The organism is Megasphaera sp. UBA4233 (assembly GCF_002395615.1).
In the GTDB taxonomy this organism is placed as follows: domain Bacteria; phylum Bacillota; class Negativicutes; order Veillonellales; family Megasphaeraceae; genus Megasphaera; species Megasphaera hexanoica.
On record NZ_DGXL01000014.1, the window covers coordinates 9,880 to 99,339 of the forward strand.

Genomic DNA, 89,460 nt, shown 5'->3' on the forward strand with positions numbered 1-89,460 from the left:
CAGCCAGTCCGGCAAGGGCGGTGTAGGCTTTATCATGGAACACAATTACGGCATCCGCATGCCGAAGAAGATGCGGGAAAATTTCAGCTATTTTGTCAAAAGCGTATCGGATCACCGCCATCAGGAATTGAAGCCCGACGAAATCTACCGTCTCTTTACAGACCATTATCTCGACGTCACGAAACCGCTCGAAATGGAAGATTTCATGATTAAAAAGCAGCATGGGCACTGGAAAGGCCAGATCCTCATGCGGGTGGGTGGCAAAGACATCATTTTCCAGGGAGAAGGAAATGGACAGCTGGCAGCCGTGGCCCATGCCATCTGTGATGCCTACGGCATTACGGTCAGCCATCTGGAATACAGTGAACACGATCTGGACCGTGATCCCAGTTCCCGGGGCATTGCCTATTTCGGTCTCACTGACGAAAAAGGCCAGACAACATGGGGAGCTGGCATCGACACCGATACGATGACCGCATCTGTCCGGGCCTTCGTTTCAGCTATCAACCGCATGCCGGGCATGGCAGAACGGATTACCTTCCGCAATCTGAGCAGCAGTTATGACCAGATTCACGATTTCCGCCGTTCAGCTAGTCATCATTAATAACTATAAGATATCTTGTAAAACTGGAGGATATATATTATGGGAATGACAATGTCACAGAAAATTTTGGCCGCCCACGCCGGCGTCGCATTCGTCAAGGCGGGGGACCTCATCAACTGCCGCCTCGATATGGTACTGGCCAATGATATTACAGCACCACCGGCCATCGCCGCTTTTGAAAAGATCGGCAAGCCTGTATTCGATAAAGACCGGATCTCTCTGATTCCGGACCATTTCACGCCGAATAAAGATATCAAATCGGCAGGCCTGGCAAAGATTGTCCGCGATTTTGCCAGAAAGCACCACATCACCCACTATTATGAAGTAGGCCGCGTCGGCATCGAACACGTTCTCCTGCCGGAGCAGGGAATCGTCGCGCCGGGCATGCTCACCATAGGTGCCGATTCCCACACCTGCACCTACGGGGCGCTGGGAGGATTCTCGACAGGAGTCGGCTCTACCGACCTGGGAGCGGCCATGGCGACGGGCGAAGCGTGGTTCAAAGTCCCCGATGCCATTAAGGTCGAGCTTACCGGGGAAAAGGCGGAAGACATTACGGGAAAGGATGTCATGCTGACCCTGATAGGCATGATCGGTGTCGATGGCGCCTTATACCAGTCACTGGAATTTACCGGTCCCGGCGTGGCGTCCCTGTCCATGACAGACCGCTTCACCATTGCCAATATGGCTATCGAAGCCGGTGCCAAGAACGGGATTTTCCCCGTCGATGAACAGACGGCAGCCTATGAAAAGGGCCGGATTTCCCATCCTTATACGGTGTACGAAGCCGATCCTGATGCCTCGTACAGCCGGGTCGTCTCCATCGATTTGTCCCAGATCCGGCCCGTCGTCGCTTTTCCGCATCTGCCGGGCAATACCAAAGCCGTCGGGACCTTCGGTGATATCGAAATCGACCAGGTCGTCATCGGTTCCTGCACCAATGGACGGTTGGAAGATCTGCGCATTGCCGCAGACATTTTGAAAGGCCATAAGGTCCATCCCCGTGTACGCTGCATCATCATTCCGGGAAGCCAGCAGGTCTATCAGGATGCCATGCATGCCGGTTATATTGATACGTTCATCGAAGCCGGTGCCGCTGTATCGACACCGACCTGCGGCCCCTGCCTGGGAGGCTATATGGGAATCCTGGCAGCCGGTGAACGGTGCGTTTCGACGACGAACCGCAATTTCCGCGGCCGCATGGGCCACGTAGACAGTGAAGTATATCTGGCAGGGCCCCAGGTGGCGGCAGCCAGTGCCATTCTCGGCAAAATCGCAGAACCTAAGGAGGTCCGGTAATCATGATATTAGAAGGAAACGTATGGCGCTACGGCGACAATATTGATACAGATGTCATCATCCCTGCACGGTATCTCAACAGTTTTGACCCAAAAGAACTGGCGTCTCATTGTATGGTCGATATCGACGAATCCTTTGCACCCAACGTACAGGATGGCGATATCATAGTCGGCGGCCGTAATTTCGGCTGCGGATCGTCCCGGGAACACGCGCCGGTTGCTATCAAGGCATCGGGCGTCCCCGTCGTCATCGCTGCCAGTTTTGCCCGTATCTTTTATCGCAATGCCATCAACGTGGGCCTGCCCGTACTGGAAATCGGCGACGCTGTCGAACGCATCCATGGGAAAGACCGCCTGCGCGTCGATATAGCCAGTGGCACCATTGTCAATGAAACGACTGGCGATACCTTCCAGGCTCCGCCTCTGCCAGGGTTTATCCAGGATATTGCCAAAGCAGGCGGATTAATCGAATACGTAAAGGGGAAATAACCATGTCAAACCATATTGTAGTCATTCCCGGAGACGGAATCGGCGAAGAAATTACGGCTGCCGCCGTACGGGTTCTCCAAAAAATAGATGAAAAATTCCACATCGGCATGACCTATGAAAAGCAGGAAGCCGGCGGAACTGCCTACGACCACACGGGCACGCCGCTGCCGGATAAGACCGTCGACGCTGCCCGCCATGCCGACGCCATCCTGTTTGGCGCTGTCGGCGGGGACAAATGGGATCATGTCGAACCGTCCCTGCGGCCGGAACGGGCACTCCTGGGACTGCGCAAGGCCCTGGGGCTGTATGCCAATCTGCGGCCGGTTACGGTGCCCGATGTCCTGGCAGAGTATTCTCCTCTTAAACCCGATATCGTAACCGGGACGGACATCCTCATCGTGCGGGAACTCATCGGCGGCATTTACTTTGGTGATAAATGTGAATCGGAAATCCACAACGGGGCAGAACGGGCCTGGGATCTGGAAAACTACAGCGTTCCCGAAGTCAGGCGCATAACCCGCTTTGCCATGGAAGCGGCGCAGAAACGGCGTCACAAGGTGACTTCTGTCGATAAGGCCAATGTCCTGGCGACATCCCGCCTCTGGCGGCGGACGGTCATTGATACGGCTTCCCGTTATCCCGATGTGACCCTCAATCACTATTATGTCGATAACTGTGCCATGCAGCTGGCTATCAATCCCCGGCAGTTCGACGTCATCGTCACGGGAAATCTCTTCGGCGATATCCTCAGCGATGAAGCGGCCGTTCTCGGCGGATCCATCGGCATGATGCCGTCAGCCAGCATCGGGGAAGAGACCAGCTTCTACGAACCCATCCATGGGTCGGCGCCGGATATTGCCGGAAAAGGGATTGCCAATCCGTCGGCAACGATCCTCTCGGCGGCCATGATGCTGCGCTATTCCTTTGGAGAAGAAGAAGCGGCCCGTGCCATAGAAGAGGCGGTTGACCAGACACTGGCCGATGGCTGGCGGACGCCCGATCTCTATAAAGACGGATTCAAAAAAGCCGATACGGAAACGATGACACAGGAAATCCTGTCCCACATTTGATGAAAACGCATCTTTCTGCGTTTTTCATATATCCCTTGGTATAACAGCAAAAAGAGGATGTCTCATGAAACCATTTTTTCATGGGGCATCCTCTTTTTCTGGCTGTACGTATGACAATCATCAATAGCGGCGGAACAGGTTGGTGACTTTTCCCAGGATTTTGCAATTGCGCGTGTAAATCGGTTCATAATCGGGATTTTCCGGCTGCAGACGTACCCGGTCCTTTTCCAGGAAATACCGCTTGACCGTCGCTTCATCGTCGATCATCGCGACGACGATATCCCCGTTTTCTGCCGTATCCTGACGGCGGACGATAAGATAATCCCCGTCGAAGATACCGGCCTGGATCATGCTGTCGCCACGGACGGTCAGCATAAAGCAGTCGTCATTTCCGATAATATCAGCCGGAAAGGGATAGACATCTTCGATGTATTCTTCGGCAAATACCGGCTGGCCGGCCCGGACCTGGCCGATCAGTGGCAGGGGAACGATTTTTTTGGACCGCCAGGATCCTTCATCCAGGAGTTCTATCGTCCGGTTCTTTGCCGGGTCGCGGCGGATAAATCCCAGTTCTTCCAGGCGGTGCAGATAGCCGTGGACCGTCGAAGTAGAGCTGAGGCCGACGGACTGGCAGATTTCCCGGACCGATGGGGGATACCCATATTTATGCACGCAGTCACGGATGTATTCAAGGATTTGTTTTTGCCGGGTTGTAAGCATTTTTTCACTGTTCATCATTCGGTATCACTCCCAAGTAAATATACACTTCTATTATACGGTACTATGGAAAAAAATTCAAACGTTTGTTCATCGAAAATTTGTTCTCTCACCCTATTGACAGAACGGACGTTCGCCGATATAATAAAACCATCAAACAAACATGTGTTCTCAAAACATTCGTTCTAAACGGCTATGGGGTGACAGAGTATGAAACGCACGATGGCTATGAAAAGAAAAAGAAACTATACCTGGATAATCCGGCTGATTGCAGCGCTGGTTGTCGTCATCGCCGCATGTACCCAGATGGGGATGGTATATCATACGGATGAAACGTATATCTCCGTCAAGATACACAGCGGGGATACGGTATGGCGCATCGCGTCCGCTGCTGCCGCTCCCGGGACGGATGTCCGCGACGTCGTCGATGAAATCATGGATATCAATCATATCCGCCATTCCGATGACATTTATCCGGGGCAGGTCCTTCAGGTGCCCGTTGAAATAGGGCGGGCCGATACGGTAAAAGAAGTCCTGCACGTACAGAAATAAAGGAACGGGTCATTTTTTCCGGGCGATCTTTAAGATAGGATTATCGATGAGGCGGTCTGCTTCGTCGATGTACTTGCGGACGACCGCTGTAGACCGGTGACGCGTCTGGCGCATGATTTCCCGTTCTTCCACGTGTTCCATTGCAGCCGAAGTGGCAAAGCCGTGGCGCAGGCTGTGGGCGCCGAATTCAGCCGGATCCATTCCCATGAGTCCGACATACCGTTTGACGATGAGGGCGATAGTCTTGTCGGAGATACGGGTCTTGCGGATATGGTGGCCTTTGGTGAAACTGCGAAAGACCGGTCCTGTAGTAATTCCGCTGAGATCCAGCCAGTGCTGGAGTGCACGGACGGCACAGAGGTCCTTATCTTCAATATAAGGGATGGCGACGGTCTGCCCCTGATCGAACTGGTCGGTCTTGGATTTGCGCAATGTGATGAGCAGCCCCAGGCGGTTGAAGTTCAGGTCTTCCACATCCAGCCCGGCAATTTCCGAACGGCGCATGGCACCGTAAAAGCCGACGAGAAGGACGGCTTTATCGCGGGCCTGGCGGAGTTCGTCCCCGTCGAGGTAGTGGAGCATTTCCCGGATGTCATCGAAGAGGATGGGGGCTTTACCGTGCTGCTGGGTCCCTTTCATGCGTTTGATGCCGCGGACGGCGTCTTTTACGATAGGGAAGCGGCAGGGGTTGTCTTTGATGCCGGCAGCGGCAAAGTTTTCCGTCAGGGCAGAGATGCGCCGGGCAATCGTATTGGCCTTGGCATTGTCTGCCAGGTCGTTGATATAGTTGACGATCGTTTCCGGCGATGCCGGAAAGGCTGTTTCGTCATGATAGGCACACCAGTCGCAGAAATCCTTCCAGTCGGACCGGTATGCGTCAATGGTGTTGTCGGCCCGTGATACATAGATACTCTGCCGGGCCTTGTCTGTTAATTTTTCATTATTTGCCAATACGTCGGCGTTGCCGAGATAAAAATGATCTGCCGGTTCAGAAGCCATGACAATCCTCCTGGAATAGGTGCTATTTTACCGCATGAGACGGTACGGTCATACTGCATGTATTTCCTTTATCATATCATATACGATACCCTGTATAATGTATTGTATCATATAAAAAGACAAATACCAAACATTTGTATCATTCTCTCCGGGATACACGTCTACCGGGGATACACGAAAGAAAAAAGTCTGGTTCCTCTGACAGGGTTCTTTTCTGTATACGCCTTGCGGTATTGCGGATCCAGATGCGGACTAGGCTTGGCCTTCGGAAAGAAGATGTCAACCGCTATAAGAGCCTGCTGTGTCGTGCCTATTGCGTCAGGACCGGTTCTTGCCGTATAATAGACGGATGAACAAGAAAAAAATAGAAGAGACAATTGAACATGTAGAACAGGAAGTCGTGCAGGATGCCCGGGAAATACGGCAGTCGGCGGCAAGGCACCGCAGGCGCTTCTGGGGCATAGCGGCCGCGGCGTGTCTTTTCATAGCCGGCGCAGCGGGCATTGCATCATATTACCTGCCAAATTATTTCCTTCCCGAAAGGGAAGCATACGTCCATGTGCGGGAACAGATGACTGCCACCGACATTGCCGATCAGCTCTACGACGACGGACTCATCGTCAATCCCGGCTGGTTCCGCCTGGTGGCACGCGTCACCGGCCAGGCCGATGATCTCAAACAGGGGGAATATACCATCCGGTCCGACATGAGTCTCCAGCAGATCCTGGCAAAACTAAAAAGCGGCAAATCAGAAGCTGCCCGGCTGGTCGTACCCGAAGGCTATACGGTGCGTCAGACGGCTCAGGCCCTGGATAAGCTGGGCATCGTCAAAGAAGAGGATTTTCTCCGTGCAGCCAACGATACGAGCCTGCTGTATCCCTATATGAAAGGGAACCGCAAGGTGACACTTGTGACGGAAGGCTTCCTCTTTCCCGATACGTACCTCATCGGGAAGGATGCGACGGCAGAGGATGTCGTCACCATGATGCTGAAAAATTTCGACCGTCACCTGACAGACGACATGCGCCAGCAGATTGCAGAGCGGAATATGTCTATCTACCAGTTCGTCACCCTGGCATCACTCATAGAAAAGGAAGCAAAATACGATAAAGACCGGCCGCTCATCGCGTCGGTATTCCTGAACCGCCTGTCCCGGCACATGAAACTCCAGTCTGATGCCAGCATTTCCTATGCCATGGGAACCCACAAGGCGGCGTACAGTATCAGTGAAACGGAATACGACTCGCCCTATAATACATATCGCTATGAAGGACTGCCGCCGGGACCGATTGCCAATCCGGGGATGGACTGCATGAAAGCCATCCTGGAAGCGCCCGATACGTCCTATCTCTATTTTGTTGCTGATAAAGACGGACATAACTATTTTGCCACAACCTACGAGGACCATATGAAGAATGTAAAGGAACATATGCCATGACGGACCTTCTGGAAGAAATACGCAGTCAGGCTGCGCGGGAACAGCTGCCTATCCTGCGGGATCCGGAACTGCCACTATTGACCCGGATCCTCCAGCAGGCGAAACCGGCCCGGCTGCTGGAAATCGGCACCTGTATCGGCTATTCTGCCCTGATCATGGCTCCCTTTCTGGCAGAGGGAGGGATGCTGACGACGATCGAGCTCGACGAAGAGCGGTACCGGACGGCCAAGGAGTATTTTTCACGCTCTCCCTACGCGAGGGTCATCACGGCTCTTCAGGGAGATGCGGCCCAGTGGCTGAGCCGCCTGGAAGGGCCGTGGGATTTTGTCTTCCTCGACGGCCCCAAGGGACAGTATGTGCGCTATCTGCAGCTGCTGATGCCACACCTCTCGCCCGGTGCGCTCATCGTAGCAGATAACCTGCGCTATCACGATATGATTTATATAAAGGGGACGCTGCCGCACAAGCACCGGACGGCCGTGACGCGGCTGCGCCAGTTCCTGTCGCTCATCGACGATAGGCGGTATTTTGATTCTGTGTTTTTTGAAAATGGGGATGGCCTGACCGTATCCCGTTGGAAAGGATAAGTATGCAAAAGATGGAATTGCTGGCTCCGGCCGGCAATATGGATAAAATGAAGATGGCATTTCTCTATGGTGCCGATGCAGTATATCTCGGCGGGAAATTATTCGGTCTCCGCGCCTTCAGTGACAATTTCTCCCGGGATGAGCTGAAAGAAGCCGTGGCCTATGCCCATGAACGGGGAAAACGGATCCATGTGACGGTCAATATTTTCCCTCACAATGAAGACCTCACGGCTCTGCCGGATTACCTGCGCTTTTTGCGGGATATAGGCGTAGACGCCCTGCTCATCGCCGATCCGGGGATTTTCAGTCTGGCCCGCAAGCTCGTGCCGGAACTGCCCATCCACATTTCGACCCAGGCCAATACGACCAACTGGGCCAGTGTCCAGTTCTGGCATGACCTCGGTGCCAGCCGCGTCGTCATGGCCCGGGAAGTGAGCCTGGCCGATGTCAGGGAAATCCACCGCCGCGTCCCTGTCGAACTGGAAGGATTCGTCCACGGTGCCATGTGTATTTCCTATTCCGGCCGCTGCCTGTTGAGCAATTACTTCACCCAGAACCGCGACTCCAACCGGGGCCAGTGCGTCCAGTGCTGCCGGTTTAAATATAACGTAGTCGAAGAAAAGCGGCCGGGCCAGTATTTCCCCGTCGTAGAGGACGAACGGGGGACATATATCTTCAACTCCAAAGACCTCTGCCTCCTGCCGTACCTGCCGGATCTGTACGATGCCGGCCTGTGCAGTCTGAAAATCGAAGGCCGCATGAAGAGCGTCCATTACGTGGCTACGGTCGTCAAGGTATACCGCCAGGCTATCGATGCTTACGAACGTGACCCGGAACATTTCCACGTGCGCCCCGAATGGCTTCAGGAGCTGGAAAAGATTTCCCACCGGCCCTATACGCGGGGCTTCTCCGTGTCCCGTCCGACCGAAGCCGATCAGGTATACAGCCATTCCAGCAATACCCAGACTCACGAATTCATCGGCCTCGTCCGTTCCTATGACCGGGAAAAGCACATCGTCTGGGTCGAACAGCGGAATCATTTCAAGACCGGTCAGACCGTAGAATTTCTCCAGCCGAAAGGACCGCTGGTCACCCTTACCCTGCCGGCCATGACCGATGGTGACGGCAACACCATCACGGCGGCCCCCCATGCCCAGCAGCTCGTAGGCATCCCCTGCGATACGCCGCTGGAAGAGTACAGTATGATGCGCCGCGAGGTGATCCGTCATGATGCTTGATGCCGACTGGGTGTATTTCAAGATCGATCCCGGCAATATGACCTTCGTCACCCGTATCATGGAAGGATTTGAATACGTCGGCGTCGTCACGGCCCTCGATGGGAAAAAGGGCATCGGCTTCGTGCGCACTACGGCGGACACGGCCGATGCGGCACGGCGCATCCTTCTGGCCCTGCCCTTTATGGTGACGCTCCTGACGAGGGAAGAAGCACTGAAAGAAACAGAAGAATAGAATAAACAGCCGGCGGCCTGTATGGTACGGACTGCCATTGCGGACACACCTTTCATCTTTGTCAACTACCAGATGAAGGTGTGTTTTTTTGTGGTATTCTATATTTAGTACGTTTTTCGTGAAATTTCCGTAAATAGGGATAACAAACCCTTAAAAAAATATTTTAAGTAGTGTATAATATTTGCATACAAGGATTTTGTTAATCTGCCAAAGCTTAGATAGGAAGACAAATAGAGGAACGGCTGTCCCGGTACGATGGGAGCAGACCGGTATCGATGCAGCTGTTTCCTGCGTGAGGAGGAAATCGTATGAGAAAATCGAATTGTCTGGCTATGATACTGGCAGGCGGCAAAGGCAGCCGCCTCGGTGTCCTGACGAAAGATCAAGCCAAGCCTGGGCTGCTCTTTGGCGGTAAATACCGTATCATTGATTTTACCCTGAGCAACTGCCGCCATTCCGGCATCGGGACGGTCGGCATCCTGACCCAGTACCAGCCGCTGGAACTGAACTGGTACGTCGGCAACGGCAGCTCCTGGGACCTCGACAATGACACGGGGGGAACCTTTGTGCTGCCGCCGTACACCAATGGCAATGGTACGAACTGGTACCGCGGGACGGCCGATGCCATTTATCAGAATCTGAACTTCGTCGAAATGATAGGGGATGACTACGTGCTCATCCTGTCAGGCGACCACATTTATTCCATGGATTATTCCAAAATGCTGGATTTCCATAAGAAACATCAGGCGAAAGTCACCATCGGCACCATCCGCGTGCCCTGGGATGAAGCGAGCCGCTTTGGCATCATGGTAGCCGATGACAACATGCGCATCACGAAATTCCAGGAAAAACCGAAGCAGCCCGAAAGCAACCTGGCCTCCATGGGCATCTATATTTTTGACCGGCCGGTGCTGGAACGGTATCTGCGGGCCGACGCCAAGGATGAAACGTCGGAACACGATTTTGGCAAGAACGTCATCCCGGCCATGTTACGTGATCAGCTGGCTCTCTATGCCTATCCCTTTGAAGGATACTGGAAAGATGTCGGTACCATTGACAGCCTCTGGCAGGCCAACATGGACCTTCTGGCCGATGAACCGCCTCTGGACCTGAGCGATCCCGACTGGCGCATCTATGCCGGCAACCAGTCCATGCCGCCTCATTTCATCGGGCCGAAAGGCAGCGCCAAGAGTGCCCTCATCGCAGAGGGAGCGGCCATCCTGGGGCAGGTATCGGATTCGGTCATATTCTATAATGTCACCGTCGAAGAAGGCGCCCGGGTCACCAATTCGGTCATCATGCCGGGAACCGTCGTCGAAGCCGGCGCTGTCGTAGACAAGGCCATCATCGGCGAAGACTGCATCATCCACAGCGGTGCGGTCGTACACAAAAAAGACGGGTCCGTCGCCGTACTGGGCCGTCATGGCGAAGTGACCGCCGCAGCAACCAGCAAAGGAGATGCATAAGTATGGGCAGCGAAATGATGGGTCTTATCAATTTACAGGACAGCAAGACACTCCCTGAACTCAATGAACACCGCCCGCTGGCGACCGTGCCTATGGGAGGCAAGTTCCGCCTCATTGATTTCACTCTTTCCAATATGGTAAACGCCGGAATCGGCAACGTAGGTATCCTCCTGTCGTCCCAGTCCCGCTCCGTACTGGACCACATCCGCTCGGGGAAGGAATGGGGACTGGCCCGCAAACGGGACGGCCTGTTCTATCTGCCGGCTGACGTGGAAGATATCATCCATCCCGTAGAAGGGGATATCCATTCTTTTTACAAGAATCTGCTTTTCGTCAAGCGTGGCCACAGCCCGTACATCCTGGCGACCAGCTGCGATCTGGTGCAGAATATCGATTACGAGGAAGTGCTCCATTTCCACCGCCGTCATAATGCCGACGTGACTATGATTTATACGCAGGTGCCGAAAGGCAAGGAAAAAGAAGGCTACGTCCTGGAAATCAACGACAAGGACCGGATCACGGGCATCAATTCCAAGGCGGAAATCCAGGCCGGGGACAACCTGTACCAGCGCCAGATCCTCATCGACACGGAAATTTACCAGCACTGCGTCCGCCGGGCCTACGCCAAAGGCTATAAAGATTTTATCACCGACGTTCTCAAGCGCAATGTAGACCGCCTGCGGATTTTTGGCTATAATTATAAAGGGTACGTAAAACGCGTCGATTCCATCCAGTCTTATTTTGAAACCAATATGGACTTCCTCGACGTCCATACCTGGCGGGACATATTCCTCCAGAACCAGCGCCACATCTATACGAAAATCAAGGACGAAGCGCCGGCAAAATACATGGAAGAATCGCACGTCACCAATTCCCTTGTGGCCAACGGCTGCATCATCGAAGGCAAAGTCGAAAATTCGATTCTCTTCCGCAAAGTGCGGGTAGGGAAGAATGCCGTTATCCGCAATAGTATTGTCATGCAGCACTCCGTCGTTGGTGCCGATGCCAATCTGGATTATGTCGTATGCGACAAAAACGCCGTCATCCAGCCGGAGGCTGAACTTTCGGGAACACGAGAAACACCGCTTTGCATCGGCAAATGTTCCGTCATCTAAAAAAGGAGTCCTGAAATAGTGAACACGTGGCAGGATAAAGAAGAATTCAAAAGTGAATTTACCAAAAAAGCACACATTTTGTGGGAAAAGGATCTGCCCGATCTGACACCGAACGAAGTATATCAGACCGTAGCCTTCATGGTCCGTGATTTGGTAAGTGAAGACTGGATCCGCACGAATGAAACCTATGCCGAAGAAAAGGCGAAACAGGTCTACTATTTTTCCATCGAGTTCCTCCTGGGGCGGCTGCTCGATTCCAACCTCATCGGCCTGGGCATGGAAGATGTCTGCCGGGCCGGGCTCAAGGACCTGGGCTGGGACCTGGACCGGATCATCCCGGAAGAACGGGATCCGGGACTGGGAAACGGGGGCCTGGGCAGACTGGCTGCCTGCTTCATCGATTCCCTGGCAGCGCTCCAGCTTCCTGGCCATGGCTGCAGTATCCGCTATCAGTACGGACTCTTCAATCAGCGCATCATCGACGATCAGCAGGTCGAACTGCCTGACAGCTGGCTGGCCGACGGATTCCCCTGGGAAGTCAAGAAGGTCGATAAGGCCGTCAACGTGCGCTTTGGCGGCAACGCCTACATGCGTCCTTCCGAAGACGGCGGCCTGGAATGTGTCTACGAAAAATATTCTTCTGTCCGTGCCGTGCCCTACGATGTCCCCATCGTAGGCTATCACAACCATACGGTGAACACCCTGCGCCTGTGGCGGGCCGAATATTCCCGGGAAGATATGTACCGCGAATTGTCCCTGGGCGACCGGCACCGGGCCTTCCACTACAAGAACAGCGTGCAGCTCATTTCCCGTTTCCTCTATCCCGAAGACAGCACGGAAGAAGGGCGCAAGCTGCGGCTCATGCAGGAATACTTCATGGTATCGGCGGGCCTGCAGTCCATCGTGCGCTATTACAAGAAAAAAATCAAAGAAAGCCTGTATAAATTCGATCAGTACATCGCTATCCATATCAACGATACCCATCCGGCCCTGGTCATCCCCGAACTCATGCGCATCCTCATGGATGAAGAAGGACTTTCGTGGGATGCGGCCTGGAATGTGACCGTCCGCACCGTGGCCTATACGAACCACACCATCCTGCCGGAAGCGATGGAACGCTGGTCCATTCCCATGTTCAAGTCCCTGCTGCCGCGGATCTATCTCATCGTGGAAGAACTGAACCGGCGCTGGCTGGCCGAAGTCCGCAAGCGCTTCCCCGGCGACGAAGACAAGGCCCGCGATGTGGCCGTCCTCTGGGATGGACAGGTCCACATGGCCCATCTGGCTGTCCTCGGCAGCCACAGTGTCAACGGGGTTGCGGAAATCCACTCCCAGATTCTGAAGGACTCGACGCTGCACCAGTTCTACACCTGTTTCCCGTCGCGTTTTTCCAATAAGACCAATGGCGTCTCCCACCGGCGCTGGCTCATCCAGTCCAATCCGCAGCTGGCAGGACTGCTCGATGACACCATCGGGCCGGACTGGCGGCTGGAAGCCAAACGCCTCATGGACGTGGAAAAATTTTCCAAAGACCCGGCCTTCCTCGAACGGCTGGCCCAGGTGAAACAGACCCGCAAATATATCCTGGCCGATTATATCCAACAGAAGTATGAAGTAAAGGTAGACCCGGCATCGATCTTTGATATCCAGATCAAGCGGATCCATCTCTACAAACGGCAGCTCCTCAATATTCTCCACGTCCTGCACCTGTATTACGTCCTCAAGGCCAATCCCAGGATGCAGATTACGCCGCGGACCTTCCTCTTTGGCGGCAAGGCGGCCGCCGGCTATGGGGAAGCCAAGCAGACCATCAAGCTCATCAACGTCGTGGCCCGGCTGGTCAACAACGACCGCCGTATCCGCAAGCAGATGCGCGTCCTCTTCCTGGAAAACTACAACGTCTCCCTGGGCCAGCTCCTGTTTCCGGCCGCCGATGTGAGCGAACAGATCTCTACGGCCGGAAAAGAAGCGTCTGGTACGGGGAATATGAAATTCATGATGAACGGGGCCATCACCCTGGGCACCATGGACGGGGCCAACGTGGAAATCCACCGCGAAGTGGGTGATGACAACTGCGTCATCTTCGGCCTCCGGGCCAACGAAGTCATGGATTATTATATCCACGGCGGCTATTCTTCGTGGAATATGTACAGCGAAGATGCGGATATCCGCCAGATCATGAACAGCCTCGTCGATGGATCCCTGGGAAATGGCGAATCCTTCGGCATGCTCTACGATTCACTCCTGGACCGCAACGATGAATTCTTCGTCTTAAAAGATTTCAAACCCTACTGTCAGGCACAGCAGGAAATCGAACGGCGCTACAACAAACGCCTCCCATGGCTCCATTCCAGCGCCGTCAATATCGCCCATTCGGGCTATTTTTCCAGTGACCGGACCATCCGCCAGTACGCATCGGGAATCTGGCACCTGAAACCGGTCAAGAGTTGATGTAATAAAGGAGGTGTGCACGGATGAAACTCAGTGCCATCGATGATTATAGTACCTATCTGTATCATCAGGGAACGAACGACAGCAGTTACCGCCTCTTTGGCGCGCATTTTACGGCGTACCGGCGCAAAGCCTGCGTGCGCTTTGCCGTGTGGGCACCTCATGCACAGGCCGTCAGCGTCGTCGGCGATTTCAATGAATGGGATGAAACGGCCGACCCCATGACGCGCAGCGACAAGGGAAACGGCATCTGGACCTGCTATATCTCCGGTCTTTCCGAAGGGGATAACTACAAATACGCCATCACGACGGCTTCGGGCGATGTCATCCTCAAAAGCGACCCCTATGCCTTCTGGTCGGAAGTCCGTCCCGATACGGCATCGAAGCTGACCAAGCTCCATTATACATGGAAAGACAAGAAATGGATGGCCAGCCGCAAAGACTACGATTCATACGCCCAGCCCATGCTGACCTATGAAGTCCACCTGGGTTCGTGGCGGCGCAGAGAAAACGGCGATATGCTGACCTACCGGGAACTGGCAGACCAGCTGGTAGACTACGTGAAAGATATGCATTATACCCATATCGAGCTCATGCCGCTGTGCGAATATCCTTTTGACGGCTCCTGGGGCTATCAGGGGACGGGCTATTTCTCCGTGACCAGCCGCTACGGCAGGCCGGAAGATTTCATGTATTTCGTCGATCACTGCCACCAAAACGGCATCGGCGTCATCGTAGACTGGGTACCGGGCCATTTCTGCCGCGATGCCCACGGCCTGCGATATTTTGATGGCGAACCGTGCTACGAATCGGGCAATCCCATCCTGGCAGAAAACAAGGAATGGGACACTATGAATTTCGATTACGGCCGCACGGAAGTGCAGTCCTTCCTCATTTCCAGCGCCCTCTTTTTCCTGAAGGAGTTCCACGTCGATGGCCTGCGCATCGATGCCGTGGCCAACATGCTGTACCTCGACTACGGCCACAGCGACGGCCAGTGGCAGCCCAATAAATACGGCGGCCGGGAAAACCTGGAAGCCATCGATTTCATCCGCCGCCTCAATAAAGCCGTCTTCGCCGAAGTCCCCCAGGCCCTGATGATCGCCGAAGAATCGTCGGCCTGGCCGCTGGTGACGAAACCCATCGAAGTGGGCGGACTGGGATTCAATTATAAATGGAATATGGGCTGGATGAACGACATGCTGCGCTATATGTCCATGGATCCTTTGTTCCGCAAAGACCATCAGAACCTCATTACCTTTTCCCTGTGCTATGCCTTTTCGGAAAATTTCGTCCTGCCCCTGTCCCACGATGAAGTCGTCCACGGCAAACGGTCGCTCCTGGATAAGATGCCCGGCGATTACTGGAAGAAATTTGCCGGCCTGCGGGCCTTTTACGGCTACTGGATGTCTCATCCGGGCAAGAAGCTCCTGTTCATGGGCGGCGATTTCGGCCAGTTCATCGAATGGAAATACGATGACAGCCTGGACTGGCATCTCCTGGATTACGACATGCACCGCAAACTGCACGACTACGTACGGGAACTGAACGGATTCTATGCATCCCATCGCGAATTCTGGCAGGAAGACTTCGACTGGTCCGGCTTTTCCTGGATCAGCTGTGATGACCGGGACAACAGCGTCATCGCCTTCTTCCGCAAGGGGATCCACAAGGAAGACCTGACCATCGTCGTCTGCAATTTCACGCCTGTCGTGCGCCACGATTACCGCTTCGGCGTGCCCCAGCCCGGCACCTATGTGGAAGTCTTAAACAGCGATGACAGCCGCTTTGGCGGATCCGGCGTGGTCAATGAAGGAAAATTTACGGCAGAAGACATCTCCATGCACGGCATGGACCAGTCCCTGTCCCTGACGCTGCCACCGCTGGCAGCCATATACATCGAACTCGATTCGGCGGCAGAAGCTCACCGCACCGTATCGGCTGCTATGAGCGGCACCGTACAGAAACGGCGCGCCCCGGCCCGGGGAAAATCCCGGACAGGCAAGGCTTCCTCCAAGAAGAGGACCGGGAAAAAACAAAGTTGAATGACATGATCATCATACGATGGGATCATAATTTTAAGAGTGTACTAAGAAGGTGATACAGATGGTAAAAGTATTGTTTGCGGCTTCCGAGGCCGTTCCTTTTATCAAGACCGGAGGCCTGGCAGATGTCATGGGAGCGCTGCCGAAGGCACTGGCATCCAAAGGGATGGATGTGCGTCTGGTCATTCCCAAATACAGCCAGATCGCCGAATCGTTCCGGGCACAGATGAAACCGGTCACCCACGGCATCGTCAACCTGGCCTGGCGCCAGCTCTACTATGGCGTGGAAGAAATCGACTGGAACGGCGTCACGGTCTACTTCATCGATAACGAATGGTATTTCAAGCGGGACCGCCTCTACGGGTTTGATGACGACGACGAACGGTTCGCCTATTTCTGCCGCGCCGTCCTGACCATGCTCCCCAAAGTGGGATTCCAGCCGGACATCATCCACTGCAACGACTGGCATACGGGCCTCATGGGCGTCTTCCTGAAAGAAGATTTCTATCATGACCCGTTCTACCAGCACATGAAGATTATCTATACCATCCACAATCTCAAATACCAGGGGATTTACCCGCCATCCATCATGCGCGACATCATCGGCCTGCCGCAGGAACTCTTTGACAACGGCAACCTGGAATGTGATGGCTGCGTCAACTACATGAAATCAGGCATGGTCTATGCCGACTACATTACGACCGTGAGCAAGACCTATGCCCAGGAAATCACTTATCCCTATTTCGGGGAACGTCTGGATGGCTATATCCGCTCGGCCCGGGACCGCATCACGGGCATCATCAACGGCCTCGATGAAGATGAATACAACCCGGCGGCGGATACGCATATCGCCGCGACTTATACGGCCGATACCTTCCCGGCCAGGAAGCATATCAACAAGGAAGCCCTGCAGCGGGAACTGGGCCTTCCTGTCAACCGCAATATCCCCGTCGTCGCCATGGTGACCCGCCTGGTAGCGGATAAGGGACTAGATCTGGTGACCTGCATCATGGATGAACTCATCGAAGAAGATATCCAGCTGGTCATCGTCGGCACCGGCGACTGGGCCTACGAAGATGCCTTCCGCAATCTGGCCCGGCGCTATCCGACCAAGGTGTCGGCCAACATCCTCTTCAACGAAGGCCTGGCCCATCAGGTGTATGCTGCCGCCGACATCTTCATGATGCCGTCCCGCTACGAACCATGCGGCCTGAGCCAGCTCATCGCCCTCAAATACGGGGCCGTGCCGGTCGTCCGGGAAACGGGGGGACTCAAGGATACGGTCATCCCCTTCGATAAGTATACGAATCAGGGCAACGGCCTGACATTCATGAACTTCAATGCCCATGAACTGCTGTTTACCGTCAAGAGAGCCCTCAGCTACTACGCCGATCCCGTCGTCTGGGAACACCTCGTCCGCAATGCCATGGAAAGCGATTACGGATGGGACCGCTCGGCCCAGGCCTATGCGGATCTGTATCACACCGTATTAGACAGATAATGACACCAAGGACCCCTGCCCGGCATGCTGCGGCAGGGGTTTTGCGATAAAGAAAGGAACGACTATGGAACTACGCCTATATCATGATTCCCACGACAGCCACTACCGGTCCCGCTTTGGCGCCGTACCGTCCGGGTCAGAGCTGACCCTGCGCCTGTCCGTCAGCGGCCGGCCGGCCTCTTCTTGTAAGGCCACCGTACGGCTCTGGCAGAGCAATGCCGGGGAATCGCTCGTCCCCATGACAGCCGCAGGGGATACCTTTGCCGCGACCTGGCAGGTACCGCAGAAGGGCTGCCTCTTGTGGTATTATTTCATCGTCGAATGGGACGGCAAACGCCTGTACTACGGCAATAACCAGGACCACCTCGGCGGCGTGGGAGCCCTCTATGACACGGTGCCGCCGGCGTTCCAGATTACCGTCTACGACAAGAACGCCCATACGCCGGACTGGTTCAAACACGCCATCGTCTACCAGATTTTCCCCGACCGCTTCTGCCGCGGCCGCATGGACTGGCAGCACCTGGCGGGCAAACCCGGTGCCGTCATCCACAGCTCCTGGGACGACCGGCCCTATTACTGCAAGAATACGGAAACAGGTGATGTGGTCCAGTACGATTTCTTTGGCGGCGACCTGGCCGGCATCGGGAAGAAACTCGACTACCTCGCAGATTTAGGCGTTACGGCCATCTATCTCAACCCGGTCTTTGAAAGCTGCAGCAACCACCGCTATGGCACGGGAGACTATCACCGCATCGACCCCTTCCTGGGGACTAATGACGAATTTTCTGCCCTGTGCGAAAAAGCGCGCAAGCGGGGCATCCGCATCATCCTCGACGGCGTATTCAGCCATACCGGCGCCGACAGCATCTATTTCAACCGCTTCGGCCATTATCCGTCCCTGGGCGCCTATCAGTCCAAAGAATCGCCGTACTATGAATGGTACCGCTTTACGGACTACCCCGACGACTATGAATCGTGGTGGGGTGTCAAGGACCTGCCGGACGTAGAAGAAACGACGCCGTCCTATATGGATTTCATCATCCGCAGTGAAAACAGTGTCCTCAAATACTGGCTGGGCCAGGGCATCAGCGGCTGGCGCCTCGACGTCATCGACGAACTGCCCGTGCCGTTTTTGCGCAGTTTCTATCATACGCTCAAAGAAGAAAATCCCGATGCCGTCCTCATCGGCGAAGTCTGGGAAGACGCTTCCAATAAAATTGCCTACAGCGAGCAGCGGGAATACCTCTGCGGTTACGATATAGACAGTGCCATGAATTACGTCCTCCGAGCCATGGCCGTGGCCTTCGTGCTGGGCCAGAAAGACGGCAGCCGCCTGGGGCGGGAACTCATGCAGCTGGTGGAGAACTATCCGCCGGAAAACTGGTATGCCATGCTCAACCTCATCAGCAGCCACGACATCGAACGGATCCTCACGGTCTGCCAGAGCAGTGATGCTGACGTGCGCGGCGAATCCGTCGCCATAGGCCGGGTGAAGCTGCTCATGGCCTGGCAGATGACCATGCCGGGCGCGCCTTGTATCTACTATGGCGACGAAGCCGGCCTCACTGGGGGAAAAGACCCGGATAACCGCCGTACCTATCCCTGGGGCCACGAAAACATGAGCCTCCTGCGCTGGGTGAAACGGCTGACAGCCCTGCGGCGCAAACACGATGCCCTGCAGACAGGGCGGTTCATCCCCCTGTACAGCAAGGGCGATGTCTACGTATATTGCCGGTCCATCGAAGGCGGCCGCGATGTCTTTGATAAGCCCGCCCGGGACGGACTGTTCGTCATCGCCATCAACCGCAGCACGACGGCCGTCCATTCCATCAGCCTCTATACGGACGGACTGCTGTACGGGAAATTGTACAACGCCCTCGTCCCCAATATGGAACCGCTGGAAACGACGGGCAGCCGCCTCAATCTGACCCTGCCGCCGCTCAGCATCGTCGTCCTGGCCGGACAAGAAGGGGGAAAACGGCGGGCCGGCATCCTCCTGCATCCTACGTCCCTGCCGTCGCCGTGGGGCTGTGGCGACCTGGGGGAACAAGCCTATCATTTCATCGATTTCCTCAAGACCGCCGGCCAGAGCCTGTGGCAGGTCCTGCCGCTGACACCGCCTCTCGACGGCGATTCGCCGTATTACTCGCGGTCGGCCTTTGCCATGAACGAACGGCTCATTTCCCTCGATTTCCTGTACCGGGCAGGCTGGCTCAAAAGAGAACGCTATGACCAGTACCGCCAGGAAGCGGCGGGAACCTCGTCCTGGGACGAAGCCTGGCAGTGCAAGGAACGCGCCCTCTGGGATATGTCCCACGACCCGGACCTGGTCATTCCCTGGCAGCCTTTTGACACATTCTGCAGAAAAAATAAGAGCTGGCTCGATGACTACGCCCTGTTTTGTGCCGTCCGTGACTTCTTCAAAGGAAAGGCCTGGACCGAATGGCCGGAAGACATTGCCCGCCATAAAGATGCGGCCTGTGCGCGCTACCGGAAGGAACTGGCCGGTGCGGTCGATCATTACCGCTTCCTTCAGTACATCGTACACCGTCAGTGGCAGGACGTGTGCACCTATGCCCATGACAACGGCGTCTCTATCCTGGGGGATATCCCCATGTTCGTCGCCCACGACAGCGCCGACTGCTGGTCCCATCAGGACCTGTTCGACCTCGATGAGGCAGGAAATCCCAGGAGTGTGGCCGGCGTGCCGCCTGACTATTTCAGTGCCGAAGGCCAGCTCTGGGGCAACCCCCTCTACGATTACCAGGCAATGGCAAAAGACGGATACGACTGGTGGGTCCAGCGCTTCTGCCACACCCTGTCCCTGGTCGATGAAGTGCGGATCGACCATTTCCGCGGATTTTCCGCATACTGGTCTATCCCTGCCGGAGCCAGGACGGCCCGGGAAGGGCAGTGGAAACCGGCACCGGGAGAAGACATCCTGTGCCGGGTCTATCAGGAACTGGGGCCGGTGCGGCTCATCGCCGAAGACCTGGGCATCATCACCGACGACGTATGCCGCCTGCGCAGCCATTTCTCCCTGCCGGGGATGCGGGTCCTGCCGTTCCATCTGAAAGAACGGTCTGACGGCCGGCTGTCCTTCGATACGGAACCGTGTTCCATCGCCTATACGGGGACTCACGACAATGACACTACCCGGGGCTGGTACGAATCCCTGCCGGAAGAACAGCAGCAGCGCCTGTGCCTCATGCTGCACCTGTCTAATGATGCCACGGCCAGCGAAGTGACGGCGGCCCTCATCGCATACGTCTACAGCCGCCGGGCGGAAACGGCCATCGTGCCCTTCCAGGACCTGCTGTTCCTGCCGTCATCGGGCCGGATGAACACGCCGGGGACCGTAGAAGGCAACTGGCACTGGCAGCTGAAAGACGGCCAGATGCGCCTGGACCTGGCCCGCTGGCTCTCCCGCCTCTGTCATACGTACCACCGCTGAGAAGGGAACGGGCCATGATCATCAGTGCCAGCCGCCCCGTACGAAGAAACTAGTTCAATTGACAAGTAAGCATTATCATACATACTCCCTTCAGGATAATCGTTCCTGAGGGGAGTTTTTCTATATAAACTGCCTGCAGATTAAAATTTTCTCACTATTTTCTAATCTACATTTTTTTGACATATGCTGGATTTTGTGCTAGGCTCAAATCAGTTCGTTTGCAGGAAGTGCAAATGCATCATGCAAAAAAATTTACATCTTGAAAGGAGAATCTGTGACATGGAAAGCAAGGAAGTCTTTTCCTGGGATGACGAGATCGAAATCGTCAAACAGGACTATATCGAACTGGAGCCGGGAGAATATCCCTTTACGGTACAGAATATCACCCGGTCCTATTTTGACGGCAGTGACAAGATCCCTGCCTGTCATGAAATGGATGTGGAACTCCTCGTAGAGACGCCGGACGGTGATGCCATCGTCCACGACCGGTTTTATTTCTGCCGGAAAATGCTGTTCAAGATATCGAGTTTCGCCATGACGTTGGGACTGGCCCGGGTGGGGGACCGCCTGAAAATCGACTGGCCGGCCTTGCGCGGCCGCAGCGGACGGGCGCGGATTTCGACACGGGAATACAAGAACCGCCTGTATAATCAGATAGACCGGTATATCATCCCCGAAGAGGACGAGTGCCGTGCCTTCTGACCGGCAGGACCTTCTGGAGGCCCTGTCGTGGATCGACCCGGCATCCTGTACGTATCAGGAATGGTGCGACGTCGGTATGGCCCTCAAATACGAGGGCTGTACGGCCGGCGACTGGGACAGCTGGAGCCGCCGCGACATGGCCCGCTATCACAGCGGGGAATGCGAACGGAAATGGCAGACCTTTTCCAATACGAGGACGCCCTGCGTGACCGGCGGCACCATCATGCAGATGGCCATGGACCGGGGATACGGCAGGGAAATGGGCGGTAATCTCCCTATTTCCCTTGACGAAGCCATCTACATCGACCCGGGGCCGCAGGCAATCCGCATCGCCCCGGCGGCCGCATGTCCTCGGGAAAGCCGGCGGCCTCTCACGGAGCCGCCGCCCCAATGGGACCCCTGTCAGGATATACGGGACTTTCTGGAACGGCTTTTTTCGCCTGATGATTACGTGGGATACGTCATGAAGTCCATGGAACAGAAAGACCGCTGCGTGCCGGCAGGACGGGGCGTATATGGCCGGAAACAGCGCCACATCATCAAAGCCCTCGAAGCCAGCCACGACGTGGGCTATGCCCTGGGGGACTACGACCACCGCGGCGGGGCCTGGGTGCGCATCAACCCGCTGGATGGAAAAGGAGTGCGCAACAGCAACGTGCGGGAATTCACCTATGTACTGGCCGAAGCAGATGACCAGACTTTACAGCAGCAGCTCGATCGGATATGCAGCCTGAAGTTGCCCGTGGCTGCGCTCGTTTACAGTGGAGGAAAAAGTCTGCACGCCGTCGTACATATCGATGCCGGTACGGATTATGACCTGTACCGCCAGCGCGTCGATTTCCTGTACAAGACCTGTCATGAACACGGCTATCACGTCGATGTGTCCAACCGCAACCCCGCGCGGCTCATGCGTCTGCCCGGTATCCGCCGCGGCGAAAGCTGGCAGTACCTCATACCCTATGACAGCCCCTTTCAGTCCTACACGGAATGGCTGGCTGCGCTGGACGATGAAAAAGAGGGGGAAACGCCCATTGAAAACCTGTCCCGCCTGCGCCGCAACCCGCCGCCTCTCGATCCGGTACTCATCGACGGCCTTTTGCGGCAGGGCCATAAAATGATGCTTGCCGGGCCCAGCAAGGCGGGAAAATCCTTTGCCCTCATCGAACTGTGCATCGCCATAGCCGAAGGGACCTCCTGGCTGGGACAATTCCCCTGCCACCGGGGCAATGTTTTATATATCAATCTGGAATTAAATAGAGCGTCCTGTATTGACCGGTTCTGCCGGATCTACAATGCCCTCGGCCTTGCCGGGGATCATGACGATGCCATCGACCTGTGGAACTGCCGCGGTCATGCCCGCCCCATGGAACAACTGGTCCGCGATATCGTCCGCCGGACAGCCGGGAAAGACTACATGGCCATCGTCCTCGACCCTATATACAAAATCACCAATGGCGACGAAAACAGTGCCTTTGACATGGGGCAGTTCTGCAACCAGCTGGACAAACTGGCGGCAGTGAAACAGTGCGCTGTCATCTATTGCCATCACTACAGCAAAGGCAGCCAGACCGTCAAAAAAGCACAGGACCGGGCATCGGGCTCAGGCGTATTCAGTCGTGACGCCGACGCCATCCTCGACATGCTCGACGTCAAAAGCCCTATCGGAGCCCCGCCGGCCTTCCGGATTGAGGCCATCCTGCGCGAATTCGCCCCGCCGCTGCCCTTTTACATCACCTTCGACTATCCCATCCACCATATAGACTACACAGGCCTCATCGCTTCGTATAACGAAGACCTGGACAACCTGGGCCGGGGACGGGAAGACATGCTGGCTGGAAAAAAACAAAAATGCCTCAGCAACCAGCAGCTCATGCGGGAAGTATTTGATGAAATTATGGAGGAAAAGGAAGAAGTCTATATAGGTGACCTGATGAAAAAAATGGGCATGAGCCGCAGTTCCATTAAACGGTACATAGACGAAAGCACTGATTTAGAAAGGAATAAAAAAGGAAACGTATATATAAGAAAAAGATAAATCGAAACGTAATAAACACCTGCCCAAAACACCTGCCCACATTGGCATATATATAGATATGGACAGTATCACCCTCAAAATTGGCAGCCAGTCCCGGACGGGAAGAGCGGGGAGCTGGAGACTTCCCCGCTCAAACCCGGTCACGGGAACTGGCCCGCGCGGGGAAGGGAAGGAAGGGCCGCCGTTAGCGGCTGGTGGTTAGTGGGAAGGGAGAGAAAAGGCAGTTTGAAGTTTGATGTTTGATGTTTGATGAAGCCGGTTCGACGGACCGACTATTTTTATACAAAAATCAGCAAGATAGTGCCGCGACGGCCGGCGTTTTACGTCAGGCATCGCCGACGGGGCCGTCAGATGCAAGGAGGATGGAAGGAGTCATAGCAGGGCTACGAAGGGCAGTAGGTCGTTGGCCGTAGTTCGTTTATCGAAGCCGGTTCGTCGAACCTCATGTTTTAATACAAAAATCAGCATTAGGCCGCACGACAGGAGACGCTTTCTATCCTGAATCGCACGAGATGGTACCAGATGCAAGGCGGAAGAAGGAGGCGTAGTGGAGCTACGAAGGGCCGCCGTTAGCGGCTGGTGGTTAGTGGGAAGAGATAGTTTGATGTTTAATGTTTGATGTTTGATGTTTGATGAAGCCGGTTCGACGGACCGACTATTTTTACACAAAAATCAGCATACAGGCCGCACGACAGGAGACGCTTTCTATCCTGAATCGCACGAGATGGTACCAGATGCAAGGCGGAAGAAGGAGGCGTAGTGGAGCTACGCCGACTGATGACAACGAAGCAGATGGTGCCAAATCGGGTGAGACAGGTGAAAGAAGTCTCCTGCCGTGCGGCCAACGAGGAGACGGTGTTATGGATCTGCAACAGCGGGCCCGGTCGGCATTTGCCATTGTACTGGAGGCCATGACCCGGCGCCAGTCCCGGCTGCGTGCCGACAGGGATATCCGCACATTGACAATAAAACTTATCGAAAAAGTCGAAGCCGTGGCAGAGCCGGAGGACTGGCCGGTCAGCGAATATACGGACGATTTCCGGCAATACCACCCCGAAGACTCGGCCATCTGGGAACGGTTCTTCTTCCACGCCATGTTCGTCAGTACGGACCTGGCGGACTGCCTGTGCTTTTTGCGGGCCGGCGGTGCCATTCTCATCCCCGATGCCGCCTACGGCTACATCATCCGCCCCGTCATCGGCGGGCACGGCTACCGCAGCCAGAGCGAATACGACCGGATGAAACAGCCTCTCCGGAAATGGCAGGCCGACATCATCCGCATCCTGCGCCTGCTCCACCACGAGCAACGCCGCTATGCACGGTACGAGGAAGGAAGGCTGGAGTTGTGATGGACCGCGGTCAGTGATTAGTGGTTAGTGGGAAGAAAAGGCAGTTTGAAGTTTGATGTTTGACGAAGCTGGTTCGACGGACAGGGTATCTTTGCCGTCCCTGAGAAGCGGTCCTTCGCAGGGGTAGCTTGCTACACTGCCGGTTCGTCGAACCAACTATCTTTACAAAAAATAGCATTACAGGCCACACGACGGGAAACGCTTTCTATCCTGAATCGCACGAGATGGCATCAGCTGCAAGGAGGATGGAGGGAGCCATAGCGGGGCTATGGTGACCGACGACGACGCGGCAGATGGTGCCAGATCGGGTGAGGCAGGGGAAAGAAGTTTCCTGCCGTGTGGCCGATTGGTTGCCAAGTGACGAAATCCGTCCCCCTTATAGAGTGAAAGGAGACATGCTTATGAATCCATTTATCCGACATTTTCCCAAAGAACGCATCGTCTATTTCGTGCGTCAGGCTATCGAGATGCTGGTATCGCTCAGGCCCTATGCGGCCTGTCGTACCAGTGCCACCTGTCCCTGTCCGGCGGCTTCATCCCGGCCGGTGACGGGCATTGCCATCGGCGATGAAGTGACACTCAATATGCGTTCCCGCAAGCCTGCTGAGCGCAGGCGCGTCGAATTTCCCCGAAGAAAGGAGAGCGAATATGTTTGTTTACCTCAATCCCGGCCATGATATGTTCCGTGACCCGGGAGCCGTCAATGACCATCTGGCTCTGACAGAAGCACAGCTGGCCCGGGACCTTGCCTGGCTCGTCTCGAAACGCCTCGACCAGCACCGGATCCGCAATATCGTCGAGCAGAACGACGACCTCTTTGGCGTCATCTGCAATGCCAACCGCTGGCAGGCCGACCTTTTCGTGTCCATCCATTTCAACGCCTTCAACAGGCACGCCACGGGCACGGAGACCTTCGTGAGCTATACCCCGCACAGCGTCATGGCAGGCCACGCCATCCAGCAGAATGTTTGTGCCGCTCTGGAACTGCCCGACCGGGGCATTAAGGAAAACATGAACCTCCTGGTCATCAACAGCACATCCATGCCGGCAGTACTCGTAGAAGTCTGCTTCATCGACAACGATGACGACATCAGGCGCTACGAAGAACGGAAAGGCCGGACCGCCGACGCCATCGCAACGGGCATCATCCAGTACATGGGACAGCTGGAAGGAAAAGCGGCGTAGGAAGGGCCGCCGTTAGCGGCTGGTGGTTAGTGGGAAGGGAGAGAAAAGGCAGTTTGAAGTTTGAAGTTTGATGTTTGACGAAGCCGGATCGTCGAACCGACTATTTATACAAAAAAACTAGCATATAGGCCACACGACGGGCGGCGCAGGTGAAAGAAGCCGCCAGCCGTGCGGCCAGCGGAAAGGAGGAAAAGGAATGGCAGAACGTAGTAACTTATCCAATAAGTTGAAACTCGTCGTATCCTACCGGGATGCCGACGACAACGAAAAGACCCGTCAGATCACCTTCAAGAATCTGAAGGGCAATGCCGATGCTACCGCCGTCTACGGCGCAGCAGAAGCACTGGCCGGACTGCAGGAAGATGCGCTCATCCGCATCTCCGAAGTCACCGAAAACGTCATTGAGGGATAAGGCCCGCAGGCCGTGTGAAGGGATAGTTTGATGTTTAAGGAAAGGACCGTAAATCGTAGGCCGTAGGTTGTTCGTCGAAGCCAGTACGTCGAACCGATTATTTTCACAAATAAAATCAGCATATAGGACCCACGACCGATGGCGGTTTCCTGTCTGAATCGTCAGAGGAGCCGTAGTTCGTAGTTCGTTCATCGAAGCCGGTTCGTCGAATCGACTATTTATACAAAAAAAAATCAGCATATAGGCCACACGACGGGCGGCGCTTTCTATCCTGAATCGCACGAGATGGTATCAGCTGCAAGGAGGATGGAGGGAGTCATAGCGGCGCTATGGCGACTGACGACGACGCGGCAGATGGTGCCAGATCGGGTGAGGCAGGTGAAAGAAGCCGCCAGCCGTGCGGCCGGCGGAAAGGAGAAAGAAATGGCTAAAAAAGAAATGCGGACGCTTAGTCTGGTACTGATCGACCCGAAAGGCAAGACTGTATCGTACAGCATCCGCAACCCGAAACCGGGCCTTGATAAAGAGGCCGTAGAAAACGCAGTCAAAGCCGTCATCGACGGAAAGATATTTGCTACTGCCAACGGGGACCTGATGGCGCTCAAGAGCTCCCAGGTAGTCACCCGCCAGGTAGAAACCCTGGAATAAGCGCAAGCATAAGGGACGGTAACACAATAGATGTGTCTGTATTGTGTTACCGCCCTGTTTTTTGCCGGTGAAAGGAGAGAGTTTTTTGTAGAATGACAAATGAAAATAAGGTACAATGGAAATGGACTTTAGACGTATTATCCCGCGCCAAGGACGGTGACACGGCGGCCTTTTTCCAGCTGGCAGAGCAGTACGGGCCGCTCATGGGCGCGGTCAGCTCCCGGTATGTATCGTATTATACGGACCTCACCGAAGCCCGGCAGGCCGCTCTGCGCGGACTTCATGAAGCTGTCTGCCGGTGGGATGGCACCCATTTTTCCAGCCTGCAGCAGCTTCACTATTTCCTAAAAAAGGAAATCCATCGGTACGTGCGCAACGAAACGGCACGCATGGCCTACGATCGCCGTCATTATGGCCAGAGCATCGACAGCGGCGGCCAATGGACCGACCTGCCAGATGCGATGGCTGATGATGCGCCCGGCCCGGCTGAAGCAGCTATCGAGACCGAACGGAATCAGATCCTGCAGAAAGCCTTGCAGAACCTGCCACCGAGAGAACGGCAGATTGTCACCGGCCGGATCTACGAAAACAAGACCGTCCGTGAACTGGGCGCCCATTTCGGCGTGACCCATCAATACATCTCCAAAATCTACGGCAAAGCCATCCAGAAATTACGCGACTGGCTGACGCCGTATGATATACAGCCTACGTAGAAAGGAGGAGAAACCGATGATACAATCTCTGATTGAACTCACCCATCCCCTGTGGAAGCATCTGGATAAAAAAGTGCAGTTGAAATTTTATGCCGAATGCATCTTAGATACGAACTATCCCGATGGGACCTTTTATTTCGTAAATACGAAACGGGGACTCCGGGCAAAAGGCGTCGAAGCATGCCACCGTCCCGACATCTATATCAAGCCGGACACACCACTGGAACCGTGCACCTGGCTGGAAGAAGGTGAAGAAGAAAAAGGAGCCTGACCGTCATCATGTCCGGCAAAAAAATCCAATTTCCCCGGACAATCAGCAAAAATCTTTTTTTAAGAAAAGAAAGGAAAAACCTAAAAATGTAACACCATAAAAGCACTGCCTTTACTGGGCAGTGCTTTTATGTATATTCGCTTATATATAGCATTCATTGATACAAACGTATCAAAAACTACAATGGAAAATGTCTAGATTAGACGAAAATTAAGATTTGAGCCATTTTCGTGAAAAAACTTGACAAGTGAGGAATAATATGATTGTTTTATGCGATAAAATACAATGAAAATTGGGATTACCGCTTGAAAATCACATCGTTGTGATATTGCAAAAATTTAGAATCAGGAAGTGTCCGATGGGGCAGGGTAATTTGCTTTTTATCAAAGGAACAAATCCAGTCGCGTGTCGTATCATCTAAATTGTTTTTTCGCTTTAATACATCTGAAACAATGATTTTGTAATCGGTACTGATAGTAATATACCCTTGGTCAAAAGCTCTATCATGCAGTGCATTGAGACAAAGACCATTATGAGGATTAGCTTTTTCCGTTTTATTTTCGCTATCTTTCCAGGGTTTTATGTGACTGGCAATTAAAAATGCAGGGATAGAAATTCCGGTGATACAGCAGCGATTTTCATAGGCACTCAGGACGGCATTACGGAAAAAGTTCTGTCCATAGCGGATTGAACTTTCCTGTATAATATTCTGTCCTTCGGGGAAACTATAATCATCGTTTTTATCATACAATAATTTCTTTTTCAGCCTTAATTTCTTTTTCAGCCTTTCATAAACTTCATTTAATTTTTCATAGTTTTGTGAATACGTCTCCCATACATATTGATCCATTTTGCTGCCGTGTGACAATCCTTCAACATTACGCTTTCGTAAATTTTTATCAAATCTGGCTAGATTGCACATTTTCATAGCCATTGCATTAGCACTGCGGTTTAGAATTGATGCTGATTTTTCGATGAGAGGATTTTTTGAAGATATTCTGCCAAATGGAATCTGATAATACAGAGAAAGAGCAATGAGAGTTTCTTCCTCATTCCAATTTTTTCTAATGCCACTCATACAATCACCTTCTTTATAGGCCTATTATACCAGGACAGTATATTAGTTGTTAATAATAATATTAAAAATATTAAAAAATTATATGATGCTCGATATATGCTTACTGACACTATTCTAAATATTTAAAAAATAATTTTAATATATTTAGAATAATATACACTAACATATGCTGAATATTGACAAATAATAGTAAAAATAATATCATAATATATATAATGTGTAACGGAAGGTGATAATATGGCTAATATAGTGAAAAATGATGATGTGATTTTGAAAAAAGAAACGAAAAGAGAAAAATTTATACGGCTTGCGGAAGCCCGTACAAACAAAATTCTTGATATGTTGCAGTTGTTAGGTAATTGTTCTAATACAAATATATATGATTATACTCAAAAAGATGTAGAAAAAATTTTTGCAGCTATTGAATCAGAAGTAAAAGAAACAAAGAAAAAATTTAATAAAATGGATAATAAAAAGAATGATCGTTTTACACTTGAATAAAATGGGAGGAATGTTTTATGAATAATATGAACCTAACTCCGATACCGCAGAATTACAAAAATAATGTTGAGTGGATTTTGGGAGCTTATACAGATGCTGGTATCACGTTTCCTAATGGATTTCAGAAAGATGCCATTCAAAATGCTGTAGGTGCAAGAAAAACAAACAAGTGGAAAAATTGGAGATGCGATATATCCCTTGTGAAAAATGAAAAAGGACAGTATATCATTGTAGAAGATTCTGGCACAGTAGGATTAACGGGGAAAATTATTCCTATATCAGAAATTGATAAGTTAATGGCACAAGGGAGCGTATTGGGGCCAGATGAAAGACTATCCAGATTCACATCCATGTTTAATTCAGGTGGAAATACGACAGGCGGCGGACTTTTTGGAGCTGGTAAAAGTGTCTATTCTGTTGCATCACAATCCTATACATATTACTATGATTCTTTAAGAGAAGATGGAGTATACGTTGCTAATGTTAACCGATGTGGGCAGGTTCTTGCTGAATCTCTAATAAATGACGACGCTAAAAAATTTATAAAAGATAAAACGGGTTTATCAGAGAAAAAAAGTACAGGTACACGGATCATTATTGAAAATCCTAGAAAGGACTTGATTGATTCTATTCAAAATGAAACAATCATACCGTATATTCAAGAATCATGGTGGCGGATTATAGAAAGGCTGAAAGATGGAGCTGCAATTTCTGTAAATGGAAAAGAAATTTTGGTTCCGAAGGAAATAAAGAGCGCTGCAACACATTCTTTTGAATTACAAAATGTGGAAACATATATAGATGGATATAGGGTAAAACATTTTGGCCTTTATACTTTTGATACTGGTAATAATATTTGGTCCGGGATTTCTTATTATCGTAAAGGAATGAAAATTGGAGACATTGATCTCAAGGATATCCCAAAAAAAATTGATGGTAAATTTTGGGGATATATTGAAGTTGACGAACAATGGGAAGATGAGCTATCCGGAATTGAAGACCGTGTACATTTTGGTGTCAGCAAAGGAAAAAAGAATACTAAAACCTTTCAAAATTTAAAAAATTACTGCAATAAAAAAGTAAGAGCAAATTTTATAGAATGGGGGTATATTAAAGATAAGGAAACGGAAGATAAAAAATTGCAGAATGAAATGCTGGAGATTGCAAATGATATTCAGAGCTTGTTTGAAAAACTTGGCTTTGAGTCATTAGGCAAAGGACCCAAAAAAGGCGATTTTTCTATTCGTTGGCAACATGTTGTGTATCCGAAATTGGGTTCAGAAGAAGTCACTACGGATGATGAAATAAGATTTTCTATTTTGATTAATAGTTCCTATGCAGCTGATAAAAAATTCGATTATAAAATTGCCGTTGTCGATCCCGATACGGGGAATGAAGTATCAAGAATTGCCGAAAATACAATTACAGTAGCTTCCAATGACAGAGAAAGAATAGATTTTTCCCATGTTGTTAAACCCAATAACTCTGTGCAGTACGCAGAAAACAGGATTGTACTATTTGTAAAAGTTAAAGGGAGTGGGAAAAGCGCAAAGAAAGAACTGCCATTTTTCTATGATATAGATAAGCCGGACACTTCCCGTTCTTATGTTGGTTTGGCACTGCACGAGTGTATTTTTCCCAGGACAAACAGCCGTAGAGTAAATTTTGGTGAAATGTTACATGATGTATCATATTCCATTGAAAATAAACGGGGTTTGGAATTGAAATATAGATTAAATATCAGTATCCATAATGCCAGTGTACCTACATGCGATAAAATTGTAGACATTGCTTCTTTAACGGGGATTGTACAACCTTATGAACAATGTATTAGTGACCCGATTAAAGATATTTTGTTTGACCAGAATGTGTATGAACAATATTTGACGTCTGGGATACTGGAACTACGAGCCCGTTTGATTGCAGTTGAAGATAGTGGAGAAATTGAAAAAGGTGATAAAATTACCTCATATAACTATAAAATTTATCTTAACTGTGATGAAAAAAATGGTTTTCAAGATTCCTTTTCTGTTCGTAGTGTTGATGCACCTGATGACTATAGGCGCTCTTGGTGCGAAACGGGAAATGGAAGGTCGATTACACTAAATGTAGGGCATCCAGCTTATTTATACGTTTCTGATTATCCAGAAGTTCAACATGAATATATACGAGAACAAATGTTGAAGCAATATGTTATGCTTTATCTTGAGGAAGGAAGATATGATATGTTTAATGTAAGTGGACAGATTTTTACAGAACTTGAACCACAAGAAGCTGCAGAACAGGTATTAAATAAAATGGAAAGTGTCTACTCTAAAAGTTTGAGGTGAGATAATTATGGGGCATATCGTATCAATAGATAAAGATGGTCATTTAGTCTATGAAGGTCTTTTGTCATCAAAAGAAAAAGCCACTATTGATGAAATTTTAGATGCGCTAAAAAAAGAAATTCCACAAATAGAATCAGATTTGAATGATAAATACGGAAAAAGTGTTCTCTATAAATATTATCTAGGAAAATTTTTAGCTGAGCAGCTGAAAAAATATAACATTTCTATTGCTGAAAGAAGAAAATTTTGGGATGAAATAAAGACCTTTGCGACTAATGAAAAACGGGTACGTAACGAAGGAGCCAATGCAGAAACGCGCAGTTTTTATGGACAGTGCTATAATCTTGCTCAGTTGGATGAAAACACTGTAGTACAATTATCATGGCGGCAATGGCAGGATATCTTTGATCGGGTCGGAAATCGTGAAGATAAACGGATTTTTCAATGGATTGGAAGATTGTCTGAAAAAATTAGAGAAGACGACTGGCGAGAGTTTGAGAAAGGGCTTCATTTATATCTCAAGAAAAAAGATACATCTGTCTTCTCAGATGATGAATTGTTTGAAATTTATGATTCTATTCTTTCTATGGGGAAATTTTGGAGAGAATCGTTTGCTAAGTTTTCAAAAGAACATCCTACTAGTGCAAAGATTAAGACGAAGACCCGTAGGTCTAAAAAGTATCAGTCCGAATGCTTCCGTTTGCAGCGGGAATTACATGCTTCGCTTGACGAATCACTTTTTTCCCAAGCTTTTGAAATTGCTATGAGATAATAGTAATATATCAACTACCCACCCTCTCTTTTTTATCTTTGCTTATGCAAAAACGGAATTTTGAGTACTTTTAAATCTATTTTGTGGTATAATAATTTAATATGCAGTTCTGCAATATTCTGGTTTTTCTTAGTAGAAAAGCTGGTAATGTTACAGTACATGTAATACTTGATAATAAATAGATTAAAGGGGGTGAGGTCGTGGTATTTAGATTGGGAGAGCTTTTTTGCGGTCCCGGTGGATTAGCATATGGAGCTACTCATGCTATAATACCAAAACGGCCGGATTTACGTATAGAACATGCCTGGGCAAATGATTATGATGATGCAACCTGCAAAACATACCGACATAATATTTGTAAAGATGACGCATCTATGAGCGTATATTGTGGGGATGTTCGTAAACTAGATATCAGTTTGGAAAATCCCTTGTTTAAAGACCATCCATTTAATGCATTTGCTTTTGGATTTCCCTGTAATGATTTTTCTGTCGTAGGGGAACAAAAAGGTTTTGATGGAACTTTTGGGCCTTTATATACCTATGGAGTGAAAGTTCTGAAATTGTTTCAACCTGAATGGTTTTTAGCCGAAAATGTCAGCGGTCTTTCTAGTGCAAATAAGGGTGGAGCCTTTCCTCGAATTATGAAGGACCTTCATGATGCAGGATACAACATCTTCCCACATTTGTATAAATTTGAAGAATATGGCGTTCCTCAGGCTCGTCACAGAATTATTATTATTGGAATCAGAAAGGACTTTCCTTTTATCTTTTATCCGCCGGCTCCTATCACACCAGACATAAAAGACTATAAAACGTCACGTGAGGCATTAGAAAATCCTCCGATTGCACCGGATGCACCTAATAATGAATTACCGTGTATGACAAAAACGGTTGTTGAGCGCTTAAAATATATAAAGCCGGGGCAGAATGCGTTTAATGCAGATTTACCGGCGCATCTTCAATTGAACATTAAAGGAGCACGCATTAGTCAGATTTATAGAAGACTAGATCCGGACAAGCCGTCTTATACGGTAACTGGATCTGGCGGAGGAGGAACCCATATTTATCACTATTCAGAAAATAGGGCATTGACTAATCGGGAAAGAGCCCGGCTGCAGACGTTCCCAGATGACTTTGAATTTAAGGGGACGAGAGAAAAAGTCCGTCGCCAGATTGGGATGGCAGTTCCTTGTGACGGAGCACGACAAATTTTTGAGGCTGTTTTAAAAACGTTTGCAAGGATTCCTTATAAGCATATAGATAAATGCAATATAAAATTTAATAACGAATGAAGGTAAGTTTGACTAACATATTTTTATAAAGCCGCTGAGAAGCGGCTTTATTTGTTTTATGAAATTTAAGGAAATATTGTATTATTTTACTAAAATGTATATACTGATAATAAAGATATATAAAACACTGAAAAAGGAGTGATTTTTATGCCAAAGGCCGGGGATAGGTTAAATGTATTTTTCAATTCAGAGGCACCATTATCTTGGGGTACCCACCGATATCATAACTCTAGGACAAGACGTAGTGGAGAAAGATATATTCCTATTCCACGGAAAGAAGCTAAGCGTTTGGGACTTCGTAATAGCAATTGTGGTACTGGATTTGGAATCAATTTATTCAATGTACATTCTACAGATGGACATTTTAGTGGAGTATTAATGACTGCAGGATGCTCCCGCCGCGGGGATATGTATGCAAAACAATTTCAAGGTTACGGTAATCTTCGCGCTTTGCTTCCGTGGCTGGAATTACATAATGCTCAAGTGGGCGATGAAGTGCAGTTTGATTGGACCAGTACTACTGATATCGAAATGAAATTCATATCTCATCATGATGAATAAGTGGCAGTTTAATAAACATAAAAGTAATGGTTGGTGATGTGTATGCGGATTCTATATTCCAATATACCTCCGCTTCGTATAAAAGAAGGACAGGAAACGTTTATTGACGGGTTTCGCACAGCTTCTCAGGAAGCTGATAGATTAGATATTGCAGTAGGATATGTTTCTAAAGGTTCTCTTTTGGAACTTGATCAGTTGGTTCATGAAATGAAAATACAATATGTCCGTCTGAATATGGGCATGTATATGATAGAAGGCATTTCTGAAAGTACCTATCATACAGCCGTAGATGTAAATAAACGATGGCAGGAAGAAGGAATCGGAGAAATACGTCTGGTACGCCCTTTTAAATATCATGGAAAGCTTTATGTCTTTTATCGTGCAGACCAACCGTTCTGTGCCTTTATTGGATCGCATAATTTGGGGGCATTAAAGCTGGAGGCTGTAAACCGGCGTCAGTATGAAATATCAGCAGAAACCAGAGATTTGGAAGAAGTTCAGGAAATTGCAGATTTTGTAAATTCATTGAGCAGTCCGGTATGTTCGAGAAATTTGGCAGATATAGACAGCCATTCCATAAAATTGATTCGGGAAGTAAATACATCGCTTTCAGGTGTTGAATTGGTACATGAAGTACCTGATAAAAGTGTTGAATTATATCAGAAACATCGCGTGGGCAATATATTTAAACTACCTTTAAAAGTTCCTTCAAAAGAAGATATTGAATACGACCAGCTTCATGGAACAAAAACGGCGAAATTTACAAAATCAAATATTAATGTCTGTTATGCAGCTCCCCGGTCTGCCCGTAAAAATCGTGATTGGTATGAAACTCAGCTGACAGTTAGTACGGCAGTTCGCCAGCAGGAAGGATATCCAGAAAAAAATCATCCTTTTTTTGTCGTAACTGATGATGGGTATTGGTTTAAAGCTCATACAACGAGTGATGGAAATAAGCAGTTTAGTGCTGTAGGGGATGAGCTGATTATGGGGCGATGGCTGAAAGGCCGTTTAGCGGCTGCCGGTCTTGTTACTCCTGTTAATGATACGGGTAAAGATACAGAGTATAGGGGCATGATTACCCGTGAAATGCTGGATGCCTATGGAGCTGACAGCTTGGTGTTCTCTAAAACAGATCAAAAGGCAATAGACGAAGATGGGACAGAATTACCTGTTTGGACATTATCTTTTATATCTGTAAAAGATAATGAATCTTCCCCTGAGGAGGAAAAAGATAAATGAATTATCTTAAAGCTTATACGGATACAATCCGGGAACGCGGAAATGAAGGATTGGCAAAAACAATTGAAAAGACAGCAGCAGAGGTAGGTCAAAAATATCTTGCTGACTTTGATTATGTCAGTCATAAAATAGGATTGCTTTTTGGTAATGTACAATCGGGTAAAACTGCGCAGATGTTTGGCATTATCTGCGAAGCGGCAGATCAGGGATTTGCTGCCTTCTTACTGCTGACAACGGATAACGTTGCATTGCAGCAGCAGACTTTACAACGGGTAGAAAATGATTTAGGGCATTTTTGTATTTGTGGAGAAAATGACGCCATGAAATTCACCGAAAATGCCCTTGTTAAACCAGTTATTATTGTGCTTAAAAAGAATTATCGTGTTTTGAGACAGTGGGCTAATATTATGCGTTCAACGGCATTTATGATCGGTAATCCTTTGTTTATTTTAGATGATGAAGCGGACGCCGCTTCGTTGAATACGCTGGTTAATAGCAGCAGGCAGTCAAGTATTAACCGGTATTTAGATTATATAAAGAGTGAGGCTTCGAGCAGTATTTATTTACAAGTAACTGGAACACCACAGGCTATTTTTTTACAAACGATTATGAGTGGATTCCGCCCGTATTTTACGTATTATTTTAAACCGGGCAAGGGATATTTGGGCGGCGATTTCTTTTTCTCTGAATCTGGAAGAAGTTGTATACGCCTGATTGATGATATGGATGAACCTTTGCGTCAAGCGGTCTTTCATCATCTCGCGGTATCTATACAGCTTTTAAAATCGGGTGTACCAGCGGCTAATTTTATGATTCATCCCAGCGTTCGGATGAATATACATAATAAATACAAAAAGGAAATAGAGAATATACTCCATGAAATTCATACTGATTTTGAATCAGAGAGCATACAAAATTTATTAAGAGAGGCTTATAACAGACTTCATCCTCAAAAGCATATGTTGCTGCCTTTTGGTCAGATTAAACAAGGTGTTTGGGAACTCCTTGAAAATAAAGAAATTAAAATTCTTATTATGAATGGCAAACATGAAGTTCGTGCTGAAGAGTATGCATCAGGATCTAATATTCTCATTGGGGGAAATACCCTTGGCCGGGGTGTTACATTTAGCGGGCTTCATACTATTTTTTATACACGAACGGCTAAAAAGCCGCAGGCTGACACGATGTGGCAGCATAGCCGCATGTTTGGATATGATCGTGATCCAGGACTCATTGAACTCTATTTAGATAATCGTTTGTATAAGCTCTTTTGTGATATTAATGCAACTAATAATGCGATAATTGCACAAATAGAACGCGGTATTGAAAATGTTAAAATGTATTATCCTGAAGAATTGAGTCCGACACGAAAAGAAGTACTGGATAAACGGTATGTATTTGCCGTGTCGGGCGGAACGAATTATTTTCCGTTTGATCCCGTTAATGATTCTATTGAAGAACTGGATACGTTATTACAGCCATTCGATGATCATGTAGAGAAATATCAAGTTTCTATGCAGATTATTAAGCGGGTTTTAGAACATATACAAACCGAACCGGAATTTCCATTAAAAGCATTTATGTCAATTATCAACATGTACATTGCTAAAAATCCAGGTGTTCAGGCAAATCTCATTGTACGGCGGAATCGTGATATAAAAAAAGGATCGGGGGCATTGTTGTCTCCTAATGATTGGAACATTGGAAAAAATATTACCGATAAAGTGGTACTGACCGTTTATAAAATGACGGGCAGCAAAGGATGGGATGGTCAAAAAATATGGGTTCCTAATATTAAATTCCCTGATGATGCCATTTATTATGATGTAGCAGATGCTGATGAATAAAGGATGAGAAGACTGCTATGGACGATATGACTAAGGAACAGCGTCATAAAAATATGTCTCATATCCGGGCGGAAAATACCAAAGCCGAAGTTCTGCTGCGGAAAGCTCTTTGGCATCGTGGCATACGGTACCGCAAGAATTATAAGGAGCTGCCGGGGAAGCCTGATATTGCTATCACGCGATGTCATATTGCCGTATTTGTAGATGGAGATTTCTGGCATGCCCGGGGACATCAGGAGCGCCCGGGGGAACAGGTGAAAAGCAACCCTCAGTATTGGCAGAAAAAGCTGGCGCGCAATGTGGAACGGGACAAAGAAGTGAATGATGCATTGACCAGTATGGGCTGGCTGGTACTGCGGTTCTGGGCCAGTGATGTAGAAAAGGAGCTCGATGCATGCGTCAGTAAAATTTGTGACTACTGTGGGAAATGGAAATAAACTAGATATTTGCAAAGCATAAAGTGAAGCACGAGTATGATGTACATGAGTATCATATTCGTGCTTCCTTTTATTTACAGTGCATAACGATGATGTGCCGGTGGCCTTTGCAAATTTTACCTTCTTTTTCCAGTTTTGATAGTTCCCTTGTGATGGTACTGCGGGTAGAGCCCAACATTTGTGAAAAATCTTCATGAGTAAACGGATATTTTATGCGTATGCCAGAAGGTACGGAAGTCCCATGTTGATGTGCCAGCCGAAGTAGTAAATTATATAGACGCTGTGAGATATTACAGTATGCAGTATCTTTTATTTGAGCCATCAAAATCCGGATTTTTGTAGAATGCAGTTGCATAATAGCCTTTGTATATGCTGGATTTATTTTTAAAATATCAAAAAATTCGATTTTGTTGATTCGTTTTAAAATGACGGGGGTAATGGCAGTTGTGATTACCTTATCCTCATCTTCTTGCAATAATGTGATTTCACCGAATACATCACCCGTTGATAACAAGAGAAGAATCCGGACGTTTCCATTTTCATCAACAAAACTATGTGAAATACATCCGGAACATATTAAGTATACATAATTATTCACTTCTCCGTCACATGAAATCAATGCCCCTTTAGGTAGAGTGAATTTGGCCCCTGATTGGGAAAAAGCCTTTAATAATACGGGCCTATATGAGTTATAAATAGCTTTACTTGGAAAAAACGTATTCATCTTGTCTCCTAATAATAGAAAAATGTGTTCTGCAACACATACACTTTTTAATTTTTACTATATAATATAGCATATTCACAAAATAAACAAGGAGGAACTCAAAGATGAATACTTGGTTACAGACAAAAACATGGAAAGAAGCAAAAGAAGCGATTGAACAAAGTAAAGGTGTAGCAGTATTATCCATTGGAAGTGTAGAACAGCATAGTTATCATCTTCCTGTGGGGACAGATAGTTACGTTGCTATTGCACTGGCTGAAGAAGCCTGTCAAAAGACAAATGCCTTGTTAGTGCCTCCTATCTGGTTTGGCTGGAGTCCCCATCACATGGTGCTTCCAGGTACGATTACGATTAAAGCAGAAACGATGATTGCTCTGACCTATGATGTCATTGCGTCTCTAAAACATCATGGAATAACAAAATTTGTGTTAATCAATGGACATCGTATTGTTAATGTAATTTGGATGCAGCTGCTTGGTGAAAAGGTACAGCGGGAATTAGATGTTACCGTTAAAATTTTTGACCCGGCCTATATGTCTAAAGATATTGCAGCATCCTTAGGCTTTGGACCTGTAGGACATGCTGAAGAAGCAGAAACTTCACATATGTTGTATATTCATCCCGAACTGGTACATATGGAACTGGCTAAAGATAATCCGATCAAGGAGGTTCCGCTATATTCCGTAGATCCTGCTTATACTCATGACACACTATGTTACGTTCCCAGTAAATATCAAAGTGCTGAGAAAAATGCGAAGATAGCCGGTGGTACGACAGGGGAACCGACAAAAGCCAGTGCAGAAAAAGGAAAGATATATCATGAACACCTGATGAAGCATTTAATTACTGTCATTGAAGAATTGCAGGGGCAGTAAGGACGGGAAGGGGGAAATTGTTATGAAAAATTTTTCCTGTTCAAAACTCATATATGGTGTATTTATTCTCGTATTGATTATGGTAAATCCACCTGTTGTCTATTATGTCAGCGATTATGCGAAACTTCATCCGTTTGTTTTTGGTTGGCCAACCTTACTTGTATGGCTCGATTTCTGGTATGTTACTGGCATTCTTGCATTTATAGCTGGTGCATTTACCATCGAAAGTTGGAAACGGGTGTATAAAGATTATTGATGAGGGAAAGGATGTGATTGTAATGAATATTGGTTTAATCATATTAGCGTTATATACGCTTACTCTTTTAGGGATTGCCTGGTATGCTTCCCGAAAGAGTGAAAAAAATATTAAGGATTTTACAACTGCCAGTAGTTCATTGGGAATATTCGTCCTGACTCTTACTTTTAGTGCGACGTATCATAGTGCGTACGCGTTTCTCGGTGCCGGTGGATTTATCTATCAAAACGGCGTAGGTTGGTGGGAAAACGGCATCTGGACTGTTTTTCCCGGTATCCTTTTCTGGGTCATTGGCAGGCGTTTTTGGCTTCTTGGTAAAACACGCGGATATTTATCTATGGCGCAGTACATGACAGATGTTTATCAGACAAAGTGGCTGGGCGTCATCGTTACGGTCATTACTCTGGTTTTCACCGTACCCTATGTTGCCATGCAGGCTATTGGATCCGGGTATATTTTTCAGACGATTAGTGGAGGGATGTTAAGTTACTCTGTAGGGACCTTTATTTTCTTCGGGTTAATGATCATCCTCGTGTGGCTTGGTGGTATGAAAGGTGTCGCATGGACAGATGCTGCACAAGGTGTATTTATGTGGATTGGTATGGTCATCGGCTCGTATTGGATCATATCTGTAACATACGGGAGCCTGGATCAGGCATATCAGGCGGTTTGGGAATCTATGCCGGCGTTATTTACACTTCCTGGTCCTAAAGGAGTAGTAACTCCAGCTGACTGGGTATCACGATGGACGGTTATTACGATTGGTATGATGATGTTTCCTCACATTACTTTACGATTCTTCTCAGGAAAATCATTACGCGTCCTGAAATGGTCATCCATTTTTTCTTCTATTTATCTGACTTCTATTTATGTGTTTTTGCCAGCTGTCGGCATGGCAGGGAATTTGCTCCTTCCTGGATTGAAAACTCCGGATACAGTTTTCCCGGAATTACTGTTGCAATATACTCCGATTGTTTTTGCTGCACTGGTCATAGCCGGTGCACTGGCGGCATCTATGTCTACAGGAGAATCGCAGCTGCATGCTGTCAGTACGATGATTTCTACAGATGTATATAAGCCATACATCAATAAAAACGCCTCGGATTATCAGCAATACAAAGTAGCAAAAATGGCAATTCTGTTTTTCGGTTTATTATCCGTCATCGTCGCATTAAGCCGTCCAGGCATTTTGGCAAATATTTTGGCTTTGTCTAATGGCGGCGTAGCGGCGCTGGCACCTGCCATGCTCGGTGGCGTTTTCTGGAAAAAGTCAACGAAAGAAGCAGCTTTAAGCAGTATCCTGATTGGTGAAACAATCATGGTTATCACGACGTTCTTCATAAAAAGCCCATTAGGCATTATGGGTGGTTTATGGGGACTGATTGCAGCTTTCATTATTTTTGTAGTTGTTAGTTCATGTACCAAGGCACAGAAAAACACCGTAGAAATTGTGACGTCTGTCAGTGAATTTTTTTCAGACCGTCAGCAAAAATAATATAAAAATTCTGTATGTAAGCCCGTGGATGTGCAATACACACGTATGATTGTATATCCATGGGCTTTTTGCGATATAAATTACAGGCTTCATCCTTACAGCAGTCTGATGTATAATATGGATATATATTACCCGGCCGCTGCGTGCCGGGGTGAAGAAAGGTGATAGTCGTGTCCAAAGAGCTGGAACAGGAGTTTACGAAGGTCATTTCATCGGTGACGAAGGAGATAACGGAGTCGGTGGTGCGCGATTCGGCACTGGCTTCTGTAAAAGAGCTGAACGAGTCGCTGCAGGCGCTGAAGAAGGATTCGCCCAGGCTGGTGAAGGATATAGAAAAGGCAGAGGCGATGTATGCTGATGTTTCCCAGCATGCTCTGGATAATATGCAGCGTTTTGCTGATTTTATCAGTTCCTGGCAGGAACAGCAGTCAGAGCTGCTGAAAGAGATAGGGAACCGCAATGATATGGTTTCCCGATGGCTGCAGCAGTCAGAGAAACGGCGCATAGAAAACGTGAAGTCTTTGCAGCATCAGGGCGAGGAACAGAAGAAAGAACTGGATGATATCCTGCAGGGTGTAAAGCTGGTACTCCAGCATTCGCTTGACATGGAGAAAAAGATCAATGCAGAGCATCTGGAACAGGTGAAAACGCTGGCGGCATATGATGCGGCCCTTTCTTCTAAATTGACGACACTCAAGGTGCTGGCCGGCATCAATTTCGTCATACTGGCGGCTCTGGCCGGGTATACCATAAAAGGCATCATAGGGGGATAAGTGATGATTTCTAAGGATACGTTTGCCGCAGTGCAGTCCCTCTATGATGATGTGGAAGACGGGTATAATCAGCGTATCCGCCGGCATGTCCAGCAGCAGATGCTGGCTCATCTCGACGATATCACCCGCGAGCTGGAGGCCATCCATACGGCTTGTGGCGCAAAGACTGTCCGGCTTCACGATTATATCCAGGTCATAGAGGAAACGTGTACGGCCATTCATCAGCTGGCGGAACGGCTGAATGAGAATTTTATGCTTTTTGTCATGGGAAGTGGCAAGAACGGGAAATCGACGCTGATCAATGCCCTGTTGGGCCAGCAGGCGGCGGCAGAGGATTTCCTGCCGAAGACGTGGAAAATCGATGTGTTCCATGATGCGGACTTGGATGCCTCTTGTACGCTCACCTTCAAAGACGGGTCCTGCCGGTCGATGACCGCCGGCGAAGCCCAGGCATATATCGAAGGGGAAGAACAGAAGCGGAAAGATTCGGAATGGGCGATCCGTCAGGAACTGCGGGAGTTCAAGAAGAAAAAAGTGCCCCTCGAAGTACTGGAAGAAAAGCAGCGGGAACTGCGCAAGTACGGCCTGTACCAGTCGCAGGTCATCGAAGCGTCCTGGCCGGTCGGCCACAGTGATATCCTGAGCCATTACCGCCTCGTCGATACGCCGGGCCTCAGGCAGGAACTGGACGATATGATCGTTGCCAGCGCGGAAGAATATTTCTCCAAGGCCGATGGCGTCATCTGGATCCTGCCGGGGGATAAGATTGCCAGTGCCGGCGACCATACGGAGCTGCGCCGGCTTTGTGAGAAATATGAGAAGCATCCCGATAACATCATTGCCGTCGTCAACCGCATGGATATCGTGCGGCAGAACGGCCAGGATCCAGACGATGTGCTGGCGGAAGCACGGCGGTTCTATGGGGACTTGTTCACGGAAATCGTCCCTATTTCGGCCAGGGAAGCCCGGCAGGCGGAAGATATGCTGCATCAGGACGGTATCAGCAAAACAGAGCGGCAGGAAGCGGAAGCCCTGCTGGAACGAAGCAATCTGCCGGCTCTCCTGCAGTTGTTGAACCGGACGCTCTTTGCCGACGCCCTGGACATCCAGATCCGCAGCAAGCTCCGCGGCTGCCGCGATTTGTTGGATCACATCCGCCAGGAGGCGGGGCAGGCCTCTTTGCTCCTCGCCGAAGTGAGCGGTCAGCGGGAGGCGAAGATCGCTGCCTGGAACAAGGATTCGTCGGAAATCCTGGACCGGCTGAAGCAGGATCTGGAGACGTTCCAGGACCAGGAAGCGAAGCGCATCCATCGGGAAGCGGGCCGTGTGGAAGATGAGCTCTGGGATATGGAGACGGATTACCGCAACGAGTATATCCTGGAACAGATCATCTGCCCGGAATCGCTGGAACGGCGCCTCCATGAGTTGGTAGAGGCCCATAGCCGCCAGCTCATGGACCTCTACCGCCGTCATCTGCAAAAAGCGCCTTTCAAGGAATTTCCCTCTCTGAAGGAGGATGAAATGACCGTCTGCCTCAATCAGCAGGGCGTCATCGGCAGGGCCAATCTGTCCGATGATCTGAGCGGTCAGGGCAGTGCCCAGCTGGCCCTGGGAGGAGCCCTGGCCATCGGGGCGGCGGCACTGCTCGGCCCCGTAGGGCTTATCTTTGCCGGACTGGCAGCGACGGATATTGGCAAAAGCGTGGCCAAATTCCTGTCCCGTACGTTTGGTTCCAGTATGGCCGATAAGATACAGAGGCGGTTTGAAGACCAGATGGCCGATGTCCGGAAGAAGCTGGAAAGGGAGTACCAGGATTATATCGAAAAGTCGGGAGGTTCCATCGATTCTCTGCGGGAATCGACGTATGCCGAGCTCTACGGGCCGTCAGATCAGACACAGACCGTCATGGAGCATCTCCAGAAACTGGACGGCCTGGGCCGGCTGCAGGTGATACCGCTCCGGGTCCAGGACATTATTTTTTCTCATTAGGAGGATTTCATGGACGTTAGAACTTATATAGACGGGCTGCTGGCCCGGGCTGAGCAGTCGCCCCTGTTCGGTGACGAAGCTTTTCCCGGCCTGTACCCGGTGTACCGCGACCTGCAGCTGCTGCGGGCCAAAGTCGAACAGCCGCTCCATGCCGCCATCATCGGCGAGGTCAAAGCGGGGAAATCGACGTTGATCAACGCTTTTGCCGGGGGTGACATTTCCCCGACGGATGCGACGGAAACGACGGCGTGCATCATGAAGATTGCCTATTCGCCGGAAGAAAAGGCCGTCCTGCATTTCCGGGACGGGACAGAACGGGAAGGGTCTGTGAGCGACATATACGGCCTGTTAGAAGAGCATCACAACGATCAGGATTTCTTCGGTCACTGCGATTACGTGGAAGTCGGCCGGAACCTGCAGGGCCTGCGCCATATCTGCCTCATCGACACGCCGGGGCTGGAAACGATTACGACGGCCAATGAATCGCGCACGACTGACTATTTCCAGTCCGTCGATGTGGTCCTCTGGGTATTCAATGGCAATTATCTGGGCCAGAGCGATGTCAATGAACGGGTACGCCAGGTGGCCCAGATGGGCAAGCCTATCGTGGCGGTCATCAACCGCATCGATCAGGTGGACGGCGACCCGCAGGATCTGGTCGATTATCTCGATGACTCGCTGGGAATCTATCTGGAAGAGATTTTCCCCCTGTCGGCCCGCAAGGCCTACGAAGGGGTCATGCAGGCCGACCAGCAGCTCCAGGACGAATCGGGGTTTACCGATCTGTATACGTATCTGGACGAGCACATCGAACGCCATGTCGATGATGTGCAGCTGGACAGTATCATGAAATCGGCACGGGTACTGGAGGATAAGATGAAACTCCTGCACCGCCAGGCATTGGATCAGATTGAACGGAAGCTCCACACGTATATGGAACTGGATGAGCAGATCCAGTACAACGGGAAGATGCTGTCCGAAAAGGCGCTGAGCCAGACGAGAGAGTGGCTGCAGCATACGTTCCTGAGCCGGGCGGAAGGGGCCCTGTACAGCCAGATCGGGTCGGGCAATGCCTTCAGCAGTTCGTCCCAGGACGAGTTCCAGCAGACGCTGCGTCAGATCCTGTCCCAGGAACGGATCCGCAGTGAAATAGAGGGGTATCTGCAGCAGTTGTCGGAAACGATACGATCGGACTGGCAGGGACGGCTTTCGGGGATTGATGCCGAATTGTCGCACATGTATGAACAGGAGCAGGAAAAGAACCAGATGGAAATGGCGCGGCTTTCCCTTTCGATGCAGGAAAATACCGGCTTGGAATCGGTGAAAAATTCCGTCCTGGCCGCCGGGGCTGCCGGAGGTGCTCTATCCATCTATTCGGCTGTCGTCGCGCCGGCTGCGGCCCACGTCACATTGGGAGCGGCCGTGAGCACTATCATGCCGCCGGTCCTCCTGGCAGGGGCCGCCGTCGGGCTGGTCACGGGCTATGCCAGGAGCAGGAAGGTAAAGACACAGCAGCGCCAGCAGGTACGGGAAGTACTGGGCATGGTACGGGACAAGACGGGAGCGACGCTGCTTCCAGCCTTGAAAACGTATCTGGAAGAAATTTGCCAGGCTACCCAGACAGAAGCCAAACGGGATTTCGTCGAAAAGAACTTCGCCGGCCGGAGCGTGCAGGATTTGCAGCAGCTGGTGGAACAGTTGAAACAAATCGTCCGTCAGGACGAAGCGGACCTGCGCGTACTGGATTGAATCAGCCACTAAAAAAAGGACTGTCTTCATGCGACAGTCCTTTTTGCTACCTATTATTCGTCTTCATTTTTGAGTACGGTGATTTTCTGTTTCAGGCTGACGGCCCGGTCGAATTCAGCCTGGATTTCGGCACTGGGCGGTGCGTCCCATTTGCTGACCAGATAGATGGCCAACAGGGAGAAGATGAAGCCTGGCACGATTTCATAGAGGCCGAACCAGGCGAACTGTTTCCAGATGAGGACCGTGAGGCCGCCGACGATGATGCCGGCCAGGGCCCCGTTTTTGGTCATCCGTTTCCAGAACAGAGACAGGAGGATGCAGGGACCGAAAGCTGCCCCGAATCCGGCCCAGGCGTAGGCTACCATGGTCAGGATATAGTTATTGGGGTCGAGGGCCAGGTAGATAGCCAGTGCCGCCACGACGAGGACGGTGAAACGGCTGACGTAGATCAGTTCTTTGTCACTGGCTTTGGTGTTGATGAACGTGTGGTACATGTCTTTGGAAATAGCCGATGCCGTGACCAGAAGCTGGGACGAGGCCGTGCTCATGATGGCGGCCAGGACGGCAGACCAGATGAGGCCCGACAGGAAAGGCGGGAAGAGTTCCTGACTCATGATGAGGAAGACTTTTTCCGAATCGGCTCCGACAAGCGGCGTCTGCAGGACGACTTTGCCGACGAGGCCGACGAATACGGCTGCGGCCAGGGAAATGATGACCCAGGTCATGGCGATGTGTTTGGCTTTTTTCAGTTCCATGGGGTCTCCGATGGCCATGAAGCGCACCAGGATGTGGGGCTGGCCGAAGTAGCCGACGCCCCAGCCGATGGCCGAGATGATGGCGATGATGCCGGTCATGCTGGTGTCCGGTACGAGCTGGAGCAGCTGTGGCGAATCAGTAGCGACCCGGTCCAGTACGGGCCCCAGGCCGCCGTAACTGATGACGCCTACGACGGGGACCAGGACGATGGCCAGGAACATCATGCAGCCCTGGATGAAGTCGGTCCAGCAGACGGCCATGAAACCGCCCAGGAAGGTATAGACGACGACTACGCCGGCCCCAATCAGCAGGGCGTGGAAGTAGTCCAGGCCAAAGACAGTCTGGAACAGCTTGCCGCCGGCGACGAATCCCGATGACGTATAGATCAGGAAGAAGATGAGGATGAAGATGGCAGAAATGAGGCGGATGATATTCTTTTCATCATGGAACCGGTTTTTCAGGTAGTCCGGCATGGTGAGGCTGTTGTTGGCCACTTCTGTATAATTACGCAGTCTGCGCGATACGAAGTGCCAGTTGAGGAAGGTTCCCAGACAGAGACCAAAGGCCGTCCAGAATGCGGAAATACCGATGGCATAAGCAAAACCGGGCAGGCCCATGAGCATCCAGCCGCTCATATCCGAGGCTTCGGCACTCATGGAAGTAATCCACGGGCCGAGACTGCGTCCGCCCAGAATATAGTCACTGAGGCGCTGCTGGGACCGGGAGTAGTAGACACCGATGGACAGCATGGCCAGGAGATAGAGGGCAAAGGCGCTCAAAACGACAATATTTGTCTGAAACATGAATGAAAACTCCTTTGTAAAAAAATGCAATACCATAGATTATTTTATTTTACCGCATATGTCAACATATGGCAATACTTTTCAGGAAGGGAAAGGATGACGGAGCGTGGTTAGTGGCGAGTGGGAAGGGAGAGAAAAGGCCGTTTGAAGTTTGATGTTTGAAGAAGTCTGGCTTTTTCTTTTCCAGCCCTTTATAATGGAGGAGAAACTGAAATAAAAGGATGACTGATGATGAATATATTAACCGTAGAAGGCGTGGCCAAATCGTATGGCACGCGCGTGTTATTTGATGATGTGACTTTTTCCATCGATGGCGGTCAGAAACTGGGCCTCATCGGCCTGAACGGGGCAGGCAAGACGACGCTGCTCAAGATCATTGCCGGCCTGGCCGAGGCGGATACAGGGGAAATCTGGCGCAATCCCAAGGCGCGCATCCATTATCTTCCCCAGGAGCCGCAGTTCCAGCCGGGCCGCAGCGTACTGGAAAGCGTTCTTGACGGCGACCTGCCAGTCATGGATGTCCTGCGCCGTTACGAAGCGGCCGTCGAAGAAGACGATGATGAAGCCGTGCTGAAACTGACCGGGGAAATGGACGAAAAGCAGGCCTGGGAGCTGGAGCAGCATGCCAAAGTGGTACTCCAGAAACTGGGGATTTCCGATTTGTCCCAGTCCGTCGATACCTTGTCCGGCGGGCAGCGGAAACGGCTCGGCCTGGCCCGGGCGCTGATCCTGCCCTGTGACCTGCTCATCATGGACGAACCGACGAACCACCTGGACGACCGGACTATCTGCTGGCTGGAAGACTATCTCCACGACAGTAAGTCCGCCCTGCTCCTGAGTACCCATGACCGTTATTTCCTCGACCGCGTCGCCGGATCGATGCTGGAACTCGACCGGGGAAAAGTCTATACGTATAGTGGCAATTATGCAGCCTACCTCGAACAGCGCCAGGCCCGGCTGGAACGGGAGGAAGCGGAAGCGGCCAAGCGGCGCAACCTCATCCGCCGGGAAACGGCCTGGATCCGCCGCGGCGCCCAGGCACGCTCGACCAAGCAGAAGGCACGGCGTGACCGCTATGAAGCCTTGTGCGCCATGGAAAACGGCAAGCCCATCGATAATGTGGAAATCTTCGATACGTCGGTCCGTCTGGGCAAGACCATTATCGACATGGATGACGTGGCCTTTTCTTATCCGGGCAAGGCGCCCCTTTTTTCCCACGTGACCTATCACGTCGTCAAACACGACCGCATCGGCATCATCGGGGAAAACGGCGTCGGCAAATCGACGCTGCTCCGGGTCATCGCCGGCCAGCTGCCGCCCGTTTCGGGTACGATTACCATCGGCCAGACCGTCCGCTTCGGATTTTTTACACAGCAGCTCCCGGAATTTGACGAATCCCAGCGGGTCATCGATTACGTCCAGGAACACGGCCATTACGTAGTCAATCAGTTCGGCGAACACATTTCGGCATCGCGCCTGCTGGAACAGTTCCTGTTCACGGAAGACATGCAGTATACCTATATTTATAAGCTCAGCGGCGGTGAACGGCGCCGTCTCTATCTGTTGCGCCTGCTCATGGACCAGCCCAATGTGCTCCTCCTGGATGAACCGACGAATGACCTGGACATCCCGACCCTGACCGTACTGGAGCAATACCTCGATACGTATCAGGGCGTCGTCCTCGTCGTATCCCATGACCGCTATTTCCTCGACCGCGTGGCCGACAAGCTGTTCGTCCTCAAAGACGGTACGTGGAGCCGCTATTACGGCGATTACAGCGAATATCTGGAAGAGATGCTCCGTCAGAAAGAGCCGAAAAAAGATGCTCTTTCCCGCGATAGTGGGGACAGCCGGGGCAAAGAAGCGCCGCCAGAGCCGGCACCAGTCAGAAAAGGTCTGACGTCACGGCAGGAACAGGAGCTGGAGCAGATCACCCAGGACCTGCCCCGTTATGAAGGGCTGCTCAAAGGGCTCAACGCCGCTATTGCAGCCGCTGGCAGCGATTATGAAACGGTAGAGAGCCTGTTGAAGGAACAGGAAGAGACAAAGGCCAAAGTGGATGAACTGACGGAACGCTGGTGCGAACTGGAAGAGTTGAAAGAATCATAAGAATCATAAAGAAAAGGCGCTGCCTCACGGTCAGCGCCTTTTTCATTGGTACGGGTATGCCGGGATTATTCCCATTTTTTCGGTTGTACGTTATAGGTCGTCTGCCCTTCGAATACGACGTAGCCCGGTACGGCGTGGGCCGGTTTCTTTACATTGCGGACGAGGGTGCAGTCTACTTCGACCTTGCTGTCCTGACGGGCTTTGCTGTACCAGGCGGCCAGTTCGGCTGCGGCGGTCAGCTGGGTATTGGTCGGCTGTGCGTTGTGGCAGGCCAGGATGACGTGGGAGCCGGGACGGTTCTTTACGTGGAACCACAGGTCGTAGGGATGGGCTTTTTTGAGGGTCAGGAAATCGTTCTGCCGGTTGTTGCGGCCAATCCAGATGTCGAGGCCGTCTACGCGGACGGTGAGGATATCCTGGGAAAATTCGCGGCGCAGCTTGTCCTTGGAAGAGGACTTGATGAGTCCCATCTGGCGCATTTCTACTTTAATATCGGTGATTTCCGATTTCGTACTGGCATTTTCCAGGGCGTATTCCAGGGAGTAGAGATAATTGAGATAGCGGGCGTTTTCTTCGTGCAGTTCCCCCGATTTCTGGATGCGGTTGCGCATCTTGGTATAGCGCTTGTAGTAGCGGTTGGCGTTGTCCGTCATGGAGTAGGCCGGATCGAGGGGAATGGTGACCGGAGCCTGCTCCGGTGTCAGGATGTCCGGCAGGGTCACGGATTTTTCGTGGTCGTGTTTTTCGTAGGCGTAGATCATGAGCAGGTCGCCGTAGTGTTTGTACGTGTCCATCTTGGATGTTTCTTTCATTTCGGCGGCGATGCGCTTGATTTTCCGCTTCTGTTTTTCAATGAGTTTGCCTACTTTTTTCTGGAGTTGTTCCTGTTCCCCGCTCAGGCTGCGGTGGGCCGTCTGATAGTCGCTCAGGTATTCTTCGATGAGGTCGAAGTGGCGGCGCGGATACTGGGCCAGGCTGCAAAGGAGGATGGGAAAGAGGATTTCCTTGCCCCGGACGGTGTAGACGTAGGCACCGCTTACGCCCTGAAGTTCATTTCCAAAGGAGACGATAGCATTGCACCAGGCGTCTTTCTGTGTTCCCGTCAGGTCCGATACGGGGGTGTTTTTGTCGATGTCTGTGCGGAAGGCCAGTTCGTCGAGGACGATGGTGCTCATGCCGTTGAAGCGTTTGAGCATCCACTGGTACAGGGGTTCGCTGCTTTCCATGTCGAGCATTTCCCGGAGTTCGGCCGGCGTAAAGGCGAAAGGGTCCATGCGCTGGAAATTGGGCGGGAATTCGTACGGTTCTTTGGGGGCAATGGTGCGGACGGCGTTTTTTCCTTTGCCGGTCTTGATGAGGGCTTCGATGATGATGCCGTTTTCCGTAAAGATGACGTTGCTGTATTTGCCCATGAGTTCGACGTGGATTTTGCGGGTCACCAGGCGGCCGGAGATGTCCAGGACATCGACGTCGATGTCGATGAGGCGGTCCAGGTGGAGCTGGCTGATGGAGGCGATGCGGCCGTTTTCATAGTATTTGCGCAGGAACATGCACAGTCCTGTCGGGGTGTCCGGCGTCGGCGGCATGGTCTGGGATATATAGAGGCGCGGTGCGTCGTCGAGGGTGATGACCAGGTGGTGGATGCCTTTGTCGTTGAAGACGCGGAAATACAGGGACCGGGCGTCGAGCTGGTAAATTTTGGATATGGCACCTCCCTGAAGGAGGGAGACGAGTTCGTTTGTGATGCTATGCAGGGTAATACCGTCTAGATTCATGTTCAGGCTCCTATCGATTCTTTTCGTTTTTTTCGTTTCTCTCTATTCTATCATGTTCTATCGGGCCCTGCCAGTACAAATGCAGACGAGGCCTGCTGGGTTGTAGCTGCTAGATTAAGATTCCTGCCGCCGGCCCCCTGTCAGGTTCGGAAGCTCCACGGCCCTTGCCGTGCGTGCCCGTTGCTGGCGCGCTGAAACTCGCTTTGCTCAGACAAAACAGCGCGCCGGACGCAACAGGTACGCCCGCCATCCGTCACGGTCCATGATGACCGCACCGGAACGGAGCCGTTCCCGCAATGTCACCAGCCAGGGGCCCGGTGGCTGGTTGGGTTCGTGCTAGTTAAAGTGTTATGTTAATAGCAGTGTTTACGGATTGGCCCCACGAATTGGTGGAGGACCCGGTGAAAACGCAGCATTGTTTTATCGGTATTTGACATTTGTATTTTAAACTGTATAATGGAATTAAAGAGTGCACCGGATTTTGCGAATGCGAAGGTACCAACATGCCAGATATGTAGCAATCGCGCCGGGGCTTTTTTATAAGGAGGGGAATAGCTATGAGAGCAAGAGATGTTGCGTTATTCTTCTTATTGAAAGATACGGATAATACTGTATTTACGCAGAATTTAGTGAATAAGAATGATAGAACTTTCTACGATGGCAATGCACGATTGAATAAATTTTTGCATCTGGCCCAAAATATTTATTTAGCTAAGTATGGCGAGTTGTTGTATGATGACGATTTGCTGGCTTATGACAATGGAGGCGTTGTTCAGGAAGTTCAAAAGGGATATGGTTTCTTACTTCACAACAAGCAGAAACTTTCAAGTTCTATCTGTATTACGGAGCAGGCAAAGTCATTTCTAAATGTGTTTTATGATGTTTTTAAAAATGCATCTCTTGATGAACTGATTCAGTTGTCCCATGAGGATGAATCCTGGGTTGACAAGCACAAATATGGAACGGATTTAAAGTTAATCAAAATGGATACTGCCAAGTACGCTGAGCAGTACAAGAAACAATATAGTGATATATTGCAGGTAATGGACGGATTGGGAGCGTAGAATGGTAGAAATAGGAGAGATTTTGTGGTTAAGGATGCGGTTCAATAATGATCCGGGCACTATATCAAAAACAAAACACCCCTATGTCGTAATTCGAAAAAGTGAATTGGGCTTTATCGAGGTCGGACAACTGGACTCGTTACAAGGAAAGGAATACAAGGTTGCCTTTAAATCCAATCATCTTGTCAGGTGTGAAGGGCAAAGTGCAATAACCAAAGATGGATATATACAGATGGATAACTGCTTCATGATTGACGACTATGATGAGCTGTCAAAATACAGCAGGGGAAAGCTTACAGATGACCTTACGAAAGATATTGTTTCTCATTACAACGAGTACCAATCCAATAATGAAATCAGCGAAAATAAGACCGTATATCTCCCTAAAGAGGAAGTAGATGCACTCAATGATACGTAGTCGTTGCCGGTATCGTTTTGTCCCGTATGGCTTGTGCCGTGCGGGATATTTTTTATTAACGACCCGAGCATGAAGAAACTATAGAAAAGGTAATTGGAAAGAAATTTAGCCAGATTTATAAAAAAAGAAGTATCGAGTGAATATAGAGAAGGATTTGATTCTTCTACATCTACTACCGATACGCCTACACAAACGCGTCGTATCAGAGCCGATACTTCTTCTATTTCCATTATATTCTTGAAGGCAGAAAAAGGGAATGAGTCAGATGCAGTACGTAATGGACATACCTGCCATACGGGCCTGCTGGATAAGAGCCTGCCTGCCGCCGGACCCCTGTCAGGTTCGGAAGCTCCACGGCCCTTGCCGTGCGTGCCCGTTTCTGGCGCGCTGAAACTCGCTTTGCTCAGACAAGACAGCGCGCCGGACGCAACAGGTACGCCCAGCATCCGTCACGGTCCATGATGACCGCACCGGAACGGAGCCGTTCCCGCAATGTCACCAGCCAGGGGCCCGGTGGCTGGTTGGGTTGTAGCTGCTAGATTAAGATTCCTGCCGCCGGACCCCTGTCAGGTTCGGAAGCTCCACGGCCCTTGCCGTGCGTGCCCGTTGCTGGCGCGCTGAAACTCGCTTTGCTCAGACAAGACAGCGCGCCGGACGCAACAGGTACGCCCAGCATCCGTCACGGTCCATGATGACCGCACCGGACCGGAGCCTTTCCCGCAATGTCACCCGCCAGGGACCCGGTGGCTGGTTGGGTTCGTGTTGCCGGGCTTTCTATAGAACTTATTAAAATAAGAGACAATTTTAGTCTTTTCTGATATACTAAAATTGTATGAAAAGAGTTTGGAAGTGAGGGGACACAGATGATTACTTGCAACGGCAACGGCAGCTTTGACATGCTGGTCATTGGCGTCGATAAGAAGATGAAAGCCCTGCAGCGGGTACCCAAGGAGGATGTAAAGGCCCTGAAGGTATTTGTTGAGGAGCGGCCTGATATATTGGATTATACTTCGCTTTATGTGTATCATTGTGCCAGTGGCAGCAAGGTACATACGTATCTCCTGGTAGGGCTGGACAATAAACCGGTACAGTATGCGACGTATGAGGATTTCCGGGTGGGCCGCCAGATTTTGCAGGCTGCGCGGAAGGAGAAGGTCCGGGAGCTGGCTCTTTTGATCGATACGCTGGAAATGGATATTCCATCGCTCATCGACGGACTGTTGTACCAGAATTATGAGTTTATCCAGTACAAGACCCAGGCGTCGCCCAATCTGGTCAAGAATATCAATCTCATCACGGCGAGCCTGCAGATTAAGGAATTGAATACGCTCTGCTATGTGTATTCGTCGGTTTATGAAGGGATTTATCTGGCCCGGGATCTGACGAATATGCCGTCTAATGACCTGACGCCGCGGAAGTTTGCCGATTCGGTACAGGAGTTGTGCAAGGGCGAAAATATTCACGTCGAATCGCTCAACAAGTGGAATCTGGAAAAGCGCCATATGGGCGGCATCGTAGCGGTCGGCAAGGGCAGTATGAATCCGCCGCAGCTGGTGTCGGTTCTGTACCAGGGCGATCCGGACAGTAAGGATGTGCTGGGGCTGGTCGGAAAGGGCATTCTCTATGACAGCGGCGGCCTGTCTCTCAAGTCCCACGCCAATCTGGAGTTCATGAAAGACGATATGGCAGGAGCCGCAGTGGTCCTGGGCGTCATCCGGGCGCTGATGCTCCTCAAGTATCCCGTCAATGTGCTGGCCGTCATGCCTCTGGCGGAAAATATCCCGTCGGGCATGTCCTACCGCGTCGATGATGTCATTACCATGTACAATGGCAAGACCGTGGAAGTCAAGAATACCGATGCCGAAGGCCGGCTGGTCCTGGCCGATGCCGTAGCCTATGCCCAGGATAAAGGGGCGACGCGGATCATCGATTTCGCTACGTTGACGGGAGCCTGTGTGACGGCTCTCGGTACGGTGCGCAGCGGCATGATCGGCAACGACCAGGAATGGATGAACCGCATTTTCACTATGGCGGAACGGGTCCATGAAAAGGTATGGCAGTTCCCGGCGGACCGGGAATATGAAAAGCAGCTCCAGAGCGATATTGCCGATTTGAAGAACGTCGGCGGTCCCGAAGCCGGAGCCATTACGGCCGGCCTGTTTATCCGTCAGTTCATCAGGGAAGGGACGCCGTGGATCCATTTCGATATCGCCGGGACGGCATTCCTGGAAAAGAAAGATGATCTGGGCTATATGGGCGCGACCGGGACGGGCATCAAGACGGTCCTGGAATGGCTCAAAGGGGGCCAGTCGTCATGAATGTAGATCTGCATATGCATACGACCTGTTCTGACGGCCTGTATACGCCGGAACAGCTGACGAAAATGGCAGCAGAGGCCGGCCTTTCGGTCATGGCCATTTCCGACCACGATACGGTGGCTGCTTACTCCGGTCATTCTTTTGCACCGGGCATACGGGTCATCCCGGCTATTGAAATGAGCAGTGATTATGATGGGGAAGATGTCCATGTCCTGGGCTACTATATCCGGCCGGATCAGAAAGAGCTGACGGAGTATTGCCGGCAATTCAAACAGCGCCGTCTGAACCGGGCTCTGGAGATCGCCGACCGGTGTGTATCCCTCGGCTATGACATCGACCGCGGCCAGATAGAAGGGATGCTGGCCAAAGGGGGGACCGTAGGCCGGCCGCATATTGCCCGCATGCTCGTCGCCAAAGGGTATTTTCCCGATGTGAAAGCCGTATTCGATACGATACTGTACCGCGGCGGCCCGGCCTACGTGCCGTATCACCGCCTGACTGTCGATGCCTGTATCGACCTGATCCATACGGCAGGAGGGCTGGCTTTCCTGGCCCATCCGGGACTGTTGAAGCGGACCTTGTCCCGGGTCCTGGCCTTTCCCTTTGACGGGCTGGAAGTCTATCACCCCAATAACCGCGGCCGCTGTGACGAATTCCTGCGCATCGCCCGGGAGCATCACTGGCTGGTGAGCGGCGGTTCCGATTTCCATGGCGTACCGGGCCGGTTCCCGGAAACGGTCGGGTCCTATGCCGTAGATGAATCGTACGTGCACGGGCTGCTGGCCTATCGGCCGTAAGACCGGGAAGCGGCAGGGCAGTCTATGTCATGGCAGGCAGAAAGAAAGGATGAGGAATGATGCATATTACCGGCTTTATCGGTGCCAGCGGGACAGGGAAGAGTTATCATGCCCTGGTCGTGGCGCACGAAAGGAATATCGACTGTATCATCGATGACGGCCTGCTCATTTATCAGAACCGCATCGTCGCCGGCCAGTCTGCCAAGGAGGAAACGAACCGCATGCAGGCCGTGCGCCGGGCTATTTTCCTCGACCCGGCCCATGCTGAAGCCGTCCGCAAGGCACTCCTTACGATCCAGCCGCCGCGGCTTCTCATCCTGGGTACGTCGAAGCATATGATATGCCGCATCTGCCAAGCCCTGCACCTTCCTCATGCGGATGATTATATCCATATCGAAGAGGTATCCTCGGCAGCGGAAATCGCCAAAGCCAGGGATATCCGCCTGAAAGAAGGCAAGCATATCATCCCCGTGCCGACGATGGAGCTGAAATCTCATTTCCACGGTTATCTCCTCGATCCCATCCGTTCGTTCCTGTCCGGCCGGGGTGGCAGGAAATCCGGCGTGGAGCAGTCTGTCGTCCGTCCCGTATTCAGCTATTATGGCAAGCTGGTCTTTTCCGATGATGTCCTCTTTGCCCTCGTCCGCCATACGCTCAAAGGGATGAGCGGTATTGCCCGGGTGAACCGTGTCAAGGTGGCCAAGAACTACTTGTCCCATGCCAACGGCCTGGCCATTATCCTGACGCTGACCATTTATTACGGGGAAAATATCCGCCAGCTCCTGCGCCGCGTCAAGGACGAGGTACAGCAGTCTGTCGAATACACTACAGGAATGTCTGTGGATGTTATGAAAATTACCATTCGTGGCATTGCGCCCCGTTCTTGACAGTCTGCAAGATGCCATGCTACCATTAAATACAACTGCATAGGAGCTGTCAGGTGTCGCAAGACTCAATAGAAAAGCCGGTATAAGCCGGCGCGGTCCCGCCGCTGTAAGGAGGAGCGCTGCTGCAGAAACGCCACTGTATATCTGTATGGGAAGGCGCAGCAGGGTCATGAATCCGAGCCAGAAGAACTGCCTGACAAAGAATCACCGGCAGACCTGCGAGCGATGGGGATGGGGATTAGGACTCTGTTCTGTTATAAACCGTAAGGATGACGTATCCCTGCGGTTTTTTTCTGTTTCAGTTGTTTCAGTATGTATAGGAGCGGTAGTATGGAAGCGATTACTAGTGGATTTTTGTTGTTCCGGCAGGGTGGGATTGTCATGTACATCCTCCTGTTGTGTTCATTGTTTGTCGTCTATATCGGTATGGAACGGGCTATTTTTTATACCCACATGGATGCCGGGGCAGCCTTTGCCCAAAGGTTTTACACGTATATGAAACTGGGACAGTACGATAAAGCGCGGACGCTGGCCGATGAAAGCCAGGGAGGGCTGGCCTATATCCTGCGCGACGTCTTTGCCGGCCGTACGGGCAGGGATGTCCGGGCTTATATCGAACTGCAGTCGGGCATTCTCATGGCAAAGCTGCGCAGCCGCCTGTATTATCTCAGTGTCATCGTGACCCTGGGGCCGATCCTGGGCCTGCTCGGAACCATCAGCGGTATGATCCGGGCCTTTAGTATTTTCAACGTACAGACTGGCCAGTCGGCCGCTATCACCGGCGGCGTCGGCGAAGCGCTCATTGCTACGGCTTTCGGCCTATGCGTGGCTATCCTGGCCCTGCTGATCCATTCGTATTTCACGCAGCGCCTGGACCGGATCATCACCGATATGGAGCTGTGTTTTTCGGCTCTCGAAACGATGCCCCGGGAAAAGGAGGACTGAGCCATGCGTTTACGGGATCCACGGTATTTCAAGCAGCCGTCGATCATGATAATCCCCATGATCGATGTCATGTTCTTTCTCCTCGTCTTTTTCATGATGACCTCGTTGTCCATGGTCGATCTGCGTACCATGGGGGTCGATCTTCCCTTTGCCTCCCAGGCAGAGCAGCAGCCGGCGGCACAGTACGTCGTCACCCTGCGCCGCGATGGCTCGCTATGGCTGGACGATGCGCCCGTCGATAAGGAGCGCCTGCTGGCGTCGGCACGGGAACAGCAGCAGAAAGACAGCCGCTTCAACGTCGTCGTCCGTGCCGATAAAGGACTCGATTACGGAACGGTCATGGGCCTCCTCGACGACTTCAAGCGCGTGGGCATCGTCCGCATTGGCCTGGCTGCAGAAAGCGGGGCTGAGCCGTGACATGGGAGAAGAAGAAAGGGCGCGTCGCCGCCGGTCTGTCCGTGTCTCTCCATGCGGCGGTTTATCTGGCCCTGGCAGCAGGCGGCTTTTTTACCATAGCCTACAACTACACACGGCAGGAGCCCGGCACCGTTACGGTCTATAATGCCAATGACCTGTCCGGTGCCGGCGGCCGGGATGCGGCAGGGACGGACGGCAATAGCGGAAGCCCCCTGGCTTCAGAACGTCAGGAAGGCGGCCGCATAAGAACGGACGCCGCACAAGCGCCTTCCATGGCGGCCACGGTGACAAATACCTATCATACGGGACCGGTGCATACCGCCGCGACGGCAGGAGAACCGTCCCGGTCTGGCCGGGCAGAAACGGCCGGTCCTGGAATGGCTCATGGCGACGGCGGCAGCGGACGGGCAGCCGGTCCCGGGACGGACGAAAGCGCGGCACCGTCCGGCTCGATTCATGTCGCCGGTGCCCTGGCGGATATGCTCGATGCCCTGCGGGACAGGCTCCCCGATATAGGGAAACGGGCAGATAAGGAACGGCCTGTTCCCTCTGTTCCGGCCCGTCAGTCCAATACGACCATCATCACCCGGGAGGACATCCAGACCCACCGGGACCAGACCGTCCAGGAAGCACTGCAGCGCGTGACCGGCGTCACCGTCAACGAACAGGTACCGGGTATTTCTTCCTTCGTCAAGCTCAACGGTGATGACCGGGTGCTCATCCTCGTCGACGGACAGAGCCTGGCCAACGCCCAGGGCAGCGGCTACGGCAGGGGAAGCGTGGATCTGACCAGTCTGCCCGGCGTAGCGGCCATCGATCATATAGAAGTGACGAAAGGCAGTGGTTCCGTCCGCTATGGCAGCGGTGCCGTCGGCGGTGTCATCAACATCGTAACGAAGAAAGCCGATCACGACGAATCGACTCTTTCGGCCTATACCGGCTCGTGGGGCATGCATGGCTATACGCTTACGAACAGCGGGAAGCGGGACCGTACGTCCTGGCTGGTCAGCGGCAGTATGGAACGGCGCCAGTATTATGCCTTTCCCCATGGTATCAATACGGATCGTTCCCGCGGCGATATTTTCCGCCAGTCCTTCGACCTGAGACTGGATCAGGAACTGACCAGGGATAGTTCGCTTACGTTCAAGGCTTATCATCAGGATTACCATGGCCATGGCTCGACGTTCCTGCCATCGTATTCCCGCTCCCTGCCCCGGGATCTGCGCAAAGAGCGCCTGCCGGGCTGGTACCTCAGTACTAATAAGGTAATCGAACGACTGATCAACGATTACAGCCTGACATATAATTTCCACACCCGTTCGTCCCAGCCGGGGTTCCTCCGCTATTTCAATGATTACCAGCGCACGTTCTGGACCAATCATTTCCTGACCCGGACGCAGGGACTGGAATGGCAGAATAACTGGCAGCTGGGCCCCCATCAGCATGTGACGGCCGGAGCCGAATGGACGGAAGATATGGGGACCAACTATGAGGCCCATTATATAGACAAAAAACGGCACAACCGGGCTGTATATGCCGAGGATGCCCTCAACTTCGGCAAGTGGACCGTGACGCCGGGATTGCGGATCGACGACAACAGTACCTTTGGCCTGCACCGTACACCGCGCCTGGCCATGAATTATAAGGCCAATGACGCCTTTAACGTTTACGCGTCCTGGGGCCGCGTCTTTTCGCCGCCGCGTCTCAACGACCAGTTTTACGTGACATCATCCTCACGGGGAAGAGAAGATCTGCAGCCGGAAGAAGGCTATACGCAGACGCTGGGATTCCAGTATCAGATACACCCCAAATCGTACCTGGAAGGCAGTATTTTCCACAGTCATCTGCGCCATGTCATCCGCTGGAACCGCAGCGTCACGCCCCACGAAGCGGAAAACCTCGATGAGGAGGATAAACGGGGGATGGAACTGACGTGGAAGCAGAAGGTCAATGATCATTGGGAATGGAATGCCGGTTACTCCTATATCCATACCCGGACGGACAGCGGAGACGGACTCGTCTTTGATGAGACCTACAACCAGCCCAACGGCTACCGTGCCGGCGTGGCCTATCACAGCAAGAAATGGCAGGCCTCTGTCGATATGACGGCGGGCACGGGCCGGAATGACACGTATTACAGCAACAATTCCTACGTCGTGTGGAACGGCAGTGTCAGTTATGCCGCCAGCAAAGATATGACCATTTATGGTAAAATCAATAATATCAATGATGAAAGCTATGATTTGTATCACAATTATCCTGCCAGCGGCCGGAACTGGCAGATCGGGATCCAAAAGAAATTCTAGGAGGTGTCGGGAATGAAGAAATGCATGACTGCCGTCTTTGTTTGTATGGGACTGATGCTGGCCTGTCTGGGCCTTGCCGGATGCGGACCGGAAAAACAGGCGCCGTCATCGGACGGTCCGGCCTTTGCCCAGGTGACTGACGACGCCGGCCGCACGGTGACAATCAAAGAAAAGCCGCAGCGCATCGTCGTCCTTTCCACGTCGCTGCTGAATTTTGCCGATGCCGTCGATGGAAACCTTGCCGGACGGGCTTCAGTCCAATCGGATGCGGCGTCTCTGCCGGAACGATATAGCAACGTACCGGAAGTCGGGCCCGTCTACAATGTAAGCGTAGAAAAAATCATGGCCTGCCAGCCCGACCTGGTACTGGCCAATAAAAATCAGCATGAGAAACTCATCCCCCTGCTGGAACAGAACGGCGTGACCGTTCTTGCTCTGACGACGAAGACCTATGACGATGTAAAACGGAATCTGACACTGGTGGGAAAACTCTACGGAAAAGAAGAGATGGCACAGGAAAAAATCGCTGCCATGGACAAAGAAATACAGGCTGTCAAAGAGAAAATCCCTGACAATCATCTGACTGTCGCCATTTTGCATGCTACGCCCAGCCATGTCAGTCTGGAACTGGACAAGAGCATTGCCGGCGATGCCGCCCGCATCCTCGGCTTTACCAATGTAGCTCAGGACGGGGCGGACAAGGTGGGAAACAGTGCCGAAAAGGTGCCGTACAGTATGGAAGCGCTCGTAGAAAAGGACCCTGATGTCATTTTCATCACCTCTATGGGCCGGAGTGACAAAATCGAAGAAAGGCTCCGGCAGGACGTGGAAAGCAGCCCGGCCTGGCAGACCCTCACGGCGGTGCGGCAGAAGCGGGTCTATGTGCTGCCGGAAAATCTGTTTCTCCTCAATCCGGGGCTGGATTATCCGCAGGCCGTCGCTTATATGGCCAAAGCCGTCTATCAGGAGGTGTTTCACTGATGGGGCGGCGCTGGCTGAAGCGGCTGATCCTGCTTATGCTGTTTGCCCTGCTGGCCATTACGGGTATCGTCCTGTCGGTCACCCAGGGGGCGGCATCCTTTACGGCGTCGGCAGCCCTGCAGTTTCTCCTCGTTCCCGATAGCAGCACCATGAGTCAGATCATCTGGAATATCCGCCTGCCACGGGCCGTGACCGGCGCTATGGTCGGCATGAATCTGGCCCTTTCCGGGGCGATCCTTCAGGCGGTCATGCGCAATCCTCTGGCAGATCCTCATATCATCGGCATTTCGTCCGGGGCCGGTCTTACGGGTATTGCCATCCTCATCCTGTTTCCTGCCTATACGTATCTCATGCCGGCCGCTGCCTTTACGGGTGCCATGGCGGCAGCTGTCATGATTTACATCCTGGCCTGGAAAAATGGCATCAAGCCCGTGCGCGTCATCCTGGCCGGTGTCGCCGTGTCGGCCTTTCTGGGCGCTGCCATTTCCAGTCTGCTCATCTTTTACAGTGACCGCGTACACGGCGCCCTGCTGTGGATGGTAGGAGGGCTGGCTGCCCGCAGCTGGAATGACGTGACCCTCATCGTGCCGTACACCCTGACGGGGCTGGCTTTGTCCCTGTTTGGAGCTTCCTATCTCAATCTCCTGCAGCTCGGCGATGACATGGCCCGCGGCCTGGGGCTATCGGTCGAGCGGGCACGGCTGGGACTGACAGCCATTGCCGCGCTTTTGGCGGCCAGTGCCGTCAGCGTGGCCGGGCTCCTGGGATTTGTCGGCCTCATCGTGCCCCATATGGTCCGCCTCCTGGGAGGGACGGATTACCGCTATATCATACCGGGATCGGCCCTTCTGGGCATGGCTGTCGTGACCTGGTGTGATACGGTGGCCCGGATCATCCTGGCGCCGGTGGAACTGCCCGTCGGCATTATCATGGCGCTTCTGGGCGCACCGTTTTTTCTGTATCTTCTTAGGAGGGACGTGTGATGGATACACCGCAGGCTCTGAGTCTGGACCATATATCGGTAACGCTGGGACATGTACCGGTCCTGCATGACATCAGTCTGAGCGTGGTACCGGGAGAGTTTCTCTCCATCATCGGACCGAATGGATGCGGCAAAAGCACGCTCCTCAAAGTGCTCTGTCATATGATCCGGCCCCAGTCCGGACAGGCTTTTCTCGAGGGACGGCCTCTTTCGTCATACAGCCGCCGCCAGCTGGCACGCCGCATGGCAATCCTGACACAGAAACACGATATCCCGGAAGACATGACCGTGTACGAACTGGTCAGTCTGGGCCGGTTTCCCTACCGGACGTTTTACCGCCGTCCTTCCATGCAGGAACGGGATATTATCGAAAAAGCCATGGCCGATGCCGGCATCCGGTCCTGCCGGGACCGCCTGGTACATACTTTATCGGGCGGCGAACAGCAGCGGGCCTTTCTGGCCATGACCCTGGCCCAGGAGCCGCAGATCCTGCTCCTCGATGAACCGACGACGTACCTCGATATCCGCCACCAGCTGGATATCTTGGAACTCTTGCAGCAGCTCAACGAAACGCTCCATCTGACCATCGTCCTCGTCCTGCACGATATGAATCAGGCCCTCCGCTACAGCCGGCGCACGCTGGTCATGAAAGAGGGCCGCATCGTCGCCCAGGGCCGTCCGCAGGATGTCATCACGCCGGAGATGATACACGACGTGTTTTCCGTGTCCGGTGAAGCGGCCGTCACGGCTTCGGGCCGCCGGGTCCTCGTCTTTTGAGGGTAGCAGGCCGGCATAGTTCATGTTATAATTGAGAAAAATAGTATATACTATACAGAAATCTATATACAGAAAACAATGGATACTTACAAAATCGTACAAGGAAAAAAATTACGCTGCGGCTATACGACCGGCAGTTGTGCTGCCGCTGCCGCCAAGGCTGCCGCCCGCATGCTCTTTACGGGAATGCCCGTTGCCATCGTGCGCCTCATGACGCCCCGGGGTATCGGGCTGGAACTGGAGCCGGAAGAGGTGTCTATCGGCCCGGACCGGGTGACCTGTGCCATCCGCAAGGACAGCGGCGATGACCCGGATATTACCGACGGCATGCTCGTCTTCGCAACGGTAGAAAAGACCGGAGAGGGCATCCGCCTCTGCGGCGGTCCCGGTGTGGGCCGTGTGACCCGTGACGGCCTTTCCTGTCCCAAGGGAGGTCCTGCCATCAATCCGACGCCGCGGCGCATGATAGAAGAAGCGGTGCGTACGGAGGCACAAAGGGCCGGCTATACGGGCGGACTGGTCGTCACCATTTCCATTCCCGGAGGAGAGACCCTGGCAGCCCGTACGTTCAATCCCCGCCTGGGCATTGAAGGGGGACTGTCGGTCCTGGGGACATCGGGCATTGTCGATCCCATGAGCGAGCAGGCTCTGATCGATACGATCCATACGGAAATGAACTCCCGCAAGGCTGACGGCGTCCGCCACCTCCTTGCTTTTTTTGGCAACTATGGCGTCGATTTCAGCCGCGATGTGCTGCATCTCGATGTCTCTCAGCGTGTCACCTGCAGCAATTACGTCGGCGAACTCCTCGACTATGCCGTCTATAAAGGATTTGAAGATGTCCTGCTCATCGGCCATACGGGAAAACTCATCAAACTGGCGATGGGCATCATGAACACCCATTCCCTTTATGCAGACGGGCGCATGGAATTCATGGCTCTCCAGGCCATGCTGTGCGGTGCCGGCCGTGATACGGGCCGCCGCATATATGAATGTACGACGACCGATACGGCCATAGAGATACTGATAGAAGCGCAGCTGCTCGGACCGGTCATGACGGCGGCAGCCGGAAAAATCCAATATTACATGGACCAGCGGGTCCACGGCGAAATCCGCTGCGGTGCCATGATGTTTTCTAATCGTTACGGTGTGCTGGCCCAGACTCCCCGCGCAGAGGAACTGCTGGCCTTTCACCAGAAGGAGAAGGCTGAATGAAACAAGGAACGTTATACTGCGTCGGCATGGGGCCGGGAGATCCGGAACTAGTGACTTTTAAAGCCTGGCATGCCCTGTGCCGCTGCCCGGTGCTGGCATTGCCCGAAGACCAGAGCGGCCGTCAGACTGCTGCCGCCATCCTGAAAGAAGCCGCGGCCCGGCAGGAAGGGCTGCATCTGGAAGAAAAGGACATCCTGTCCCTGACCTTTCCCATGACCCGCGATGCCAATCAGCTTCGAAAAGCGCACAGCGATGCATCAGACAAGGTGGCTGCCGTCCTCGACGGGGGATGCGATATCGCCCTCATTACTCTCGGCTGCCCGACGGTTTACGCATCGTGCATGTATATCCAGAAAGAAATGCGCCGCCGCGGTTATGACACCGTCGTCATTCCGGGCATTACCAGCTTCTCGGCGGCTGCCGCCCGTCTGGGCCAGCCCCTGTGTGAAAAGGATGAACCCCTTCTCATCGTACCGGCCGGACGGGACGATCTGCCGGACCTTCTCGCCGTACGGGGGAGCAAAGTCCTCATGAAAGTACCCCGCCATATGGGCGCCCTCAAGGAACAACTGCAGGACGCAGGACTTTTGCAGCACGCTTCCCTGGTAGAACGCTGTGGCCTTCCGGGGGAACGGGTATGCACGGATTTACGACAGGCAGACGATACGGGGTATTTTTCTGTGATTCTCGTAAGACAGGAGGAGAACCTATGATATATTTTGTCGGAGCCGGCCCGGGAGCCGTCGATCTCATTACCGTACGGGGCCAGAAACTGCTTGAAAAAGCAGACCTCATCATCTATGCCGGATCGCTGGTCAATCCAGAGCTGCTCCAGTTTGCCAAAGAAGGATGCCGCATCTGCAACAGCGCCTCCATGACGTTGGAAGACGTCCTGCAGGAAATGGAACAGGCCGAAGCAGCGGGCAGGATGACGGTCCGCCTGCATACGGGCGATCCCAGCCTGTACGGGGCTATCCGCGAACAGATGGATGCCCTGGACCAGCGGCACATCGCCTATACGTACGTGCCCGGCGTCAGTTCCTTTTCTGCCGCCGCCGCTGCCGTCCGCAAGGAATACACCCTGCCCGGCATCAGCCAGTCGGTCATCATTACCCGCATGGAAGGCCGGACTCCCGTGCCAGACGGTCAGCGCATTGCCGACTATGCCGCCCATCATGCGACGATGGTCATTTTCCTCAGTACAGGTCTTCTGGACAAGCTGCAGGACGAGCTCATCCGCGGCGGCTATGCAGAGGACACGCCGGCGGCTATCGTCTACAAGGCATCCTGGCCGGATGAACGGGTCTGTCCCTGCACGGTGGCGACCCTGGCGGAAACGGCGGCAGCTGCCGGTATTACCCGGACCGCGCTCATCCTGGTCGGCGATTTCCTCGATGGTTCCTACGACCGGAGTAAGTTGTATGATCCATCCTTTACTCATGGATTCCGCAAAGCGTCCCAATAGTTCGTGTAAGAGGTGAAGAAACGATGAAGGCAGTGTTGTTTTCCTTTACCCGGCGCGGCGCCAGACTCAGTATTTCCATACAGTCGTATCTGAAACTGTGTGGCTGGCAGGTCCGGGCATTGACAGGGAAAAAATTTGTATCGCTCGATTCCCAGCTGGAAGAAATCGAGCCGGATCTGGCCAGCTGTACCGGTCAGGCCTTTTCAGGGGCAGAACTGCTGGTCTTTATCGGGGCTTCCGGTATTGCCGTGCGCAGTATTGCTCCTTATATAAAGAGCAAAACGACCGATCCGGCTGTCCTGGTCATCGATGAAAAAGGGCAGTACGTCATTCCCCTCCTTTCGGGGCACATAGGCGGGGCCAATCAGATGACGCGCAAACTGGCCGGCTATCTTCATGGCCAGCCGGTCATTACGACGGCGACCGATGTCAACCATCTCTTTGCCGTCGATGAATGGGCGGCACGGAATCACATGGTCATTTCGTCCATGCGGGAAGCCAAGGCATTCTCGGCAGGACTTTTGGACGGCGGCCCCGTCGGGGTATACAGTGATTTTCCCGTAGAAGGTACGCTGCCGGAAGGACTGGAAATGCAGCCATCGGGGCCTCTGGGCATGGCCATTACTCTCAGCCAGGACTGTTATCCCTTTGCCGAAACAGTCGTGCTCCGGCCGCGCATCATCCATCTGGGCATCGGCTGCCGCAAGGATACGCTGGAAGAAGCCATCAGCCGTCTCGTACTGCGCGAGCTGCGGCGCCTGCGCATCGGCCTGAACCTCGTCGCCGATATAGCGACTATTGACATCAAGAAGCAGGAAAAGGGCCTGTTGCATTTTGCCAGGAACAACGCCATCCCCATCCAGTTTTACTCGGCCGGGCAGCTCAATGCGGCACCGGGCCTGGGATTTGCCTCGTCCCGGTTCGTACAGAAAACGACGGGGACCGATAATGTCTGCGAACGGGCTGCCGTACTGGCCAGCCGTGGAGGACGGCTCCTGCTGCATAAAACCGTCCGCGATGGCGTGACGCTGGCCATTGCCTGCGAAGAATTCTGCGTCAATTTTGAAATGATGGAGTGACCATATGAAGAAGAACGTATATGTCATCGGCATCGGTCCCGGGTCGCGTGATGAAATGACATTCCGGGCCGCCTGTGTACTAAAAGAGTGTGATGTCATCGCCGGTTATCAGACGTACATTGACCTCATTCGGGACGATTATCCCGATAAAGAATACATCATTACGGGCATGACCAAGGAGACCGACCGCTGCCGCATGGCCCTGGAACGGGCACAGCAGGGCGCCTCTGTCGCCCTCATATCCAGTGGTGACGCCGGCGTCTACGGCATGGCCGGCCTTATTTATCAGCTGGGCGCGGCCTATCCCGACGTGGATATCACGGTCATACCGGGAATCACGGCGGCCTGTTCCGGTGCAGCCCGTCTGGGTGCCCCGCTCATGAACGATTTCTGCCTCATTTCCCTGAGCGACCTCATGACGCCGTGGGAAACCATCGAAAAGCGCCTGGACTGTGCCGCAGCTGCTGATTTTGTCATCTGCCTGTACAATCCGGGAAGCCACAAACGGGCCGATTATCTCCAGAAGGCCTGTGCCATCATCTTGCGGCACCAGAATGGATCCGTCCCGGCCGGCCTGGTCCGTCACATTGGCCGGAAGGGAGAAGACGCGGCGATCATGACACTGGGCGAACTGCAGCATGTGCCGGTGGATATGTTTACGACCGTATTCATCGGCAACAGCCAGACAGAACTCATAGACGGCCACATGGTGACGCCCCGCGGGTATACGCTGCTGTGACGGGGACGCTTTGGATCATCGGCGGGACGACTGAAGGCCGGGAACTGGCCGCTTATGCCGGAAGCCGGGGCATTCCGACGTATGTCACTGTGGCCACGGCATACGGTGCATCCCTGATTCCGTCATGGCCGTCGCTGACGGTGTGGACCGGCCGCCTGACCGAAGAGGATATGGAACGATTCCTGCTGGAGCACGCCATTTCTCATGTCGTAGATGCCAGCCATCCCTATGCGGCTGTCGTAACCGGCAACTGCCGCACGGCATGTATGCGCCGCCGCGTTTCCTATATCCGCGTGACCCGGCCGGCATTTCCCCATGGAGACGCCGTATCAGTTTATTCCATGGAAGAGGCAGCGGATTTTCTCAGCGATACGGAAGGAGCGGTCTTTCTCACGACGGGCAGTAAGAATCTTGACGTATTTACCCATATCCCGGACTATGAGAAACGGCTCTATGTGCGTATCCTGCCGCTCAGGGATTCGCTGGACCGGGCCTTGTCCCTGGGGTATGTGCCAGGACATATCATCTGTATGCAGGGGCCTTTTTCTACGGAATTGAACGCCGCCATGTTCCGTCAGTATCACAGCCGGTATGTCATTACCAAGGATTCGGGAAAACCGGGCGGATTTGCAGAAAAACAGGAAGCGGCCCGTATGGCCGGTGCCCGGCTGATCGTCGTCGGGCGGCCAGCGGAAACGGGGGATTCACTGCAGGCCGTCAAGGAGCAGCTCGAGGCCCTTTGGCACGATTCCTGAGAGAGGCGGAGAGGAGAAGAAATGATGGATGTCTATGTCATCGGTATCGGTCCGGGAAATCCGGAATATCTGACAGACCGGGCCCGTTCTGCTATTGCAGCCTGCCCGGTCCTGGTGGGAGACCGGCGCATGGTGGAGCCGTATGCGGCAGCGGGCAAACGACTCGTATATACGTATAAAAAAGATGAAATATATGAGCTGGCCCTGTCTCTCCTTCCGGACGGCGGCCCTATGGCTGTCCTCGTATCGGGCGACGTCGGGTTTTACAGTCTGGCGTCTCTCATCCGGGACTTGCCGGACTGTCATATCGTCCGCATACCCGGCATCAGCAGTCTGGTGTATTTCGCCGCTCTCCTGCAGACGAACTGGCATGATACCTATATTGTCAGCCGCCATGGCCGCCGCGATTCCCTGACAGAAGCCGTGCGCCATCATGGGAAGGTATTCTGCCTTACCGGTGGCAGTGACACGCCGGCCGCCTTGTGCCGCATGCTCTGTCATGCTGGTCTGGGACAGGCCCGGGTTGCCGTGGGATACCGACTGTCTTATGAAGATGAACACGTAGCCAGGGGCACGGCAGAAGAACTGGCCGGGCTGAAGGAAGAGGGCTCGCTGGCCGTCATGATGATCTGGAACGATAAGGCCCGGCCCTGGCAGCGTCCGGTCCACGGCCTTCCCGACGAGTCTTTTATCCGCGGCAAGGCGCCTATGACCAAGCAGGAAATCCGCAGTATTGCCCTGTCCCGTCTGGCGCCGTTTCCCCAGGCCGTTATTTATGATATCGGAGCCGGCACCGGTTCCTGTACGGTGGAACTGGCACTGCTGGCACCGGCGGGGGAAATCTTTGCCTTTGAAATCGATGAAGAAGCCCTGTCTGTCCTTACAGCCAATATAGACCGGTTTGCCTTGTCCAACGTGACCGTCGTTCCCGGGAATGCCGCCCGGACACTGCCCAGTGTGGCAGATGCGCCGGAATATGCCTTTATTGGCGGGACGAAGGGGAATATACCGGCTATACTGGATGAAATATACCGCAAGAACCGGGCCTGCCGCATCGTCATGACGGCTATCACTGTAGAAACACTGGCGGCGGTCACGGCGTATTATGCAGGCCGACCGGACTATACGCTGGATATCACCCAGGTCATGACGGCCCGGTCCCGTCGTGTAGGCAGCAGCCATATGATGATGGCCCAGAATCCCGTGTATATTATGACAGCCGCCTATGATCCCGTCCCGGGCGGAGAAAGGAGTTCGTCATGCCTATAACGGACCTGCCACGACTCATGGTTGCCGCTGCCAGCAGTGGCAGTGGCAAGACGACCGTCGTCTGTACACTCCTGGAACTGCTGCGCCGGCGTTCCTGTCAGGCCGCCGCCTTTAAAAGTGGTCCCGATTATATCGACCCCATGTTCCATAGGCGCGTACTGGATACGCCGTCGTATAATCTTGATCTGTTCCTCCTGGGACGGAACGAACCGGGCCGGGAGACAGCCTGCCGCATTCTCGGGCGGCATGGCAGACAAAAGGAGATTGCCATACTGGAAGGAGCCATGGGGTATTACGACGGCATCGGTATGGGCAGTGAAGCCAGTGCCTATGAACTGGCTTCTGCGACGGGAACGCCGGTCGTGCTCGTCGTCGATGGCCGGGGCAGTGCCCTGACACTGGCGGCGGTTCTCAAAGGGATGGCGGCATTCCGCAAAGACAGCCGGATTGCCGGTTTCATAGTCAACCGGGTAAAACCTATGGTGTATGCCCGTTACCGCCGTGCCTGGGAAAGGGAATCGGGACTCCGGTCGCTGGGTTATCTGCCGGAAATGCCGGACTGTACCTTTTCCAGCCGTCATCTGGGATTGGTGACGGCTTCTGAAATCGCCGATTTACAGGATATACTGCGGAAATTAGGGGATGCAGGAAGAATGAGCCTGGATTGGAGTGCTATGATGGGACTGGCCCGAACGGCGCCGCCCCTTTCCTGGAAAGAACCGGACATGGCGGCTCCGGCTGATACGGTGCGTCTGGCCATCGCACGGGATGAGGCGTTCTGTTTCTACTATGAAGACAGTCTGGATACCTTACGGTCGTACGGGGCGGAGCTGATTTTCTTCAGTCCGCTCCACGATGGAAGCCTGCCCGATTGTGACGGCCTCTATCTGGGTGGCGGCTATCCGGAGCTGTATGCACAGAATCTGAGCCGCAATGGGAGCATGTCCGCATCAATCCGGCAGGCCATCAGGCAGGGCATGCCCTGTCTGGCCGAATGCGGGGGATTCATGTATCTCCATGACTATTACCGCTGCCAGGACGGGCAGCTGCTTCCCTGGGCTGGCGTCATTTCCGGCGAAACCTATATGACAGGCGGCCTGCGCCATTTTGGCTATGTGACCCTGGAAGCCCGGACCGACACCTTGCTGCTGCCCCGCGGTAAAACCCTGACGGCCCATGAATTTCACTATTCCGGTAGTACGGCTTCCGGTTCGTCCTGTACCGCTTATAAGGCCGGGAGCAGCCGCCAGTGGCCGGCTATTGTGGCCAGTGGGCGGCTCTTTGCCGGGTATCCCCACATTCATTTCAGCGGCTGTCCGGACTGTGCATCCCGCTTTATCGGGGCCTGCCGCCAATTCAGAAAGGAACGAATGCGATGAAAGTAGAACACATCCTGCCGGCTGATATCGAACGGCGCAGTATGGAAATCATAGAAGAGGAACTGGGGGACATCATCCTGCCTCCCGATGAAAAAGACATCATCAAGCGCGTCGTCCATACGACGGCCGATTTTGACTATGTACGGAACCTGCGCTTCAGTCCCAGCGCCGTCCGGCGCGGACTGGAAGCTCTGAAGCGTGGCTGTACGATCGTCACCGATACGAATATGGCATGTATGGGCATCAGTGCGCCGGGACTGAACAAACTGGGAGCTGGCAAAGTGTGTTACATGGCCGACAGTGATGTAGCACAGGCGGCCAGAGAACAGGGGACGACGCGGGCGCAGGCATCGATGGATAAAGCGGCAAAGCTCACCGGTCCCCTGATCATCGCCGTCGGTAATGCGCCTACGGCCTTATTGCGCCTGAAAGAGCTCATAGAAGCCGGACGGATCGATCCGGACCTGATCATTGCCGTGCCCGTAGGATTCGTCAACGTCGTCTATGCCAAAGAAGAAATCATGAAAGCCGGCATCCCGTACATCACGGCCCTGGGACGCAAAGGCGGCAGCAACGTCGCCGCGGCTATCTGCAATGCCCTGATTTATACACTGACGCGCCAGTCCTGATACGCTGGCAGAAAAGAGGGGATTTTATGAATTGGAAAGTCGTTCTGGCTATTCTGACCTGCAACATCCTCTTTATGTCATTCAGCTATACGATGCTCATTCCCTTCCTGCCGATCTATCTCACGGACGAATTGGGCGTTCTGCCGGGAGATGTCCACCTCTGGTCGGGCATCGTATTTTCCTCCACTTTTCTGGTCAGTACCATCATGGCACCCATCTGGGGAAAGCTGGCTGATGCCCACGGAAAAAAGCCTATGGCTATCCGGTCCTGTCTGTTTTTGTCGCTCAGCTATTTCTGCGGCGGCCTGGTCACCTCACCGGAACAGCTGACACTCATGCGGCTCCTCCAGGGGTTTGCCTACGGATTGTGGCCTATGGATCTGGCCATTATGACACTCTATGCTCCCGAAGACAAGCTTGGGTTCTGCCTGGGGACCATGCAGGGGGTCATGACGGCCGGCAGTGTCCTGGGACCGCTGTTCGGGGGCATCCTGTCCGATCTGTTCGGCATGCGCTTTTCTTTCTTTATCGCCGCCTTTTTCCTCTTTATCAACGGCCTCATGTTCATCTTTTTTATTAAAGAGCCGCCTGATCCGGCAAAGGACGAAGCCGGAAAGACGCGCCACCTGTCCCAGCTGGACGTATTGCGTCAGCCCCTCCTGCGCAATATGCTGGTATGCGGAGCACTGATCCAGATGGTCATTTTCATCCTCCAGCCCGTCCTGTCTACGTATATCACCAGTCTGGCCGGTGATATTCCCAATCTGGCCCTTACGACAGGATTCGTCATTTCCCTGTCCGGTGTTTCCGGTGCCATCGCCGCGCCCCTGTGGGGAAAGGCAGGGCAGAAGAAAGGCTTTATCCGCATCCTCACCGTATCGATTTTTGTCACCGCTATGGGAGAAGCCCTGCAGGGCCTCCCCGATACGCTGGCAGCCTTTTCCGTGACCCAGTTCACCATCGGCCTCTGCTTTTCCGGCATCAATCCGGCCCTAAACGCCATCATGGCCCAGCATACGCCGCCAGACTTCAAAGGACGTATTTACGGTCTGCTGTTTACGGCCCAGCAGCTCGGCTCCATGGCCGGCCCTCTTCTGGGCGGAACTCTTGCGACCTGGTGGGGTATGAAATCTATCTTCTTCGTTATGTCGGCTATCCTCCTGGCGGCCAGTTTCTGGCTCTACCGCACCTATCACAACGAGGACCCGAAACCGGTGTGGTTCTGAGTGGTTTTTAAAGGAAATGAGCCTTCCGGATAAAAAAAGACTGCCTTCATCAGATTCCCGTCGCCGTGTTTCCTGGGTAACGGTCTGAATCCGATTCAAGGCAGTCTTTTCTGCGCTGGTATGTCTTTATATATTAAAATACGATTTTGACCCGTTCGTCGATGGGCAGTTTTTCAATCGGTCCCGGCTGGCTCAGGGGCTGGCCGAAGGGCATCTGGGCGATGAGCTGCCACGAGGCCGGTACGTCGAATTCACTGGCCAGGGCTTCGTCGATGAGCGGGTTGTAGTGCTGCAGGTTGGCAGCCAGGCCCATATTGGCAAAGAGTGTCCACAGGGCATACTGCATCATGCCGTTGGCCTGCTGGGCCCATGTGGGGAAGTTGGCGGCATACAGGGGGAACTGTTCCTGCAGCTTTTTCACGACATCCGTATCGTCATAATAGAGGATGGTGCCGTAAGCGGCAGCAAAGGAATCGATTTTCTTTTCCGTATTGGCAAATGCTTCGGCCGGTACGACCGCCCGGAGGGTGTCTTTGGTTATCTGCCATATTTTGTCATGAGCACTGCCGTAGGCAATGATAATGCGGCCGGACTGCATATTGAAAGCCGACGGGACTTCCCGGACGACCGCTTCGATGCGGGCCGTGATTTCTTCCTGGGGCAGGGTGACATCCTTTCCCAATGTATAATTCGTACGACGTTTGGCGAACATCTGCTGTACTGTTTTTTCCATGGTATCACCTCATCATGAATGTGTAATAAATAACGATTATTTATTATGTATAAAGTATACCAAAAATATCCACATAAGGCAAGCTATAATTGCAATGCCTGAATAAAACTTTCTCCCAAACTGGACAGGTATCGTCCTTTGGGCCAGATGGCGGCAATGCGCGTGCGCAGGGACGGTTCGTCGATAATTTTCACGCTCAGGTTATCGTGGGCTGCCAGATGTACGGCAGAAGCAGGCGTAACGGCGATGCCCAGACCGGCGTTGGCCCAGAGGATGGTCGTACGGGCATCGTCGTTGCGGCAGAAAAATACGGGATTCATATCCTGGCTGGTGCAGATATCCTGAAGGAGCTGGTTGAAGCGCCGGTAGATGATGAGCGGTTTCTGATTGAGTTCCCGGAGGGTAATATGAGTCCGGTCGGGACACCAGTCCAGTTCCCGGGGCAGTGCGGCCACCATCGGCTCTTCGTTGAGTATTTTACAATGGAAAGATCCGGCCTTGAACGGCGTGCGGACAATGCCGATTTCAACCAGGCCCTTGTGCAGCATATCGATGACCTCAAAGGTATTGCCATCATAAATTTCGAAATGAACGCTTTCATGCTTCTGATGAAAATCGCGCATGGCCGAACTGAGGATGACACTGCCTGAGCTCGATACGGTACCGATGTGCAGCGTTCCTTTGAGTCCCTGCCTGAAATCGCGGATTTCCCGCCTGGCCGAATCGCTGAGATTCAGGATCTGCCGGGCCCGTTCATAGAGCAGTTTTCCCGCTTCCGTCAGTTCCATGTGACGGTGCTCCCGGATAAACAAATCTACTTCCAGCTCTTTTTCCAGTAACTGTATCTGCTGGGATAGTGGCGGCTGTGCCATATGAAGCTGCCGGGCCGCTGCCGTGATCTGTCCTTCCTCGACGACGGCGACGAAATACCGGAGTTGTCGTAAATCCATGGATACCCCTTCCTTACTATATGAAAAATATATATTTGCTAAATTAAAATTATATTTTTAATATAGCACGAATGCTGGTATAATTCCAGATAGAAACGAGGAAACAATTGCACCTGTCTGATAAAGGAGGAACTACCGATGGAAGAAGAAACCACATTGGAACATCCCCGCCGGGATGCCCATTTTTTCTGGGTCTTATTTAAATCCACATTTATTATTAGTGCCTTTACCGTTGGCGGCGGCTATGTCATCGTGCCCCTTCTCAAGGCCAAATACGTCGATGAATACCACTGGATCAGTGACAAAGAAACGCTGGATATGGTCGCCATTGCCCAGTCCATGCCCGGTGTCATTGCCTGTAACAGTGCCATCATCCTGGGATACCGCATGGCCGGTATCGCCGGTACACTGACCGCCCTCATTGCGACGGTGCTGCCGCCGCTCATTACCTTGAGCATTATTTCTTACTGCTATGATTTCTTTATCCAGAGCCAGATAGTCAAGATGATCCTGCGGGGCATGCAGTGCGGTGCTACAGCCCTCATGGTCAATGTAGGCATCAATCTGCTGATGAAGCAGTGCAAAAAAAAGCTCATCCTGCCGCTGGTCATCATTGCCGCTACGTTCATTGCCAATGTCGTCTTCGACGTGAACCTCATGTATCTGGTCCTCATCGATGGCATCATCGGGCTGTTATGTATGCGTGATGCCAGGTATGATTAAAAGGGGGGAGATAGATCATGATTTACTGGCAATTATTCTGGGAATTCTGCAAAGTCGGCATTTTCTGTGTCGGCGGCGGTTATGCTTCCATGCCGCTCATCCAGGCATCGGTGGTCGATACCTTCCACTGGCTGTCAATGAGTGAATTTGTCGATATATTCACCATTTCACAAATGACACCCGGCCCGATTGGCATCAATGCGGCTACCTTTGCCGGGACGAAAATCGCCGGTCTCGGCGGTGCTATCTGTGCGACGGCCGGATTTGTCGCTCCGTCCCTGATTCTGGGAATCATCCTGGCCCGGGTGTTCTTCAAATACGGCAATATCGGTCCCATCCGCGGCGTATTGAACGGATTGCGCCCGGCCGTCGTCGGACTGATCTGTGCGGCCAGCCTCAGCTTTGTCTGGCTCGCCGTGTGGAGCACTGAATCGGGGCCGGAAGACTTTGGGGCTTTCAGTCCGGCTGCCATCCTCGTCCTCATCCTGGCGCTGATGGCTATCCGCCGTAAAATCGGCGTCATCAAAGTCCTCATCGGATCGGGCGTCCTGGGCCTCGTACTGGGACTCATGGGCATCCTGCCTGTATAAGAAAGGAGACTGTTATGCATCTGGGAACACAAGAACTTATCCTGATTTTACTCATTGTCGTCGTCCTCTTTGGAGGCAAAAAAGTTGCCGGTCTGGGAAAGGCGCTGGGAACGAGCCTGCGGGAGTTCCGGGCAGAAGTCCGGAAAGACGATGACTCATCGTCAGAACAGACCGATACGTCACAGACGAAACCGGAAGAATCATCGGATGTATCATCGAAAGAAAGCGATGAAACGTCTCACCGGCCGTCTACATAATATTGATACCTATCTAACCCTATATCACAGGAAAAGCCTGACTGCCTTCTCTTTCGGCAGACCGGGCTTTTCTGCTTGAAAAATAAAGGATATACGTGATGGCAATGTAATGATTTTTAATATATATTGCCTCATATGTAAACAATTTAATAAAAACAATTGACATATTTTATATATGGTGATATTATATGGCCATGAGTTGATCCTCATGAATGATATATCCGGGGCAATGAAGCCTTCTCTTCCTGATGGGAACGAGAAGGCTTTTTTAATAGCACCGAGGGGAAAACTCATGATACCCGCGCTGAAAGGGTCTTGCAGCCCAAGGCATGACGCTTTCAGTTTCATATACCTTTATCTCCCATATCCCAATGGAAAGGCCGTACAGACGACTCCTGCCTGTACGGCTTTTTCCTGTGTGGTTTTAGAAATCTCTTGTGTAAGAGTCGTATTCAGTATATGATAGAGAGAACATATCCTATAGAATGTGATACTAATGAAAGGGAGCAGGACCATGAGCGATATCCGCATTATTACAGGGCATACGACCCGGTTCAACCCGGACCAGACATTGCGTCTCCTGGGATGCCGGTCAGGCAGTGATGCCTGGGACCGGACAAAAAAAGATGTAATGGAACGAATACCGGTCCTGCGCCGCATCATCCGTCCCAAAGGGGCTTTTGCCATGAAAGAGGATGAGGGTAAAACCTGGATATATGCCATGATGACGCTGGGAGGAGCCATTACGGCGTATACCGGCCGCCTTCGCGAAGAGGGCGATGCCGCAGCAGCCCTGCTCTTAAACGCCATGGCAGACAGCAGCCTGTTTTCCTTTGAAGAAGAACTGCAGCAGGCTCTCCGGTCTTTTTGCCGGGAAAAAGGGTGTGGCATCTCCCGGCGGTATGAAATCGGGACGGACCTGCCACTCCCGTGGCAGCAGCGTGCCTATGACTGCCTGGCTGCCCGGCGTACGCTGGGAATGACCATGACGCCAGACTATATGGTCGTTCCGGAAAAGTCGCTGAGTCTTGTTTTTTCCGTGAGCCCGGACCCTGAAGAATTCCATGCCGGCCATGACTGCCGGCAGTGCGCCCACAGGGACTGCCGGCTCCGGCAACAGCCGTACGGAACAGAAACCGTTGTTTCTGCCAGTCCGGCCTTTCAGGAATACACCTGTCCTGCCGGACAGAATCTGGCCGTTTCCCTGCGTGGGCAGGGAGAGCTTCCTGCCCTGTGCGGTGGCAAGGGCACGTGCGGGCGCTGTGGTATCCAGCTCGTCGAAGGGAATCTTCCCGTCACGCCGGCCGACCGGAATTTTTATTCCGGAGAAGAGCTGAAAGACGGCTGGCGCCTGGCTTGTCAGGCCGTTCCTGCCGCACCGGTCCGGGTGCGTCTGCCCGTACATCGGGAAGGACAGATGACCGGCCTCCATCAGGAGAAGGCGGCCGCTGCCGTCCGGACCAGCGGAGACTATGGCCTGGCCGTTGACCTCGGTTCGACGACCATAGCCTCATCACTCGTATCCCTTTCCGATGGGACTGTACTGGATTCGGCAAGCGCCGTTAACCGCCAGCGCACTTTTGGTGCCGACGTTGTCAGCCGCATTGCTGCCGCTTGTGACGTACAGGCTGACGAGTTGCAGAAGCTGGCTATGGACAGCATAGAAGAAGTGCTGCATAAGCTGCTGGCTCCGTATCCCGGAATGAGGCAGCAGCTGCGGCGCATGACCCTGGCCGGGAATACGACCATGGAGCATCTCCTCATGGGATGGTCCTGTAAGGGGCTGGGAAGCTGGCCGTTCCAGCCCGTATCGCTAGGAGGAGTCACTCTGCCGGCAGCGGAACTATTTGGCAGGGTACTTCCCGATTCCTGTATGCTTACCATACTTCCCGGCTTTAGTACCTATGTGGGGGCCGATATTGCCTCGGGGCTCATTGCCTGCTCTATGGACCAGAGCGATACGAACAGCCTGTTCCTCGATTTGGGGACCAACGGGGAAATGGCACTGGGAAATGGCGATGGCATTTTTGTCGCTTCCACGGCAGCCGGGCCGGCCCTTGAAGGCGGACAGCTGCGCTGTGGCATGAGCAGCGTTCCCGGAGCTGTCTGCAGTGTGACATGGAATGAATCCGGACCGGTAGTCCGTACGATCGGCGATATTTCCCCCCGTGGACTGTGTGGTACCGGCGTGATAGAAGCCATGGCAGGCATGGTAGAGCATGGAATCGTGGACCGGCACGGGACGCTCCGGGAGCCGTGGTTTACAGAGGGATTTCCTCTGGCTCAGGGAGCAGACGGCACGCCTGTCGTGCTGACCCAGCGTGATATCCGCCAGATACAGATGGCAAAAAGCGCTATCCGGGCCGGTATATCCGTCCTTCTTAAGACAGCCGGCCTGCGCGAAGACGATGTGAAGACAATCTGGCTGGCCGGCGGATTCGGCTATTATCTTAAGCCGGAAGCAGCCGCCTCTATGGGACTCATCCCGCCGTCGTGGGCAGCCAGGACCCGTGCTGCCGGCAATACGTCTCTGCTGGGGGCCGTACAGGCCCTGACCGATGGCAGAGCCGTAGAACGGATGACATCGTTCATTCAGAAGGGAAGGGAAGTCGTCCTGGGAAATACGGCGGATTTCCAATCATTATACATACAGCATATGGATTTTACCGATGGAACGATATGATAGATATGGGGAGATAGATGATGACACGAGATGAATTCAGACAGTTATTGGAACAAGGTGTTTTTATCCTTGACGGTGCCACTGGTACCAACCTGCAGAAAGCCGGCATGCCCGTCGGCGTCTGCCCGGAACTATGGATTATGGAACATCCGCAGGCCATACAGGACCTGCAGCGCCAGTTCGTAGAGGCCGGTTCCCGCCTGGTCTATGCGCCGACTTTTACGGGCAACCGCATCAAGCTGGCCGAATACGGCCTGGAAGACCGGCTGATAGAAATTAATACCCGGCTGGTGCAGCTATCCAAAGAAGCCGTAGGGGACAAGGCCCTGGTCGCCGGCGACATGACCATGACCGGCCAGCAGCTCTATCCCATGGGAACGCTGACTTTTGAAGAATTGGTTGACGTATATAAAGAACAGGCCCGCGCCTTATATGAAGCGGGCTGTGATGTATTCATCGTCGAAACGATGATGAGCCTGCAGGAAACGCGGGCTGCCGTACTGGCTATCCGTGAAGTATGTGACCTTCCTGTCATGGCAACTCTCACCTTTGAAGCAGACGGCCGGACGCTCTATGGGACGCCGCCGGAAGCGGCCGTCGTCGTCCTGCAGGAACTGGGCGTCGATGCTATTGGCACCAATTGTTCCACCGGCCCGCTGGATATGGTGGAACGGATCCGGGCCATGTACCGCTACGCGACGGTGCCGCTCATAGCCAAGCCCAATGCGGGCCTTCCGGAAATCGTCGATGGGAAAACGGTCTATCAGACGACGCCGGAAGAATTTGCCCGTGATGCCCGTCTGCTCGTCGAAGCCGGCGCCCGCATCATCGGCGGCTGCTGTGGCACGACGGTGGATCATATCCGGGCCCTTCATGATGCCGTCCGGGATATGCGGCCCCAGCCTGTATCAGCAGTGAAAAAGCGCGCCCTGGCATCCGAACGGAGCGTCGTGGAAATCACCCTGGACGGCCCGTTCCAGGTCATTGGTGAACGCATCAATCCGACGGGAAAGAAAAAACTGCAGGCCGAACTGCGCGCCGGCAGCATGGCCATGGTCCGGTCCTTTGCCCGGCAGCAGGAAAAAGACGGTGCCGCCGTCCTCGACATCAACATGGGAACCAATGGCATCGATGAAAAGGATATGATGATACGGGCTGTCTATGAAGTGACGGCTGTTACGGGGCTGCCCCTGTGCATCGACTCCAGTTTCCCGGAAGTCATTGAAGCGGCCCTGCGCATCTATCCCGGCCGGGCTCTCATCAATTCGATTTCTCTGGAGGGGAAAAAGTGCCAGCGCCTGCTGAAGGCGGCTAAAAAATACGGGGCCATGTTCATTGCCCTGCCCGTATCGGACGCCGGCCTTCCCAAATCGGTTGAAGAAAAGCATGGCGTTATCCGGTCCCTTGTCAAACAGGCAGAAGCAGCCGGCCTTGCCCGGGAAGACATAATCGTCGATGGTCTCGTCGGTGCCGTCGGGGCACTGCCGACGGCGGCTCTCGACTGCCTGGCCACGTTCCGCTACTGCCACGACGAATTGCAGATACCGACGGTCTGCGGTCTGTCCAACATTTCCTTTGGCCTTCCGGGACGGATTTATGCCAATATGACATTTTTGTCCATGGCGATTGCCAGCGGACTTACCATGGCCATTGCCAATCCCGGACAGGACCTGCTCATGAATGCCGCTGCGGCAGCCAACATGCTGATGAACCGTGCCGGCAGTGATCTGGCCTATATCCGGCGCATCCGCTATGTGGAAAAGAAAGAAGAGGAAAAGCGGCAGCATCAGCCGCCGGTTCCCCCTGCGGGTCCTTCCGCCCAGCCGGAAGGCAGTACAAAGCAGGCCGGTTCTCCGGTCAATGGGAACCCCGTATACCAGGCCGTCCTGAACGGGGAAAAGGACACGATCATCTCTTGTACGAAAGAAGAACTTCACAAGGGGACGGGTCCGGAAGACATCATCAACCAGCTTCTTATCCCGGCCATCAATAAAGTAGGCCAGCTCTACAATGACCAGTATTATTTCCTGCCCCAGCTCATCGCCAGCGCAGCCGCCATGGAAACGGCTATCCATCATCTGGAACCGATGATACAGCGCAGCAGCAGTGAAAAACTGCCTACCATCGTCGTGGCAACCGTAGAAGGCGACGTCCACGATATAGGCAAAAATCTGGTTGCCCTCATGCTGCGCAACTACGGCTATGAAGTCATCGACCTGGGCAAGGATGTCCCGGCATCGGCCATCATTGAAAAAGCGCTGTCGGCCAAAGCGGCTGTCGTCGGCCTGTCGGCGCTCATGACGACGACGATGATGCACATGAAAGATGTCATTGCCGAAGCCGTCAAACGCCATTATGACGGTAAAATCATCATCGGAGGGGCTGCTGTAACTCCCAGTTTTGCCGACGAAATCGGTGCCGACGGTTATTCTAAGGATGCGGCGGACTGCGTGAAACTCGTAGGCCGGCTGCTCAAGTAACCGGTCATCATTGTCAAAATTCGGACACATTGTTCTAAACGGCCTTGCTGTCTCCTGCCGGGGAGTGATATAATTTCAACACTGGGGACCAGGCGTCCGGACGCCGTATGCCGACGCGGCCCATGCCAGCGGGTTCGCGCCGTTGTATCTGACGCGGGACAGCATGAAACATAACAGTACCCTTATTTGTTGTAACGAAGCAGACCTTTACCGGCCTGCTTCTTTCTGTTATGATAGGTATACGGCCATATGTTTCTGGCCAACTCATCTATGAGGAGGAAAATTATGTTTCATTTCGATATACTGTCTCTCGTTGCCGCTATACCAGGGCTGCTCATGGCTCTTGTCATCCACGAATATGCCCATGCCCTGATAGCCGATAAAATGGGGGATTCTACGCCGCGCATGACGGGAAGGCTCACGCTGAATCCCATTGCCCACATCGATCCCATCGGCCTTATTATGCTGCTGGTTGCCCAGTTCGGCTGGGCCAAACCGGTCATGATCAATGCCAATAATTTCCGCAACTGGCGGAAAGGGGAAATCTGTGTGTCCCTGGCAGGACCCTTTGCCAATTTCATCCTGGCCCTCGTCATGTTTGCCATACGGATGATCCTGTACTGGAGCGGCATCCGCATGCGCAGTCTGGATTTGGTGCTGGATTTGATCATCATCTATAATATCAATTTCGGCATCTTCAATCTCATTCCCCTGCCGCCGCTGGACGGGTCGCGCCTCATCACGGTCTTTCTGCCGACAGAATGGGCGATACGCCTGGCCAGTGTGGAACGGTACAGCTTCCTTTTGCTGATCGTCCTCATGGCGACACCCGTATTCAGTTACATCCTGATTCCCTTGCAGCGCCTGATTTATCTGATTGATTACACGATTGTACAGGGGCTGTTTTATTGGATTTTCGTTTGACTCTGCAAATTCGTAATGCCATATGCCATGGCCTATGAGGAAGGAGGAATTCCTTATGAAATGGAAGACACGTCTGGCCGTACTGGCTGCCGCCATGTATATACCTGCCGGTGCGCTGGCTTTTGATTATAATCTGTCTATTGATGAAATCAGCGAACATCCCCTGACGGCGTATAATACGGTGTACCTGGGGATGCCCAAAAAGGATTTTGCCCTCAATTTTTCTATCCTGCCCGACTGGACGTTCTATGGAAGTGACGGCACGACGGAAAAAGCCGAACGGTCGGTGACCCAGGATGGCGTTACCGTCATCGAAGGGCTGTCTATCGAGACGGCCGATGGATCCCCGGCGGGACGGGTCCTGGCGTTTGAAAATTACTTCAGGACGACCAACCGCAAGACGGCCCGCGATATGTACGCCCGCCTGTCGGCAACGATTTATTCCAATATGGAAGACTTTCCAGCGAGCCAGAATAGTAAAGAAATCCGCTGGATACAGAATGATGTTACCATCGTGACCCGGCTCGATGACAAAAAAGACGGCGAAGGGTATTATACGGTCCTCATCCGCCGCTATAATAATCACGTCCTGTCCGAATAGTGATGCATAGAGAATATGAATCGAACATATTGACAGAATGACTTTTTCTGTTATAATATAGTAAATTCGGATTTTACCTTTTGACTTTTGATTTTTTAGAATAGAGGAGAGTAGTATGAACCGTTTAAAGACAGTCTTTCTCATGACTCTGCTGGCGGTGATTATGATGGCCATTGGCAGAGCGTTTGGCGGTGTTCATGGCATGACCGTCATGCTCATTCTCGCAACGGGGATGAATTTCTTTTCCTACTGGTTCAGTGATTCCATCGTCCTGCGCATGTACCACTGCCAGCCCGTAGGTCCGGAACATCGGCTCTACCACATCGTAGAAGATCTGGCACAGCGTGCCGAACTTCCCATGCCCAAAGTATATATCATGCCGACGGAAGTCCCCAATGCCTTTGCTACAGGGCGCAACCCGTCTCACGCGGCCATCGCGGCGACGGAAGGCATCCTCGACATGCTTGATGATGAAGAAATCCGCGGTGTCCTGGCTCATGAAATGTCCCATATCCTGCACCGGGATATCCTCCTGAGCACCGTCGTGGCTACTTTTGCCAGCGTTATTTCCTGGATTGCCAATATTGCCCAGTGGGCGGCTATATTCGGACGCGGCAACGATGATGACGACAATGGCGGCATCGTCGGCCTCCTGGTAACGATCATCATCGCTCCGATTGCGGCGACGATTATCCAGCTCGGCATCAGCCGGACACGGGAATATATGGCCGATGAAGAAGGCGGCCGCATGATCGACGATCCCCTGGCCCTGGCCCGGGCGCTTGCCAAGATAGACAACTACGCCCACTATCAGGTGCTGCCAGGTGCTTCTAAGACGACGGCACACATGTGCATCATCAATCCGTTTTCCGGTATCCAGTCGGGGCTGGCCAATCTGTTCAGTACCCATCCGCCGACAGAAAAGCGGATTGAACGCTTGAAAGAATTAGATTATGAACTGCATGGCTGATGTCATACACAAAGGAACGGGCCTGCCGCGTTATGGGCAGGCCCGTTCCTGGTTCATACCATATATGTTCAATCAAAGCCCCTTTTCATCGAGGACCCGGCGCAGATCCGTGCAGGACGGTAATGAATCCGTTTCTTCGTTGACGGCTGCGTAAAGTATGGGCGAATCAAAGGTGTTCCCTTTCAGGAGTTCCGCTTTGGCAACCGGCCCAGTTGGCTGGATGATGACCTTGAATTCGTAATTTTCCTGTAAAAATGCGCGGACAGCCTGACGGACGGCATCGATATCATCCGTCGTCTGTGCCGGGAAGGTGATGTGGAATGTACGGGCTTCCAGGTCAGACAGACCGGTCAGGCGCTGTTCCAGGGATGAGGCCTCTGACGCATTGGTCAGGGACAGGGAAATGATCGGAATCAGGCCCGTATCCATACATTGTTCCGACAAATCATCTATGAGATCGGGGTCTGTATCGGCGGCGATTTCCAGTGCATCGGGAAGGCCGCTGCGCAGGGCAAAGGTCATGATGTCACGGTAGTCCCGTTCGGTACGGCAGTATTCAGGCAGATCTTTTTTTTCACATTTAAAAATAAACGTCCCTTCATTGGTTGCCTGGGTGATCATCAGCAGGGCATTCCACAGCTGGGACAAATTGGGCAGGCCGTTAAAGGTGCCGGCATTGTACTCAATGATGTCATGCGGTTTTTCCCGTATCTGCTGGCAGCTGTAACAGATGTCACCCACTGTTGCGCCAGTACAGGGAACACAGATAATCGGTTTTTTCCGGTTCAGCCGGATATTTGCTAAATTAGCCATACAAAGAACCTCCCATTGATATGTATCATACAATATCAAGTATAGTGTACCACGTTATGGATATTTTTGCACCGTTTGACTTTTTCCGGTGTTTCTGCCCGGCTGGAAAGCTCCGGGCACTATTTATTTTACTTTTTTTTCGCTATTTTAGCAGATTCTATCATTTCCGGCGGTGGTTTATGGTATAATATAATTCAATGCTTTTTTATATTTTAGTCACTGTTCCTTTTTTTCGATGAGGTGTAAATATGTTTATAGACAGAGCAAGAATATTTGTGCAGTCCGGCAAGGGCGGAGACGGGATGAGCAGCTTCCGTCATGAAAAGTTTGTACCCAAAGGCGGTCCCAATGGCGGTGACGGCGGCCAGGGAGGAAATGTCATCCTCGTGGCTGACCGCAATGTGAATACGCTGGTAGATTTCCGCTATCGCCGGTTGTTTAAAGCCAAACCGGGCGGAAAAGGCCAGGGGAGCAATAAATTCGGCCGCGACGCCGATGACCTGCTCATCCCCGTACCCGTCGGCACGGTCGTGCGCGATGAAGAATCGAACGCTCTCCTCGCTGACCTGAGCCACGACGGACAGCAGGCCATCGTCGCTAAAGGCGGCCGCGGCGGCCGGGGCAACTATCATTTCCGTACCAGTGCCAACCGGGCACCGACCTTTGCTGAACGTGGGGAACCGGGGGAAGAACGCTGGCTGCGCCTGGAACTCAAAGTACTGGCCGATGTAGGCCTTCTGGGGTATCCCAGCGTAGGAAAATCGAGCATCCTGCGCAAAGTATCTGCGGCTGAACCGGAAGTAGCAGCCTATCATTTCACGACGCTGAACCCCATCCTCGGCGTCGTCAATCTGCCGGATCAACGCAGCTTCGTCATGGCCGATATTCCCGGCCTTATCGACGGGGCAGCCGAAGGCGTCGGTCTGGGCCATGATTTCCTGCGCCATATTGAACGGACGAAAATTCTCATCCACGTTCTCGACGTGTCCGGCAGTGAAGGACGCGATCCCATCGAGGATTATGAGAAAATCAATGGTGAACTGGCAAAATACAGTGAAAAACTGTCGCGGAAACAGCAGGTCATCGCAGCCAATAAAATCGATTTATTATCTGATGATACGAATCTGAAACGGCTCCAGCAGTATATGGATGAACGGGGCCGGGACGTATTCCCTATCTGTGCTATGTCCGGCGAAGGATTGCCGGAGCTGATGGAATATGTCTGGAAACTGCTGGAAACATATGTGGAAGAACCGGACGAAACGGATGAAGAGGTCATCTATAAACCAGAAGAAAAACCGGATTTTGAAATTCATCGCGACGATGATGGTGCCTTTGTCATTACCGGCCCCCGAATCGAACGGCTCGTCGCCATGACGAATTTCGATGATGACATGTCCCTGCGCCGGTTCCAGCGTATCTGGCGTTATATGGAACTGGACAAGATGCTGCAAAAAGAGGGCATTCAGGAAGGCGATACGGTGCGCATTTATTCCATGGAATTTGAATACCGCAAATAAGGAGATAGAATATGAATAATAAAGATAAAAAACAACTCAAGGCACTGGCCAGCCAGATGCCGTCGGTCATCCAGATAGGAAAGGAAGGACTGTCCGACGCCGTCATCGATAGTGCCCGGGCTGCCATTACCGCCAGAGAACTGGTCAAGGCCCATGTGCTCAATAATGCCAATCTCGATACGGCGGAAACCATGGAAACACTGGCAGGTATGCTGGGAGCCGAACTCGTACAGGTCATCGGCCATTACGGCGTCCTGTTCAAAAAGAAGAAAGATAAATCGCATTACGACTATATTAAAGAGTAGGACAGTGATGGAAGTGGACTGCAAGCAGAGAGATTTTACCAATAAAAAACGCATCGTCGTCAAAGTAGGGTCCAGTACGATTTCTTATGAAAACGGCAAGCTCAATTACCGGCGCATCGAACATCTGGTCCGGGAACTGGCCGATTTGCAAAATCAGGGGAAAGAGATGATTCTCGTCAGTTCCGGTGCGACCAATGCCGGTCTGGCCCCGCTGCACCTGGACCACCGGCCGCGCAGTATCCGGGAAAAACAGGCGGTGGCAGCTGTCGGACAGGGCGTACTCATGCATACCTACGAAATGATGTTCCGCGAATATGGACAAATCGTAGGACAGGTACTTTTGACGCGGATGGATTCCCAGGACCGGAGCAAGTTCATGAATTCCCGCAATACGCTCCTGACCATGCTGGAGATGGGAATCATTCCTATCATCAATGAAAACGATGTCGTCGCCGTCGATGAATATAAAATCGGCGATAACGATACTCTTTCTGCTATGGTCAGCGGTCTCGTCGATGCCGATCTGCTCATCCTTCTCTCCGATATCGACGGGTTATACACGGACAATCCCAAAACACATCCGGAAGCGACCATCATTCCCATCGTCCATACGATTGACAAACACATTTATGAAATCGCCGGTGATGCCGGATCCAGTATGGGCACTGGCGGCATGCATACCAAAATCCAGGCAGCCTCGATTGCTACTGCGGCCGATGTCGATATGGTCATCGCGTCGGGCAGTGAAGACGGCATCATCAGCCGCATCGTCGGAGGAGAGGGCGTTGGTACGCTGTTCAAAGCCAAGGATACGCCTCTTCACTCCAAGAAGCGATGGCTCGTTTCGGGCAGCAGGGCGAAAGGCAGTATCGTCGTGGATAAGGGCTGCCGTGATGCCATCATCGACCACGGGTCGAGTCTTCTTCCCGTCGGGATTACGGCCGTAGAAGGTATATTCCAGGAGGGAGATATCGTCAACGTCCAGTACGATGGCATCATCATTGCTAAAGGGATAGCCAACTACAGCAGCATCAATATCAATGCCATCAAAGGCGTCCAGTCTTCCGATATTCCTAAAGTACTGGGCCATGACGGCATTTATGAAGAAGTCATTCACCGCGATAATCTCGTGGCTATGTATTAAAGGGGGAAGAGGCTATGGAATCAGAAGCCGTCCGGAAAGCCCGGGCAGCCCGGCAGGCATCGTATGCTCTGGCCAATGCGGATACAACAGTAAAAAATAATGCTCTCACCTATATTGCAGATGATTTGCTGGCTCAGGCCAGTTCTATTATGGAGGCCAACGCAGCCGATGTAGCGGCAGCCCGGGAAAAGGGAATGAGCGACGCCATGATTGACAGGCTGACCCTGACGCCGGACCGCATCCGGGGAATGGCTGAAGGAGTCCGTCAGGTCATTGCCCTGCCAGATCCCGTCGGGCAGACGCTGGCATCCTGGGACCGTCCCAACGGCCTGCACATCGATAAAGTGACCGTTCCGCTCGGCGTCATTGCCATCATCTTCGAATCCCGCCCTAATGTCACTGTCGATGCGGCTGTCCTGTGTCTGAAATCAGGTAATGCGACCGTATTGCGCGGAGGCAGTGAAGCCATCCATTCCAACGTGGCTCTGGCGGGAGTCATCCGCCATGCCATTGCACGTGCCGGCCTTCCGTCCGATGCCGTTACGATTATGGAAAATACCGACCGGGCCCTGGTCGGCGAACTGCTGACACTGCGCCAGTACATCAATCTGGCGATTCCCCGCGGGGGAGCCGGTCTGATCCGCATGGTCGTCGATACGGCGAAAGTTCCGGTCATCGAAACGGGAAGCGGCGTCTGCCATGTCTACGTCGATAAAGATGCCGACCTCGACATGGCCGTCAGCATCATTGAAAATGCCAAAGTATCCCGTCCCTCTACGTGCAATGCCATGGAAACACTGCTGGTCCACAAGGACGTCGTCCAGCCGCTTATGGAAAAGCTGGTACCGGTCCTGAAGGCCCGCCATGTTGAAATGAGGGCCGATACGGCTGCCAGAGAAGCTGGCGGAACGGACATAGAAATGGCATCAGAAGAAGACTGGCGCACGGAATACAATGCCCTCATCATGTCTATCCGCACGGTTTCATCTCTCGATGAAGCGCTGGATCATATCCGCCGCTACAGCACCCATCATTCAGAAACTATTGTCACGGAAAATACAGATACGGCGGAACGATTCCTGCAGGAAGTCGATTCAGCAGCCGTGTATGTCAATGCCTCAACGCGGTTTACCGACGGCTTTGAATTTGGCTTTGGCGCAGAAATCGGCATCAGCACGCAGAAA

84 protein-coding genes and 1 riboswitch are annotated in these 89,460 nt (G+C 52.5%); of the genes, 73 read left to right on the plus strand and 11 right to left on the minus strand.

Annotated elements, in window-relative coordinates:
• The 4 genes from B2U90_RS03155 to leuB all read left to right on the plus strand — a co-directional run.
• Positions 1-604 (plus strand): alpha-isopropylmalate synthase regulatory domain-containing protein (locus B2U90_RS03155; RefSeq protein WP_292017074.1); only part of this gene is annotated, 604 nt, incomplete at its 5' end.
• Positions 605-643: 39 nt separating this feature from the next.
• Positions 644-1,903, plus strand: coding sequence for a 3-isopropylmalate dehydratase large subunit (gene leuC / locus B2U90_RS03160; RefSeq protein WP_113855809.1), 1,260 nt, complete (start codon positions 644-646; stop codon positions 1,901-1,903).
• 2 nt (positions 1,904-1,905) lie between these two features.
• Entirely contained in the window at positions 1,906-2,391 is a 486-nt protein-coding gene (locus B2U90_RS03165; protein ID WP_170087153.1) for a 3-isopropylmalate dehydratase small subunit, read from the plus strand.
• A 2-nt stretch (positions 2,392-2,393) separates the two neighbouring features.
• On the plus strand, positions 2,394-3,461 hold the full coding sequence (gene leuB / locus B2U90_RS03170; protein ID WP_059075921.1) for a 3-isopropylmalate dehydrogenase: 1,068 nt from the start codon (positions 2,394-2,396) through the stop codon (positions 3,459-3,461).
• Positions 3,462-3,581: 120 nt separating this feature from the next.
• On the opposite strand, the gene lexA is transcribed toward leuB, so the two are convergent.
• The gene (gene lexA, locus B2U90_RS03175) at positions 3,582-4,199 is read right to left on the minus strand and encodes a transcriptional repressor LexA (protein ID WP_059075922.1); all 618 of its coding nucleotides are present in this window, start codon (positions 4,197-4,199) and stop codon (positions 3,582-3,584) included.
• A 189-nt stretch (positions 4,200-4,388) separates the two neighbouring features.
• On the opposite strand from lexA, the gene B2U90_RS03180 reads away from it, so the two are divergent.
• Positions 4,389-4,730 (plus strand): LysM peptidoglycan-binding domain-containing protein, encoded by a 342-nt coding sequence (locus B2U90_RS03180; protein WP_292017075.1) that lies wholly within the window; start codon positions 4,389-4,391, stop codon positions 4,728-4,730.
• 9 nt (positions 4,731-4,739) lie between these two features.
• On the opposite strand, the gene B2U90_RS03185 is transcribed toward B2U90_RS03180, so the two are convergent.
• Entirely contained in the window at positions 4,740-5,729 is a 990-nt protein-coding gene (locus B2U90_RS03185) for a site-specific integrase (RefSeq protein WP_059075924.1), read from the minus strand.
• A gap of 349 nt (positions 5,730-6,078) precedes the next feature.
• Here B2U90_RS03185 and mltG point away from each other — a divergent pair, with 349 nt between their 5' ends.
• From mltG to B2U90_RS03285, 20 genes are all read left to right on the plus strand, one after another.
• A complete protein-coding gene (gene mltG, locus B2U90_RS03190; RefSeq protein WP_083501448.1) occupies positions 6,079-7,167 on the plus strand; it encodes an endolytic transglycosylase MltG in 1,089 nt (362 codons plus the stop codon).
• Positions 7,164-7,754 carry an O-methyltransferase gene (locus B2U90_RS03195; protein ID WP_292017076.1) on the plus strand — a complete coding sequence of 197 codons (591 nt, stop codon included), beginning with the start codon at positions 7,164-7,166 and terminating at the stop codon, positions 7,752-7,754. The genes mltG and B2U90_RS03195 overlap by 4 nt, the downstream gene beginning before the upstream one ends.
• Before the next feature lie 11 nt (positions 7,755-7,765).
• Positions 7,766-8,992, plus strand: coding sequence for a peptidase U32 family protein (locus B2U90_RS03200; protein ID WP_059075941.1), 1,227 nt, complete (start codon positions 7,766-7,768; stop codon positions 8,990-8,992).
• A complete protein-coding gene (locus B2U90_RS03205; protein WP_349678332.1) occupies positions 8,982-9,224 on the plus strand; it encodes a DUF4911 domain-containing protein in 243 nt (80 codons plus the stop codon). Before B2U90_RS03200 ends, B2U90_RS03205 begins: the two co-directional genes overlap by 11 nt.
• 308 nt (positions 9,225-9,532) lie before the next feature.
• Entirely contained in the window at positions 9,533-10,690 is a 1,158-nt protein-coding gene (locus B2U90_RS03210; RefSeq protein WP_059075926.1) for a glucose-1-phosphate adenylyltransferase, read from the plus strand.
• A 2-nt stretch (positions 10,691-10,692) separates the two neighbouring features.
• Positions 10,693-11,805 (plus strand): glucose-1-phosphate adenylyltransferase subunit GlgD, encoded by a 1,113-nt coding sequence (gene glgD / locus B2U90_RS03215; protein WP_236699638.1) that lies wholly within the window; start codon positions 10,693-10,695, stop codon positions 11,803-11,805.
• An 18-nt stretch (positions 11,806-11,823) separates the two neighbouring features.
• The gene (locus tag B2U90_RS03220) at positions 11,824-14,256 is read left to right on the plus strand and encodes a glycogen/starch/alpha-glucan phosphorylase (RefSeq protein ID WP_292017077.1); all 2,433 of its coding nucleotides are present in this window, start codon (positions 11,824-11,826) and stop codon (positions 14,254-14,256) included.
• Positions 14,257-14,279: 23 nt separating this feature from the next.
• Positions 14,280-16,301, plus strand: coding sequence for a 1,4-alpha-glucan branching protein GlgB (gene glgB / locus B2U90_RS03225; RefSeq protein ID WP_292017078.1), 2,022 nt, complete (start codon positions 14,280-14,282; stop codon positions 16,299-16,301).
• A gap of 61 nt (positions 16,302-16,362) precedes the next feature.
• Positions 16,363-17,802, plus strand: coding sequence for a glycogen synthase GlgA (gene glgA, locus B2U90_RS03230; RefSeq protein ID WP_150824304.1), 1,440 nt, complete (start codon positions 16,363-16,365; stop codon positions 17,800-17,802).
• 64 nt (positions 17,803-17,866) lie between these two features.
• On the plus strand, positions 17,867-21,256 hold the full coding sequence (gene malQ, locus B2U90_RS03235; protein WP_292017079.1) for a 4-alpha-glucanotransferase: 3,390 nt from the start codon (positions 17,867-17,869) through the stop codon (positions 21,254-21,256).
• Between the two features lie 279 nt (positions 21,257-21,535).
• On the plus strand, positions 21,536-21,958 hold the full coding sequence (locus tag B2U90_RS03240; RefSeq protein WP_059076082.1) for a hypothetical protein: 423 nt from the start codon (positions 21,536-21,538) through the stop codon (positions 21,956-21,958).
• Positions 21,948-23,993: an AAA family ATPase gene (locus B2U90_RS03245; RefSeq protein WP_292017080.1), complete on the plus strand. Its 2,046-nt coding sequence runs from the start codon at positions 21,948-21,950 to the stop codon at positions 23,991-23,993. The genes B2U90_RS03240 and B2U90_RS03245 overlap by 11 nt, the downstream gene beginning before the upstream one ends.
• 58 nt (positions 23,994-24,051) lie before the next feature.
• On the plus strand, positions 24,052-24,195 hold the full coding sequence (locus B2U90_RS03250; protein WP_292017081.1) for a hypothetical protein: 144 nt from the start codon (positions 24,052-24,054) through the stop codon (positions 24,193-24,195).
• A 658-nt stretch (positions 24,196-24,853) separates the two neighbouring features.
• A complete protein-coding gene (locus B2U90_RS03255) occupies positions 24,854-25,342 on the plus strand; it encodes a hypothetical protein (RefSeq protein ID WP_292017082.1) in 489 nt (162 codons plus the stop codon).
• A 401-nt stretch (positions 25,343-25,743) separates the two neighbouring features.
• Complete coding sequence (locus B2U90_RS03260) at positions 25,744-26,019, plus strand: hypothetical protein (RefSeq protein WP_075582177.1); 276 nt, start codon at positions 25,744-25,746, stop codon at positions 26,017-26,019.
• Entirely contained in the window at positions 25,991-26,527 is a 537-nt protein-coding gene (locus B2U90_RS03265; RefSeq protein WP_059076624.1) for an N-acetylmuramoyl-L-alanine amidase family protein, read from the plus strand. The genes B2U90_RS03260 and B2U90_RS03265 overlap by 29 nt, the downstream gene beginning before the upstream one ends.
• Positions 26,528-26,723: 196 nt before the next feature.
• Entirely contained in the window at positions 26,724-26,939 is a 216-nt protein-coding gene (locus B2U90_RS03270; RefSeq protein WP_059075785.1) for a DUF1659 domain-containing protein, read from the plus strand.
• A 306-nt stretch (positions 26,940-27,245) separates the two neighbouring features.
• Positions 27,246-27,587: a DUF2922 domain-containing protein gene (locus B2U90_RS03275; protein ID WP_292017083.1), complete on the plus strand. Its 342-nt coding sequence runs from the start codon at positions 27,246-27,248 to the stop codon at positions 27,585-27,587.
• 92 nt (positions 27,588-27,679) lie between these two features.
• Positions 27,680-28,300 carry a sigma-70 family RNA polymerase sigma factor gene (locus B2U90_RS03280; RefSeq protein ID WP_292017084.1) on the plus strand — a complete coding sequence of 207 codons (621 nt, stop codon included), beginning with the start codon at positions 27,680-27,682 and terminating at the stop codon, positions 28,298-28,300.
• A gap of 16 nt (positions 28,301-28,316) precedes the next feature.
• Positions 28,317-28,571 carry a hypothetical protein gene (locus tag B2U90_RS03285; protein ID WP_059075787.1) on the plus strand — a complete coding sequence of 85 codons (255 nt, stop codon included), beginning with the start codon at positions 28,317-28,319 and terminating at the stop codon, positions 28,569-28,571.
• 298 nt (positions 28,572-28,869) lie between these two features.
• Here B2U90_RS03285 and B2U90_RS03290 read toward each other — a convergent pair whose 3' ends face one another.
• A complete protein-coding gene (locus B2U90_RS03290) occupies positions 28,870-29,649 on the minus strand; it encodes an HNH endonuclease (protein ID WP_292017085.1) in 780 nt (259 codons plus the stop codon).
• Positions 29,650-29,886: 237 nt separating this feature from the next.
• Here B2U90_RS03290 and B2U90_RS03295 point away from each other — a divergent pair, with 237 nt between their 5' ends.
• The 8 genes from B2U90_RS03295 to B2U90_RS03330 all read left to right on the plus strand — a co-directional run bounded on the left by B2U90_RS03295 (position 29,887) and on the right by B2U90_RS03330 (position 38,631).
• Positions 29,887-30,150 carry a hypothetical protein gene (locus B2U90_RS03295; protein ID WP_292017086.1) on the plus strand — a complete coding sequence of 88 codons (264 nt, stop codon included), beginning with the start codon at positions 29,887-29,889 and terminating at the stop codon, positions 30,148-30,150.
• A 17-nt stretch (positions 30,151-30,167) separates the two neighbouring features.
• Positions 30,168-32,480 (plus strand): hypothetical protein, encoded by a 2,313-nt coding sequence (locus B2U90_RS03300; RefSeq protein ID WP_292017087.1) that lies wholly within the window; start codon positions 30,168-30,170, stop codon positions 32,478-32,480.
• A 7-nt stretch (positions 32,481-32,487) separates the two neighbouring features.
• Positions 32,488-33,252 (plus strand): ATP-dependent helicase, encoded by a 765-nt coding sequence (locus B2U90_RS03305; RefSeq protein WP_292017088.1) that lies wholly within the window; start codon positions 32,488-32,490, stop codon positions 33,250-33,252.
• Positions 33,253-33,452: 200 nt separating this feature from the next.
• Complete coding sequence (locus B2U90_RS03310; protein ID WP_292017089.1) at positions 33,453-34,544, plus strand: DNA cytosine methyltransferase; 1,092 nt, start codon at positions 33,453-33,455, stop codon at positions 34,542-34,544.
• A gap of 147 nt (positions 34,545-34,691) precedes the next feature.
• Positions 34,692-35,105 (plus strand): hypothetical protein, encoded by a 414-nt coding sequence (locus B2U90_RS03315; RefSeq protein ID WP_292017090.1) that lies wholly within the window; start codon positions 34,692-34,694, stop codon positions 35,103-35,105.
• 42 nt (positions 35,106-35,147) lie between these two features.
• Positions 35,148-36,347 (plus strand): restriction endonuclease PLD domain-containing protein, encoded by a 1,200-nt coding sequence (locus B2U90_RS03320; protein ID WP_292017091.1) that lies wholly within the window; start codon positions 35,148-35,150, stop codon positions 36,345-36,347.
• Complete coding sequence (locus tag B2U90_RS03325) at positions 36,344-38,194, plus strand: Z1 domain-containing protein (RefSeq protein WP_292017092.1); 1,851 nt, start codon at positions 36,344-36,346, stop codon at positions 38,192-38,194. Before B2U90_RS03320 ends, B2U90_RS03325 begins: the two co-directional genes overlap by 4 nt.
• A gap of 17 nt (positions 38,195-38,211) precedes the next feature.
• Positions 38,212-38,631, plus strand: a complete 420-nt coding sequence (locus B2U90_RS03330; protein WP_292017093.1) for a very short patch repair endonuclease — start codon at positions 38,212-38,214, stop codon at positions 38,629-38,631.
• A 70-nt stretch (positions 38,632-38,701) separates the two neighbouring features.
• On the opposite strand, the gene B2U90_RS03335 is transcribed toward B2U90_RS03330, so the two are convergent.
• The gene (locus tag B2U90_RS03335) at positions 38,702-39,355 is read right to left on the minus strand and encodes a Crp/Fnr family transcriptional regulator (protein ID WP_292017094.1); all 654 of its coding nucleotides are present in this window, start codon (positions 39,353-39,355) and stop codon (positions 38,702-38,704) included.
• Between the two features lie 104 nt (positions 39,356-39,459).
• On the opposite strand from B2U90_RS03335, the gene B2U90_RS03340 reads away from it, so the two are divergent.
• The 6 genes from B2U90_RS03340 (at position 39,460) to B2U90_RS03365 (ending at position 46,492) form a co-directional block, all read left to right on the plus strand.
• Entirely contained in the window at positions 39,460-40,230 is a 771-nt protein-coding gene (locus tag B2U90_RS03340; protein ID WP_113855835.1) for a creatininase family protein, read from the plus strand.
• A gap of 22 nt (positions 40,231-40,252) precedes the next feature.
• Positions 40,253-40,486, plus strand: coding sequence for a hypothetical protein (locus tag B2U90_RS03345; RefSeq protein ID WP_113855836.1), 234 nt, complete (start codon positions 40,253-40,255; stop codon positions 40,484-40,486).
• Positions 40,487-40,508: 22 nt separating this feature from the next.
• The gene (locus tag B2U90_RS03350) at positions 40,509-41,981 is read left to right on the plus strand and encodes a sodium:solute symporter family protein (protein ID WP_170087909.1); all 1,473 of its coding nucleotides are present in this window, start codon (positions 40,509-40,511) and stop codon (positions 41,979-41,981) included.
• A 161-nt stretch (positions 41,982-42,142) separates the two neighbouring features.
• Positions 42,143-42,754 carry a hypothetical protein gene (locus tag B2U90_RS03355; protein WP_162816245.1) on the plus strand — a complete coding sequence of 204 codons (612 nt, stop codon included), beginning with the start codon at positions 42,143-42,145 and terminating at the stop codon, positions 42,752-42,754.
• Between the two features lie 3 nt (positions 42,755-42,757).
• On the plus strand, positions 42,758-44,743 hold the full coding sequence (locus tag B2U90_RS03360) for a dynamin family protein (RefSeq protein ID WP_292017095.1): 1,986 nt from the start codon (positions 42,758-42,760) through the stop codon (positions 44,741-44,743).
• A gap of 9 nt (positions 44,744-44,752) precedes the next feature.
• The gene (locus B2U90_RS03365; protein ID WP_292017096.1) at positions 44,753-46,492 is read left to right on the plus strand and encodes a dynamin family protein; all 1,740 of its coding nucleotides are present in this window, start codon (positions 44,753-44,755) and stop codon (positions 46,490-46,492) included.
• A gap of 53 nt (positions 46,493-46,545) precedes the next feature.
• On the opposite strand, the gene putP is transcribed toward B2U90_RS03365, so the two are convergent.
• Complete coding sequence (gene putP / locus B2U90_RS03370; RefSeq protein WP_292017097.1) at positions 46,546-48,051, minus strand: sodium/proline symporter PutP; 1,506 nt, start codon at positions 48,049-48,051, stop codon at positions 46,546-46,548.
• A 231-nt stretch (positions 48,052-48,282) separates the two neighbouring features.
• Between putP and B2U90_RS03375 the strand changes: the two genes are divergently transcribed.
• The gene (locus tag B2U90_RS03375) at positions 48,283-50,160 is read left to right on the plus strand and encodes an ABC-F family ATP-binding cassette domain-containing protein (protein ID WP_059075792.1); all 1,878 of its coding nucleotides are present in this window, start codon (positions 48,283-48,285) and stop codon (positions 50,158-50,160) included.
• Positions 50,161-50,225: 65 nt separating this feature from the next.
• Here the strand turns inward: B2U90_RS03375 and B2U90_RS03380 are convergent, their stop codons facing one another.
• Positions 50,226-51,935: an Rqc2 family fibronectin-binding protein gene (locus B2U90_RS03380; protein ID WP_292017098.1), complete on the minus strand. Its 1,710-nt coding sequence runs from the start codon at positions 51,933-51,935 to the stop codon at positions 50,226-50,228.
• Positions 51,936-52,492: 557 nt separating this feature from the next.
• Here B2U90_RS03380 and B2U90_RS03385 point away from each other — a divergent pair.
• The 21 genes from B2U90_RS03385 (at position 52,493) to B2U90_RS03485 (ending at position 73,583) form a co-directional block, all read left to right on the plus strand.
• Positions 52,493-52,999, plus strand: coding sequence for a type II toxin-antitoxin system antitoxin SocA domain-containing protein (locus tag B2U90_RS03385; RefSeq protein WP_113855842.1), 507 nt, complete (start codon positions 52,493-52,495; stop codon positions 52,997-52,999).
• Position 53,000: 1 nt separating this feature from the next.
• Positions 53,001-53,417 (plus strand): hypothetical protein, encoded by a 417-nt coding sequence (locus B2U90_RS03390; RefSeq protein ID WP_059075795.1) that lies wholly within the window; start codon positions 53,001-53,003, stop codon positions 53,415-53,417.
• An 863-nt stretch (positions 53,418-54,280) separates the two neighbouring features.
• A complete protein-coding gene (locus B2U90_RS03395; RefSeq protein ID WP_113855845.1) occupies positions 54,281-55,735 on the plus strand; it encodes a leucyl aminopeptidase family protein in 1,455 nt (484 codons plus the stop codon).
• Positions 55,732-56,532, plus strand: a complete 801-nt coding sequence (locus B2U90_RS03400) for a PHP domain-containing protein (RefSeq protein WP_075582393.1) — start codon at positions 55,732-55,734, stop codon at positions 56,530-56,532. Before B2U90_RS03395 ends, B2U90_RS03400 begins: the two co-directional genes overlap by 4 nt.
• A gap of 56 nt (positions 56,533-56,588) precedes the next feature.
• Positions 56,589-57,419: an Asp23/Gls24 family envelope stress response protein gene (locus tag B2U90_RS03405; protein WP_349678593.1), complete on the plus strand. Its 831-nt coding sequence runs from the start codon at positions 56,589-56,591 to the stop codon at positions 57,417-57,419.
• A gap of 34 nt (positions 57,420-57,453) precedes the next feature.
• Positions 57,454-57,630, plus strand: a riboswitch (cobalamin riboswitch).
• A 119-nt stretch (positions 57,631-57,749) separates the two neighbouring features.
• Positions 57,750-58,364, plus strand: a complete 615-nt coding sequence (locus B2U90_RS03410; RefSeq protein WP_113855847.1) for a MotA/TolQ/ExbB proton channel family protein — start codon at positions 57,750-57,752, stop codon at positions 58,362-58,364.
• 3 nt (positions 58,365-58,367) lie between these two features.
• Positions 58,368-58,781 (plus strand): ExbD/TolR family protein, encoded by a 414-nt coding sequence (locus B2U90_RS03415; protein ID WP_075582391.1) that lies wholly within the window; start codon positions 58,368-58,370, stop codon positions 58,779-58,781.
• Positions 58,778-61,087: a TonB-dependent receptor plug domain-containing protein gene (locus tag B2U90_RS03420; protein WP_292017099.1), complete on the plus strand. Its 2,310-nt coding sequence runs from the start codon at positions 58,778-58,780 to the stop codon at positions 61,085-61,087. Before B2U90_RS03415 ends, B2U90_RS03420 begins: the two co-directional genes overlap by 4 nt.
• A 12-nt stretch (positions 61,088-61,099) precedes the next feature.
• Positions 61,100-62,068: an ABC transporter substrate-binding protein gene (locus B2U90_RS03425; RefSeq protein ID WP_292017100.1), complete on the plus strand. Its 969-nt coding sequence runs from the start codon at positions 61,100-61,102 to the stop codon at positions 62,066-62,068.
• Entirely contained in the window at positions 62,068-63,051 is a 984-nt protein-coding gene (locus B2U90_RS03430; protein ID WP_170087923.1) for a FecCD family ABC transporter permease, read from the plus strand. Before B2U90_RS03425 ends, B2U90_RS03430 begins: the two co-directional genes overlap by 1 nt.
• Positions 63,051-63,827, plus strand: coding sequence for an ABC transporter ATP-binding protein (locus B2U90_RS03435; protein WP_059075804.1), 777 nt, complete (start codon positions 63,051-63,053; stop codon positions 63,825-63,827). Before B2U90_RS03430 ends, B2U90_RS03435 begins: the two co-directional genes overlap by 1 nt.
• A 78-nt stretch (positions 63,828-63,905) precedes the next feature.
• A complete protein-coding gene (cbiD, locus tag B2U90_RS03440; RefSeq protein WP_292017101.1) occupies positions 63,906-65,042 on the plus strand; it encodes a cobalt-precorrin-5B (C(1))-methyltransferase CbiD in 1,137 nt (378 codons plus the stop codon).
• Complete coding sequence (cobI, locus tag B2U90_RS03445) at positions 65,039-65,755, plus strand: precorrin-2 C(20)-methyltransferase (protein ID WP_292017102.1); 717 nt, start codon at positions 65,039-65,041, stop codon at positions 65,753-65,755. The genes cbiD and cobI overlap by 4 nt, the downstream gene beginning before the upstream one ends.
• On the plus strand, positions 65,752-66,507 hold the full coding sequence (gene cobM, locus B2U90_RS03450) for a precorrin-4 C(11)-methyltransferase (protein WP_059075807.1): 756 nt from the start codon (positions 65,752-65,754) through the stop codon (positions 66,505-66,507). Before cobI ends, cobM begins: the two co-directional genes overlap by 4 nt.
• Positions 66,508-66,530: 23 nt before the next feature.
• Positions 66,531-67,586 carry a cobalt-precorrin 5A hydrolase gene (locus B2U90_RS03455; RefSeq protein ID WP_075582385.1) on the plus strand — a complete coding sequence of 352 codons (1,056 nt, stop codon included), beginning with the start codon at positions 66,531-66,533 and terminating at the stop codon, positions 67,584-67,586.
• A gap of 4 nt (positions 67,587-67,590) precedes the next feature.
• Positions 67,591-68,325 (plus strand): precorrin-3B C(17)-methyltransferase, encoded by a 735-nt coding sequence (cobJ, locus tag B2U90_RS03460; protein ID WP_059075809.1) that lies wholly within the window; start codon positions 67,591-67,593, stop codon positions 68,323-68,325.
• Complete coding sequence (gene cobK / locus B2U90_RS03465) at positions 68,322-69,080, plus strand: precorrin-6A reductase (protein WP_059075810.1); 759 nt, start codon at positions 68,322-68,324, stop codon at positions 69,078-69,080. Before cobJ ends, cobK begins: the two co-directional genes overlap by 4 nt.
• 21 nt (positions 69,081-69,101) lie before the next feature.
• Positions 69,102-70,349 carry a precorrin-6y C5,15-methyltransferase (decarboxylating) subunit CbiE gene (gene cbiE, locus B2U90_RS03470; RefSeq protein WP_292017103.1) on the plus strand — a complete coding sequence of 416 codons (1,248 nt, stop codon included), beginning with the start codon at positions 69,102-69,104 and terminating at the stop codon, positions 70,347-70,349.
• Positions 70,340-71,728, plus strand: coding sequence for a cobyrinate a,c-diamide synthase (locus tag B2U90_RS03475; RefSeq protein WP_292017104.1), 1,389 nt, complete (start codon positions 70,340-70,342; stop codon positions 71,726-71,728). The genes cbiE and B2U90_RS03475 overlap by 10 nt, the downstream gene beginning before the upstream one ends.
• Positions 71,725-72,357, plus strand: coding sequence for a precorrin-8X methylmutase (locus B2U90_RS03480; RefSeq protein WP_292017105.1), 633 nt, complete (start codon positions 71,725-71,727; stop codon positions 72,355-72,357). Before B2U90_RS03475 ends, B2U90_RS03480 begins: the two co-directional genes overlap by 4 nt.
• Positions 72,358-72,383: 26 nt before the next feature.
• Positions 72,384-73,583: an MFS transporter gene (locus B2U90_RS03485; RefSeq protein WP_292017106.1), complete on the plus strand. Its 1,200-nt coding sequence runs from the start codon at positions 72,384-72,386 to the stop codon at positions 73,581-73,583.
• 133 nt (positions 73,584-73,716) lie between these two features.
• On the opposite strand, the gene B2U90_RS03490 is transcribed toward B2U90_RS03485, so the two are convergent.
• On the minus strand, positions 73,717-74,316 hold the full coding sequence (locus B2U90_RS03490; protein ID WP_059075815.1) for a nitroreductase family protein: 600 nt from the start codon (positions 74,314-74,316) through the stop codon (positions 73,717-73,719).
• Positions 74,317-74,399: 83 nt separating this feature from the next.
• Positions 74,400-75,266 (minus strand): LysR family transcriptional regulator, encoded by an 867-nt coding sequence (locus B2U90_RS03495; RefSeq protein WP_059075816.1) that lies wholly within the window; start codon positions 75,264-75,266, stop codon positions 74,400-74,402.
• A gap of 138 nt (positions 75,267-75,404) precedes the next feature.
• On the opposite strand from B2U90_RS03495, the gene B2U90_RS03500 reads away from it, so the two are divergent.
• The 3 genes from B2U90_RS03500 to B2U90_RS03510 are packed head-to-tail and all read left to right on the plus strand — an operon-like array spanning position 75,405 to position 76,836.
• Positions 75,405-75,989, plus strand: a complete 585-nt coding sequence (locus B2U90_RS03500) for a chromate transporter (protein WP_075582380.1) — start codon at positions 75,405-75,407, stop codon at positions 75,987-75,989.
• A 17-nt stretch (positions 75,990-76,006) separates the two neighbouring features.
• Positions 76,007-76,579, plus strand: a complete 573-nt coding sequence (locus B2U90_RS03505) for a chromate transporter (protein WP_292017107.1) — start codon at positions 76,007-76,009, stop codon at positions 76,577-76,579.
• Between the two features lie 14 nt (positions 76,580-76,593).
• The gene (locus B2U90_RS03510) at positions 76,594-76,836 is read left to right on the plus strand and encodes a twin-arginine translocase TatA/TatE family subunit (protein WP_059075819.1); all 243 of its coding nucleotides are present in this window, start codon (positions 76,594-76,596) and stop codon (positions 76,834-76,836) included.
• Between the two features lie 24 nt (positions 76,837-76,860).
• Here the strand turns inward: B2U90_RS03510 and B2U90_RS03515 are convergent, their stop codons facing one another.
• Complete coding sequence (locus B2U90_RS03515; protein WP_292017108.1) at positions 76,861-77,184, minus strand: hypothetical protein; 324 nt, start codon at positions 77,182-77,184, stop codon at positions 76,861-76,863.
• Positions 77,185-77,350: 166 nt separating this feature from the next.
• On the opposite strand from B2U90_RS03515, the gene B2U90_RS03520 reads away from it, so the two are divergent.
• Together B2U90_RS03520 and B2U90_RS03525 are read left to right on the plus strand one after the other, a co-directional pair.
• Positions 77,351-79,519 (plus strand): ASKHA domain-containing protein, encoded by a 2,169-nt coding sequence (locus B2U90_RS03520; RefSeq protein WP_292017109.1) that lies wholly within the window; start codon positions 77,351-77,353, stop codon positions 79,517-79,519.
• A 17-nt stretch (positions 79,520-79,536) separates the two neighbouring features.
• The gene (locus B2U90_RS03525; RefSeq protein ID WP_292017110.1) at positions 79,537-81,999 is read left to right on the plus strand and encodes a homocysteine S-methyltransferase family protein; all 2,463 of its coding nucleotides are present in this window, start codon (positions 79,537-79,539) and stop codon (positions 81,997-81,999) included.
• Between the two features lie 34 nt (positions 82,000-82,033).
• On the opposite strand, the gene B2U90_RS03530 is transcribed toward B2U90_RS03525, so the two are convergent.
• Positions 82,034-82,171, minus strand: coding sequence for a hypothetical protein (locus tag B2U90_RS03530; RefSeq protein WP_292017112.1), 138 nt, complete (start codon positions 82,169-82,171; stop codon positions 82,034-82,036).
• Positions 82,172-82,284: 113 nt separating this feature from the next.
• Here B2U90_RS03530 and B2U90_RS03535 point away from each other — a divergent pair, with 113 nt between their 5' ends.
• The 3 genes from B2U90_RS03535 to htpX all read left to right on the plus strand — a co-directional run bounded on the left by B2U90_RS03535 (position 82,285) and on the right by htpX (position 84,494).
• Positions 82,285-82,923 carry a site-2 protease family protein gene (locus B2U90_RS03535; protein ID WP_059075822.1) on the plus strand — a complete coding sequence of 213 codons (639 nt, stop codon included), beginning with the start codon at positions 82,285-82,287 and terminating at the stop codon, positions 82,921-82,923.
• Positions 82,924-82,978: 55 nt separating this feature from the next.
• The gene (locus B2U90_RS03540) at positions 82,979-83,524 is read left to right on the plus strand and encodes a hypothetical protein (RefSeq protein WP_075582374.1); all 546 of its coding nucleotides are present in this window, start codon (positions 82,979-82,981) and stop codon (positions 83,522-83,524) included.
• 115 nt (positions 83,525-83,639) lie between these two features.
• Positions 83,640-84,494, plus strand: coding sequence for a zinc metalloprotease HtpX (htpX, locus tag B2U90_RS03545; RefSeq protein ID WP_075582373.1), 855 nt, complete (start codon positions 83,640-83,642; stop codon positions 84,492-84,494).
• A gap of 72 nt (positions 84,495-84,566) precedes the next feature.
• Here htpX and B2U90_RS03550 read toward each other — a convergent pair whose 3' ends face one another.
• Positions 84,567-85,307, minus strand: coding sequence for a type I 3-dehydroquinate dehydratase (locus B2U90_RS03550; RefSeq protein WP_059075825.1), 741 nt, complete (start codon positions 85,305-85,307; stop codon positions 84,567-84,569).
• 248 nt (positions 85,308-85,555) lie between these two features.
• On the opposite strand from B2U90_RS03550, the gene obgE reads away from it, so the two are divergent.
• The 4 genes from obgE to B2U90_RS03570 all read left to right on the plus strand — a co-directional run.
• On the plus strand, positions 85,556-86,827 hold the full coding sequence (gene obgE, locus B2U90_RS03555; RefSeq protein ID WP_292017113.1) for a GTPase ObgE: 1,272 nt from the start codon (positions 85,556-85,558) through the stop codon (positions 86,825-86,827).
• 11 nt (positions 86,828-86,838) lie between these two features.
• Entirely contained in the window at positions 86,839-87,132 is a 294-nt protein-coding gene (locus B2U90_RS03560) for a YhbY family RNA-binding protein (RefSeq protein WP_292017114.1), read from the plus strand.
• 7 nt (positions 87,133-87,139) lie between these two features.
• Positions 87,140-88,276, plus strand: coding sequence for a glutamate 5-kinase (proB, locus tag B2U90_RS03565; RefSeq protein WP_292017115.1), 1,137 nt, complete (start codon positions 87,140-87,142; stop codon positions 88,274-88,276).
• Positions 88,277-88,290: 14 nt separating this feature from the next.
• On the plus strand, positions 88,291-89,460 hold a 1,170-nt coding region (locus tag B2U90_RS03570; protein ID WP_292017116.1), incomplete at its 3' end, for a glutamate-5-semialdehyde dehydrogenase.

Excerpts from the sequence above, each read along its gene's own strand:
- B2U90_RS03495 (WP_059075816.1), bottom strand. The coding sequence starts at position 75,266 with ATGGATTTACGACAACTCCGGTATTTCGTCGCCGTCGTCGAGGAAGGA.
- lexA (WP_059075922.1), bottom strand. The coding sequence starts at position 4,199 with ATGATGAACAGTGAAAAAATGCTTACAACCCGGCAAAAACAAATCCTT.
- B2U90_RS03550 (WP_059075825.1), bottom strand. The coding sequence starts at position 85,307 with ATGGCTAATTTAGCAAATATCCGGCTGAACCGGAAAAAACCGATTATC.
- B2U90_RS03395 (WP_113855845.1), top strand. The coding sequence starts at position 54,281 with ATGATTACTTGCAACGGCAACGGCAGCTTTGACATGCTGGTCATTGGC.
- B2U90_RS03410 (WP_113855847.1), top strand. The coding sequence starts at position 57,750 with ATGGAAGCGATTACTAGTGGATTTTTGTTGTTCCGGCAGGGTGGGATT.
- B2U90_RS03210 (WP_059075926.1), top strand. The coding sequence starts at position 9,533 with ATGAGAAAATCGAATTGTCTGGCTATGATACTGGCAGGCGGCAAAGGC.
- glgB (WP_292017078.1), top strand. The coding sequence starts at position 14,280 with ATGAAACTCAGTGCCATCGATGATTATAGTACCTATCTGTATCATCAG.
- htpX (WP_075582373.1), top strand. The coding sequence starts at position 83,640 with ATGAACCGTTTAAAGACAGTCTTTCTCATGACTCTGCTGGCGGTGATT.
- malQ (WP_292017079.1), top strand. The coding sequence starts at position 17,867 with ATGGAACTACGCCTATATCATGATTCCCACGACAGCCACTACCGGTCC.
- B2U90_RS03185 (WP_059075924.1), bottom strand. The coding sequence starts at position 5,729 with ATGGCTTCTGAACCGGCAGATCATTTTTATCTCGGCAACGCCGACGTA.
- B2U90_RS03515 (WP_292017108.1), bottom strand. The coding sequence starts at position 77,184 with ATGAAACTGAAAGCGTCATGCCTTGGGCTGCAAGACCCTTTCAGCGCG.
- B2U90_RS03260 (WP_075582177.1), top strand. The coding sequence starts at position 25,744 with ATGAATCCATTTATCCGACATTTTCCCAAAGAACGCATCGTCTATTTC.
- cobJ (WP_059075809.1), top strand. The coding sequence starts at position 67,591 with ATGAAGAAGAACGTATATGTCATCGGCATCGGTCCCGGGTCGCGTGAT.
- B2U90_RS03305 (WP_292017088.1), top strand. The coding sequence starts at position 32,488 with ATGGGGCATATCGTATCAATAGATAAAGATGGTCATTTAGTCTATGAA.
- B2U90_RS03265 (WP_059076624.1), top strand. The coding sequence starts at position 25,991 with ATGTTTGTTTACCTCAATCCCGGCCATGATATGTTCCGTGACCCGGGA.
- B2U90_RS03195 (WP_292017076.1), top strand. The coding sequence starts at position 7,164 with ATGACGGACCTTCTGGAAGAAATACGCAGTCAGGCTGCGCGGGAACAG.
- B2U90_RS03280 (WP_292017084.1), top strand. The coding sequence starts at position 27,680 with ATGACAAATGAAAATAAGGTACAATGGAAATGGACTTTAGACGTATTA.
- putP (WP_292017097.1), bottom strand. The coding sequence starts at position 48,051 with ATGTTTCAGACAAATATTGTCGTTTTGAGCGCCTTTGCCCTCTATCTC.
- B2U90_RS03180 (WP_292017075.1), top strand. The coding sequence starts at position 4,389 with ATGAAACGCACGATGGCTATGAAAAGAAAAAGAAACTATACCTGGATA.
- B2U90_RS03500 (WP_075582380.1), top strand. The coding sequence starts at position 75,405 with ATGGAAGAAGAAACCACATTGGAACATCCCCGCCGGGATGCCCATTTT.
- B2U90_RS03430 (WP_170087923.1), top strand. The coding sequence starts at position 62,068 with ATGGGGCGGCGCTGGCTGAAGCGGCTGATCCTGCTTATGCTGTTTGCC.
- B2U90_RS03255 (WP_292017082.1), top strand. The coding sequence starts at position 24,854 with ATGGATCTGCAACAGCGGGCCCGGTCGGCATTTGCCATTGTACTGGAG.
- glgD (WP_236699638.1), top strand. The coding sequence starts at position 10,693 with ATGGGCAGCGAAATGATGGGTCTTATCAATTTACAGGACAGCAAGACA.
- cobI (WP_292017102.1), top strand. The coding sequence starts at position 65,039 with ATGAAACAAGGAACGTTATACTGCGTCGGCATGGGGCCGGGAGATCCG.
- B2U90_RS03250 (WP_292017081.1), top strand. The coding sequence starts at position 24,052 with ATGGACAGTATCACCCTCAAAATTGGCAGCCAGTCCCGGACGGGAAGA.
- B2U90_RS03455 (WP_075582385.1), top strand. The coding sequence starts at position 66,531 with ATGAAGGCAGTGTTGTTTTCCTTTACCCGGCGCGGCGCCAGACTCAGT.
- B2U90_RS03510 (WP_059075819.1), top strand. The coding sequence starts at position 76,594 with ATGCATCTGGGAACACAAGAACTTATCCTGATTTTACTCATTGTCGTC.
- B2U90_RS03325 (WP_292017092.1), top strand. The coding sequence starts at position 36,344 with ATGAATTATCTTAAAGCTTATACGGATACAATCCGGGAACGCGGAAAT.
- leuC (WP_113855809.1), top strand. The coding sequence starts at position 644 with ATGGGAATGACAATGTCACAGAAAATTTTGGCCGCCCACGCCGGCGTC.
- B2U90_RS03300 (WP_292017087.1), top strand. The coding sequence starts at position 30,168 with ATGAATAATATGAACCTAACTCCGATACCGCAGAATTACAAAAATAAT.
- B2U90_RS03315 (WP_292017090.1), top strand. The coding sequence starts at position 34,692 with ATGCCAAAGGCCGGGGATAGGTTAAATGTATTTTTCAATTCAGAGGCA.
- B2U90_RS03285 (WP_059075787.1), top strand. The coding sequence starts at position 28,317 with ATGATACAATCTCTGATTGAACTCACCCATCCCCTGTGGAAGCATCTG.
- B2U90_RS03520 (WP_292017109.1), top strand. The coding sequence starts at position 77,351 with ATGAGCGATATCCGCATTATTACAGGGCATACGACCCGGTTCAACCCG.
- B2U90_RS03490 (WP_059075815.1), bottom strand. The coding sequence starts at position 74,316 with ATGGAAAAAACAGTACAGCAGATGTTCGCCAAACGTCGTACGAATTAT.
- B2U90_RS03290 (WP_292017085.1), bottom strand. The coding sequence starts at position 29,649 with ATGAGTGGCATTAGAAAAAATTGGAATGAGGAAGAAACTCTCATTGCT.
- B2U90_RS03275 (WP_292017083.1), top strand. The coding sequence starts at position 27,246 with ATGGAGGGAGTCATAGCGGCGCTATGGCGACTGACGACGACGCGGCAG.
- cobM (WP_059075807.1), top strand. The coding sequence starts at position 65,752 with ATGATATATTTTGTCGGAGCCGGCCCGGGAGCCGTCGATCTCATTACC.
- cbiE (WP_292017103.1), top strand. The coding sequence starts at position 69,102 with ATGATGGATGTCTATGTCATCGGTATCGGTCCGGGAAATCCGGAATAT.
- glgA (WP_150824304.1), top strand. The coding sequence starts at position 16,363 with ATGGTAAAAGTATTGTTTGCGGCTTCCGAGGCCGTTCCTTTTATCAAG.
- proB (WP_292017115.1), top strand. The coding sequence starts at position 87,140 with ATGGAAGTGGACTGCAAGCAGAGAGATTTTACCAATAAAAAACGCATC.
- B2U90_RS03485 (WP_292017106.1), top strand. The coding sequence starts at position 72,384 with ATGAATTGGAAAGTCGTTCTGGCTATTCTGACCTGCAACATCCTCTTT.
- B2U90_RS03480 (WP_292017105.1), top strand. The coding sequence starts at position 71,725 with ATGAAAGTAGAACACATCCTGCCGGCTGATATCGAACGGCGCAGTATG.
- obgE (WP_292017113.1), top strand. The coding sequence starts at position 85,556 with ATGTTTATAGACAGAGCAAGAATATTTGTGCAGTCCGGCAAGGGCGGA.
- B2U90_RS03375 (WP_059075792.1), top strand. The coding sequence starts at position 48,283 with ATGAATATATTAACCGTAGAAGGCGTGGCCAAATCGTATGGCACGCGC.
- B2U90_RS03360 (WP_292017095.1), top strand. The coding sequence starts at position 42,758 with ATGATTTCTAAGGATACGTTTGCCGCAGTGCAGTCCCTCTATGATGAT.
- B2U90_RS03345 (WP_113855836.1), top strand. The coding sequence starts at position 40,253 with ATGAAAAATTTTTCCTGTTCAAAACTCATATATGGTGTATTTATTCTC.
- B2U90_RS03200 (WP_059075941.1), top strand. The coding sequence starts at position 7,766 with ATGGAATTGCTGGCTCCGGCCGGCAATATGGATAAAATGAAGATGGCA.
- B2U90_RS03505 (WP_292017107.1), top strand. The coding sequence starts at position 76,007 with ATGATTTACTGGCAATTATTCTGGGAATTCTGCAAAGTCGGCATTTTC.
- B2U90_RS03390 (WP_059075795.1), top strand. The coding sequence starts at position 53,001 with ATGGTAGAAATAGGAGAGATTTTGTGGTTAAGGATGCGGTTCAATAAT.
- B2U90_RS03435 (WP_059075804.1), top strand. The coding sequence starts at position 63,051 with ATGGATACACCGCAGGCTCTGAGTCTGGACCATATATCGGTAACGCTG.
- B2U90_RS03400 (WP_075582393.1), top strand. The coding sequence starts at position 55,732 with ATGAATGTAGATCTGCATATGCATACGACCTGTTCTGACGGCCTGTAT.
- cbiD (WP_292017101.1), top strand. The coding sequence starts at position 63,906 with ATGGATACTTACAAAATCGTACAAGGAAAAAAATTACGCTGCGGCTAT.
- B2U90_RS03415 (WP_075582391.1), top strand. The coding sequence starts at position 58,368 with ATGCGTTTACGGGATCCACGGTATTTCAAGCAGCCGTCGATCATGATA.
- B2U90_RS03320 (WP_292017091.1), top strand. The coding sequence starts at position 35,148 with ATGCGGATTCTATATTCCAATATACCTCCGCTTCGTATAAAAGAAGGA.
- B2U90_RS03560 (WP_292017114.1), top strand. The coding sequence starts at position 86,839 with ATGAATAATAAAGATAAAAAACAACTCAAGGCACTGGCCAGCCAGATG.
- B2U90_RS03165 (WP_170087153.1), top strand. The coding sequence starts at position 1,906 with ATGATATTAGAAGGAAACGTATGGCGCTACGGCGACAATATTGATACA.
- B2U90_RS03405 (WP_349678593.1), top strand. The coding sequence starts at position 56,589 with ATGATGCATATTACCGGCTTTATCGGTGCCAGCGGGACAGGGAAGAGT.
- B2U90_RS03365 (WP_292017096.1), top strand. The coding sequence starts at position 44,753 with ATGGACGTTAGAACTTATATAGACGGGCTGCTGGCCCGGGCTGAGCAG.
- B2U90_RS03535 (WP_059075822.1), top strand. The coding sequence starts at position 82,285 with ATGTTTCATTTCGATATACTGTCTCTCGTTGCCGCTATACCAGGGCTG.
- B2U90_RS03350 (WP_170087909.1), top strand. The coding sequence starts at position 40,509 with ATGAATATTGGTTTAATCATATTAGCGTTATATACGCTTACTCTTTTA.
- B2U90_RS03270 (WP_059075785.1), top strand. The coding sequence starts at position 26,724 with ATGGCAGAACGTAGTAACTTATCCAATAAGTTGAAACTCGTCGTATCC.
- B2U90_RS03425 (WP_292017100.1), top strand. The coding sequence starts at position 61,100 with ATGAAGAAATGCATGACTGCCGTCTTTGTTTGTATGGGACTGATGCTG.
- B2U90_RS03330 (WP_292017093.1), top strand. The coding sequence starts at position 38,212 with ATGGACGATATGACTAAGGAACAGCGTCATAAAAATATGTCTCATATC.
- B2U90_RS03475 (WP_292017104.1), top strand. The coding sequence starts at position 70,340 with ATGCCTATAACGGACCTGCCACGACTCATGGTTGCCGCTGCCAGCAGT.
- mltG (WP_083501448.1), top strand. The coding sequence starts at position 6,079 with ATGAACAAGAAAAAAATAGAAGAGACAATTGAACATGTAGAACAGGAA.
- B2U90_RS03525 (WP_292017110.1), top strand. The coding sequence starts at position 79,537 with ATGATGACACGAGATGAATTCAGACAGTTATTGGAACAAGGTGTTTTT.
- B2U90_RS03340 (WP_113855835.1), top strand. The coding sequence starts at position 39,460 with ATGAATACTTGGTTACAGACAAAAACATGGAAAGAAGCAAAAGAAGCG.
- B2U90_RS03335 (WP_292017094.1), bottom strand. The coding sequence starts at position 39,355 with ATGAATACGTTTTTTCCAAGTAAAGCTATTTATAACTCATATAGGCCC.
- B2U90_RS03385 (WP_113855842.1), top strand. The coding sequence starts at position 52,493 with ATGAGAGCAAGAGATGTTGCGTTATTCTTCTTATTGAAAGATACGGAT.
- B2U90_RS03530 (WP_292017112.1), bottom strand. The coding sequence starts at position 82,171 with ATGTTTCATGCTGTCCCGCGTCAGATACAACGGCGCGAACCCGCTGGC.
- leuB (WP_059075921.1), top strand. The coding sequence starts at position 2,394 with ATGTCAAACCATATTGTAGTCATTCCCGGAGACGGAATCGGCGAAGAA.
- B2U90_RS03205 (WP_349678332.1), top strand. The coding sequence starts at position 8,982 with ATGATGCTTGATGCCGACTGGGTGTATTTCAAGATCGATCCCGGCAAT.
- B2U90_RS03380 (WP_292017098.1), bottom strand. The coding sequence starts at position 51,935 with ATGAATCTAGACGGTATTACCCTGCATAGCATCACAAACGAACTCGTC.
- B2U90_RS03240 (WP_059076082.1), top strand. The coding sequence starts at position 21,536 with ATGGAAAGCAAGGAAGTCTTTTCCTGGGATGACGAGATCGAAATCGTC.
- B2U90_RS03295 (WP_292017086.1), top strand. The coding sequence starts at position 29,887 with ATGGCTAATATAGTGAAAAATGATGATGTGATTTTGAAAAAAGAAACG.
- B2U90_RS03540 (WP_075582374.1), top strand. The coding sequence starts at position 82,979 with ATGAAATGGAAGACACGTCTGGCCGTACTGGCTGCCGCCATGTATATA.